This window comes from Clostridium sp. CM037 (assembly GCF_055081095.1).
Map to the genome: position 1 here is coordinate 352,501 of NZ_CM143650.1, position 115,343 is coordinate 467,843.

Here is a 115,343-nt window from a genome sequence, read left to right on the forward strand (position 1 = left end):
TGGTGGACGGTACAGAAGTGAGAATGTTGGCATGAGTAGCGAGAGTTAAGTGAGAATCTTAACGGTCGAAAACCTAAGGTTTCCTGAGGAAGGCTCGTCCTCTCAGGGTTAGTCGGGACCTAAGCCGAGGCCGAAAGGCGTAGGTGATGGACAATCGGTTGATATTCCGATACCACCAATGGACGTTATTAGAAATGGGATGACGCAGGAGGATAAGATGTGCACACTATTGGATGTGTGTCTAAGCATTTAGGCGGAGCAAGCAGGCAAATCCGTTTGCTCTTAACGCTGAGATGTGATGGGGAAGGGAATTTATTCCTGAAGTATCTGATTCCACGCTGCCAAGAAAAGTCTCTATCGAGGATATTGGTGCCCGTACCGCAAACCGACACAGGTAGGTGAGGAGAGAATCCTAAGACCATCGGAAGAATTGTTGTTAAGGAACTCGGCAAATTGACCCCGTAACTTCGGGAGAAGGGGTGCCTACGTAAGTAGGTCGCAGAGAATAGGCCCAAGCAACTGTTTAGCAAAAACACAGGTCTCTGCTAAAGCGAAAGCTGATGTATAGGGGCTGACGCCTGCCCGGTGCTGGAAGGTTAAGGGGATTACTTAGCGCAAGCGAAGGTATGAACTTAAGCCCCAGTAAACGGCGGCCGTAACTATAACGGTCCTAAGGTAGCGAAATTCCTTGTCGGGTAAGTTCCGACCCGCACGAATGGCGTAATGATTTGGGCACTGTCTCAACAACACATCCGGCGAAATTGTAGTGCAAGTGAAGATGCTTGCTACCCGCGATTGGACGGAAAGACCCCGTAGAGCTTTACTGTAGCTTAGCATTGAATTTCGGTATTGTCTGTACAGGATAGGTGGGAGACTGAGAAACATGGGCGTCAGCCTGTGTGGAGTCATCCTTGGGATACCACCCTGACAGTACTGAGGTTCTAACTGGAGGCCATGAATCTGGTCACAGGACATTGTTAGGTGGGCAGTTTGACTGGGGCGGTCGCCTCCAAAAAAGTAACGGAGGCGCCCAAAGGTTCCCTCAGCGCGGTTGGAAATCGCGCGAAGAGTGCAAAGGCAGAAGGGAGCCTGACTGCGACACTTACAAGTGGAGCAGGGACGAAAGTCGGGCTTAGTGATCCGGTGGTACCTCGTGGGAGGGCCATCGCTCAACGGATAAAAGCTACCTCGGGGATAACAGGCTGATCTCCCCCAAGAGTCCACATCGACGGGGAGGTTTGGCACCTCGATGTCGGCTCGTCGCATCCTGGGGCTGAAGTAGGTCCCAAGGGTTGGGCTGTTCGCCCATTAAAGCGGCACGCGAGCTGGGTTCAGAACGTCGTGAGACAGTTCGGTCCCTATCCGTCGCGGGCGTAGGAAATTTGAAGGGAGCTGTCCTTAGTACGAGAGGACCGGGATGGACAAACCTCTGGTGCACCAGTTGTCACGCCAGTGGCATCGCTGGGTAGCTATGTTTGGAAGGGATAAACGCTGAAAGCATCTAAGCGTGAAGCCCACCCTGAGATGAGATTTCCCATAACTCGCACGTAAGTGCGGTGTTAGTAAGACTCCTGGAAGACCACCAGGTTGATAGGTTAGAGGTGTAAGCATGGTAACATGTTCAGCTGACTAATACTAATAAGTCGAGGGCTTGACCTAAATATATAATTAAAAGTAATGCGATATACTTCTTTCGTAAGAAAGAAGCAAGGCTTTGATCGTGAGCGAAAAGACTAATTCACTGTGCAATTTTGAGAGAATATTTATTTTCTCAATCTAGTGATTATGGCATGAAGGTAACACCCGTTCCCATACCGAACACGAAGGTTAAGCTTCAATGCGCCGATGGTACTGCAGGGGTGACCTTGTGGAAGAGTAGGTCGTCGCTAGGTAATGTTCCGCGATAGCTCAACGGTGGAGCACTCGGCTGTTAACCGATAGGTTGAAGGTTCAAATCCTTTTCGCGGAGCCATTTTTTTAAAATATAATAACATATGACGGATATTAATAAATCTGGTGATTATGGCATGAAGGTAACACCCGTTACCATACCGAACACGAAGGTTAAGCTTCAATGCGCCGATGGTACTGCAGGGGTGACCTTGTGGAAGAGTAGGTTGTCGCCAGGTAAATATGGATCTTTAGCTCAGCTGGTTAGAGCTACCGGCTCATAACCGGTCGGTCCGGGGTTCGAGTCCCTGAAGGTCCACCATATGTGGGGATATAGCTCAGCTGGGAGAGCACCTGCCTTGCACGCAGGGGGTCAAGGGTTCGATTCCCTTTATCTCCACCAAAAAACAGTCCAATACGGGCTGTTTTTTTTGTGGAGATAAATAAGTTGTTAGTAAAAAAACTGGGTTAAATCATCTCCTGTGCAGCTGTTGATTTTACTCCAAGATGTGATATTAACGATCTCAAAAGGAAATTTAGAACCCTATTGAAGCAAATAAAATATTTGATGAATTTCCTCTTAAATAAGGGGTAGGGCTCGCAAAGCGTAAATTTACAACGTTAAGCCAGTTATTTACAATTAGATGCTATTATTTTAATATTCTGAGTTAGAACTAATATGTAATAGTTCTAACTCAGATATATATATAACATCAGTGTAAAGCATTGATATATCTAGGGTTTAATCACTAAATGATAAAATTCTTATTTTTTTGCTCAAAATAAGTTAGTTAAAATACAATTATAGTATTGATAATACTAACTAAAATAGTAATAAAAAATATTTATTAACTAATATAAAATCTTTGAGAAAAACATTAAATTAACACTGGTATATTTAATATTTGCCTTAAATATATCACCATTTTGGTAACAAATGTCTTAACGTATAAAATCCGCGTTTCGCGGTTACTACCCCATAGCCATCAAGCTAAGCCATATTGAATATTAGTAAGTCATTATTAAATACTATATTTTACCATCGAAATTTATTTTGATAAATTTTAATGGTAAATTTTAAGTGTACAATAGTATTCAAACAATTTTAGGGTACACCAAAAAAAGCCACGTATATAGTGGGGCTTTTACAATTTTATCAAGTTGTTTTATGCTGCAACTTTAGCCTGCGATGATGTTAATTTATAACAAACTCCAAGAATATCAAAAACAGTTTTCTTATCCTTTTTATGAGATTTCAGACCATTCCTAACTACATTTTCAAATATTAATTTTAAGGTATCGAGAACTTTATTAGGGAATTTGATAAGCTCAAAATATAGACTATCAATATATTCATGAACTATTTCACAAGTTTTAATTTCACTGGCTTCAAGGCCTTTATTTTCTAAAGCTAAAGTCCTCATTTTAAACATTACAGCAGAGCTTATTAGTAGCAAAATAAGTTTTCCATAAAGCTGACATTGAAACCGTTCTATTTTAACTAACTTTACAACCTGTATACTAAATATGGATTTCCACGTTTTAAATATTATTTCGATCTGCCATCTTAAACTGTAAAACTCATGAACCTGCTTTGAACTTAAAACTTCTTCCTTAATATTCGTTATATAAATAGATATACCTAATAATTCAATCGTATTATTACTTTTTTCTATACCCTTTTTTTTAGCATTCTTCACAGATTTTTCTGTTCTTTTTTTCAATTGATCATTTGTTAGTTTATATAAAATAATCCTTGTTTTTAGCGTCTTTTCCTTGCCTACATAGACATCCTTAATTTCATAACGGTCCCCCTCGCCCATCTGTTTCATTATGTCAGAAATATAGATTCTTTTAAAAAGGCTTGATTTTTTAGGAGCACCATTCTTATAGTACTCTATATCCTTATTTTCTATATATACTGCTATATTAGGTTTGAGTCTTGATATGTAAAACGCTTCTCTATCTTCTATGTCCAAAAAATCTTCAAAGTTGAAATACCCAAGATCTCTTAAAATAAGATCCCCAGATTTGATAGTATCTCTTATTTTGCTCCCAAAAGTATTGTCGCTTCCTGAGCCAGCTCCTACTTGTATATTAAGAAGATTTCCAGATTTCAATTCATATTCTAGTTGTATTTTTACACCTGAAGCTTGAGAGCAGCCACCAGATCCAGGATAAATATCTTTATAGCTTTCTGGTACTTGAAAAGCAGTAGAATCAAGTATTCTTATTCGTTTGAAATGTTCATCCCATACACTTGGTATGCAAGTATTATTTGTTATTGTTTGGCGCAACAGGTTTTCAAAAATTTTCTTTAAAAATTCCACACATCTTTCATTTAAACGTTGATCTAATGCTTGATTAGAAATAACTATTCCTATTTTTGCACTAAGTTTTGTACATAAGGTAACAAGTGTATTATTCGCAACCTCTGCATCCATAAAGCAGCATAAGCAAACGAATTCCCATGCTTTAATTTTACCTTTTCTTTTCACAAAGCCTGTTACTCTAGCTATTTCTTCAATCTCCTCTTTTGAAAAGCATCTTTTAATTTCAGCTGCAAAATGTTTCATATCTTTATCCAATTTTAAGTTTTCTTCTATCATTTGTAAATTACCCCCATTGATGTGTTTTGTTATCTTTTAAATGATAACATTTTTACAAATGGGGGGCTTTATTTTTATAGACTTCCCTTAGCTTGATGGCTATGGGTTACTACCCCTATATATAATAATATTGTTTTGGGAAAAAGTAATGTATCAAAGCAAAAGGTTGAACTAGCATTAAAGCGAGCAGATATATACCAATTTGTTGATAATTTACCACAAGGTTGGAATACTGTTATTGGAGAAAATGGAATCCGTTTGTCTGGTGGCGAGAAACAACGGTTGGCAATTGCTAGGGCTGTTTTTAGAAATGCACCAATATTAATTTTTGATGAAGCAACATCTATGCTTGATAATGAAACTGAAAATACTATTATGCAACAGATTTTATCATTATTTAAGGATAAAACCATTATTTTAATTGCGCATAGATTGTCTACTGTAAAAAATGCGGATATTACTTCTGTTTTAAAAGGTGGTCATATAATTGAAGAAGGAACCCATCAACAATTAATACAGTTAAAGGGATTATATTATAAATTATATACAACTTAATATAAATATGAATACAATAATAGATTTTAATATTGATAACTCTTAATTTATTTAAAGTTTATGATGGTACTGAAGTATAGTAGGTACTTGCGCTATTCTAAAACTACTACTAAAATAAATTTATATATAATTGTATTTGAAAAATTTTGTAACGTTTCTGTTTTATAATAGAAGAAAACCTTCTAAGGAGTGAAATAATGAAACAGATATTAGTTGTCGAGGATGATACTTTATTAAACAAAACATTATCTTATAATTTAAATGAGGAAGGGTATGAAGTGGATTCTGCTCTAAACATGTTTGCAGCTATAAATTATGTTAATCAAAAGGAATATCATCTTATAATTTTAGATGTAAATTTGCCAGATGGGAATGGTTTTGACCTATGTCAAAAAGTTAAACTATTACATGAGAAGACTTCTGTGATTTTCTTAACATCTAATGATATGGAAAAGGATATGATAAAAGGTTTTGATTTAGGAGCAGATGACTATGTGACTAAACCTTTTCCACTAAGTGTATTTCAAAAAAAAGTTAAAGTGCTTTTAAATCGTCTTGAAAGGCCGCTTGAAACTGATTGTTATGATAATGGAGATTTATGTATTAACTTTTCTCAATTGTCAGCCAATCTAAATGGAAAAATGATTGCATTTACGCCAATTGAATATAGGACTTTAAAATTATTCACAGAAAACCCCAAAATAGTATTGACAAGACAAATTCTTTTAGAAAAGTTATGGGATTCTGAAGGAAACTTTGTAGATGAACATACTTTAACTACGGTTGTTAGCCGTATACGAAATAAAATTGAATTAGCTGATCATAAATATATTAAAACTGTATACAGTATGGGATACATGTGGATAAGTGGTGATAGGAAATGACTTCAAAAAAATTATCTGTTCGAAATATTTGCCTTTTTGTAAGTATAGGGATACTTATAACATCAATAGTTTTTCTTATCATGGCATATCTAATCACAGGCAATATTATATTGATTTTTGGAGGAATTATTTTTCTTTCATGTATATACATATGGATTGGGCTGCTTATATTTTTAGTAAGGAAAAAATTAATACTTTTTACTTCATGTATTGCCCAAAATTTAAAGAATATCACAAACGGTGATAATAACTTTGAATTTAATTCAGAAGAAGATACCTTGTTGTCACGAATTAATTATAGAATATCAAGATTGTTTGAAATTATGCAAGAAAGTAACTGTAGTGTTGCCAATGAAAAAGCTGATTTAGAAGAATTAATTTCAGATATTTCCCATCAAGTAAAAACGCCTATTGCAAATTTGAAAATGATTAATTCAACTTTTTTAGAACGTAAGTTACCAGAAAAAACACAAATTGAATTTTTGCAAGCAATGAATGGTCAACTTGATAAATTGGACTTCCTTATGCAGGCAATGATCAAGACTTCAAGACTGGAAACTGGAATTATAACCTTAGAAAAAAAGAACTGTTATCTTTATGAAACACTTGCATCAGTAATGGGTAACACTTTGTTTATGGCTGAAAATAAGAACATCGAGATTGTAGTTGATTGCACTACGAATTTGATGGTTTCACATGATAGAAAATGGACAACGGAAGCCTTGTTTAACATCCTTGATAATGCCATAAAATATTCACCTAAAGGTGGCAAAATTCATGTAACTGTTACAGTATGGGAAATGTATACGAAAATTGATATATCAGATAACGGCAAAGGTATTTCAGAAAAACATCAAGCTGAAATTTTCAAACGTTTTTACCGTGAGGATGAAGTACATGATATTCCAGGCATTGGTATTGGGTTGTATCTTGCCCGTGAAATTATCACCATGCAGGGTGGATATATTAAAGTAGTATCTAATTATGGACAAGGTTCAACCTTTTCAGTATTTCTTCCCAATAGATAAATTTAAAATTTTATAGCTTGCTTAATAACTTAAAAAGGTTACAAATTTATAACTAATAATTATTTATTGGTATATTTCTGTAACCTTTTAGTGATATTCTGTGATTAATTCATTAATTGGAAGGAAGGTTTTTATATGAGCATTTTAAAAACAACTAATTTGAAAAAATATTATGGTATAAAGCCAAACATTACAAAGGCATTAGATGGAATAAACTTTAATGTAGAAAATGGTGAATTTGTAGCTGTTGTAGGCACATCTGGTAGTGGTAAATCTACATTACTACATATGATAGGAGGACTAGATAATCCAACATCTGGTAGTGTTATGGTTAAAGATAAGGAGTTAGCAGACATGAGTGATGATCAACTTGCAATTTTTCGGCGTCGCAATATTGGATTTATTTTTCAGAACTACAACCTTATGCCAATGTTAAATGTATATGAAAATATTGTTCTACCAGTAGAATTAGATGGGGAAACTGTAGACAAGTCTTTTATGAATGAAATTATAAAAATGTTAGCACTGGAAGATAAAATTCAAAATATGCCCAATAATCTTTCAGGCGGTCAACAACAGCGAGTAGCCATTGCAAGGGCATTAGTTACAAAACCTGCTATTTTATTAGCTGATGAACCAACCGGCAATTTAGATAGCAAGACCAGTGCTGATGTTATGGGACTTCTTAGTATGAGCAGTAAGAAATTCCATCAGACAATTGTAATGATTACTCATAATAATGAAATTGCTCAGCTTGCTGACAGAATCATACGTATTGAAGATGGTAAAATAATGGTATAAAGGGGGTATAAATATGTTTCAAAATAATAATGGAAATTCTATTAAAAAGCTAACATGGAGTACTCTTAAATCCAGTAAAAACTCTATTGCAATTATAGCCATTGCTTTATCAACACTTCTATTTACAAGTATGTTTACTATCACAGGGAGTTTGCGAGCATCTATGCAAGATAGTGATATGCGTAAAGTAGGTACATCAGCTCATGCTGGATTAAAGCATTTAACACCAGAGGAATTTAAAAAGATCTCAAAGGACAGTATGGTTAGAGATATTTCATATTCTACCATTATTGGGAATGCAGAAGGTTCGCCATTTCAAAAGTTGCCCACGGAAGTAAGATGGGGTGAAAATAAATATGCAAAGTGGACTTTTAATTTTCCTACAATAGGAAAAATGCCCAATTCAAAAAAAGAAATGGCTACAAGCACTCTTGTTCTTGATAAACTGGGTGTTTCTCACAAATTAGGACAACAAATCAGATTAAGTGTAAAAACGGATTTTGGAACATCCACCGACCTTTTTACATTATCTGGTATATGGAGCGGTGATGATGTATCTTATAGGCAGACAATATGGCTTTCACAGCCATATGCTAATGAAATTGCACCATTTTTAAATATTCCTTCTGATGGCACTGTAAATCGTTCTAATGGATATATAGATAGCGCAATTATGTTTCCCACAGTTTGGAATATTGAAGGAAACATCAATAATCTTGCTAAGAAATATAATTTAAATGTACCAATAGGTATTAATTGGGCATATGATACTGCTCAAATTGATATTCAAAATATAGCAATTATTATTCTTGCAATAATGGTTATATTCGTGGCAGCATATTTGTTGATTTATAACATTTTTTATATTTCAGTTGCTCAAGACATTCGTTCTTATGGATTATTGAAAACAATAGGAACAACTTCAAAACAAATACGGAAAATTGTTCGCTTGAAAGCTCTGATTTTATCTTGCATGGGCATTCCACTAGGGCTATTGATAGGATGGCCTATCGGCCGTATTTTAGTTCCATATATTGTTAATATTTTAGGTGAAAATATGCATGTTATTACAACCGCTAACCCTCTAATATTTATCACTGCAAGTGTTTTTAGTTTGCTAACTGTATATTTAAGCTGTTGTAAACCAGCTATACTAGCATCAAAAGTGTCTCCAATTGAATCAGTGCGTTATACAGAAATAAGTTCAAAAGCTTCATTAAAAAAGAAAAGAAAACACACCCATAGAGTAGAAACTTACACAATAGCAATATCAAATCTGAGAAGAAATAGAAAAAAAGTTATCGTAGTTGTTTTATCTTTTTCACTCAGTTTGGTACTTCTTAATAGTACTTATACTTTTGTCCACTCTTTTGATTTTGACAAGTTTGTAGCTAGTACTAGTATATCTGATTTTTCAATTGCAGATACATCTATCATTAATAGCGTAACTCCTTTTAATACAAATGGCGTAAGTAACAATTTTATTGATAAGGTTAAATCATTAGCAGGACTTGAAAAAAGTGGAAATGTTTATCTTTTTAAGAATCACCAATCTTTCAGTAGTGATGCCTATACTCGTCTTAAAGGACAGATTGATTCAATGGACAATAAAAAAAAGATGGATATTATGAGGTCTCAAGCCATGGTAAAAAAAGTTTCAGTAGTAAACACTTTGGGTTTTGATACTTGGCCGGCAGAGTCTATTAAAGTACTAAGTGGAAAATTGGATAATGCACGTTGGACAAATGGAGATGGTATTTATGTAACTCCATGTAAAATGATTGGGAATGGAAGTAGTAGCATATATAAACCTGGAGATACCATTGATGTTGATTTAGGAAATGATAAGAAAAAAAAATATAAGGTTTTAGCAATTGTGGATTATCCAGAAGCACTTAATTCACCTGAGCATTATGATTTAGGATTAGAATATCTACTTCCTTCAAGTGAATTTTTATCTAACTTTGGACCAAGTAAACCAATGCGTACCATTTTTAATGTAGATGACAAACATCTTGATATAACTGAAAGATGGGTTGAACATTATTGTACTAATATAGAACCATCATTAGACTTTTGGTCAAGATTAACTTTGCAGAATACATTTCATAAGCTTGTGGTGATGTATAATGTTGTGGGAGGTTCATTGTGTGTTATTCTAGCCGTAATTGGTATATTAAATTTTATCAATTCTATAATGATGTCAATTATTAATAGACAAAGAGAACTTGCAATGCTGCAAGCTGTTGGTATGACTGGAAAACAAATGCGCTGTATGTTGATTTTTGAAGGAGCTGGATATGCTATTCTTGGATTGATTTTATCTATAATACTTGCAAGCATTACTAATATTACATTAATTCCTGCCATGGGTTCTGATATTTATTACTTTACGAGGAGATTTACCTTGACTCCAATACTCCTTTGTATTATTCCATTAATTTTTATAACAGCTTTAGTTCCTATTTGCTGTTATTATAAATCATCAAAAATAAGCGTTATTCAAAGACTCAATAGTACAGAATGACGATTAAGTAAATATAAATAGAAAAACAGAAACAAAAGTAGGGTTTGCAGTTATTTATAAATATTTTTGAAATAATGGGTGTTTTCCATATGATAAATCTGAAATTTCAAATGAACTTATTTGTTATATTTCTGTACAATTCGAAGCATGGGACCAAAAGTTAAGAATGGAGTAGCATAACAGATATCATGGTCGAGAAATTATGATTTATGGGCATGTTGGGGTATGCTCGCAAATCATAAACTCACAAAAATATAAAATATCATTGTAAAGTATTGAAATATTTACGTTTTAATCGCTAAATGATAATTTTTTTGTTGACCATCTCAAAATAAGTTAGTTAAATTACTAAAATAGTAATAAAAAACATTTATTAGCTAATATAAACTCTTTGATAAAACATTAAATCAACACTGGTATATCTAATATTCCCCATAAATTTATAGCGGTTTAGTAATCTATGTCTTGCAGTTGTAAATTTACGCTTCGCGGTTACTACCCCTTGATAAAAAATTCACCTTATTTTTAAAACACACAATTTTTACTTAATAATCCTAAATTTATTATAATTTACTTAGTAGCTTCACGGCCATTCAAAAAAAGAACGTAATATACTAACACTTCATATTTTGTGATTTCAAAATACCATTTTTAAATAAATTTATATTATTATATTCGGATTTAAATCACATTATATGTATTAATATGAAAGAAGGTAATAAAATGAAGGCTAATAAAAAACATTTACTAATTTTAGTAGCAACATGTATCTTTACTTTTACACTGATTGGTACAAGCACTTTCGATGTAAAAGCTAGTGAAACTAAAAAAACAGCTATTAATCAATCAAAAATCTCTGAACTAAACGTAAAGTTAGATTTACTTAGATCTATTGCTAGTGGATCAGATAAAATAGTAGGTCAAGGTGCACCCTATGATGGAGAATCAAACTCTAAAACTGCTAACTTTATAAGTGGAGGAATAAACCATACCCATCAATTTCTTGTTAGTAATGCAATAAATTGTATAATAAATGATAAAAATCAAAGTATAGCATCCACATTGATAGCAAATGAAAGTCAAATCTTAAATTTTTCTGATATGCCTGATAATGATGAGATTACATTTATACCTTATGCACCACATTTTTATGACCCTAACACTGGTAAAAATTACGCAAATGGTAGAGATACCGCATTATCAAGATTTTTAAGTCATGCTAGTAATGCTGTAAATTCTTATAGTATTGATAAAACACATTCCTATGAAGAACTTGGACGTGCTTGTCATTTCTTAGCAGATTTAAATGAACCACACCATACTGCTAACGTTATAGCTTCTCCATTCTCAACTCATACTTCCTATGAAAAATGGGCAGATAAAAATAGGGCTAAATTCATAATAAGTAATGGCCATGATTATACTGCATGGACGGATAGTGATTTCCAAACAGATTGTACTCATAATGCAATACGGGATGCAAAAGAATCTCGTCAATATATATCAATAGTGAATGATGCTAAAGGTTCTTGGAATGAGCCTACTTCGGAAATTTTTCAAAATGCTCAATCGGATATAGCAGGATTCTTATATAGATTCTTGAAGGAAGTTGGAGAAATATAGATATATGGGGAATTAAAATGATTAACAAAAAGAAATTATTTTCTTTTTGTTAATCATTTTAATTTAGGTTGGAATTCTACTTCATGGCCATCAACCCTGTAATTCAATAATTTTCCAATAAAGCATTGACTATTTATTTATGATAATTAGAATTATTTATTGATAATAATTCTAATTTACAGATGATATTTATAATTGGGGTATGTGTAGCAATGGAACCAAAACGGCAATAGGAAATACATATATTGCATATTGATTTAAAAGTATTAATATTAATTCCTAATATACGAATTTAATGTTGCTTGACTTATACCTGTCATTGATACTATTTTGGGGTTGTGTAGTAATGGGACAGAAAATTCTATTACATAAACTATAATTTACCAATTCAAATTTAATTCATCGCAACTAGGGTATTTTTGCCCATCCCCCCGAAAAGGAGGAATAAGCAAATTATTAGTCATGTAATACCTGAAACTGAGCCAATTCCTGAATTATTCCATCCATGTTGGGGTAAGGCAACGAATTCATTAATCGTTGCCTTACCTCTTTTTGATATTCTTGGAGTATGTTATAAACGGGGTAGTAACCGCGAAACGCGGATTTTATACGTTAAGACATTTGTTACCAAAATGGTGATATATTTAAGGCAAATATTAAATATACCAGTGTTAATTTAATGTTTTTCTCAAAGATTTTATATTAGTTAATAAATATTTTTTATTACTATTTTAGTTAGTATTATCAATACTATAATTGTATTTTAACTAACTTATTTTGAGCAAAAAAATAAGAATTTTATCATTTAGTGATTAAACCCTAGATATATCAATGCTTTACACTGATGTTATATATATATCTGAGTTAGAACTATTACATATTAGTTCTAACTCAGAATATTAAAATAATAGCATCTAATTGTAAATAACTGGCTTAACGTTGTAAATTTACGCTTTGCGAGCCCTACCCCAATAAGATAGGGTACCCGGACATCCAAATGGAAATGTTACTGTTTGCATAATTAGCATAGAGTAGCATTTTTATTTTTATGTGATTAATTATATTTAAGGACATTTCAGAAGGAAAGTCTCCCACTTCTATAAGTGAGAGTTACATACTATAACAAAGAGAAAACTTCAGTGGGAGTATAAATCTCCTTCTGAAGTCGTTAATATTGCAGCTCCGCAGGAGATGATTTAATGTTGTTAGAAATTCTATAATAAAAAAATTCTTAATAACGTTTATAAATAAATGAATTAAATGCTCAAATATAAACAATTTCTTATATACTTGACCATGTGTGTCAACACATATAAAACAAAGGATTATAACGAAAAGAGGGGGAAATAGAGAATAATGTGGATATATAACAAAAAAAACTAATATACAACTTTATTATTATGATACAATACTCCTTGTCGTCACAAACAAGTGGCACGATAAGCTAACTGTTGATAACTATTTAATATGTTTTCAAATGAAAATAATTTTTAAAAAGTTGTTGACAAAACAAGAAATACCTAGTAGAATAGTAGAAGTCGTCACATGATGACAAAGCAAGTTGGTCTTTGAAAATTAAACAGAGAAATAGGTAAAGATAGCGAAATAATATTTCGTTAAACCAGTTAATTACTTTAGTATAAAGTAAAATTTAGTCGTAAGACTAAAAGTATGTAATGAGCTTGCTAACCAGCTTAACAGTTGGCGCAGATTAATCATTTCAACTAAAAAAGTGTAAACTTTTAAATTGAGAGTTTGATCCTGGCTCAGGACGAACGCTGGCGGCGTGCCTAACACATGCAAGTCGAGCGATGAAACCTTTCGGGGTGGATTAGCGGCGGACGGGTGAGTAACACGTGGGTAACCTGCCTCAAAGAGGGGAATAGCCTCCCGAAAGGGAGATTAATACCGCATAATATGTTTTGGTCGCATGATCGAAACATCAAAGGATTTTTCTTCGGAAAATTCCACTTTGAGATGGACCCGCGGCGCATTAGCTAGTTGGTGAGGTAACGGCTCACCAAGGCGACGATGCGTAGCCGACCTGAGAGGGTGATCGGCCACATTGGAACTGAGACACGGTCCAGACTCCTACGGGAGGCAGCAGTGGGGAATATTGCGCAATGGGGGAAACCCTGACGCAGCAACGCCGCGTGAATGATGAAGGCCTTCGGGTTGTAAAGTTCTGTCTTCTGGGACGATAATGACGGTACCAGAGGAGGAAGCCACGGCTAACTACGTGCCAGCAGCCGCGGTAATACGTAGGTGGCAAGCGTTGTCCGGATTTACTGGGCGTAAAGGATGCGTAGGCGGACATTTAAGTCAGATGTGAAATACCCGAGCTTAACTTGGGTGCTGCATTTGAAACTGGGTGTCTAGAGTGCAGGAGAGGTAAGTGGAATTCCTAGTGTAGCGGTGAAATGCGTAGAGATTAGGAAGAACACCAGTGGCGAAGGCGACTTACTGGACTGTAACTGACGCTGAGGCATGAAAGCGTGGGGAGCAAACAGGATTAGATACCCTGGTAGTCCACGCCGTAAACGATGAATACTAGGTGTCGGGGGTCGAACCTCGGTGCCGCCGTTAACACATTAAGTATTCCGCCTGGGGAGTACGATCGCAAGATTAAAACTCAAAGGAATTGACGGGGGCCCGCACAAGCAGCGGAGCATGTGGTTTAATTCGAAGCAACGCGAAGAACCTTACCTAGACTTGACATCCCCTGCATAACCCAGAGATGGGCGAAGTCCTTCGGGACAGGGTGACAGGTGGTGCATGGTTGTCGTCAGCTCGTGTCGTGAGATGTTGGGTTAAGTCCCGCAACGAGCGCAACCCTTATCATTAGTTGCTACCATTAAGTTGAGCACTCTAGTGAGACTGCCCGGGTTAACCGGGAGGAAGGTGGGGATGACGTCAAATCATCATGCCCCTTATGTCTAGGGCTACACACGTGCTACAATGGTGAGTACAAAGAGATGCAAGACCGCAAGGTGGAGCCAAACTCAAAAACTCATCCCAGTTCGGATTGTAGGCTGCAACTCGCCTACATGAAGCCGGAGTTGCTAGTAATCGCGAATCAGCATGTCGCGGTGAATACGTTCCCGGGCCTTGTACACACCGCCCGTCACACCATGAGAGTTGGTAACACCCGAAGTCCGTGAGGTAACCGTAAGGAGCCAGCGGCCGAAGGTGGGATTGATGATTGGGGTGAAGTCGTAACAAGGTAGCCGTAGGAGAACCTGCGGCTGGATCACCTCCTTTCTAGGGAGTAGATGTATTGACTTCGGTCGATGCAATAGAAGAATATTAATTTGTTCTTCAAAAATATCTATTGTAATTAATCGTACCTAGTTCTCTGTTTAATTTTGAGAGACTAATTTTAGCTAACGCTTAGGGGTTAGCTAATGAATAGTTTTTCTTAAAATGTTCTTTGAAAATTGCACAGTGAAAAAAGTTGTTTTAAAAAATTAAAGCTACGCAAGTAGTTTATAAATTGATTTAATACAATTTCGCAAAATTAATATAACCGTCTATGTAAATAGACAGAATCAAGGTCAAGCTACAAAGGGCGCATGGCGAATGCCTTGGCACTAGGAGCCGAAGAAGGACGCGTTAAGCTGCGATAAGCTTTGGGTAGGCGCAAATAGCCTGTGATCCAAAGATTTCCGAATGGGGGAACCCACATAGTAACAACTATGTACTGCATACTGAATAAATAGGTATGCAGAGGTAGACCCGGGGAACTGAAACATCTAAGTACCCGGAGGAAGAGAAAGAAACATCGATTTCCTAAGTAGCGGCGAGCGAAAGGGAAAGAGCCCAAACCCAGGTCTTTGATCTGGGGGTTGAGGATAGATCATAAATACTGCAATTCCTTAATTGAAGATAGCTGGAAAGCTGCTCCGCAGAAGGTAATAGGCCTGTAAATGAAAAGGAAAAACAGTCAGATCTAATCCAGAGTACCACGAGACACGTGAAACCTTGTGGGAAGCTGGGAGGACCACCTCCCAAGGCTAAATACTACCTAGTGACCGATAGTGAAGAAGTACCGTGAGGGAAAGGTGAAAAGAACCCCGGAAGGGGAGTGAAATAGAACCTGAAACCGTGTGCCTACAACCGGTCGAAGCACTTTATATGTGTGACGGCGTGCTTTTTGTAGAACGAGCCAACGAGTTACGATATGTAGCAAGGTTAAGTACTTAAGGTACGGAGCCGAAGGGAAACCAAGTCTGAATAGGGCGCATAGTTGCATGTCGTAGACCCGAAACCGGGTGACCTATCCATGGCCAGGATGAAGCGGAAGTAAAATTCCGTGGAGGTCCGAACCACGTTGGTGTTGAAAAACCATGGGATGAGCTGTGGATAGCGGAGAAATTCCAATCGAACTCGGAGATAGCTGGTTCTCCTCGAAATAGCTTTAGGGCTAGCGTCGATTAATTGAGTAATGGAGGTAGAGCACTGAATGGGCTAGGGGCTGACAACAGTTACTGAACCCTATCAAACTCCGAATGCCATATACTTTTATTTCGGCAGTCAGACTGCGAATGATAAGATCCGTAGTCAAAAGGGAAACAGCCCAGACCATCAGCTAAGGTCCCAAAGTGTAAGTTAAGTGGAAAAGGATGTGGGATTTCTAAGACAACTAGGATGTTGGCTCAGAAGCAGCCACTCATTTAAAGAGTGCGTAATAGCTCACTAGTCAAGAGATCCTGCGCCGAAGATGTCCGGGGCTAAAACTTACCACCGAAGCTATGGGTGTACACAATTGTGTACGCGGTAGAGGAGCTTTCTGTACTGGCTGAAGTCATACCGTAAGGAGTGGTGGACGGTACAGAAGTGAGAATGTTGGCATGAGTAGCGAGAGTTAAGTGAGAATCTTAACGGTCGAAAACCTAAGGTTTCCTGAGGAAGGCTCGTCCTCTCAGGGTTAGTCGGGACCTAAGCCGAGGCCGAAAGGCGTAGGTGATGGACAATCGGTTGATATTCCGATACCACCAATGGACGTTATTAGAAATGGGATGACGCAGGAGGATAAGATGTGCACACTATTGGATGTGTGTCTAAGCATTTAGGCGGAGCAAGCAGGCAAATCCGTTTGCTCTTAACGCTGAGATGTGATGGGGAAGGGAATTTATTCCTGAAGTATCTGATTCCACGCTGCCAAGAAAAGTCTCTATCGAGGATATTGGTGCCCGTACCGCAAACCGACACAGGTAGGTGAGGAGAGAATCCTAAGACCATCGGAAGAATTGTTGTTAAGGAACTCGGCAAATTGACCCCGTAACTTCGGGAGAAGGGGTGCCTACGTAAGTAGGTCGCAGAGAATAGGCCCAAGCAACTGTTTAGCAAAAACACAGGTCTCTGCTAAAGCGAAAGCTGATGTATAGGGGCTGACGCCTGCCCGGTGCTGGAAGGTTAAGGGGATTACTTAGCGCAAGCGAAGGTATGAACTTAAGCCCCAGTAAACGGCGGCCGTAACTATAACGGTCCTAAGGTAGCGAAATTCCTTGTCGGGTAAGTTCCGACCCGCACGAATGGCGTAATGATTTGGGCACTGTCTCAACAACACATCCGGCGAAATTGTAGTGCAAGTGAAGATGCTTGCTACCCGCGATTGGACGGAAAGACCCCGTAGAGCTTTACTGTAGCTTAGCATTGAATTTCGGTATTGTCTGTACAGGATAGGTGGGAGACTGAGAAACATGGGCGTCAGCCTGTGTGGAGTCATCCTTGGGATACCACCCTGACAGTACTGAGGTTCTAACTGGAGGCCATGAATCTGGTCACAGGACATTGTTAGGTGGGCAGTTTGACTGGGGCGGTCGCCTCCAAAAAAGTAACGGAGGCGCCCAAAGGTTCCCTCAGCGCGGTTGGAAATCGCGCGAAGAGTGCAAAGGCAGAAGGGAGCCTGACTGCGACACTTACAAGTGGAGCAGGGACGAAAGTCGGGCTTAGTGATCCGGTGGTACCTCGTGGGAGGGCCATCGCTCAACGGATAAAAGCTACCTCGGGGATAACAGGCTGATCTCCCCCAAGAGTCCACATCGACGGGGAGGTTTGGCACCTCGATGTCGGCTCGTCGCATCCTGGGGCTGAAGTAGGTCCCAAGGGTTGGGCTGTTCGCCCATTAAAGCGGCACGCGAGCTGGGTTCAGAACGTCGTGAGACAGTTCGGTCCCTATCCGTCGCGGGCGTAGGAAATTTGAAGGGAGCTGTCCTTAGTACGAGAGGACCGGGATGGACAAACCTCTGGTGCACCAGTTGTCACGCCAGTGGCATCGCTGGGTAGCTATGTTTGGAAGGGATAAACGCTGAAAGCATCTAAGCGTGAAGCCCACCCTGAGATGAGATTTCCCATAACTCGCACGTAAGTGCGGTGTTAGTAAGACTCCTGGAAGACCACCAGGTTGATAGGTTAGAGGTGTAAGCATGGTAACATGTTCAGCTGACTAATACTAATAAGTCGAGGGCTTGACCTAAATATATAATTAGAAATAACGCGATACTTCAAGCGTAAGCGAGAAGACTAGTTCACTGTGCAATTTTGAGAGAATATTTATTTTCTCAATCTAGTGATTATGGCATGAAGGTAACACCCGTTCCCATACCGAACACGAAGGTTAAGCTTCAATGCGCCGATGGTACTGCAGGGGTGACCTTGTGGAAGAGTAGGTCGTCGCTAGGTAATGTTCCGCGATAGCTCAACGGTGGAGCACTCGGCTGTTAACCGATAGGTTGAAGGTTCAAATCCTTTTCGCGGAGCCATTTTTATTTAAAGTATACAAAGCTAATTATTAGCTTTTTTTATTTTTTGGAAAATTATAATAAATAATATACAAATTTTTAAAAATAGATATCAGCTTTAGTAATAACTTATATTTAGTTTAAATATATAATTAAGTATCAATAAATTTATTTTATTGATACTTTTATCTTTTTTAGAAAGTAATAATTATAAAAAAATCAAAATAAACTATTCGAAATATTTATAAAATTCAGCTATATACAAAGGCTTTTTATTTAAAGGTAGAATATATGAATATATATCTAACGAAAAGCTAGGAGGTATCGTATATGAAAGAATATATAAGCAAAAATCTAAGAAATATAGGAATTGTTGGACATATTGGTTCAGGAAAAACCACATTAATGGAATCAATATTATATTACACTAAAGCTATAGATAGATTCGGAAAAGTTAATGATGGTACTACAATTAGTGATTACGATATTGAAGAAAAGAAAAGAAAAACGTCTATTTCTACATCAGTGGCTTTAAGTGAATGGGGAAATATAAAATTAAATTTAGTAGATATGCCTGGGTATTTTGATTATGAAGGAGAAATGATTGAGGGGCTAAGAGCTGTAGATATGGCAATGATAACTGTTTGCGGGGTAGCAGGTATAGAAGTTGGAACTGAAAAGGCTTGGGAATATATCAATGACCATAAGCTACCTAGAGCATTTTTTATTAATAAGCTAGATAGGGAAAATAGTAATTTTCAAGTTGCTTTGCAACAGATAAAAGAAAAATTTGGAATATCTGCAGTGCCAATTCAATATCCTATAGGTAGTGAAGAAAATTTTAGCGGCGTAATAAATGTGATATCTAGAAGGGCTCAAATATTTAATTATAAAACACATGGAATGGAAGATAGTGATATTCCAGAAGAATTAATAGATAAAGTGGATGAGTGTAAACAGATGGTTATGGAAGCAGTTGCTGAAACAGATGAAGTCCTATTAGAAAAATATTTCAATGAGGGGTCTATAAGTGAAAAAGAAATATATCAAGGCCTTATAAAAGGAGCTTCTATGGGAGAAATTACACCTATAATGTGTGGATCTGCTTTACTTGGTATAGGAATGAATACATTGCTAGAAGATATGGTTGAATGCTTCCCTTCTCCAATTGAAACAACTATGTACATTGCAAAAGATATGAAAAACAATAAATATATGCAAGTCAAAATTGATGATATGGGTCCATTCTCAGCATTAGTATTTAAAACTATTGCAGATCCTTTTGTAGGTAAATTATCTATGTTCCGTGTTATTACTGGAAAAGCTAAAAGTGACACAATAGTATATAATACCAATAAAAATAAAGAAGAAAAAATAGGTGCTATGTATTTTTTAAAAGGAAAACAACAATTTCAAACTCGAGAAATTGAGGCAGGGGATATAGGTGCAGTTGCAAAACTTCAATGCACGACTACTGGAGATACTCTCTGTGATAGAGCGAAACTAATAATGTTTGATACTATGGAGTTCCCACAACCAGTTTTTTCAAGAGCTATTGTAACTAAAGCTAAAGGTGATGAAGATAAAATATCTAATGGATTAACAAAACTGTTAGAAGAAGATCCTACATTCTCAATATCTCGGAGCACAGAAAATGCACAAACTATAATTTCAGGATTAGGATCTACCCACTTGCAGGTTATAGTTAGTAAATTGAAAAATAAATTTGGAGTTGAAGTATCATTAGAAATTCCAAAGATTGCTTATAGAGAAACAATTAAAAAAATTTCTGATGTCCAAGGAAAACATAAAAAGCAATCTGGAGGACATGGCCAGTATGGTGATGTAAAGATTAAATTTGAGCCTAGAATAGACGGTGCAGACGATTTAGAATTTGTTGATGCAGTGGTTGGTGGAACAGTTCCAAGGCAGTATATACCTGCTGTTGAAAAAGGGTTAAGGGAATGCATTAGGCATGGTGTACTTGGAGGATTCCCAGTTATAAGGCTTAAAACAACGTTACATGATGGTTCGTATCATGCTGTAGATTCTTCTGAGATGGCATTTAAAATGGCAGCGTCGTTAGCTTACAAGAAGGGCCTTAAGGAATCTGATCCTGTTTTATTAGAACCAATTATGCATGTGGAGGTCACATGTCCAGAGGACTATATGGGCGACATTATTACGGATATAGGCAAGAAAAGAGGTAGAATCTTGGGGATGGAGTCTGTTGAAAGAGGTCAGAAAGTCATAGGAGAAGTACCTCAATCAGAATTATTTGATTATGCAACAGATTTACGATCAATTACTGGTGCTAGGGCAAATTTTAGAGTCAAGTTTGAAAGATATGAAGAAGTGCCTCAGGATGGAATTGATAAAATAATCGAAGCTAGCAAGAACCTGGAATAGAAATAAAATAAAGAAATAAAACCATAGGTAGCTACGGTTTTATTTCTTTGTTTTAACGATATTTCAAAAGGAAAGTCTTCCACCTCATGTAAGTGGGAGTATAAATCTCCTTCTGAAGTCGTTAATACAGCTCACCAGTAGATGATTTAATGACATTTCAGAATGATTTAATTATGAATTTTTAGGTATAGAAAAAGAATAAAAGTAAATTATAATAAATGCGCATATTTTGCTCAAAATTACAAAACCTAATGTGAAATATAGTAAAGAGGGGAGAATTAAATGTCTGAATATAAATTAGACATTCCTGGAGAAATTAACTTAAGTGATTACAGTAGCATTCATGATTATATGGGGATAATAGAGCGAAATGATAAGTTCACTATTATTTCAAAAATGAAAAATGCTGATGAAATGAAAATATTATGTGAAATGTTGGAAAATAATTCCTTTACCATTGTAACACAAGGAGATAAAGAAAATGGCAAGTATTATATCACATCGCAAAAGGGAAGGTAAAGAGGAAATTAAGAGCAATGAGTAATTATGTAAGTGAGCTATTTGCATAATATATTTAAGAGGGCCATCACTATTAATGTTTGAATATTTTTAAAAAACAAATTAGGAAATAAAACTTTCCGAAATTTGTTTTTTGATTTTATAGGAGTTATTAAATAGAGTACGGTGTTATTTATGCTTATTTTTTATTCTTATAGATAGTAAAGTATGAAACTCACTTCAATATTGGTATTTTTAGGATAAAATTGGTGCAATTGGTCATAATTAAAGGAAGAAGTAAATCCATTGCAAGTGAGGTGTTTTAACATGATGTTCAATAAATTTACAGAAAGATCACAAAAAATTTTAGTATATGCTGAGGAGGAGGCAAAGCAATTAAAGCATGGTTATGTAGGGACAGAGCATATATTGCTAGGGATTCTAAAGGATGAAGATGGAGTATGTAAAAAATCATTGGATGATATGAAAATTTCGTCTGAGGGGGTAAAGAAATTAGTAATGGAGTATGAGGGAGAAGGAGACATAGAAATGCGGAGTAGCGAGATACCTCTAACTCCAAGAACAAAAAGGCTACTAGAACTAAGTCTTTTGGAAGCGAGAAATTTGAATCATAATTATATTAGTCCAGAGCATATTTTGTTAGCATTGATTAGAGAAGAAGAAGGTGTTGCATATACAATTTTGGCTAATTTAGGAGCGGACTTTAATAAACTTAGAAATGGTATACTAAATAATTGGTGTTCTGAGGATACTCCAAAAGGTAGTTTATCAAAAGAAAAGCAAAAACAGGGTACTCCAAACTTAGAACGTTTTGGTAAAGACTTAACTGAGATGGCAAGACAAGGTAAACTTGATCCTGTTATAGGTAGAGGTAATGAAACTCAAAGACTTTTAGAAATTTTATGCAGAAGAATGAAGAATAATCCATGCCTTATAGGAGAACCAGGCGTAGGTAAAACAGCTATAGCAGAGGGACTAGCACAAAGAATAGCTTCCGGTAGCATTCCTGAAATTTTAAAAGACAAAAGGGTTATAACTTTGGATATATCCTCAATGGTGGCAGGTTCTAAATACAGGGGAGAGTTTGAGGAAAGGCTTAAAAAGGTTATGCAAGAGATAGTCGTCGCAGGAAATGTTATTATATTTATAGATGAAATTCATACCATCATTGGAGCAGGAGGAGCTGAAGGGGCCATTGATGCATCTAATATATTAAAACCAGCCCTCGCTCGAGGAGAACTTCAATGCATAGGTGCAACAACTATAGATGAATATAGAAGGCATTTTGAAAAAGATGCAGCACTCGAGAGAAGATTTCAACCTATAATTGTAGGAGAACCAAGCGAAAATGAAGCTGTTGAAATATTAAAAGGATTAAGAGATAAGTATGAAGCGCATCATAGAGTAAAGATTACGGATAGTGCAATAGAAGCAGCTGTTAGCTTATCACATAGATATATATCTGATAGATACTTACCTGATAAAGCAATAGATCTTATAGACGAAGCTGGTGCAAAAGTAAGAATTCAAAATTTAACTACTCCAGCAAATCTGAAAAATTTAGAAGAAAAAATAGATGGAATTTGTAAAGAGAAAGCTGATGCTATATCAGTGCAGGACTTTGAAAAAGCAGCTAAGATTAGGGATATCGAAAAACAATTAAAGGATAAATTATATAATTCAAAAAATAATTGGAAAACTCAAAATCAAGCGGATGAGCTAATAGTTACAGAGCTTGAAATTGCTAATGTGGTATCAAGATCGATTAATATACCTATAGAAAAATTGACTGAAAAAGAATCGGAAAGACTACTAAAGTTAGAAGAGGTACTCCACACGAGGGTAATAGGACAGGGTGAGGCAGTGAAATCTATTTCAAGAGCTGTAAGACGTGCAAGGGTAGGGTTAAAGGATCCAAAGAGACCTATAGGATCTTTTATATTTTTAGGTCCCACTGGGGTAGGGAAAACAGAATTGTCTAAAGCTTTAGCAGATGCAATGTTTGGTGATGAAAATAACATGATAAGAATAGATATGTCAGAATATATGGATAAGCACACTGTTTCAAGGCTTATGGGTTCACCCCCCGGATATGTAGGTTTTGATGAGGGGGGGCAATTAACGGAAAAGGTGAGGAGAAACCCTTATTCAGTTATACTTTTTGATGAAATTGAAAAAGCTCATCCAGACGTAGTTAATATTTTGTTACAGATATTAGAGGATGGAAGGTTAACAGATGGAAAAGGAAAAACAGTAGATTTTAAAAATACAGTAATTATAATGACATCAAATGTAGGCGCGTCTAGTATAAAAAAACAGAGGTCTCTAGGTTTCAATATAAAGGATAATGAAGCGAGCTCTAAATATGAAAAGATGAAAGAAAATATAATGGAAGAGCTAAAACATTCATTTAGACCTGAATTTTTAAATAGAATAGATGATATTATCGTATTTCATTCGCTAGAACATGAAGATTTATATAAAATAGTAGGATTAATGCTTAAGGTAGTAAAAGAGCGTCTTAAAGATTTGGAGATTAACATTACTTTTGATGAGGAAACTAAAAAGCATTTAGCTAAGGCGGGACTTAATAGTAATTATGGAGCTAGACCACTAAGGCGAGAAATAACTAATACTGTGGAAGATGAGCTTTCTGAAGAAATACTTAAGGGTAATATTAATAAAGGTGATAATGTAAGTGTTCTTATGAAAAATAGTAAATTAATTTTTAAGACTTTACATATTTAATGTTGTTTATGAGTAGAGTAGGACATGTTTAAAAAACATAATTTTTTTCTTGAGCTTTCAGTTTATAACTAAACTTACAAATAAATAAAACTAAGGAAAACTGCGCACAAGAGGTATACGGTTTTTCTTAGTTTTATTCAGGATATGCAATTATATTGTGTTATACACAACATGTGAATCAGTTGTATCGCTAACTATTGGATTATGGTAATGTAATTCTACAATTTAAATAATAAAAGATTTTTCATAAACAACATAGGCACATTAATATTTTATATTAAAATGCTTATTTATTATCTATATATCTAACATTTTTAATTTCTGGCATAGATATATTCAATGATTTTAATGTATCTTTATTTATATACACTTCTGTTTCTTCAGAGATTTTAATTGGCATATTAGATATATCATTACCCTTTAGTACATCAACTGCCATGTTACCTGCTTCATATCCTAACTTATAATAATCTATTCCTACAGTAGCTAATGCTCCAGATTCTACTGAGCCTTTTTCCGATGCTATAACAGGTATTTTTGCCTCCAATGTATTTTTTACTATTATTGGCATGGATGACACTATTAACTGATCAGTTGGTACATATAAAACGTCTATTTTCGTAAGTAAGCTACTTATGGCACTATTAACTTCATTAGTGCTTGTTACTCCGGAAGTAACAATTTCATAACCTTTAGCTGCTTTTTTTAGCTCATTTACCTGTACTTGTGAATTTACTTCACTTGTATTATATAAAATTCCTATTCTTTTAGCATTGGGCATCAATTCCTTTATTAACTCCAATTGTTTTTTCACTGGTAAATAATCTGAAGTCCCAGAAACATTAGTTTCTGGCTTATCTAAAGACTTTATTATTCCAGCTTGCACAGGATCAGTAACGGCCGTAATTATTATTGGAATTTTTTTTGTAGCATTATATGACCCCTGTGCTGAAGGGGTAGCTATTGCATAAATTAAATCCTTCTTTCCAGATGCAAACTTTTTGCCGATAGTTTGGGTCGTAGTTATATCTCCTTGGGCATTTTGATAATCAATATCTATATTGTCTCCCTCCTTATAACCATTATTCTCTAGTGCTTTTATAAATCCTTCTCTACTTTGATCTAGTGCAACATACTCTACTATTTGACTTATACCTATTTTTATAACTTTCTTCTTTTCATTCGTTTTTGTACATCCGGTTAATATGCATGTAATTATTAGTGTAGTAGCTAACATTTTTTTCACAATAATACCTCCTTTATACCGCGTATTCAAATTTTTTCAATATACTTTCTATTGTTAATTTTTTCTTTTCGGATTCATTTAAATCTAAAATAACTTCACCTTTATGTAGCATTATTAGTCTATTACCATACTGAAGTGCATCCTTTAAATTATGAGTTATCATTAATGTAGTAATATTTTTTTCTTTTACAATCTTTTGAGTTAACTCCATTATCTCATTAGATGTCTTTGGGTCTAATGCTGCAGTATGTTCATCTAACAACAGTAACTTAGGAGCAGATAGGCTTGCCATTATCAATGATAGAGCTTGTCTTTGTCCCCCTGATAAATAATTTACATTCACATCTAAAAGCTTCTTTAGATCTAATGATATTCCATTTAAAAGAGCTTCCAGTTCTTTAGTTTTATACCTAAGGCAATATTTAAAATTAATTAATTTACCCTTGTTTAAAGCCAGAGATAAATTTTCTCTAACAGTCATGGATGGACATGTTCCTAAGGATGGGTTTTGAAAAACCCTGCTTACAATTCTTGTTACTTTATGTTCAGGCATTTTAGTTAAATCATTTCCTTCAAGAAAAATATTACCTGAGGTTTCTTTAACTAATCCAGAAATTATATTTAATAATGTGGACTTACCTGTTCCATTACTACCAATTATGCTTATAAAATCCCCTTCGTTAATGTCTAAATTGATGTCCTTAAATAACACATTTTCACCTAAATAAGAATTATAAAAAATTTTTGATAAATCTTGTATTTTTAACATTTAATAAACACCTCCGTATAGATTTGTTACTGTCACTATTACTTCTACCACCAACTGTTATAAATAAAATTATTACAAAAGATGTGACCATTTTTAAATCCACAGGAGTAAGTCCAAAATTCATAGCTAAATATATGGTAATTTGGTAGATTAGAGTGCCTATAATTACACTACTTGTCTGTTTTATAAACTTTCCGTTTTTAATAATAGATGTTCCAATGATTATAGAAGCTATACCTAAAATTAATGTGCCTATGCCCATAGATATATCCGAAAATCCTTGATATTGAGCCATCATACTTCCGGAAAAAGCTATAAGTCCATTAGATATCATAAGTCCTAATATTTTTATTTTACCTATTTCTACGCCTAAAGATTTAATCATTTGTGGGTTATCGCCCACACCTTTCAATGCATATCCTAATCCTGTTTTTAAAAACATATCGATAGCAACTTTAAATATTACAACTAAGATTAAAGCTACAATTAAAGGGTTGAAATCATAAAAAATATTTTCATCATTAAAGAGGGCAATGTTTGCCTTTCCCATAATCCGTAGGTTTAGAGAATATAAAATTCCCATTACTAGAATGCCTGAAAGTAAGTTTGATATTTTAAATTTAACATGGAGTATTCCCGTTAATAACCCCGATATACACCCAGAAGCTAGCGCAAGCACTGAGCCTAAAATAGGAGAAATTCCACTTTTTAAGGTTACAGCTATTATTGCTGCCCCTAAGGAAAAACTTCCATCAGCAGATAAGTCCGGAAAGTCCAAAATTTTATAGCTTATATACACCCCCAATACCATGATTGATAAAATTAAGCTTTGTACTAATATTCCTGTTGCGACTTCCATCAAAATCCTCCTTTGTAAAATTAAGAAAAGATATTTAAAATACAAAAAAAAGCCACATAGAATATCTATGTGACTTTTTTCATATAACTTATGAAAAACTTATAATCATAGTCAACATAGGTACAAATCATTTGATGCAAGCATCAATGGACCTGTACCTATGTTTAATTTTTAGGTACAAATCCTATGTAAATTGGCGACTAAAGACAAATTGTATTTTTTGATTTAATAAGTTTTTCATAATTAATCTCTCCTTAAAAAAATATTATATTTATAATACCATTCTTATCTTTAATAATCAAGAATATCTTTTCGTTAAAACTATTTTATTATTTCGGTTTTATAGGGTGTACAACCTTATGCAAATATAAATAATATAATTTAATTTATTTGTAAGAATTTATTTAATCTTGTATAATATTATAATGAGACAAGAAGGCCTACTCAAATATTAAATGCTTCTAGTTTTTTTATTTAAGAGACTAGTTTAGAAAAAAATAAAGGGTTACTTTTTATAATTGTGATATTTATGTTAATGTAGTAGGGCGACTAAATTTAGATGGGACTTCTGGAGATTTAGGGCTTGGTATTGTCTGGCGTGAAAAGTAAAGAAATAAAGCTCGACAAAACAATTATTGTATAAGTGCGAAAAGAAAATTAATGCTAAGGATATTAATATTATAGGGACGGCTTCATTAAAAGATATTATAAGATTTTTTAATGGCACTATTTATTAAGTAGGGAGAAAAAGATGAGAGAAGAAAAAAGCAAGGAACTTATGAATATATTAAAAAGAATGGCCCCTGGAACGACGCTTAGGGAAGGACTTGAAAATATCTTAAGAGCTAAAACGGGAGGGCTTATTGTTTTAGGAGACAGTAAGGAAATATTAGACATCGTAGATGGCGGATTTCGAATAAATGCGGACTATAGCCCTGCTTATGTATATGAACTAGCAAAGATGGATGGAGCCATAGTAATAAGCAGTGATTTGAAAAAAATATTATATGCTAATACTCAGCTCATGCCAAGCCCTACAATACCCACTTTTGAAACAGGGACAAGGCATAGGACAGCTCAAAGAATAGCTAAGCAGACTGGGTATGCTGTTGTTGCAATATCACAAAGAAGAACCATCATAACTGTATACAAAGATGATATAAAATATGTTTTAAGAGATAGTAGTATTATTTTAGCAAAGGCAAATCAAGCTATTCAGACATTAGAAAAGTATGTTTCAGTTCTTGAGCGAGTAGTAAGCAATCTAAATCTTTTAGAATTTCAAGATTTAGCAACCTTGTTTGATGTAATATCAGCAATACAAAGAACAGAAATGGTTATGAGGATAGTTGGTGAAATTGAAAGGCATATATGTGAACTAGGGAATGAGGGTAGACTAATTTCAATGCAACTAAATGAGTTAATTAGAAGTGTTGAGGAGGATGGGATACTCTTAATAAGGGATTATTGTCAAAGTGGTATGAATTACACGCAAATATATAGCCAAATAGAAAATATGAGTTCTGAAGAACTCATGGATTTAGATTTTATTTCTAGGATTATTGGATATATAGGTGTTCCGTTAGTAGATACTCTAATTTCTCCAAGAGGATATAGAATGCTTGGTAAGATACCTAGAATACCTGTAAATGTTATAGAAAATTTAGTTAAGCACTTTAGAGAATTAAAAACTACAATGGAAGCTTCTTATCAACAACTTGATAGCGTAGAAGGTATTGGGGAAGCAAGGGCTAAAGCTATTAAAAATGGGTTAAGAAGGTTAAAAGAGCAATTTATGTTAGATAAGCAAATATAGCATAAAATAAGTTTTAACTTATTTTATGCTATATTTACTAACGCATAGTATATTTACCTAAGGTACTAATTTTGTTATACTCTTTTAAAAGAATATCATATAAGTTTAAGTCTACAAGATTACATAAAGAAGCAATATAAAAAAGGTTGTTTCCTAATTCTTTTTCTAAGACTTCTCTACAGTTTTCACAAAGATTACCTAGCATGTGGGTATCAAGTGAAGCACTAAGAGTATCCAAATCTAAATCATCTATATTAGCAGGAGTGTATTGCTTCTTTGCTTCCACGCCAATACAGCCACAATTGGTAACAGACTTTGCAACAGCTCTGTTAACTCTAGCCTGAGACTCTTGAAGTTTGGTAATTATATCCAAAATACTTTTATGTCTTAATAGAGACTCATCCACAGAGTTTTGAAAATTATCAAAAATACAATCTTTCATTAAGTTCAACTCCTTTTAATCATTTAAGTAGCTATACTATCTTTATTATAGGATTTACATTGCGTTTTTGTCAATAAATTAAGTACGCATTTAACCTTATGAATATATAATAAAGCAACAGGAGTTTTATTAATAGGGGGCGTGTTATGTTAAATATTGGCCAAAAAATATTTGTAGCATATTATGGTGCTGGGTATGTACAGAATATAAACAGTGAAGAATTGTATAATATAAAATGTAAATATATAAATATATATCTTTTATTAGATAATATGAATTTTATGATTCCAATAGATAAAATAGAGAAACATAAAATAAGAAACATTTCAAATAAAGTAGAATTAGAAACAATTTTAAATACAATATCAAATGGGTCCAATTGTATAGAGAGTAATTGGAATAATAGATATAGATGTAACAAGAAAAAAATCCAAAGTGGTAATGCTCTAAAAATGTGTGAGGTACTTAGGGATTTATATTATTTAAAGAAGAAAGATATGCTTCCACCGGGTGAGTTAAAGATTCTAGAAAGGGTTGAAGGGATGGTAGCCAGTGAAATAATGTTAGTGTTTGAACTTAATATGGAACAAGCGTTAAACAAAATAAGGGATTTGGTTTAACAAATTGTTAATTCTAGGGTGCATTTTATTGAAATGCACAACTTTATAGTATATATTAGATAATAACAGGATATAAATCCAAATAAGTGTTAATAATCTAGAAGGAGGTGAAATTTTTTGTTAAAAAAAATTTTGAGAGGACTTTTTACAATCATAGGACTAATTTTAGGGTACTTAATAGGAGATATGCTTCTAAGCACAAGCTATTTAGGTGGGCTTAATTATTTTAAAAATGGTGCAATTCAAGGAATAATATTCATTATTTTTTCTACTTTAATTTTTGGAGTTATTTTATTTCTAATATCTCCTATAATCGTATCTTTTATAATGAAGTTTATGGATCATGTGGAGAAAAGCACACAAAAAATGCCGACTTCTCAAATTATTTTTGGTACAGGAGGGGCAATAATAGGGCTTGTAATAGCATCTTTGTTTGCGGGATTATTTAAATACCAATCTCTTATATGGAATATTATTGCTGTTATTTTTACTGTTATAATGGCAGCTTTAGGAGCAGATATTTGCGCTAGAAAAAGAGATGAAATATTATCCTTCTTTACAAGCATTAAAAGGAAAGATGGATTCAAAGATAAGAAAATCAAAGGATTTACTAATGAAAATCCTAAGGTGCTAGATACATCAGTAATAATTGATGGTAGAATATTTGATATTTGTCAAACGGGTTTTGTTGAAGGGCCACTAGTAATACCAACTTTTGTATTGGAGGAGCTTAGGCATATAGCTGATTCATCAGATGGGCTTAAAAGGAATAGAGGCAGAAGAGGATTAGATATACTAAACAAAATTCAAAAGGAATTAAATATAGAAGTTGAAATTTGGGAGAAAGACTTTCCCAATATTGCAGAAGTAGATAGCAAACTTCTTAAGTTAGCTCAAGTTTTGAATGGTAAAGTAATTACTAACGATTTTAATCTTAACAAGGTAGCTGAATTCCAAGGAGTTCCAGTTTTAAATATTAATGAACTTGCAAATGCAGTAAAGCCAGTAGTTCTACCAGGGGAAGAAATGAAAATTCAAGTGATGAAAGATGGAAAAGAATCGGGCCAAGGGATAGCTTATTTAGATGATGGCACAATGATTGTTGTTGAAGGTGGAAGACGATATATTGGTGAAAATATAGTTGTTATTGTAACATCAGTACTTCAGACGGCAGCGGGTAGAATGATTTTTGCTAAAAATAAGGATTCTTTGGTAAAAAGTTAGTCATATTGTGTGAGTAATTTTTTTATGAGTAGAAACGGTGCTATTGTACTTATTCATGATGGGTCTAGAACATTTATAAACTAATATGTTATAAGCCATTAATGACAACTTAGATGATGGTTTTACTATTGACAGTAGCATATTTAATGTGTATATTGATTAATAACTATAAAAAATATTAAATCTAGATTAAATAGTAGGTTGAGAGACTTTCAAAGTTTTTAACCCGTTTCGGAGCTGTAGCAAAACTACCGGTAGCATAACCGTTAAAAAATGAGTACAAATTTAGGTGGTACCGTGATAAAGCTCGCCCTAAAACAGGGTGAGCTTTATTATTTTTTTGATGTTTTTTATTTTAAATGTGTATCATGTAAATAATAAATTCAAGGATAAAAGATATAAGCGGTAAAGATGGGCAGGACCTTAGTAAGTACATTGATATAGAAATACCTATAACGATAAAAAGTAGTAGCCGTGTTATAAGTCACCATACAATGGCTACTACCTTTTATCATAGAAATGTCTAATAATTAAAAAGGAGAATAAGCATGGAATTTAATATGCTAAAGGGTAAATTTACAGTAGAACAAGTTAAACAGATAAATCCACTAGTGCTTGCATTAGTTGGAGATGCAGTTTATGAGGTATTTATTAGAACCTATCTTGTGGAAGAAAATAGAAATATGAATGTTCATAAAATTCATATTAAAACAGTTGAACATGTAAAAGCGCATGCGCAAAGTGAGTATATGAAATTCTTTATAGAAAATTTAAATGAAGAAGAGCTCAGTATATTTAAGAGAGCTAGAAACTCTAAAAGTGGCACAACACCTAAAAATGGAGATTTAAATGAATATAAATGGGCTACGGGGTTTGAAGCTTTAGTGGGTTTTCTATATTTAAGTGAAAAGAATGAAAGACTAAACTATATTTTCGAGAAGATTATAAACCACGATTTGGGGGCTGAGTAATTGTGCTTAAGGTTAAATTAATAGAACATACGCCTAATCCAGAAAAAATTATAGCGGCGGCAGCTAAACTTTGTTATAGTCAAGTTGGGGTTGATGAAATACTAGAAGATTTGAATGAACAAAAAACACAAAAGTTGTTAGATATGTTAATGACTTATGGCCATCATTCGCCAATAGAACATGTGAGCTTTACTTTTGCAATTGAGGGCATATCTAGAAGTTTGACACATCAATTAGTGAGACATAGGGTGGCATCATATTCTCAACAGAGTCAGAGATATGTAAAGCTTGAACAATTTGAATATATAATTCCTCCCAATATTGAAAGAGATGAAGAAGCAAAAATAATATTCATAGAATCTATGAAGCGCATTCAAGAGGAGTATAATCAGTTAGTAGAGATATTGTGTAGAAATGAATTGGCTAATCTTTTAAAAGAATATTTAAAGAATGAAAAATTAATAAATACTGAAGAAATTGAGAAAAAACAATATACGATTCTTAAGGGCAAAGCTGAGAAAAAGGCTATCGAAGATGCGAGATATGTATTTCCAAATGCTTGTGAAACTAAAATGATAGTTACTATGAATGCTAGAGAATTAATTCATTTCTTTAATCAGAGATGTTGCACTAGAGCTCAATGGGAAATACGTCAAATGGCAAAAACAATGCTGATGCAAGCGAGGATTGTAGCACCTGTACTTTTTAAATATGCAGGGCCAAGTTGTGTTAGTGGACCATGCCCTGAAGGCGGTATGAGTTGTGGAAAAATGCTGGAAATAAGAAAAGAATATGAAGTTAAATAGATAAAGAGAGAGGTATTTGAAATGAGCGATAATAAAAAATATCAAGGAAATAGTGGGTTTGGAAGTAGTAGGGAAGAGAAAACTGGAACAGGGTATAAAAGGGTTAGGACGAGCGAAAAAGGTGCGAAAGAAAGTAGAGGGTTTTCAAGTAGTAAATATGACAAAGGTGGAACGTCTTCCAGAAGATTTAGAGGTGACGAACAGGGTACAAAAGAAAGTAGAGAAGATAAAGGCAGAGTAGGTAATAAAAGAAACAAACAAAGTGAAGAGAATGCACCAGAAAACAAAAAATTTGCTAGGGAAAGAACTGAAATAAGCCCTAAGAATAGTAATGTTAATAAAGAAGTTGAGACTAAAATCATTAGAGAGGATTTAGTTGAAGGAAGAAATGCAGTTATAGAAGCGCTAAAATCAGATAGAACCATAGAGTACATTCTTATTGCCAAAGGTGATATGGTAGGATCTATAAGCGTGGTACTAGCATTAGCCAAAGAAAAAGGAATTGTTACGAAAGAAGTAGATAGAAGAAAACTAGATGAAATATCACAAACTTCATCACATCAAGGAGTTATTGCTATAGTAACACCTTACAAATATTTTCAATTAAATGACATATTTGAATATGCGCGAGAAAGAGGAGAAAAGCCTTTTATAATTATACTAGATGAAATTGAAGATCCACATAACTTTGGGTCTATCATAAGAACTGCAGAGGTATGCGGAGCTCACGGAATAATTATACCTAAGAGAAAAAATGTGGGAGTTACACCAACAGTGTATAAAACATCAGCTGGTGCAATTGAACATATGAAAATAGCAAAAGTAACTAATATAAATGCAACTATTGAAGAAATAAAAGGACTCGGAGTATGGGTTTATGGTGCGGATATGGATGCCGAAAATTATGTTTTTAATACTGATTTAACTGGTGCGGTAGCCCTTGTTATTGGAAGTGAGGGTAGAGGCATTTCTAAACTTACAAAAGAAAAATGTGATGTTCTAGTAAAAATACCCATGTCAGGGAAAATAACATCTTTAAATGCATCGGTTGCAGGTGGTATAATAATGTATGAAATTATGAAGCAAAAGATTAAATGAGGTAAAAAGTGAAAACAGTTTTTGTTGATGGGTATAATGTTATAAATAGCTGGCCAAATCTTAAAAAGATTAAAGATTTTAGTTACGAATCTTCACGCCTGCAGCTTATTGACACTCTTCAAAATTACTCGGGATTTAAAGGATATAAAATATTTATAGTTTTTGATGCACAAATGGTTAAAGGTAGCCTTCAAAAAAAAGAAAGACAAGGAAATTTAGTTGTGATTTTTACAAAAGAGGGCGAAACTGCGGATGATTATATTGAGAGAATGGTCAATAATATAGGACGAAAATCCGAAGTCTGCGTTGTCACGTCAGACTCGCTAGAGCAGCAAGTTACCTTTCAAAGAGGGGCAACTCGAATGTCTTCCATTGAATTTTATCACGAAGTAATTAGTACACAAAAAGAGATTCAAATAAATATCGAAAAAAAACATTTAGGGAAAAGAAATTGGTTAGAAGAGAGAATAGATGAAAAAACATTAAAAAAACTTGAAAAAATACGCAGGAGCCATTGAATTTTCTTGACTATAGAAATTGCACTAAGGTATAATCATCTATATGACACATGTTTGGTGTGGAGGGGATATTTGTTGGAAAAAATCATTAGAGCTAGTATGGATACTTCATGCTTTGAAGAAAGATTGGATGAAGAAGTAGTCATTGAAGCACAAAATGGAAATGTTAGGGCACAAGAATATTTAATTAATAAATACAGGAATTTTATTAAAGCCAAGGCTAAGTCGTATTTTTTGATTGGGGCTGATAAAGAAGATATTTACCAAGAAGGAATGATAGGTCTCTATAAGGCCATTAGAGATTTTAAGGCAGATAGATTATCTTCTTTTAGGGCTTTCGCAGAAATTTGTGTTACAAGACAGATAATTACAGCAATAAAAACAGCTACTCGCCAAAAACACATTCCCCTTAATACATATATATCTTTAAATAAGCCAATATATGACGAGGAATCAGACAGAACATTATTGGATGTGTTATCAGGTGCTAAAATTACTGATCCCGAAGAGCTAGTTATAAGCCGTGAAGAAGTAATAAGCATTCAAAATGAAATTGGGGAAGTTCTTTCAGAACTAGAGATGGAAGTGTTGATGTCATACTTAGATGGTAAATCTTATCAAGAGATTGCTTGTGATTTAGATAGGCATGCAAAGTCTATTGATAATGCGCTACAAAGAGTAAAAAGAAAATTAGAAAAATGTCTAAGCAAAAGATGAAAATACATTGACAAAAAAATAAACAGTAGTATAATCAATAATTGGTGTATAGCTTTAAGTTGTACGTCGGCGGGAGTAGCTCAGTGGTAGAGCACCAGCTTCCCAAGCTGGGTGTCGCGGGTTCGATACCCGTTTCCCGCTCCAAAATTTAATGCCCATATAGCTCAGTCGGCAGAGCGTCACCTTGGTAAGGTGGAGGTCACCGGTTCAATTCCGGTTATGGGCTCCATAACTATTAAATCCGTACAATACGCTAGGATGAGTTTACTTGCACAAAAGTGTAATTATTTATATTGAGGAGGAATACAAAATGGCAAAGGCAAAGTTTGAAAGAAGCAAACCACACGTAAACATTGGAACAATAGGGCACGTAGATCACGGCAAGACAACATTAACAGCTGCAATAACAGCAGTACTCGCAACTAAAGGTCTAGCAGAAGTATCTAGGTTTGACCAAATTGACAAAGCACCTGAGGAAAGAGAAAGAGGAATTACAATAAATACATCACATGTTGAGTATGAAACAGATAATAGACATTATGCACATGTTGATTGCCCAGGACATGCAGATTATGTAAAGAACATGATCACAGGCGCAGCACAAATGGATGGAGCAATTCTAGTTGTTAGTGCAGCAGATGGCCCAATGCCTCAAACAAGAGAGCATATACTATTAGCAAGCAGAGTTGGAGTAGGATATATAGTAGTATTCTTAAACAAAGCAGATATGGTAGATGATCCAGAATTATTAGAACTTGTTGAAATGGAAGTAAGAGAATTATTAAGTGAGTATGACTTCCCTGGTGACGACATCCCAGTAGTAACAGGATCAGCGTTAAAAGCATTAGAAAACCCAACTGATGAAGAAGCATCAAAATGCATAACTGAATTAATGGAAGCAGTAGATAGCTACATTCCAACACCAACAAGAGCAACAGATAAAGCATTCTTAATGCCAGTAGAAGATGTATTCACAATCACAGGTAGAGGAACAGTTGCTACAGGAAGAGTTGAAGCTGGAATACTTAAGGTTGGAGAAGAAGTAGAAATCGTAGGACTTAGCGAAGATAAAAGAAAAGTTGTATGTACAGGAGTTGAAATGTTTAGAAAACTTTTAGATCAAGCAATGGCCGGAGACAACATCGGAGCATTACTAAGAGGAGTACAAAGAACAGATATTCAAAGAGGTCAAGTACTTTCTAAACCAGGTTCAATACATCCACATGATAAATTTGTAGGTCAAGTATATGTACTTAAAAAAGAAGAAGGCGGAAGACATACTCCATTCTTCGACGGATATAGACCACAGTTTTATTTCAGAACAACTGATGTAACTGGATCAATAAAATTACCAGACGGAATGGAAATGGTAATGCCAGGAGATCACATAGACATGAATGTTGAACTAATCACTCAAGTAGCAATGGATGAGGGATTAAGATTCGCAATCAGAGAAGGTGGAAGAACAGTAGGTTCAGGAGTTGTTACTTCAATAGTTAAATAATACAAACAAAAAAATGCATTATGAATTAGAAGAAAGAAAATTGTTTAATAAAAAAACACCTTGAACTAATTCATTGACATATGTATTAAATTGTGATAACTTATTTAAGTATAACAAAAATGCTAAAGATAGCTTAGCGCTTAATAAGTATGAGCTTTCTTAAATAGATGGAAAACCGGGAGGTGTAGATTGTGAGAGTAAAAGTAACTTTAGCTTGTACTGATTGCAAACAGAGAAATTACAATACAATGAAAAACAAAAAAAATAACCCAGACAGAATAGAAATGAAGAAATACTGTAAGTTCTGCCACAAACATACACTTCATAAAGAAACAAAATAATACAGCATTAAACACAAAACAGTAGGGATGTGAATAAAATGGCTGTTACTGGGAATGTTAAAGTAAAGGAAAAATCAAACCAAAAAGGTATAGTGAAGTTTTTCAATGAACTTAAGGCAGAGGCGAAAAGAATAACTTGGCCTTCAAAACAAGATGTTAAAAAGGCAACTTTTGCAGTGACAAGTTTTTGTTTTATTTTTGTGATTTTAATAGGTTTGTTGGATTATGGTTTTAAGAACCTCTATAAACTAATCTTTAAATAAGGTAAAGGAAGGAGGTAGGGGGACGGAATACTCCACCCCTTGAGCTATGGCAGATAAAGCTAAATGGTATGTTGTACATACATATTCTGGTTATGAAAATAAAGTTAAAGTCAACCTAGAAAAAGCGATCGAAAATAGAAATCTTGAAGAATATGTACACGATATTCAAGTGCCTATGGAAGAAGTAGTTGAAGTAAAGGATGGAAAAAAGAAAATAACTTTAAAAAAGGTGTTTCCAGGTTATGTTATGGTTAAAATGCTTATGACAGATGAATCTTGGTATATAGTTAGAAATACCAGAGGTGTAACTGGGTTCGTAGGACCGGGTTCTAAACCGGTAGCTCTTACTGAAGATGAAGTTAGAACTATGGGTATAGCAGAAAAAACTATAGTTGTTGACTACGAAATAGGTGAGAATATTCAGGTGATGTTTGGACCATTAGAAGGATTTGTTGCTTTAATACAAGAAATTCATTTGGAAAAGCAAAAAATTAAAGCACTTATAAATATGTTTGGCAGGGAAACTCCTGTTGAACTGGAATTCAATCAAATACAAAAACTAGACTAGATACTTAATAAAACGAAAGTTTTAGTAAGTGGGAGGATTTTTAATCCGCTTTACCACAATATAGGAGGTATAAATTCATGGCTAAGAAAATAACAGGAATGATAAAACTTCAACTTCCTGCAGGAAAAGCTACCCCAGCACCACCAGTTGGACCAGCACTTGGACAACACGGAGTTAATATCATGGGATTCTGTAAAGAATTCAACGCGAAAACTTCGGATCAAGCAGGTATGATAATACCAGTAGTAATAACAGTATATCAAGATAGATCTTTTAGTTTCATACTGAAAACTCCACCAGCGGCAATATTGTTAAAGAAAGCAGTTGGATTAGAAAGCGGTTCTGGTGTTCCAAACAAAACCAAAATTGCTACAGTTTCTAAAGCTAAAGTAAGAGAAATAGCAGAACTTAAGATGCCAGATTTAAATGCAGCATCAATTGAATCTGCGATGAGTATGATAGCTGGAACAGCAAGAAGTATGGGAATAGTTGTAGAAGAATAATTTTAAATTAATTACGTGGGAGGTAAAAACCGTTATTACCACGAAGGAGGATGCTATTATGGGAAAAAATTACATAGAAAGCGCTAAGCTTATAGATAAAAATGCTCTATATACACCAACAGAAGCTATGGAACTTGTGGTGAAAACATCTAAAGCTAAGTTCGATGAAACTATAGAACTCGCTATAAGCCTTGGTGTTGATCCAAGACATGCAGACCAACAAGTTAGAGGTGCAGTAGTACTTCCTCATGGAACAGGTAAAACAGTTAAAGTTTTAGTTTTTGCTAAAGGTGAGAAAGCTAAAGAAGCGGAACTTGCAGGAGCAGACTTCGTTGGAACTGATGAATTAGTTGAAAAAATACAAAAAGAAAATTGGTTTGAATTTGATATAGTTGTTGCTACTCCAGATATGATGGGTGTTGTTGGTAAATTAGGTAGAGTACTTGGACCTAAGGGATTAATGCCAAATCCAAAGTCAGGAACAGTTACATTTGATGTTGCTAGAGCAATAAATGAAATAAAAGCTGGTAAAGTTGAGTATAGAGTTGATAAAACTTCTATAATTCATGTACCGCTTGGAAAAAAATCTTTTGGTGCTGAGAAATTAGTTGCAAACTTTCATGCTTTAATGGAAGCAGTAGTTAAAGCTAAACCATCAGCAGCTAAAGGACAATACTTAAAATCAGTATCAGTTTCAAGCACTATGGGACCTGGAATAAAAGTCAATCAAGCTAAAGTATTAGACTAGTATTGACAAATAGGGTTAAACATGATACAATTTCCAGAGTGAAATAAATGATATTCCGTAGATAGTAGGTGCGAAAGCGTAAAAGACAACATGCCTACCGAGGATTCCTATAAGTATACTTGTATACATATATTAGGTCTCTTCGTGTCTACGGAGAGATTTTAATTTTTTATAAAGCAGTTAAAAACTGTTAGGAGGTGGATATATAGTGTTAAGCAATAATAGACAAGTAAAAGAAGCAAAAGTAGCAGAAATAAAAGAAAAATTAGCAAAAGCTCAAGGTGTAGTATTTAGTCAATATCAAGGTCTAAATGTAGAAGAAGATACGCAACTAAGAAAAAACCTTAGAGAAGTTGGGGTAGAATATAAAGTTTATAAAAACACTTTAGTTATTCTAGCGGCTAGGGAATTAGGAATTGAAGGTATAGAAACTCACCTACAAGGATCTATTTCAATGGCATTTGGATATGAAGATGCAACTGTTGCAGCTAGAGTTTTAAATGAATTTGCAAAAACTCATAAAAAATTAGAGCTTAAAGCAGGCATAATTCAAGGTAAAATATTCGATGGTGCCGAGGTTAATGCTCTTGCATCAATACCACCAAGAAATGTTCTTATTGCAAAATTACTTGGAAGCTTCAAAGCTCCATTATCAAATCTTGCATACCTATTGAATTCAGTTAAAGAGCAAAAGGAATCAGCTCAATAATATTTTAAATATTAAGCTGAAGTACATAGCGATTTTTAATTGATTCAAATTATGCCTTTTTTAAAAAGGCAAGTACAAAACAATATTTATATGAAAAAAATTCGGAGGTGCATTTATAATGACAAGAGAAGAAATTATTCAAGCTATAAAAGATATGAGTGTTTTAGAATTAAATGAATTAGTAAAAGAGTGTGAAACAGAATTTGGAGTGAGTGCTTCTGCACCAGTTGCAGTTGCAGGAGTTGCTACAGCAGCTGTTGAAGAAAAAACTGAATTTGACGTAATTTTAACTAGTGCAGGCGCTAGCAAAATTAAAGTTATTAAAGTTGTTAGAGAAATAACTGGATTAGGATTAAAAGAAGCTAAAGATATAGTTGATGGAGCACCTAAGGCAATTAAAGAAGCTATAAGCAAAGAAGATGCAGAAGCATTAAAAGCTAAAATAGAAGAAGTTGGCGGCGCAGCAGAAATAAAATAATTTTATCATAAACAGGGTACTTTTAGATAAGAGTGCCCTTTTTTAAAATGTTATGTTGACATAGAATTATACTTATGATAATATAGCGTAATGCATTAAAATTAGTAGCTTAACGTTGAAAAAGCAATTACTGGTTAATGTGAATTAAATTAACAAAAATGGTTATAATAACATAATAAATATGTGAATCCAAAAGCATAAGGTCCTAGGGGAAAGTGTGTTTTTGGTTATTTTAGTTTATACAAGGGGTGAAAGCTGATGGTACATCCTGTCCAATTAGGTAAAAGAACAAGAATGAGTTTTTCAAAAATAGGTGAAGTAACTGATATGCCAAATTTAATTGAGATACAGTTAGACTCTTATAATTGGTTTTTAAAAGAAGGACTTCAAGAGGTTTTTGATGATATAAATCCTATTCAAGACTATACTGGGAATCTTGTTCTAGAGTTTGTAGGATACAAACTTGATACAGATAACATTAAGTATACTGAAGAACAATGTAAGGAAAGAGATACAACTTACGCAGCACCGTTAAAAGTTAAGGTTAGATTGCGTAATAATGAAACAGGTGAAATTAAGGAACAAGAAGTCTTTATGGGAGACTTCCCACTGATGACACCACAAGGAACATTTGTTATAAATGGAGCAGAAAGAGTTATAGTAAGTCAATTGGTTAGATCGCCAGGGGTTTATTACAATTATTCTGTTGATAAAACTGGAAAAAAACTTTACTCTGCAACGGTAATCCCAAACAGAGGAGCATGGCTCGAGTATGAAACAGATTCTAATGAAATTGTATATATTAGAATTGACAAGACAAGAAAACTGCCTATAAGTATTTTGGCCAGAGCTATGATGGATAATGGTAGTGATTTAGACTTACATCAATTATTAGGTGAAGAAGAAAGACTAAAAGCTACAATAGAAAAAGATAATACTAAAACAAGAGAAGAAGCTTTGATAGAAATATATAAGAGATTAAGGCCAGGCGAACCACCTACAGTGGATAGTGCGGTATCTCTTATTGATTCACTATTCTTTGATGCTAAGAGATATGATTTATCAAGAGTTGGTAGATATAAATTTAATAAGAAGTTATCAATTAATCACAGAATTGCAAACAAAATTGCTGCTGAAAATATTGTTAACCCTACAACTGGCGAAGTTATAGTTGAAAAAGGTCAAAAGATAGATAGAGAAGTTGCTCTAGAAATTCAAAACTTAGGAATTAATGTAGTAGATCTTCAAGTAGAGGATAAGGTGTTAAGGGTTATAGGAAATCACTTTGTTAACATTAATAAAGTAGTTAACTTTGATATTTCTGATCTTAATATTAGGGAAATGGTCCATTATCCAACATTAAAAGAGATATTGGATAATTTTAGTGATGAAGAATCAATTAAAGAACAAATAAAAGCTAATAAAACTAGATTAATACCTAAACATATAATTAAAGATGATATGTATGCTACAGTGAGCTACGAGTTAGGACTAACTTACGATATCGGTTATATTGATGATATTGATCATTTAGGAAACAGAAGAATTAGATCTGTAGGTGAACTTTTACAAAATCAATTTAGAATTGGTTTATCTAGAATGGAAAGAGTTGTCAAAGAAAGAATGACAATCCAAGACCAAGAAGGAATAACGCCTCAGGCGCTTATAAACATAAGGCCTGTAGCCGCAGCTATAAAAGAATTCTTTGGAAGTTCACAACTTTCTCAGTTTATGGACCAAACAAATCCATTATCAGAACTTACAAATAAAAGAAGATTATCTGCACTAGGACCAGGCGGTCTCTCTAGGGAGAGAGCTGGGTTTGAGGTTAGAGATGTTCATTACTCGCATTATGGCAGAATGTGCCCTATAGAAACTCCAGAAGGACCCAATATAGGACTTATTAATTCACTTGCGAGTTACGCTAAAGTTAATGAATATGGGTTTATTGAAACACCATATAGGATTGTAGATAAGAAAACATCAGTAGTTACAAACGAAATTGTGTATATGACTGCGGATGAAGAAGATGCATATCTAGTAGCGCAGGCAAGTGAACCAATTAGCGAAGATGGTACTTTTGTAGATGAAAAAGTAACTGTAAGAGCTAAAGAAGAAGTAATGGTTGTTCCAAAAGAAGAAGTAGATCTTATGGATATATCACCAAGACAGATAGTTTCTGTTGCTACAGCAATGATACCATTCCTTGAAAATGATGATGCTAGTCGTGCGCTAATGGGTTCCAACATGCAACGTCAAGCAGTACCACTACTTAAATCACAATCGCCAATTGTAGCTACTGGAATAGAATATAGAGCTGCAGTAGATTCTGGTGTACTTCCGAAAGCTAAAAACGCCGGCACAGTTGAGTATGTAAGTGCTAACGAAATTAAGGTAAGAAGAGATTCAGATAGTGGATTAGATGTTTATAAAATTCTAAAGTTTAAAAGATCTAATCAGGGTACGTGTATAAATCAAAAACCTATAGTTAATAAAGGCGAAAAAGTTGAAGTAAATACTGTTTTAGCAGATGGACCTTCAACTGACCTTGGAGAAATAGCATTAGGTAAGAACATCCGTATTGGGTTTGTAACTTGGGAAGGTTATAACTATGAGGATGCGATGTTAATATCTGAAGAACTTGTTCGTGATGATATATTTACATCGGTGCACATTGAAGAATATGAATCAGATGCAAGAGATACAAAGCTTGGACCAGAAGAAATAACTAGGGATATTCCTAATGTTGGCGAAGATGCACTTAAAGATATAGATGAGGGCGGAATAATAAGAATAGGTGCTGAGATAAGATCTGGAGATATTCTAGTTGGAAAAGTAACTCCAAAGGGAGAAACAGAACTTACCGCAGAGGAAAGATTATTAAGGGCAATATTTGGAGAAAAGGCAAGAGAAGTAAGAGATACATCACTTAGAGTGCCACATGGCGAAGCTGGAATAATAGTTGATGTTAAAGTGTTCACTAGAGAAAATGGTGATGAACTTCCACCAGGTGTAAATGAACTAGTTAGATGTTATATAGCTCAAAAGAGAAAGATATCTGTAGGCGATAAGATGGCAGGAAGACATGGTAATAAAGGGGTTATATCTAGAGTATTACCAGTAGAAGATATGCCGTTTTTACCTGATGGAAGGCCACTTCAAATATGCTTAAATCCACTAGGTGTTCCTTCTCGTATGAATATAGGCCAGGTATTAGAGGTCCACTTAGGATGGGCAGCTAGTGAATTAGGTTGGCATATTGCAACACCAGTATTTGATGGTGCGCTTGAAGAAGAAATTGAAGCGTGCTTGGAAAAAGCAGGATATAATACAGATGGAAAAACTGATTTATATGATGGAAGAACAGGAGAAGCATTTGACAACAGAGTTACTGTTGGATATATGTATATCTTAAAGTTACATCATTTAGTAGATGACAAAATACATGCTAGATCTACAGGTCCATATTCTCTCGTAACTCAGCAACCATTAGGTGGTAAAGCACAGTTTGGTGGCCAAAGGTTTGGAGAAATGGAAGTTTGGGCATTAGAAGCTTATGGTTCAGCTCATACATTACAAGAGATTTTAACAGTTAAATCCGATGACGTTGTAGGAAGAGTTAAAACATATGAAGCAATAGTAAAAGGCGAGAATATTCCAGAACCTGGTGTGCCTGAATCCTTTAAAGTTCTTATAAAGGAATTACAAGCGTTGTGTTTAAATGTTAAAGTTCTTACTGATGAATTAGAAGAAATTAAACTGAAGGAATCAGTTGATGATGAAATGGAAGAATTAAATTTAAATGTTAACATAGAAGGATCAGAAGATATAATTCCTGAAGCACCAACGGAAGAGTACATTGAGCTTATCGATGAAGATGAAGAACTGGACATTGATATAAATTATGATGAAATACCGGCAGAAGAATTTGGTGAAGACTTAGAATTAAATGATTTTAATGATGAACATTAATATGAAGGGAGGATGAACCCTTGTTTGAATTTAATAATTTTGATGCTATTCAAATAGGATTAGCATCACCGGAACAGATCAGAGAATGGTCAAAAGGTGAAGTAAAAAAACCAGAGACTATAAACTATAGAACTTTAAAACCTGAAAGAGATGGGTTGTTTTGTGAAAGAATATTTGGACCAATTAAAGATTGGGAATGTCACTGTGGAAAATACAAGAGAGTAAGATATAAGGGAATAGTTTGTGATAGATGTGGTGTTGAAGTTACAAAATCTAAAGTAAGACGTGAAAGAATGGGGCATATCGAACTTGCTGCCCCAGTATCTCACATTTGGTATTTTAAAGGAATACCATCTCGTATGGGACTTATTTTAGATATGTCACCTAGATCTCTAGAAAAAATTCTTTATTTTGCTTCTTATGTAGTATTAGATCCAAAAGAAACATCACTACTTAAAAAACAAATCCTTAGTGAAAAAGAGTATAGAGAAGCTATTGATAAATTTGGAAATGATAGTTTTGTAGCTGGTATGGGTGCAGAATCTGTGAAAGTACTTTTACAAGATATAAACTTAGAAGAATTATCTAAGGAATTAAAAGAAGACCTAAAAACGAGTACAGGACAAAAAAGAATCAGAAGTATAAGAAGACTAGATGTGTCAGAATCATTTAGAAAATCTAAAAACAAACCTGAATGGATCATAATCGATGTAATACCAGTTATACCTCCTGATTTAAGACCGATGGTACAATTAGACGGAGGAAGATTTGCTACATCTGATTTAAATGATTTGTATAGAAGGGTAATAAACCGTAACAATAGGCTAAAAAAACTTCTAGATTTAGGTGCTCCAGATATAATTGTTAGAAATGAAAAAAGAATGCTCCAAGAAGCTGTAGATGCGTTAATTGATAATGGAAGAAGAGGAAGGCCAGTTACGGGACCAGGGAACAGACCTTTAAAATCTCTATCTGACATGTTAAAAGGAAAGCAAGGAAGATTCAGGCAAAATTTACTTGGAAAACGTGTTGATTACTCAGGCCGTTCAGTTATAGTTGTTGGACCAGAGTTACAAATGTATCAATGTGGTCTTCCAAAAGAGATGGCTTTAGAATTATTTAAGCCTTTTGTTATGAAAAAGCTAGTTGGAAGTGGAGTAGCACATAATATTAAGAGTGCTAAGAGAATGGTAGAGAGAGTTATGCCTCAAGTATGGGATGTACTTGAAGAAGTAATAGCTGATCACCCAGTACTATTAAATCGTGCACCTACACTTCATAGACTAGGAATTCAAGCTTTCCAACCTATACTTGTAGAAGGTAGGGCTATTAAACTACATCCGCTTGTATGTACGGCTTATAATGCTGACTTTGATGGAGATCAAATGGCGGTACATGTACCTCTATCTGTTGAAGCTCAAGCTGAAGCAAGGTTCTTAATGCTTGCTGCACATAACATTATGAAACCATCAGATGGTAAACCGGTTTGTGTGCCTACTCAAGATATGGTTTTAGGCGCTTACTATTTAACTATTGATAAAGATGGTGCTAAAGGTGAGGGAAGATCATTCTCATCACCAGATGAAGTAATAATGGCTTATCAAGTAAAGGATATTGATATTCATGCTAAAATTAAAGTTAAGTTATTTGGCACCGTTGATGGTGTAAGTATAACTTCAATTATAGAAACTACACCTGGAAAACTAATTTTCAATGAAACTATACCTCAAGATTTAGGGTTTATTGATAGAAGCATTCCTGGAAATGAATTGAAATTTGAGATAGACTTCTTGGTAAGTAAAAAGAATCTTGGTAGTATTATTGATAAATGCTACTTAAAATATGGGCCTTCAGAAACTTCTAAGATGCTAGACAAAATAAAGGCTAAGGGATATCATTACTCAACAATTGGAGCAATTACGGTTGCTACATCTGACATGGTGGTTCCAGAGGCTAAAAAAGCATTGTTAAAAGATGCGGATGAAACTGTTGAAAAAATTGAGAAGATGTATCGAAGAGGATTTATATCCGAGGAAGAAAGATACCAAAGAGTAATAGAAAAATGGACTAAAACTACAGAAGATGTGGCAAATGCACTAATGGATAGTTTGGATAAATTCAATCCGATATTCATGATGGCAGATTCAGGGGCAAGAGGGTCTAAGAGTCAGATCAAGCAACTAGCAGGTATGAGAGGCCTTATGGCTAATCCATCTGGTAAGATAATTGAGTTGCCTATTAGAGCATCCTTTAGAGATGGACTAAGTGTATTAGAGTACTTTATTTCAACACATGGAGCTAGAAAAGGTAACGCAGATACAGCACTTAAAACAGCTGACTCAGGTTATTTAACAAGAAGGCTTGTTGATGTATGCCAGGATGTTATCGTAAGACACGAAGATTGTGGAACGGATGAAGGTTTTGAAGTTTCAGAAATTCGTGATGGAAGTGAAGTAATTGAACAGTTAGTTGAAAGATTGACTGGAAGATATTCCGCTGAAGATATTATTCATCCAAAAACAGGCAAAGTATTAGTTCCTAAGAATGAGTATATGGATATTAAGTTAGCAGAAGAAGTTCAAAAGTCTGGTGTAAAAAAAGTTATGATTAGATCGGTATTTACATGTAAGGCTAAAATTGGAGTTTGTTCTAAATGTTATGGAATGAATATGGCAACGTCTCAAAAAATTAACATTGGCGAAGCCGTAGGTATAATTGCAGCTCAATCTATAGGAGAACCGGGAACACAACTTACAATGAGAACATTCCATACAGGTGGAGTAGCAGGATCAGATATAACCCAAGGTCTTCCAAGAGTTGAGGAATTATTTGAAGCTAGAAAACCAAAGGGACTCGCAATAGTAAGTGATGTATGCGGTAGCGTTAAAATGGAAGATACTAAGAAAAAGAGAGTTGTCATTGTAATTGGTGATGCAGGAGAAGAACTAAGTTATGATATACCTTTTGGATCAAGATTAAAAGTTGCAAATGGTGATAGAATTGAGGCCGGAGATGAGATAATTGAAGGTTCAGTTAATCCGCACGATATTTTAAGAATAAAAGGCGTTAACGGAGTTAAAAATTATTTATCGTCAGAGGTACAGAAAGTTTATAGACTTCAAGGTGTTGATATAAATGATAAACATTTAGAGGTTGTTGTGAGACAGATGACAAGAAAAGTAAAGGTTGAGGAATCTGGAGATACTGAACTACTTCCAGGGAATTTAGTAGATATATTTGCTTTTGAAGATGCTAATGCAAAAATTGAAGCTGAAGGTGGCGTACCTGCTCAGGGGAAAATTTCTCTATTAGGTATAACTAAAGCTGCACTTGCAACGGAATCATTCTTGTCAGCAGCATCATTCCAGGAGACAACAAGAGTACTTACTGATGCGGCTATTAAGGGTAAAATTGATCCATTGCTTGGATTAAAAGAAAATGTAATAATTGGTAAACTGATACCTGCGGGTACTGGAATGACAAGATATAGAACAATAAAAATCAATACTGAAGATGATGAAAAGGTAGAAATTGAAAATGATTTGGAAGTATAGGTTGTAACTAGTTGACAGGGTGATAGTAAAATGATAAAATACACCTTGTGTGTGATTTAAATCGAGTAGATGCATCTTAATTAGGTAAATCTTTTGATTATAATTGTGAAGGGGGTTAGAAATGGTAGGTAAAATTGTAGGTCAGAAAGTCGTTGGAGTTAAACAAACCCTAAAAGCGTTAAAGAATAGTCGGGGTAAAGTTTTGTATATAGCCAAAGATGCTGATAGTAGTATTACTGATCCTATTCTAAAACTAGCCAAGGTTAATTCCCTACAAATAATATTTGTAGACACAATGAAAGAATTAGGAAATCTTTGTGATATAGATGTTGCATCAGCAACAGCATTGCGTTTCGAAGATTAAATTAATGCTAGCAACTAAATAATATAGATATATCCATGCGGTAACATTGCCATTTAGTTATGTTACGCTGCATTGATATAAATGAAGAACAGCTTACAAAAATGAGGGGGTGAAATCATGCCAACTATCAATCAATTAGTAAGAAAAGGCAGAAAGACATTAGCAACAAAATCAGCTGCACCAGCATTGAAGAACTGTCCGCAAAAAAGAGGAGTTTGTACAGTAGTTAAAACAACAACTCCTAAAAAGCCAAACTCAGCATTAAGAAAAGTAGCAAGAGTTAGACTTACAAACGGATACGAAGTTACTGCTTATATACCAGGTGTAGGCCACAATTTACAAGAACATAGTGTTGTACTTATAAGAGGTGGAAAAGTTAAGGATTTACCAGGAGTTAGATACCACGTCATCAGAGGGACATTAGACTCTGCTGGAGTTGCGGGCAGACTACAAAGTAGATCTAAATACGGTACTAAGAGACCAAAGCAAAAAAAATAATGCTTTGAATTAAGGTGCAATGTCTTCAGCATTTATATATATGAAAATTTATATTTACATACATTTGCAGGAGTACAGAGTACTTTGCGGTAGAGATATCGAGTACCTATGAGTTAATTAAAATTGTTAAGGAGGGAAGTAAAGTGCCGAGAAAAGGATATATTGCAAAAAGAGATGTATTACCAGATCCTATGTACAACAGCAAAGTCGTTACAAAGTTAATAAACAATGTAATGGAGGATGGTAAAAGAGGAGTAGCACAAAAAATATGCTATGAGGCTTTTGACATAATCAAAGAAAAAACAGGTAAAGAACCTTTAGAGGTTTTTGAAGAAGCATTAAATAATGTTATGCCATTACTTGAAGTAAAAGCTAGAAGAATAGGTGGAGCTAATTATCAAGTGCCTATCGAAGTTAGACCTGAGAGAAGACAGACATTAGGTCTAAGATGGTTGCTTATTGCTGCAGATAATAGAGGAGAGAAGTATGCAAGAGAAAAACTTGCTAACGAATTACTCGAAGCTGCAAACAATACTGGAGCAGCAGTAAAGAAGAGAGAAGATATTCATAAAATGGCTGAAGCTAACAAGGCTTTTGCTCATTACAGGTATTAATATTAAAACTGTTTTGGCTTTGCCAAGACAGTTTTGTCAAATTTAAAATCACTCGTTGACAGGAGGCGCAAATAGTGGGTAGAGAATATTCTTTAGAAAAATTCCGTAATATAGGTATTATGGCTCATATTGATGCTGGTAAAACAACAACAACTGAGCGTATATTATTCTATACAGGAAAAACACACAAGATTGGTGAGGTTCATGATGGTGGAGCTACTATGGACTGGATGGTACAAGAACAGGAAAGAGGTATAACAATAACTTCTGCGGCTACAACTTGTTTCTGGAAGGGTTATAACATAAATATCATTGATACACCAGGGCACGTAGATTTCACAGTTGAAGTTGAAAGATCTTTAAGAGTACTTGATGGTGCAGTTTCAGTATTCTGTGCAAAAGGCGGAGTAGAACCACAATCTGAAACAGTATGGAGACAAGCGACTAAATATAAGGTACCAAGAATGGCATATGTTAACAAAATGGATATAATGGGTGCAGACTTCTATCACGTTGTAGACATGATGAGAGAAAGACTTCATGCTAATGCAGTTCCAATACAGCTTCCAATAGGTAAAGAAGAAGGATTCCTAGGTATTATAGATTTAGTTAGAAATGTTGCAGAAGTCTATAGAGATGATCTAGGAACACAAATAGAAGAAATAGAAATTCCAGAAGATATGAAAGCGTTAGCAGAAGAATACAGATCGGCTATGGTTGAAGCAATAGCTGAACTAGATGAAGAGCTTATGATGAAATATCTTGATGGTGAAGAAATAAGTGAAGAAGAATTAAAAGCAGCATTACGAAAAGGTGTAATTAAGAATGAAATAGTACCTGTAATTTGTGGTTCTTCATATAAGAATAAAGGCGTTCAAATGATGATAGATGCTGTTATAGAATACATGCCGTCACCACTTGATATACCAGCTACCAAAGGACAAGATGTTGATACTGGTGAAGAAATGGAAAGACACCCAAGTGATGATGAGCCAATGGCAGCATTAGCGTTTAAAATAGCTACAGATCCCTTTGTTGGCAGACTTGCGTTTACAAGAGTTTACTCAGGCGTAATGAAAACTGGTACATATGTATTAAATGCTAACAAAGGTAAAAAAGAAAGAGTTGGTAGACTAGTTAAAATGCATGCTAATCACAGAGAAGAAGTTGAAGAATTACGTTCAGGTGAATTAGGTGCAGTAATTGGACTTAAAAATACAACTACTGGAGAAACTTTATGTGATGAAGATCATCCAATATTGTTTGAAACCATGGACTTCCCAGATCCAGTTATTCATGTAGCTATTGAGCCAAAAACAAAAGCTGGTCAGGAAAGAATGGGTATGTCACTTGCAAAGCTTTCTGAAGAAGATCCTACTTTCCAAACTTATACTGATCAAGAAACAGGTCAAACAATAATTGGTGGTATGGGCGAGCTTCATCTAGAAATTATTGTTGATAGACTTCAAAGAGAATTTAAAGTTGAATGTAATGTAGGAAAACCACAAGTGGCTTATAAAGAAACAATACGAAAAGCAGTTAAAGCAGAAGGTAAATACATTAAACAATCAGGTGGACGTGGACAATACGGTCACTGTTGGATAGAGTTAATACCAACTACTGAACCTTACTCATTTGAAAATTGTACGGTTGGTGGATCTATTCCAAGAGAATTTATATCTCCAATTGAGAACGGAATTAAAGAAGCATCAAAAACCGGTATTCTTGGTGGATACCCAGTTCTTAACTTTAAAGTTAAAGTAGTTGATGGATCATACCATGATGTTGACTCAAACGAAATGGCATTTAAGGTTGCTGGTTCAATGGCATTCAAGAACGGTATGGCAAAAGCAGATCCAGTTTTGCTTGAACCAATAATGAAGGTCGAAGTAACAGTGCCAGAAGAGTACATGGGAGATGTTATGGGAGACATTAATTCAAGAAGAGGTAGAATAGAAGGAATGGAAGCTCAATCAGGCGCTCAAGTAATTAGAGCAATGGTTGCATTATCAGAAATGTTTGGATATGCTACGACGCTTAGATCAAGAACTCAGGGTAGAGGAGTATACAGTATGGAATTTGCTGCATATGAACCAGTTCCAAAGGGTATTCAAGAACAAGTTATAGGAAGTAAATAACAAGCAAAATATAAGATAATATGCAAATATAAGGAGGAATACAAAATGGCAAAGGCAAAGTTTGAAAGAAGCAAACCACACGTAAACATTGGAACAATAGGGCACGTAGATCACGGCAAGACAACATTAACAGCTGCAATAACAGCAGTACTCGCAACTAAAGGTCTAGCAGAAGTATCTAGGTTTGACCAAATTGACAAAGCACCTGAGGAAAGAGAAAGAGGAATTACAATAAATACATCACATGTTGAGTATGAAACAGATAATAGACATTATGCACATGTTGATTGCCCAGGACATGCAGATTATGTAAAGAACATGATCACAGGCGCAGCACAAATGGATGGAGCAATTCTAGTTGTTAGTGCAGCAGATGGCCCAATGCCTCAAACAAGAGAGCATATACTATTAGCAAGCAGAGTTGGAGTAGGATATATAGTAGTATTCTTAAACAAAGCAGATATGGTAGATGATCCAGAATTATTAGAACTTGTTGAAATGGAAGTAAGAGAATTATTAAGTGAGTATGACTTCCCTGGTGACGACATCCCAGTAGTAACAGGATCAGCGTTAAAAGCATTAGAAAACCCAACTGATGAAGAAGCATCAAAATGCATAACTGAATTAATGGAAGCAGTAGATAGCTACATTCCAACACCAACAAGAGCAACAGATAAAGCATTCTTAATGCCAGTAGAAGATGTATTCACAATCACAGGTAGAGGAACAGTTGCTACAGGAAGAGTTGAAGCTGGAATACTTAAGGTTGGAGAAGAAGTAGAAATCGTAGGACTTAGCGAAGATAAAAGAAAAGTTGTATGTACAGGAGTTGAAATGTTTAGAAAACTTTTAGATCAAGCAATGGCCGGAGACAACATCGGAGCATTACTAAGAGGAGTACAAAGAACAGATATTCAAAGAGGTCAAGTACTTTCTAAACCAGGTTCAATACATCCACATGATAAATTTGTAGGTCAAGTATATGTACTTAAAAAAGAAGAAGGCGGAAGACATACTCCATTCTTCGACGGATATAGACCACAGTTTTATTTCAGAACAACTGATGTAACTGGATCAATAAAATTACCAGACGGAATGGAAATGGTAATGCCAGGAGATCACATAGACATGAATGTTGAACTAATCACTCAAGTAGCAATGGATGAGGGATTAAGATTCGCAATCAGAGAAGGTGGAAGAACAGTAGGTTCAGGAGTTGTTACTTCAATAGTTAAATAATAATTTACAATGTATTTATAACCATCAATTGATGAATTTCAATAATAATAAAAGCTTTTATTATTAAGGAGAAGAGGACGCTCTTCTCCTTTTAAATACAATAAAACTTTTGTATAAATATAAGCAGAAACCACAAATATAAAAATTATGAAATAATAGTGAAAAAATACTTGTCAAAGCAAAAGAAGTGTTGTATACTTTAGAAGTTGTATTGTGGTAACAGTGATGAGGTAAGAGGTTGCCGGACTTCCGGGTAATTCTTCACCGAGCATGTCCTGATCTTGAATCGGACGACGGGGTTCCTACGATTGTTTCATGCATTTATTACATGAAACACCCGGAGCAGTTTACAGAACATCCGCTGTTGCACGTAAGAAGTAGAGCGTGCGATGAAAAGGAGGAAATAATAATGATAAAACAAAAAATCAGAATTAGATTAAAGGCTTTTGATCACAACATATTAGATCAATCAGCTGAGAAAATTGTTCAAACAGCTAAAAGTACAGGAGCTAAAGTAGCTGGTCCAGTACCGCTACCTACAGAAAAAGATGTAATTACAGTGTTGAGAGCTCCACACAAGTATAAAGATTCAAGAGAACAATTTGAAATAAGAACTCATAAGAGACTAATAGATATAATTAGTCCATCACCTAAAACTGTTGATGCCTTAATGAGATTAGACTTACCAGCTGGTGTTGATATCGAAATAAAACTATAAGCGTACATATAAGTGCGATGAAGCGTATAAGTATAATTTACTGTACGTAAGCATTAAATTAATATTACTAACTGTTATGATCACTAATGTGGTCCGCTAATAAGTAGGAGGTGTATTTTCATGAAAAAAGCAATAATGGGTAAAAAACTTGGTATGACTCAAATATTTGATGAAAATAAAAGAGTTGTTCCAGTAACAGTTGTTGAAGCAGGTCCATGTGTTGTTATTCAAAAGAAAACTATCGAAAATGATGGTTACAATGCAATTAAAGTTGGCTTTGGTGACATAAGAGAAAAGTTAGTTAACAAGCCAATGCAAGGACAATTCGCTAAAGCAGGAACATCTTTAAAAAGATTCGTAAAAGAATTTAGAATGGAAGATATAAGTGCCTATGAAGTAGGTCAAGAATTTAAGGCAGATATATTCGCTGCTGGAGATAAAATTGACGTATCAGGAATATCTAAGGGAAAAGGATTCCAAGGTTGTATTAAAAGATGGAATCAGCATACAGGACCAATGAGTCATGGATCTAAATTCCATAGAGCAGTTGGATCAATGGGAGCATCTTCCGATCCATCAAAAACGTTTAAAAACAAACGTATGCCAGGTCATATGGGTAATGTTAGTAGAACAGTAATAAACCTTGAAATAGTTAAAGTAATGCCTGAAAAGAACATTATATTAGTTAAAGGTGGTATACCGGGACCTAACAAAGGCACAGTTGTAATAAGAAATGCTGTTAAAGCGTAACTTTAAAGAAAGGAGGATGCAGAATGCTTACATTAGATTTATTTAGTAAAGAAGGACAAAAGGTTGGAGATATTCAACTAAATGAAAATATATTTGGAGTTGAGGTCAACACAGATGCTATGCATCAAGTTGTAGTAGCACAACTTGCAAATAAAAGACAAGGAACTCAATCAGCTAAAACTAGAGCTGAAGTTCGAGGCGGTGGTATAAAGCCTTGGAGACAAAAAGGAACTGGTAGAGCAAGACAAGGTTCTATAAGAGCGCCACAATGGATACATGGTGGTATAGTATTTGCTCCAAAGCCAAGAGATTACCGTATGTCTGTACCGAAGACAATGAGAAGAGTTGCTTTCAAGTCAGCTTTATCAGCTAAGGTAGCTTCAAATGAAATGGTAGTTATAGATAGTTTAGAATTTGACTCACCAAAAACTAAAGCAATGTTAGAGGTTTTAAAAGCTTTTGATGCTAAAAAAACTTTAATAGTTGTTGAAAAGTCAGAAGAAAATATCTATAAATCAGCAAGAAACATACCTGGAGTACAAGTATCACCAGTAAATAATTTGAATGTTTATGACATACTAAAGTATGAAAAATTCATAGTTACAAAGGATGCTGTATCTAAAATTGAGGAGGTGTATATATAATGAAGCTAACTAGCCATGATATTATAAGAAAGCCGATAATTACTGAAAAAAGTATGGCTGTAATGGCGGAAAAAAAATACACCTTTATAGTTGATATTCATGCAAATAAAACTCAAGTTAAAAAAGCAGTAGAAGAAGTATTTGGAGTTAAAGTTGAAAATGTAAGAACACTAAGAAATATAGGTAAAACTAAAAGAGTTGGGGTTCACATTGGAAAAAGAGCTGACTTCAAAAAAGCTATTGTTACTTTAACAACAGAAAGCAAGACAATTGAGTTTTTTGATGGAATGTAATTATTAAGCAGGTATTGGCAGAGGCCAGATAAGCGAGAAAGAAGGAGGAAAGTCACATGGGAATTAAGAAATTTAGACCGACCACACCTTCAAGAAGAAATATGACTATGGCTGATTTCGCAGAAATAACAACAGATAAGCCATTAAAATCACTTCTTGTAAGCACAAAAAGATCAGGTGGTAGAAATAATCAAGGTAAAATAACTGTTCGTCACCGAGGTGGTGGAGCAAAACAAAGTTACAGACTAATAGATTTCAAAAGAACTAAAGATAATATTCCAGCAAAAGTTTCTACAATTGAGTACGATCCAAATAGATCTGCTTACATAGCTCTTGTTGCATATTCTGATGGTGAAAAAAGATACATAATTGCTCCAGTTGGATTAAAAGTTGGAGATGTAATTGTATCCGGTGCTGATTCTGATATAAAAGTTGGGAATACTCTTCCAATAATTAATATACCAACAGGTTCTACGATTCATAATATAGAACTACAGGTTGGAAAAGGTGCTCAACTTGTAAGATCAGCAGGTTCTTCAGCGCAACTTATGGCTAAAGAAGGAGAATATGCTCAAGTAAGACTTCCAAGTGGTGAAGTAAGATATGTTAGAGTAAATTGTAGAGCTACTATAGGAACGGTTTCTAATGTAACTCATGGTATTGTTAACATAGGTAAAGCAGGAAGAAAAAGACACTTAGGGTTTAGACCTACAGTCAGAGGTTCAGTAATGAATCCTTGCGATCATCCACATGGTGGTGGAGAAGGTAAATCTCCTATAGGTCACGCTAGTCCGATGACTCCATGGGGTAAACCGGCACTAGGATATAAAACTAGGAAAACCAAAAAATACTCTGACAAATTTATTGTCAAGGGAAAAAATAGAAAATAGTTTGAAGAGAATTAAAATTCTTTTTAAAACAATGGTTACGGTGTATGAAGGGAGGCCACAAAAATGAGTAGATCAGTTAAAAAAGGACCTTATGTACAAGAAGTTTTGTTAAACAGAATTAACGAAATGAATAAAAATGGCGAGAAAAAAGTAATAAAGACTTGGTCAAGAAGTTCTACTATTTTCCCGCAAATGATAGGGCATACTATCGCAGTACATGATGGAAGAAAACATGTACCAGTTTATGTTTTAGAAGATATGGTAGGACATAAATTAGGCGAATTTGCTTTAACTAGAACATTTAAAGGACACATTGTTAGAGAAAAAACAAGCAGAGTAAAATAGTGTGGAAGGAGGAGACAATCATGGAGGCTAAAGCTATAGCTAAATATGTGAGAACGTCCTCAATGAAAATCGGGATTGTTCTTGATTTAATAAGAGATAAAAATGTAAATGAAGCTTTTGCTATATTACAATACACTCCAAAAAATGCAGCTGAAGTAGTAACTAAAGTACTAAAATCAGCTGTAGCAAATGCAGAGAACAATTTAAATTTAGATATCAATAGACTATACGTTGCTAAGGCTTATGCATGTCAGGGTCCAACACTTAAGAGATTTAGACCGCGTGCACAAGGAAGAGCTTATAGAATAAGAAAAAGATCTAGCCATATAACTATTATAGTTACGGAAAGATCATAAGAAGGAGGGTTTTAGCGTGGGACAAAAAGTACATCCACACGGCTTTAGGGTTGGTGTAATAAAAGACTGGAGTTCTAAATGGTATGCAGATAAAAAGAATTTTGCAGATAATCTTGTTGAAGATTTTAAGATTAGAGAATTCTTAAAAAGTAAACTTTACACAGCTGGAATTTCTAAAATTGAAATTGAAAGAGCTGCTAAAAGAGTTAAAATCAACATACACACTGCTAAACCAGGAATGGTTATTGGTAGAGGTGGCTCTGGAATTGAAGCTATAAAGTTAGATATGAAAAAAATTATAACAGATAAGAATGTTTTAATTAACATAGTAGAAGTAAAACAAGCTGAAAACAACGCTCAATTAATGGCTGAAAATGTTTCTTCGCAATTAGAAAAGAGAATTTCTTTTAGAAGAGCAATGAAACAAACAATTCAAAGAGCTATGAGATCTGGCGTAAAAGGTGTTAAAATTTCATGTGGAGGAAGACTTGGCGGAGCAGAAATAGCTAGGACTGAACACTATCATGAAGGTACAATACCATTACAAACTTTGAGAGCTGATATAGACTATGGATTTGCAGAAGCAGATACAATATATGGTAAAATTGGCGTAAAAGTTTGGGTATATAGAGGCGAAGTTCTTCCTACAAAGAAAATCGTTAAGGAAGAAATAAAAGCGTAGAAGTGTAAGGAAGGAGGAATAAGACATGTTAATGCCTAAGAGATCTAAACATCGTAAGGTTCAACGTGGTAGAATGAGAGGAAAAGCTACAAGAGGAAACTTTATTGCATATGGTGAGTATGCATTACAAGCTATGGAATGTGGCTGGGTTAAAAGTAATCAAATAGAAGCTGCCAGAGTTGCTATCAATAGAGAAGTAAAAAGAGGCGGAAAGGTTTGGATAAAAATCTTCCCTGATAAGCCAGTAACTGAAAAACCGGCTGAAACTCGTATGGGTTCTGGTAAAGGATCAGTAGAATATTGGGTAGCAGTTGTTAAACCAGGTAGAGTCTTATTTGAAATTGCAGGAGTAACAGAAGAAGCTGCTAGAGAAGCAATGAGACTTGCTTCACACAAACTTCCAATTAAAACTAAGTTTGTATCTAGAAAAGATTTTGAGGAAATGGGTGGTGAAGTCATTGAAGGCTAATGAATTAAAAGAATTAAGACAAAGTAATCCTCAAGATTTGCTAGTGAAAATGTCTGATCTAAAGGCAGAATTATTTAACCTTAGATTTCAGTTAGCTACAGGGCAACTAGAAAACCCTATGAGAATTAAACAAGTGAAAAAATCTATAGCCCAAATTAAGACCATTCTTAGGCAAGAAGAAATAAAAGCTTTTGAACAGTAAAACTGAAAGGAGGTTGCTCTTGTGGAAAGAAATAATAGAAAAACAAGAACAGGTAAAGTAGTTTCTGATAAAATGGATAAGACAATAGTTGTTGCAATTGAAACAAAAGTTCGTCACCCACTATACGGAAAAATACTTAATACAACAACAAAATTTAAAGCTCATGATGAAAAAAATGAAGCTAAAATCAATGATAAAGTTACAATTATGGAAACTAGACCATTGTCTAAAGATAAAAGATGGAGAATTACTGGAATAGTTGAAAAAGCTAAATAGTATTTCGGTCTAACAACTGAAAGGAGGGTATTTGATATGATACAACAGCAATCGAGATTAAAAGTTGCGGATAATTCTGGTGCAAAGGAAATTATGTGTATTAGAGTATTAGGTGGTTCTAAGAGAAAATGGGGAAACATCAGCGATACAATAGTTGCTAGCGTAAAAAGTGCAACACCAGGTGGAGTTGTTAAAAAAGGTGAAGTAGTTAAGGCAGTTATAGTTAGATCAGTAAAAGGATTAAGAAGAGCGGATGGATCATACGTCAAATTTGATGATAATGCAGCTGTTATCATAAAAGACGACAAAACCCCAAAGGGAACTCGTATATTCGGACCTGTTGCAAGGGAGTTAAGAGATAAAGACTTCAGTAAGATCTTATCATTAGCGCCTGAAGTTCTATAAGATAGGAGGTGTCTAACATGGCAGTTAAAAAAATGCACGTAAGAAAAAAAGATACAGTAATGGTTATATCAGGTAAAGACAAAGGCAAAATAAGCGAAGTCTTAGCTGTATACCCTAAAACTGGTAAAGTTTTAGTGAAAGATGTTAGTGTAGTTACAAAACATCAAAAACCAAGCAAACAAAATATGCAAGGTGGAATAACTCACAGAGAAGCAGCTATAAATAGTTCAAAAGTTATGTTATATTGTACAAAATGCAAAAATGTAACAAGAATAAGTAGCAAAATTCTAGAAGATGGAACTAAAGTAAGAGTTTGTAAGAAATGTGTAGAAACATTTTAATTCCTGAAAGGAGGTTTAACATATGAGTTCAAGACTACAAGAAAAATATGATAATGAAGTAGTTCAAGCGCTAATGGAAAAATTCGGTTATAAAAATATAATGGAAGTACCAAAGCTTGAAAAAATTGTTTTAAATATGGGAGTTGGAGAAGCTAAAGACAATTCTAAAGTTTTAGATGCAGCTCTTAGCGATATGCAGATTATAGCGGGTCAAAAACCAATTATAACAAGAGCAAAGAAGTCAATAGCTAACTTTAAGTTAAGAGAAAATACTCCAATAGGTTGTAAAGTTACATTAAGAAAAACTCAAATGTTCGAATTTGCAGATAAATTAATGAACGTTGCATTACCTAGAGTTAGAGATTTTAGAGGAGCTTCTTCTAAAGCATTTGACGGAAGAGGGAATTACGCTATAGGGATTAAAGAACAACTTATATTTCCTGAAATAGACTATGATAAAATTGATAAAATAAGAGGCATGGATATAATATTTGTTACTACAGCAAAGACAGACGAGGAAGCAAGAGAGTTATTAAGATTCCTTGGAATGCCATTTGCTCAATAATAGGGAGGGAAACATATGGCACGTAAGGCTTTAATAGAAAAATGGAAAAAAGAACCTAAATTTACAACTAGAGCTTATACAAGATGTAGACTTTGTGGAAGACCACATTCTGTTTTACAAAAATTTGGTATATGCCGTATCTGTTTTAGAGAGCTTGCACACAAGGGAGAAATTCCTGGTTGCAGAAAAGCAAGTTGGTAATTAGAACATTCTAATGAAAGGAGGCACGAAAAATGGTTATGACTGACCCAATCGCAGATTTGCTAACACGTATAAGAAATGCAAATGTTGTTAGACATGAAATAGTAGAAATACCTTCTTCAACTATAAAGAAGGAAATTGCAAATATATTGCTTCAAGAAGGATACCTTAAAAACATTGAAGAGTATAATGATGGCGTTGTTCCAATGATGAGACTTGCAATGAAGTATGGTCAAAACAAGGAAAGAGTTATCACTGGACTTAAGAGAATATCTAAGCCAGGTTTAAGAGTATATTCTAAAAATGAGGATATTCCAAAGGTACTAAACGGATTAGGAGTTGCTATAATATCAACTTCAAAAGGTCTAGTAGCAGATAGAGATGCTAGGAAATTAGGTTTAGGCGGAGAAGTTATTTGTTACATTTGGTAATATAATAATTTTAATGCATAACAGTATTGAGTTATTATGTACATAGTAATAATAGATAATTCATGGAAAAACAAAGTTGTTATGTGCCTAAAGTAATATAGAGACTAAACAATTAAGAATTGGTTAGTATTTAAAAGGAACATACGAGACGTAGCAATTAATAATTGTTATGTGTCTAAAAAGAATACAGGAGGTGTAAGTATGTCGAGAATCGGAAGACTTCCAGTAGCTATACCTAATGGAGTGACTGTTGCAGTTTCACCAATGAATGTTGTAAATGTAAAAGGACCAAAAGGTGAGTTAACTCAAAGCATGAGTACTAAAATGAATATAGCTATGGAAGATAATACTGTAGTAGTTACAAGACCAAGCGATGTAAAAGAACATAGAGCTCTTCATGGATTGACAAGATCATTGATAAACAATATGGTTATTGGAGTAACAGAGGGATACCAAAAAACGCTTGAGTTAGTTGGTGTCGGTTATAGAGCTCAGTTAAAAGGCACTAAAATAACATTAAGTCTTGGATATTCACATCCAGTTGAAATAGATGCAGTTGCAGGAATCCAATTTGAATTACCTGATGCTAACAAAATTATAGTAAAAGGTACTGATAAACAATTAGTTGGAGCTGTTGCAGCAACAATAAGAGCTTGGAGAAAACCAGAACCTTACAAAGGAAAAGGAATTAGATATTCTGGCGAAGTTGTCAGACGTAAGGAAGGTAAAACAGGTAAATAAAGTAGGAAGGAGTGAATGATGTGTTCAAGAAGGAAGATAGACAAAAGTCAAGAGTTAAGCGTCATCTTAGAGTTCGTAAAAAGATCTCTGGTACAGCACAAAGACCTAGATTAGCTGTATATAGAAGTGAAAAGAACATATATGCTCAAGTAATAGATGATGTTGCAAGAATCACACTAGTTTCTGCTTCAAGCGTAGATAAAGCTTTTGAACAAAAGATAGGAAGCAATAAAGATGCTGCTAAATTAGTAGGAAAAATGATTGCTGAAAGAGCGCTTGAAAAAGGAATAGAAGAAGTAGTATTTGATAGAGGCGGATATGTATACCACGGTAGAGTGCAAATTCTCGCTGAGGGAGCAAGAGAAGCTGGACTTAAATTCTAAGAGAAGGAGGGAAACACATGAAAATAGATCCTAGCACATTAGATCTTAAAGAAAAAGTAGTTAATATAAACAGAGTTGCTAAGGTTGTTAAAGGTGGAAGAAACTTCAGATTCAGCGCACTAGTTGTTGTTGGAGACGAAAACGGACACGTTGGCGTTGGAATGGGTAAATCTGTAGAAATTCCTGAAGCAATTAGAAAAGGAATAGAAGATGCTAAAAAGAACTTAATAAATGTAGCTATGGTTGGAACAACTATTCCACATACTATTGATGGAAAGTTTGGTACTTCAGTTATACACATAATGCCAGGCGCTGAAGGTACAGGAATTTTAGCTGGTGGTCCAGTTAGAGCAGTTCTAGAATTATCAGGATTAAAGGATGTTAGAGCTAAATCTTTAGGCTCTAGTAATGCAAGAAATGTGGTTAATGCTACTATCGAAGGTTTAGCAGGTTTAAGAACAGTAGAAGACGTTGCTAAATTAAGAGGCAAGACCGTAGAAGAAATTCTAAGATAGGAGGGGAAAACCTTGGCTAAAGTTAAAATAACATTGGTTAAAAGCTTAATAGGTAGAAAAAAAGAACATATAGCTACAGTTAATGCTTTAGGATTAAAAAAAATAAGAAATAGTGTTGAGCACGAGGAAACTCCTCAGATCACAGGTATGATTAACAAAATTATATATCTAGTAAAAGTAGAGCAAGTATAAAAAAGAGGAGGTGTTGACATGAAACTTCAAGATTTAAGACCTGCGGAAGGTTCCAAAAAATCTCCTAAGAGAATCGGTAGAGGTACTGGTTCAGGATGGGGAAAAACTGCAGGAAGAGGTCAAGATGGACAAAACTCTAGATCAGGTGGAGGAACAAGACCAGGATTTGAAGGAGGTCAGATGCCTTTATACAGAAGATTACCTAAAAGAGGGTTCACAAATATTTTTGCGAAAAAATATTCTTGTATAAATGTAGATAGACTGAATATGTTCGAAGATGGTACAGAAGTTACAACAGAATTGCTATTAGAGAGAAGAGTCATAAGAAAAGCATATGATGGAGTTAAGATACTTGGAAATGGTGATTTAGAAAAGAAATTAACTGTAAAAGTATCAAGATTTTCTAAAGGAGCAGCTGAGAAAATTGAAACAGCTGGAGGAAAAGTTGAGGTGATATAAATGTTATCAACCCTACGTAATGCCTGGAAAGTTCCTGATTTAAAAAAGCGTATGATATTCACGCTACTTATGGTTGCAATTATGCGGATGGGTATTTATATTCCTGTTCCAGGTGTAGATGCTAGCAAACTTGTAGACTTAACTAGTAATGGTGGAACATTAATTAGTTTTTATGATTTGATGTCGGGTGGCGCATTAAGTAAATTTAGTATTTTTGCTATGGGTGTTGGTCCATACATAACCGCATCAATCATAATGCAGTTACTTGTAATAGCAGTCCCGTATTTAGAGCAGCTTTCTAAAGAAGGGGTTGAAGGACGTAAGAGAATACAAGACCTTACTAGATATGTTTCAATAGTGCTGGGTGCTTTACAGGCCCTCGGTATGTATGCAGTTATTGCAGGTACTGGAGCATTCACAGATACATCTAGTTTAGCCATATTTTTAGTGATACTAACGATGACTACTGCATCAACATTTTTGGTGTGGATAGGTGAACAAATCACAGGTAAAGGTATAGGTAATGGTATTTCATTAATAATTTTTATTAATATGGTATCTGGATTACCTTCAACAGTGTATAAAATTTCTGAACTTCAGAAGGCAGGCACTGTAAATTTTGTAGAGGTTATAATGTTTATTGTAGTTGCTATAGCATTATTAGTTGCAGTAGTAATAGCAAGTTTAGGTGAAAGAAGAATTCCAGTTCAATATGCCGGAAAAGCTGTTGGAAACAAGGTTTTTAAAGGACAATCAACTCATATTCCAATTGGTGTAACTGCATCTGCAGTTATCGGTATAATTTTTGCAATGTCAGTAATGACATTCCCAGAAACACTAGCACAGCTTAAACCGACATCTTCAATTGCAAAGTTCATTGTAGGAAGTCCTTGGAGCATATTTGAAAAAAACAGTTGGAAGTATTCATTGGTGTATTTTGTATTAATAGTATTCTTTACATGGTTTTATACTCAGGTAACATTTAAACCAGATGAAATGGCTGAAAATATGCATAAATCATCAGGTTTCATACCAGGAATTAGACCAGGTGAGAATACAGCAACTTATATCGATAAGGTATTGACTAAGGTTTCGATACTGGGAGGAACTTTTGCCGCTGTTATAGCAATATTCCCTATTTTTATAGAGGGATATACTCACTTTAAGGGAATATATTTTGGAGGTACAATGTTATTAATTATGGTGAATGTTGCTCTTGAAACTTTAAGACAACTTGAATCACAATTAGTAATGCGACATTACCAAGGATTCCTTAAATAAATTATTACCAGGAGATGATACTATGAGAATAATCTTGTTAGGTCCTCCGGGAGCCGGAAAAGGAACGCAAGCAAAATCCATAAGTAATAAATTTTCCATACCACATATATCAACAGGGGACATATTCAGGAAGAATATTTCAGAAAAAACCCCTCTTGGAATTGAAGCTAAGAAACATATTGATAAGGGGCACTTAGTCCCAGATGAATTGACTATAGATATAATCAAAGATAGGTTAAATAATGAAGATTGTAGTAATGGATTTTTACTAGATGGCTATCCTAGAACGGTTAATCAAGGTGAAGCCTTAAAAACTTTATTAGACGGAAAGGGTAACTCCATTGATACAGCGTTATTAATAAAGGTGCCTAGAGAATTTATTCTAGGTAGAATGACTGGTAGAAGGGTTTGTCTTACATGCGGTGCTAGCTATCATATTACATTCAATCCGCCGAAAGTGGACGGAAAATGTAATTTATGTGGAAGTGATATTGTACAAAGAGCTGATGACACTGAAGAAACCGTTAATGAACGGATAGACATATATGAGGCTCAAACACAACCATTGATAAAGTACTATGATGATAAAAACTTACTATCAGTAGTTGATGGGACACTAGAAATTAACAGCGTGTTTGAAAGTATCTGTGGTATCTTAGAAGAAATAAAAAAATGATAAACATAAAAAGTGATATGGAAATTCAATACATGAGAAGTGCGGGTAAAGTGGTTTCAGAAGCTCTTGTAATAATTGAACAGGTAATAAAACCTGGAATAACCACTGCAGAACTGGATAAATTAGCTGAAGAGTTCATAGTAAAACAAGGTGCTAAACCATCTTTTAAGGGTTATTGTGGATTTCCAGCTTCCATATGTACATCTGTTAATGATGAAGTGGTTCATGGAATTCCATCTAACCGTATTTTACTTGAAGGAGACATAATTAGCATAGATTGTGGTGCCATATTAAATGGCTATCATGGAGATGCTGCTAGAACTTTTCCAGTAGGAAAAGTATCCAATGAAGCTACAATGCTCATTGAGGTCACTAAAAACAGTTTCTTTAAGGGTGTTGAAAAAGCTATAATCGGTAATAGAGTATCAGATATATCTGCTGAAATTCAGTGTTATGCTGAAGGCCATAGATATTCTGTGGTTAGGGATTTTGTAGGTCATGGAATTGGTAAGTCAATGCATGAGGAACCAGAAATTCCTAATTATGGTGTTCCAAATAGAGGACCTAAGTTAGTTCATGGTATGGTACTTGCAATTGAACCTATGATAAATATAGGAAAGCATTATGTCAAAGTAAAGTCTAATAAGTGGACGGTAGTAACGCGAGATGGCAGTTTATCTGCACATTATGAAAATACTGTTGCTATTTTAAAAAATGGTCCTGAAATATTAACTTTGAACTAATAGAGGTGAATGATTTGGAGAAAAATAGCCTTATAGGTAAGGTAGTACATTCTAAAGCGGGAAGGGATATGCATAGAAATTTTATTGTGGTAGGAATACTAAATAACGAATATGTGTATATTTCTGATGGAGAGTTAAGAAAGATTGAGAAGCCTAAGAAAAAGAAGGTTAAACATCTAAAATTTACTCACACAGTAGCTGAGGAAATTAGAGATATAATTTTATCTAAAAAAGAGGTTACTAATTCTAAAATTAAAATATTTTTGCAGTCTGCAGATATTGGTAAGGAGGTTTAATTACCTTATGTCAAAAGATGATATAATTGAAATGCAAGGTGTGGTATTAGAAACTTTGCCCAATGCAATATTTCAAGTTGAGCTTGAGAGTGGGCATAAAATATTAGCTCATATTTCAGGAAAGTTAAGAATGAATTTCATAAGAATATTACCAGGAGACAAGGTTACAGTAGAACTTTCCCCATATGATTTGACTCGTGGGAGAATAACTTGGAGAGACAAGTAATAAGGAGGGTTAGCTATGAAAGTAAGGCCATCAGTTAAACCTATGTGTGAAAAATGTAAGGTTATAAAGAGAAAAGGAAGAGTAATGGTTATCTGTGAAAATCCTAAACATAAACAAAAGCAAGGTTAATCGGTTTTATTTACAAATGATATTGAATTAAATATCAAAGCTAATATATTAATAAATGTTTATCATATCGTTTTTAATTATAGATGTGATAAATTATAACAACAATTACGTGGGAGGTGTAAACAGTAAATGGCAAGAATAGCAGGTATTGACCTACCAAGGGAAAAAAGAGTTGAAATAGGTTTAACATATATATTTGGTATTGGTTTAACTAAATCACAGGGAATCCTTAAAACAACAGGAGTAAATCCTGACACAAGAGTTAAGGACTTAACTGAAGAAGAAGTTAATGAATTAAGAACATACATCACTAAGAACTTTATTATTGAAGGTGACTTAAGAAGAAGAGTTGCACTAGATATAAAAAGGTTAATGGAAGTTGGATGTTATAGAGGAATAAGACATAGAAAAGGTCTTCCAGTAAGAGGGCAAAAAACTAAAACTAATGCAAGAACAAGAAAAGGCCCTAAGAAAACAATGGCGGGTAAGAAGAAATAGTAAGGAGGGAATGTAATGGCTCAAAAAGTTAAAAGAAGTAGAAGAAAAAAAGAAAGAAAAAATGTTGAGCACGGTTGTGCACACATAAAGTCTACTTTCAACAATTCCATCGTTACACTTACAGATGCAGCTGGTAATGCTTTATCTTGGGCAAGTGCAGGTGGATTAGGTTTTAGAGGATCAAGAAAGAGTACTCCATTTGCAGCTCAAATGGCAGCAGAAGCTGCTACGAAAGCAGCTATGGAGCACGGCTTAAAGAGTGTTGACGTATTTGTTAAAGGACCAGGAGCAGGTAGAGAAGCGGCAATTAGATCACTTCAAGCGGCTGGATTAGAAATCACATTAATCAAAGACGTTACTCCAATTCCACATAATGGATGTAGACCACCAAAAAGAAGAAGAGTATAGTACTTAATATAGTAATTAGTAGAGTAAATAGGAGGTGTAATTTGAATGGCAAGATATACTGGAGCTACTTGTAGACTTTGTAGAAGAGAAGGCATGAAGCTAAACCTTAAGGGTGATAGATGCTTTACAGATAAATGTGCATTTGCCAGAAGAGGCTATGCACCAGGACAACATGGACAGAGTAAGAAAAAAATGTCTAATTATGGATTACAATTGAGAGAAAAACAAAAGGCTAAGAGAATATACGGAGTGCTTGAAAGTCAATTTAGAAGATACTATGAAAAAGCTGACAAGTTAAGAGGAATAACAGGTGAAAACTTATTAAGACTTTTAGAAGTTAGACTTGATAATGTAGTTTATAGATTGGGTTACGGAAATTCAAGACAAGAAGCTAGGCAACTAGTAACTCACGGACATTTCTTAGTTAATGGTAAAAAGGTAGATATTCCTTCTTACAGTTTAACAGCAAATGAAGTAGTATCTGCATGTGAAAAGAGCAGAGCTACTGAGAAGTTTAAGGTTTTCATTGAAAATCCTAAAGCTTTACCAAATTGGTTAGAAGCTAACTTAGAGAAATTTGAAGGAAAAGTTTTAGCACAACCAACTAGGGAAGATATAGATGTTCCTGTTAATGAAACGTTAATCGTCGAGTTATACAGCAAATAGTCATTAATATAGAATCAGTTGCCCTCATAATAGGTTGCCAATTAAAAAAGAGGAGGGTTTATTATGTTAGAGATAGAAAAGCCAAAAATAGAATGTGTAGAAACAGCTGAAGATGGTTCTTATGGTAGATTCGTAATTGAACCATTGGAAAGAGGCTATGGTATAACTTTAGGGAATGCATTAAGAAGAATTCTTCTTTCTTCATTACCTGGAGTTGCTACAAGTGCAGTTAAGATTGATACAGTACTTCACGAATTCTCCACTGTTAAAGGTGTTAAAGAAGATGTTACAGAATTAATTCTAAACATCAAAAGCTTAGCACTTAAAATGGAGGGAGAAGGTCCTAAAACAATTTATATTGATGCTAAAGGACCTGGAGTAGTTACTGGAGCAGATATTAATACTGATGGAGATATAGAAGTCGTTAATACCGATTTACATATAGCAACATTAGATGATGATGCTATATTATATATGGAACTAACTGTTAACAAAGGTAGAGGATATGTGTCTATGAGTAAAAACAAGACAGATGAATTGCCAATAGCTACAATACCAGTAGATTCAATTTACACTCCAGTTAAGAGAGTAAATTTTGCTGTTGAAAACACTAGAGTAGGCCAGATTACTGATTATGATAAATTAACTATTGAAATTTGGACTAATGGAACAATTAGACCAGATGAAGCTATTGGTTTATCAGCTAAAATCCTTATCGAACACTTTAAGTTATTTATGACATTAACAGATCATGCTGATAATGTTGAAATAATGGTTGAAAAAGAAGAAGATAAGAAAGAAAAAGTTCTTGAGATGACTATTGAAGAACTTGACCTTTCCGTTAGAAGCTATAATTGCTTAAAAAGAGCTGGAATTAATACAGTTCAAGAACTAACAGAAAGATCAATGGATGATATGATGAAAGTTAGAAATTTAGGTAAGAAATCACTTGAAGAAGTTGAACAGAAACTTCAAGCTTTGAGTTTGAACTTAAAACTAACTGAAGAGTAAGGAGGAGAACACATGGCACAATATCGTAAATTAGGACGCGCCACTGATCAAAGAATTGCAATGTTTAGAAGTCTTGCAACTAATTTGTTGAAATATGGAAAAATTGAAACTACAGTAACTAGAGCAAAAGAAACTAGAAAATTTGCTGAAAGAATGATAACTCTTGGAAAAAGAGGAGATCTTCATGCTAGAAGGCAAGCACTTGCATTTATTACTGAAGAAAGCGTTGTTAAAGATTTATTTGAGAATATTGCACCCAAGTATGCTGAGAGAAACGGCGGATATACTAGGATAATGAAAATGGGTCCAAGAAGAGGCGACGCAGCAGAAATGAGCATAATAGAATTAGTATAGTTTGAGAAAAGGGGATTAAGTGGGAACAAACTTAATCCCCATTTTCATATTCATATTTATAAACGTAGGGAGTGACACTTATGGGTGAAAAAATGGTTATATGTAATAAACTTGTTTATAAGTACCCTCGAAGTGAAGATGAACAACCTAAAGTAGCCATAGATGGATTAGATTTAGAGGTTAACAAGGGTGAATTTTTAGTAGTATTAGGTCATAATGGCTCAGGAAAATCAACCTTTGCTAAACATATAAATGCACTTTTAATACCAACTGAAGGGGAAATCTATGTAGATGGATTGCAAACCTCTGTAGAATCTAATCTATGGAAAATTAGGAATGTAGCTGGCATGGTATTTCAAAATCCAGATAATCAAATTGTTGCAACAATTGTAGAAGAAGATGTAGCATTTGGTCCAGAGAACTTAGGCCTAGATCCTAAAGAAATTAGACAAAGAGTGGATGAATCATTAAAAAGTGTAAAAATGTACGAATATATAAAACATGCTCCACATTTACTTTCAGGTGGTCAAAAACAAAGGGTAGCTATCGCTGGTATTCTTGCTATGAGGCCAAAGTGTATTGTTTTTGATGAACCAACAGCTATGCTTGATCCATTTGGGAGAAAAGAAGTTATTAGAACTATTAAAGAAATAAACAAAAAACATGGCATAACAATAATTTTAATAACTCATAATATGGAAGAATCAGTAGAAGCCGATAGAATTGTAGTTATGGATAGTGGCAAGATCGTAATGAATGGAAAACCTAAAGAAATATTTAGAAATGTACCTGTTATGAAAAAAATAGGTTTAGATGTTCCAATGGTGACAGAACTCGCGTATGAACTTAAGCAAAGTGGTATTAATATAGAAACAGATATATTAACTATAAATGAGATGGTGAATGCATTATGTCAATTAAAATAGAAAACTTAACGTATATATATATGCCAAAAACTCCTTTTGAAAAAAAAGCTATAGACAATGTATCTATAGAAATAAAGCAAGGGGAATTTGTAGCACTAATTGGGCATACAGGTTCAGGGAAATCTACCCTAATACAACATATAAACGGACTGTTAAAACCAACATCAGGTAGAATATTAGTAGACGACATAGATATAACAAACAAAAATGTGAAATTGACAAACATAAGAAAAAAGGTTGGACTAGTATTTCAGTATCCTGAATATCAACTTTTTGAAGAAACTATTGAAAAAGACATTGCTTTTGGGCCACAAAATTTAGGCTTAGATAATGATGAAATAAACAAAAGAGTTCAGCGAGCTATGAAAATTGTTGGACTGGATTATGAAGAGTATAAGGATAAATCACCTTTTGAAATAAGTGGTGGCCAAAAGAGAAGAGTAGCTATTGCAGGAGTAGTGGCTATGCAGCCAAAGGTCTTAATTTTAGATGAACCAACTGCAGGACTCGATCCAAAAGGAAGAGACGATATCTTAAGTAAGCTTGTTGAATTGTACAACCAAAATGACATGACTATAATTTTAGTATCGCATAGTATGGAAGATGTGGCCAAGGTTGCAAATAGGATTGTAGTAATGGATAAAGGGAAGTGTATTCTAGACGGGTCGCCACAGAAGGTATTTAGTGAAATAGAATTATTAGAAAGTGTAGGTCTAGCAGTGCCACAGGCAACATACTTAATTAGGGAACTACGTAATAAAGGATTTGATTTATCACAAGATATATTTACCTTAGAAAAAGCTAAACAAGAATTGCTAAGAATATTAAAAAAGAATTAGTATAAATTTTTTGTATTAAGAAGACATCATATATAAAGCAGTAATATGTGCTTCTTTCAGCACAGTGGAGGAATTTGTATGATCAAAGATATTACAATAGGTCAATATATACCAGGGGAGTCTTTTGTACATAAATTAGATCCAAGATTTAAGATACTAATATCCCTTTTGTTTATTGTAGACCTATTTTTGGTAAATAATTTTATAGGCTATTTATTTATAATTATATTTCTTTTAGCCACAATAATAATAGCTAATTTGTCATTTAAGTACATTTATAATGGGTTAAAGCCTATTTTAGTTTTATTACTTATTACAGCAGTATTAAACATTTTTATGACTAGCGGGAAAGAGTTAAATTTAATTTTTCACTATGGGTTTATAAATGTTTATAAAGAAGGTCTAAAAGTTGCAGCGTTTATGATTCTTAGACTTGTGTTTTTAATTATGGGGACATCAATATTGACATTGACTACATCCCCAATAGAGTTAACAGATGGCATAGAAAATCTTTTAAATCCATTTAAAAGAATAGGCGTGCCAGCCCATGAGTTAGCAATGATGATGACTATTGCATTAAGGTTTATTCCTACTCTTATGGATGAGACTGATAAAATTATGAAAGCACAAATGGCAAGAGGTGCTGATTTTGAGTCTGGGAACTTGATAAGTAGAGCAAAAAGTTTAATCCCTATATTAGTACCCTTGTTTATTAGTTCTTTTAGACGGGCTGATGAATTAGCAATGGCTATGGAATCAAGATGTTACAAAGGTGGAGAAGGAAGAACTAGAATGAAACAACTAAAGATAACAAAAAAAGATTATGTTGCAAGTTTTGCGTTTACACTGTTGTTTATTATTACTATTGTTAGTAGAACATAATATTCTACTAAAGTGCAAAGGATTATTAAATCCTAGGTATAAATAGAAAAGGACGTGGAATAGTGAAAAATATAAAGCTCATAATAGAATACGATGGAACAAACTATTCAGGATGGCAAAGGCAAAAGCAAAATAATGTTAGAACTATTCAAGAAAAAATAGAGCTTGCTATTGAAGAGATTACAGGTGAAAAAACTCAAATTACGGGGTCTAGTAGAACAGATGCCGGAGTTCATGCAAAAGGGTATACAGGAAACTTTTATACTGATAGTAAAATATCTGCGGAAAAATTCACAGGAGCTATAAATAGTAAGCTTCCCTTAGATATTGTGATTTTACATTCTATTGAGGTTCCATATGAGTTTCATTCAAGGTATAATAGTAAAGGGAAGCGGTACAGTTACACTATACTTAATAGGCGAGAGTCTGTTGCTGTAGGACGTAATTACATATATAACCATAAAGAGATATTAGATGTAGACGCTATGAAACTAGGGGCGTTATATTTTATAGGTACTCATGATTTTTCTGCATTCAAAAATCTGGGCAGTTCGGTTAAAACTTCTGTACGAACTATTTCGCAACTAGATATAATAAAGGATGAAGAACTTATAAAAATATATATTGCTGCTGACGGATTCCTTTATAATATGGTTAGAATAATAGTTGGAGCGCTAATTAGGGTTGGAGAAGGAAAAATTAAACCTAATGAAATTAAAGATATAATTGAGTCAAAAGAGAGAGCAAAGGCTGGAAAATCTGCTCCACCCGGGGGATTATGTTTGGAGGAAGTTTTTTATTAAAATAAAAATCAATAAAATTCAAACAGCACGTGTAAAAACATTGACACACCCGGTAGAATGTATTATACTTATTAATGTTTGTATAAAATATCGTGTATAAGATCCACTAGCCCCGGATCTTTAGCATAGGAAGTTAATTGTTAAAAGTTCAGGGAGGGAAAATAATGAAATCATACTTAGCAAAACCACTAGAAGTAGAAAGAAAATGGTTCGTTGTAGATGTAGAAGGAAAAGTTTTAGGAAGAGCAGCTAGTCAAATAGCAGCTATATTAAGAGGAAAGCACAAACCAACATTTACACCACATGTTGATACAGGTGACTTTGTAATTGTAATAAATGCTGATAAGATAGTTTTAACTGGTAAGAAATTAGACCAAAAAATGTTAAGACATCACTCTTTTTATCCAGGTGGATTAAAAGAAGTTCCATATAGAATAGCAATAGTTAAAAAACCTGAGTTTATTTTTGAAGAAGCAGTAAGAAGAATGCTTCCAAAGGGACCATTAGGTCGTCAAACACTTAAAAAATTAACTGTATACAGAGGATCAGAACATAAAAATGAAGCACAAAATCCAGAACCACTAGTGCTTAAATACTAATTAGATTCGGAGGGAGGATACATAATGGCAAAGGTTCAATATATAGGAACAGGAAGAAGAAAGAAATCAGTTGCTAGAGTAAGACTTGTACCTGGCGAAGGTAAAATTGTTATAAACAAAAGAAACATAGAAAATTATTTTGGATTAGAAACTTTAATTCTTATAGTTAACCAACCTTTAGTATTAACTGGAACTAAAGATAAATTTGATATTCTAGTTAATGTAAATGGTGGTGGATATACAGGTCAAGCTGGAGCAATAAGACACGGTATTTCTAGATCTTTATTAAAAGCTGACGAAACTTTAAGACCAGAGCTTAAAAAAGCAGGATTTTTAACAAGAGATCCAAGAATGAAAGAAAGAAAGAAATATGGCCTTAAAAAAGCAAGAAAAGCATCTCAGTTCTCAAAGAGATAGTCTTTATAAAGTCAAAAATCCCTCAAACAATCATGTTTGGGGGATTTTTATTGTGCGCCCGGCATGGGCGCAATCTAATGGGTGAAAGTCCCTAGCACGGGTTAATAGTGCCAAGTGCATAGCTTAAGACAAGGGTGTCCACCGCGAGGTGGAATCTGAAGGAAGTCGGCGGCGAAACTCTGGTCTGACGAACAGAAACTACATATAAGGCATATGCTTGTGGGTAAGTTTGCAATACAAAATGAAGCCCAAAACTATTCGAAACAGGCGATGTAAATGTAGCAGATAGATGGAGTGAAAGATTGCGTTCTTACCCGGGGAGATCTGATAGGTAAGTTGTGGATATGAATTTAGAAATAACAAACTATACAGTGATGTATGGCTGAACTATCAGAAGTCAGCAGACGTCATAGTACCATGCTAAACGCGTTAGCGTGGGAAGGACTGAACAATAGGAGGTTTTGAAATTTTGAAAGATACGAAGAAATATGATGAAAGCAGACAACTTCATAAAGAAGGCTCTCTACGAGAGAATAAAGTGGAACTTAAAGGTAACGTAGAAGTGCATAGTATTTCTCCTATGTCAGAAGAAGGAAGAAACGATGTGAATAGATACGGTAATGATTTACTCGAACAAGTATCGTCGAGAGATAATATGAATAAAGCATATAAAAGAGTAAAAGCAAATAAAGGAAGTCATGGTATTGATGGGTTGACGGTAGATGAACTTCTACAACACCTAAAAGAGCATGGACAAGAATTAAGGCAATCATTACTGGAAAACAGATATAGACCTCAAGCAGTAAGAAGGGTGGAAATACCCAAACCTGATGGGGGAATAAGACTACTTGGAATACCTACTGTAGTAGATAGAGTTGTTCAACAAGCAATCTCACAAGTTCTAATACCAATATATGAAAACAAATTTTCAGATAATAGCTATGGTTTTAGACCTTTAAGAAGTGCAAAGCAAGCTGTTGAAAAATGTAGGGGATATATTAATGCTGGACATACATGGACAGTAAATATAGACCTTTCTAAATACTTTGATACGATAAATCACGATAAATTAATAAGGATACTATCGGAAGATATTAAAGATAGTAGAGTAATCTCTCTGATACGAAAGTATCTACAAAGTGGAGTGATGATAAATGGGGTATTTATGAATACTGAAGAAGGAGCACCTCAAGGTGGACCCTTGTCCCCATTATTGAGTAACGTAATGTTACATGAACTTGATGTAGAACTAACAAAGCGAGGACTAAACTTTTGTAGGTATGCTGATGATGCTAATATATATGTTAAAAGTGAGAAATCAGCAAATAGAGTAATGAAGAGTATTACAAGATTTATTGAGGAAAAATTAAAGCTTAAAGTGAATAAAGAAAAGAGTACAGTAGATAGATCTTGGAAACTTAAATTTTTAGGATTTTCGTTTTACCGAGCAAAAGGTGAATACAGAATGAGAGTTCCTCAAAAACCTATAAGTAAATTCAAAGCAAAGCTAAAGGAATTAACTTCAAGAAGTAATGCGATGAGCATGGAATATAGATTTATGAAACTTAAGCAAGTGATAGTTGGATGGGTAAATTATTTTGCTATCGCAGATATTAAAAGCATTCTCAAAACACTTGATGAATGGTTAAGGCGAAGGATTAGAATGTGTTTTTGGAAACAATGGAAAAAGATTAAAACCAAATATAAAAACCTTGTTAAATTAGGCTTGAACAAGAATAAAGCCTGGCAATATACAAACACAAGGAAGAGCTATTGGAGAACATCCAATAGCCCTATATTAAACAAAACATTGACCAATAAATACCTTAAAAATATAGGATTAGTTTCTATATCTGAGACATATTTATTAAAACATTAATTCTTATTGAACCGCCGTGTACCGAACGGTATGCACGGTGGTGTGAGAGGTCGCTAAATAAACTAATTATTTAGCTCCTACTCGATTCTTTTAAACTTATAAAATGATTTAAAATCACCTATAACTGACGAATGTTTAGAAAGATATCCATTAAAAAAGACTATATGGATAATATCTATGTTGGTTCATATTCGTGGACCTCATTGAAAAAACGTATTTTTCGAATCTGTCATTTAAAATACTCCAATTTATATTTTCAATAAACGTAGAAATGTATTTTTTCTTATCTGTTCCAAAATCCATGAAATATGCATGCTCATAAACATCCATTACTAATATGGGGAAAGATTGCCATACGGCTCCAGTATCGTGTGAATCGCTTCCTATTATGTGTAATTTGCTATCAAGCGAATCAATAGAGAGAACTACCCAACCTCTCATGGATAATCCTACATTTGTAAGATAGGAGATAAAATTATCATAGGTCGAAAACTGATTTATTATAGCATTAAATATGGGACCATAAGGGGTGTTACTTCCCCCAGTCATGTTTTCAAAATAAAGGTTGTGAAGCTTTACCCCATTCAGTGCATATGTTTCACCTAGTTTTAAGCTGCGCATTTTGGAATAAGTGGCATTGCTATCAGTATAATTACCAGGTATATAGGGAATGTTCCAAATTTCATTTAACTTGCTTACGTAACCCGAATATAGTTTGTAATGCTCATCTAGCTGCTTCTTGGAAAAGCCATTCACTGATTTAAAATCAAAAATGTAAGGCTTTAAATTGTACATTAGATCACCTCTATAAAATATTTTATTCCATTATATTTTAATTATATGATATGTAATGGAAATTTATTATAATATTATTTTATAAGGATAGTTAAATCATCTCCTGCGGAGCTGCAACAGCTTTGAAGAAGCTGCATTGACGACTTCAGAAGGAGCTTTATACTCCCACTGAAGTTTTTATTTGTTAGGGAAGTCTCCCACTTATAGAAGTGGGAGACTTCCCTTCTGAAATGTCGTTGAAAGTAAATACCTCATATGTTATGTTTGTGTTAAGTTTTTTAAAGTCTATGTTAAATATGTCGTAAATTACTTAACATAAAGTATAAACCTATAGTATTATTTGTGTGAATGATTAAAATACTTATAATACATTAGACATGGAGGAATTTTATGCAGGCTATAAATATGGTTATAGGCCTTTTTGGAGGCGTCGGGTTATTCTTATATGGAATGAAAATGATGGGTGATGGGTTAATAAATGCATCAGGTGAAAAACTCAAAAATATATTTGATAAAATAACATCTAATCCTATTAAAGGTGTAGCTACAGGAGCTGCAATAACAGCAGTTATTCAAAGCAGTAGTGCAACTACGGTAATGGTAGTTGGTTTTGTTAATGCAGGACTTATGGACCTATATCAGGCAGCGGCGGTAATTATGGGAGCGAATGTTGGAACCACTATAACAGCGCAGCTAATTGCATTTAAACTTGATAATATAATGCCAGTATTTTTAGGAATAGGTTCTTTAACAATATTATTTTCAAAAGATAAAAAGGGTAGGGAAACAGGCAATATTATATTAGGCTTTGGTATTCTTTTCTTAGGAATGGAATTAATGAAGAATGCTATGTCTCCACTAGCCAATTCGCCAGCTTTTGCAACTTTAATAATGAAATTGGAAGGAAATACTATCTTGGCAATTTTAACAGGTGTACTTATGACTTCAGTACTCCAAAGTTCTTCTGCGTCCACGGGTATTTTAGTAGCATTAGCTTCTACATCAGCACTGCCACTCGGAGTGGCGGTACCAATTTTATTTGGTAATAATATAGGCACATGTATAACGGCTTTATTATCGAGTATAGGAACGTCTAAAACAGCAAAGAAAGCAGCTCTAATACATCTGTTTTTTAATATGTTTGGTACATTAATTTTTATTCCACTAATAAACCCAGTAATTCAACTTGTACAAGTTATAACACCGGGTGGGAGTATAGGTATGAAAAGACAAATTGCGAATGCCCATACAATATTTAATATAACAAATACCATAATTATGGTGCCATTTATTAGATATCTTGTTTTACTTGTTAACAAGATTATACCTGGAGAAGATGAAGTTGTAATAATGGGGGTTAAGTATATAGATGATAGATTACTAGAGACACCAGTTATTGCGGTCGGGCAAACATCGCAAGAGGTAGTTAGAATGGCTAACTTAGCAAAAGAAAATGTACAGCTTGCTATGGAGTGTTTTACTAACGATAACGAAAGTAATATAAGAACTGTTTATGAAAATGAAAAATTAATAAACTTACTTGAAGATGAAATTACATCATATTTAGTAAAGCTTTCATCAACACAATTATCGGAGGAACAAACTAAAATAGTAACTTCTATGTTCAATGTAGTAAATGATATAGAGCGTATAGGAGATCATGCTGAAAATTTAGTGGATTTAACTAGTGAAAAGATTCAAAAGAATTTGAAATTCTCAAAAGAAGCTATAGAAGAGTTAGATGGAATGTATAAATACATAGTAAATGCCCTAGAAATTAGTATTGAGAGTTTTGAAAACAATGATATTATGAAAGCAGAATCCGTTATGGCAATAGAAAGTAGAATTGATAGTTTAGAAAACGAGTTAAGATCATCACATATAAGAAGATTAAATAGTAGCGGATGCGGGGCTACAGTTGGGACAATGTACCTAGATATTATTAGCAATTTTGAAAGAATAGGAGATCATGCAACCAATATCGCAGAAGTGGTAATAAACAAATAATCATAATTTATATAAGTGAAATATATTTACATATAACTTGAGGAAAGCAGAAAGCAGAAAGCAGTCGCTATAATTTTTAGCGGGTGCTTTTTGTTTGCCGTTAAATTGTAAATATAAATACTGTTTATAGATTTTTATAAAAAAGGATCTAAAGCAAATATGAAAATACTAATAAATCATCTGCAAGTTGAATAAAGTTAACATATATTAATAAATAAAAGGGTGGATGAATTGAGGTATAAAAATAACAAATTAGTAGCTATTATCATAGTAATCATTGTAGGGATGGTAGGCTTTATAGGCGTAAATCTAAGCTTTTCAAAAGAAACTATGAATGCGAGTAAAGGGGATAAAAAAATACTCATCGATGCCGGACATGGAGGAATGGATGGTGGCACAAGCTCTCAAAATGGTACTGTAGAAAAAGATATAAATTTAAGTATAGCAAAAAAGCTTAAAGAGAGCTTGAAAAAATCAGGATATGAAGTAGTTATGACAAGAGAAGAAGATACAGGAGCTTATTCAAAAAGTGGAACTATAAGGTCAAATTACAATGAAGATTTAAAAAATAGATGTGATTTAAAGAAATCAAGTAATTGTGATATGTTAATTAGCATTCATTTAAATTATTTTTCACAGAGTAAATATTATGGAGCACAAGTATGGTACTCAGATTATAAAGATAGCGTTACATTAGCTAGTACAATTCAAAAAAACCTTAGGGTAGATTTGGATCCCAATAATAAGAGAATACAGAAGCCTGCTAAAAATGCTTACAAGTTATTAAGGGTGAATGACAATATGCCAAGCGTTATAGTGGAATGTGGATTTTTATCAAACAATGAAGAAGAACAAAAATTAAAGTCAGATGAATATCAAAGAAAAATTGCAGACTCCATAAGCAAATCTGTAGACGAGTTTTTTTAAAGTAATTCAAAAGAGTAAGTATAATGGAGCAAGTTTGGACTAGTTTGAATAATAATACTTATTTAAATGTGGGTAATCTAAAAAGGCATATTATTTCAGAAATATGCTTTTTGGTTTGCAATTAAACTTTCAAAATAATACAGCTTTGAAGACGACAATGAACAGATTTAAAAAGGATGATTTAATTGCTAATCGTAGGCTATAGAAGAGGTTTCATCAATAAAAGTCCACCATGTAGGGCCTGGCATTAGTGAAATAGGATCTCCTTTTCGGTCTGTAATATTTATTTTAGAATTATTCTTCCTATCCCATTTAATATCTTGAGCTTTTCCGCTACAAAACAATAACCCAGTGCCATAAGATTCAGATGAAGCTAAGGTTTCATCATTTACAATGTTACCGTGTACAAATTGCACAATAACATTAGTTAGCTTTACAGGAGTATTATTATCATTATCAATGTTTAAGCTTCTATAATGATAATACTCTCCGTTTTGATATAAAAAATTTGAAGATGAATCTTCATTAAAACTTATAAAAATGGAAGTTGCATTGATACCTTTAAGGGCTTTTGTTTCAACGTTATTGGAAAATTTTAATATTGGTAAATATGAATTACAATAATCTTTTAAATTAATTATTGAACTAACATTTTTAGCGCTTTCTTGGCTAAACATAGCTTTATAAGTAAGGCCATTAGACTTACTTAAAAACTCAAGGATCAAATCTGCATTACTAAGTCCCTTAATAGATGATTCGTTAGTAGTATTAATAAAAGTTGCAATTTTTTTGAGTTTGGCAGAATAAGTTTTAGAAACTCTTTCACCTGTATATTTTGGTGTAGTTATTTGATCATGTAAATTAAGGTAACAAATATGCATAGTAAACCTATAAACAAATAGTGAAAGAACTAATACTAAAATAGAACTTAAAAAATATATGATAAAAGTAAAATTTTTCTTTGTCATAAGGTCCTCCCATAGTATCTATATATATTATTTTAATAGTCTTATTCAACCAGGAACGGGTCGTAAGTAATAAAATTATTAGAAGATTAACGAGATTTTCTTTATTCAGAGAACCTCCTTATAATTAGTGGCATTAATATCATAATATGAAATAATTAAAATAATAATACAAAATAATAATATATTTTGTATTATTATTAATCTAATTATATTAAAAAAAATAAATCATATGATATAATTAGATTAATCATAAGTACAATCAAAGTATAAGTAAGAATAAAAAAACACAATATAATAACGCTATAGTGAAAAAGATATTAGAACATAAAAATAAATAATACAAAGGTATTTCGGACATTTTTAAGATATGGTTTGGGTATACTAATTCTGAAATGTGTATATAAATTTAGAAATTTTATAACATTGACAGTTATACAAAGAAAAATAAATCCAACGGATTTAAGTTTTAAATATTATTGACTAGTAAAATAATAAGGTATACAATTAAGCTATAAATATACCCTAGTGGGGTATAATAATTGGAGGTAATAATATGATTAAAGAAGTTAATGATAAAAATTTTAATGAGGAAATTGGAAATTCAGATAATATAGTTGTAGTTGATTTTTGGGCACCTTGGTGTGGACCTTGTAAAATGTTGACTCCAGTAATTGAAGAATTAGCAAAGGAAATGGGAACAAAAGTTAAATTTGCAAAAGTAAATGTAGATGAGAGTCCTATGATATCGTCAAAGTATAAAATTTCAAGTATTCCAACAGTTATGGTATTTAGAAAAGAAGCAGTTAAAGAAACTATGGTAGGATTCAGACCTAAAGCAGACTTAAAGAGAATAATAGAAAATCATATATAAAATCTTACAGCACTAAAAATGATGATTGATATGGTAATAAGGTTAAATAAAGTAATGTAAGTATTAAATAGAAATGTTTGGAGATAGATATTTTAAATTTTTATAATTTAAATAAATATCTCCATTTTCTAAGTGCAGGATTCTTATTTATTATAGGGTCAAACAAGTAGAATGGCAGTTACTAGGATAAAAACATAAGGAGGAGAAATTATGGGCGAGAGATATGATATAGCTATAATTGGAACAGGCCCAGCGGGCCTTGAAGCAGCTATTAGTGCTAAAATTAGAAATAAAAACATAATAATTTTTGGAAGCAAAGAATTAAGTCCAAAACTAGTAAAAGCAGCAAAGGTAAACAATTTTTTAGGGTTCTATAACGTTTCAGGAAAGGACCTTAAGAATGAATTTGCAGCACATGTTGCTGCAATGGGGATAGGTATTGTAAATGAGAGAATAAATAATGTTTATGCCATGGGGGATTATTTTGCTTTGATGGTAAATGAAAAAATATATGAGGCTAAAGCAATAATTTTAGCTACGGGGATAGAATACACGAAAGCATTAAAAGGAGAAGAAGAGTTTTTAGGAAAAGGAGTAGGGTACTGTGCTACTTGCGATGCTCCATTATATAAGGGGAAAACAGTTGTTATAGTCGGATATAATAAAGAAAGCGAAGAAGAAACTAATTATGTAAGTGAATTGAGTGGAAAAACATATTATATTCCTATGTACAAAGGGGAATACGATTTAAATTCTAGCGTGGAGATAATAAAAAATAAGCCTTTAGAAATAGTTGGTGAAGATGTGGTAACTAAGGTTATTTTAGAGAAGGGCGAAATAACAACAGATGGAATTTTCATGCTAAGAGATAGTGTGTCTCCTAGTCAATTGGTGCCAGGTCTTGAAATCGAAGAGGGACATATAAAAGTTGATAGAAGTATGAAAACCAATATAGAAGGATGTTTTGCAGCAGGCGACTGCATAGGGAAGCCATATCAGTATATTAAGGCTGCAGGTGAAGGATTAGTAGCAGCATTAAGTGCAGTTTCCTATTTAGATAAAGGACATAAAAATAAATAAGATAGATGATGACATTTATTTTTATGTTATTAATAATAAAATTAGGTAGCTAACTGTAGTTAGAACTAGCTGTAGCTAGAATTAACTAAAGTGAGCTACCTGGCTGTAGCTTATAACTACAGTTTTTTTATTTAACTACAAAGAAAACATGATTTCCTATAGTTTTTACATTTGTTTTTTTTATACCTATCATCCACTGAGAAGTAGATATTTCAGGGTTATAAAAGAAAACAGCATTATATGTAGGATCTTTACCTTTTAATGCATCTAATACAGCAGTGTAACAAGCAGAATCGGGAATAACATTCGCTTTGCCATTGTGAATTATTTTCCCACCTTTAACACAAGAAAAAGCGTTTTTTTGATTTATAACCCCAGAAATAGATTTTGGGAAATGACCATCACGAGCACGATTTAGTATAACGGATGCTACTGCGAGTTTGCCAATATCAGGCTCACCACAACTCTCGGCGTATACAACTTGCGACATTAAATAAATGTCGTTATCAGTGATGTAAATTGAGCTATTTGACTGTTTAAATACTGCCACTGCTTCTAGTTTATCATTATATAAATCTTTAATTTCTGAATCAAATGAGTATAAATTTTCACCATTTACTCTTAAACTAGGCAATATTAATAAAAATGTTAGCATACAAGATAAAAAAGCAAATTTTTTCATAGTATCTCTCCTTTTGCCTACGGAGTTAGCTGACGGGTTCGGGAAAGGTTTAACCTACACAATAAGTGATTCACCCCAAATGCTTGGTTCCTCCGTATTTTTTACTTCGGCTAATAATAGTGTGACCAAGAGTACGAAAATAATACGCTGAATTTTTATATTATAACGAAAAACAATGAAGTTATAAAATATATACGTATTTATTTATTATTCTTTAGCTGAGTATAGACTTTAATAAAATTATTATAAGAACGTTCCACTTGTGTAAATAGCACATTAGAAGAATTGTATAGAGCATCTAATGCGGAAGTGTCTACAGCTGTACTTAAAGTTTGAACTTTCTCACTTGTTAGCGCAAGTTTAAAATCCCTTAAATAGCTTTCCTGGTTATCTAATAAAAGTTTGAAGGATTCATAAGTAGTAATAGCCGAGGGAGGCACAGATAAACCTTTAAATGTAGTTTGCATTTCGCTTAATTTTGTAAAATCACTATCTACTAGTGACGAAAGGTCATCATAGGATATCTCTTTTTTTCTCGCTTTTATTACATTTGAGTAAAAATCAGTTTTAGCATCTGAAAAATCCACGGATAAGCTATCAGTTTTATTGATGAATTCTTGAGTTTGTTCCGATTTAATATCTGTTTCTTTCCTTATCATTACGGCGCTATAACTGTAATTAAGTACATTATCAATGAAGACTAAAGATGTTCTTGGCAGTGTTATTTCAATATTACGAATATCTACTAAGGAGTAAAAATTCATGCAATCATTTCTAAAGGTCTTAAGATCCTCCACGGATTTTTCTACATCTCGACCAGAAGGATTATTTAAAATTGCTAGTGTTTGTCTGTATATTAGGAGGTTTTTGTCTAAGCCTGATTTCAAATTTTCATGGTCTTTTTTATATTTCGCAGTAGGTTCTGAATTTGACAAATTATCACGGAGCTTAGCTAAGTCTTTAATAATATTAGGTAATTGTTCTTTGGCATAACCAACATCTATTGTTTGACCACTATTAAACTGTCCTGTATTGTTATTAACCGTATTAATAATATTAATATTAGTTATTAAGGCAGTTTTATAGGAATCATATACCTTATTTATAGATTTGTAATAGATAGTTAAGGAAATCCCTATGGAGATCATGATAATAGATAGAAAAAGTATGATTTTAAATGTTTTTCTTTTGTTATTAGTATCTATAATATCTATATTTTCTCTTTGCTCGTTCAAAAAAACTCACTCCCTTATTATTTGTCTTGTATTCATATATTAATTTAATACATATATTATTCTAGTTTAGTTACAGAATTATACTCTTAGAATGTAAAAGTGGTATATGTTGAATAAAATTACTTTGAAATGTGTGTTTAATTGTTATAATAAAATTAAATTATAATATATACTAATAAAGCAAATCATGGTGTATAATTGTAAATAGGAGTTTTAGTAGAGGGGTGTGGGCTTTATGGAAGTATTTAAATTAATGATAAGCACAATCAAAAATATAAGCATATTTTCAATTTTGGATATATTAGTGGTGGCGTTTATATTCTATAAAAGTTACATGCTAATGAAAGAAACAAGAGCTATACAGTTATTAAAAGGAATGATTTTTATTTTTGTGCTTATTCCGATAAGCCAATTGCTTAATTTAACAGTATTAAATTGGGTTTTAAATAAGACAATAACAATTGGTGTTTTGACTATTGTTATCATCTTTCAACCAGAAATAAGAAGGGCGTTAGAGCACATCGGAAGGACCGCTTTTGCTGATAAACACGTATTTGAAGATGAACAAATAATGGAGAAGGTCATAACTGAAATTGTCAATGCTGTTGAAATTTTATCAAAAAGTAAAACAGGGGCACTAATAGTAATAGAACAAAGGACAGGTATTGCAGAAATTATTAAAACAGGAACCGCATTGGATGCTGTAATATCTACAGCTTTACTAGAAAATATATTTGTAGTTAATACCCCGCTTCATGATGGGGCTACAATAATTAGAAATGATAGAATAATCGCGGCAGGATGTTTTCTGCCTTTAACAAATAATGATGTAATAAGTAAGAAACTAGGGACGCGGCATAGAGCGGCAATAGGTATAACGGAAACTTCAGATGCTCTAACAATAATAGTATCAGAAGAAACAGGAACTATATCTATAGCAATGAATGGAAGATTGCTAAGGAACTATGACAAGGATAAGCTTAAAAAAATACTTCTTCAAATAATAAAAAGAAGACAAACTAAAAAAATAACCTTAAAGGAGAGAGTAAAGGCATGGATAAAAACGGAAAACAAGAATTTATAATTAAAATTTGCTGCGTAATAGCTGCCTTTGCTTTATGGCTTTTTATATCAAGCACAGAAAATCCACTTACTGCTTATAAGCTTCAAAACATACCTGTACAGCTTTTAAATACAAATGTATTAACCCAGTCAAATCTCGTTTTAGTACCAGGGCAAGATTTAACAACATCCATAAATATTAAAGGGGCTAGTACTAGTATAATTTTGGGTAAGAAAGCAGAAGATTTCACATTAGTTGCAGATTTAAGTGCATATGCTCTTAAAACTGGAGAACAAATGATTCCTGTTGAAATAAGAAAAAGCCCTAATAATATAACCGTGGTAAATAGTAATGGTCTTTTTATAAAGGTAAACTTAGATAAACGGATTGAATCTAATCTACCTATAAATGTAATTACAAGTGGAAAACCCAAAGAAGGCTTCTATGCATCTGAACCAGAAATATCCCAAAGTAATGCTAAAGTAGTAGGTGGGTCAAAGTTTGTAAATGTAGTGAAAAAAATATTAGTAGAAGTTAATATACAAGACGTGGAATCAAATATTGCAAAAACATACACGCTTAAACCAGTAGATGAAGAAGGTAAGGAAGTAAAAGGAGTGGTTGTAAACCCAGTTCAGATAGATGTTAAGATTCCTATAAGGAAGACTAAGTCTGTAGGAGTAACGGTGAAAACCATAGGAGTTTTAAATCCTAATTTTACGCTAAAGAGCATAAAAGTGCAACCAGAACGATTTGATGTAACAGGAAGTGTAGATGCACTTAACCAAGTGGAAAATTTAAACACGGAAGCTATTGACCTAAGTAAAATAAACAAAAGTACTACGATGAATGTTAAAGTATTAATTCCAGGTGGATTAAGTTTAGTTAGTGGTACTGCTTTAGTTAAGGCTGAGATTAATTTAGATGAGGTAGTGAAAAAGAATATAGATGAGGTAGTGCAAAAAAAACTAAGTCAAGACATCAAATATATTAATTTAGATGAAAAATATCAAGTGAAACTCGAAAAAAATAATGACTCACTACTGGTTTCAGGTACGCAGGCAGTTATGAATTCTTTGGATTTGACAAAAATTAGCGCCGTAGTAGATTTAGCTAATTTAGTAGAAGGAGAACACTCTGTGAAAGTAGTGACAAGTATGCCAGAAGGAGTAAATTTAATATCACAAGACCAAGATAAAATATTAGTAACTATTACGAAGAAACAAACGGAGGTAATGACAGGAAATGACAATAAGGGTGAATAACATAGTCCTAGATATAGACGATACTATAGATACTATAAAAACAAAGGCAGCAAAAATAATGAGAGTTGATGAGAACGAAATAAAAGATTTTAGAATAGCTAAAGAATCCATAGATGCTAGGAAAAAGAATAACATTAAATTTAATTATGCTGCTTGTATTAAAATGGATGATGAATTAAAAATTGTAGCGAGGGCAAATCATAAAGATGTTAAACTTGAAGAAGTTAAGTATAATGCTGAGTTTGAATTTGGAACGAGTGAGATGCAGCATAGACCTATAATCGTAGGAATGGGTCCAGCAGGTATGTTTGCTGGGCTTCTTATGGCGCAAAAGGGATACAAGCCTCTAATCATTGAAAGAGGAGAACAGGTAGAGCTTAGAACAAAAAGCATAAACAAATTTTGGACTAGGGCGGTGCTCAATACAGAATCAAATGTGCAATTTGGTGAAGGTGGAGCGGGAACCTTTTCAGATGGAAAGCTAACTACAAGAATAAAGGACACTAGATGTGACTACATATTAGAGGAATTTGTGAAAGCTGGTGCACCTGAGGAAATATTGTATATTGGCAAGCCTCACATAGGTACAGATGTGTTAAAAGAAGTTGTGAAAAATATAAGAGAAAGTATTATTAAGCTAGGTGGAGAAGTAAGATTTAATAGTAAGCTTTCCGATATAAAAATTAAAGATAAAAAGGTGAAAAGCATAATAGTAAATGGGGAAGAGTTGCCTTGTGATAGCTTAATTTTAGCTCCAGGACATAGTTCCAGGGATACCTATGAAATGTTATATAAAAAAGGCGTATTTATGTCTAGTAAGCCATTTGCAATGGGGGTTCGAATAGAGCATCCTCAGGATATGATCAATGAAAATCAATATGGAAAATATGCTAACCACCCAAGGTTAAAAGGTGCTGATTACAAGCTTACTTATACAAGTGGAAAATCTGGAAGAGCAGTATATAGTTTTTGTATGTGCCCAGGCGGACAAGTAGTCTCGGCAGCTTCAGAGCAGGGATGCCTTGCAATAAATGGTATGAGTGAATATAAGAGAGATAAGGCTAATGCAAACTCAGCTGTAGTGGTATCTGTAGGTCCTAAAGACTTTGGAACAGACGACCCACTTGCTGGTATTGAGTTTCAGAGGCATTATGAAGCACTAGCTTATAAAATTGGAGGATCAAACTATAATGCACCCGTGCAATTAGTTGGAGATTTCCTTAAAGGAATAGACAGTAACAAAATAGGGAGTATAAAACCAAGCTATACCCCGGGGTATAAATTTGCTGATCTTACTGGGTGTTTGCCTAGTTATGTAACAGATGCTATAAAAGAGGCTTTACCTAAATTTGATTATAAAATAAAGGGTTTTGCAAGAGAAGACGCAGTTATGACTGGTATTGAAACAAGAACATCGGCGCCAGTAAGAATTGATAGAAATGAGGAATTACAAAGTATATCTCTAGAAGGATTATACCCAGCAGGAGAAGGAGCGGGATATGCGGGTGGAATAATTTCTGCGGCAGTTGATGGATTAAAAACAGCAGAAAGTATAATGAAAAAGTGGAAACCTGAATAAGCAATTTTATTTTAGCTTCTTGTCTTTCTAATAGCTCATCCTTAGTAAGTGGCTTAGAGCGTGGTTTGTTTTCTAGCTTTCTAAAATAATCTATATAAGCAGCTCCAAAAAAATAGACTAGCATACCAGCTAGTTATTTTTTTGTAACACCTGCCTTAAATCATCTCCTGGGTCGCTGAACAGCTTTGAAGAAGATGAATTAACGACTTCAGAAGGAGATTTATACTCCCACTGAAGTTTTATATTTGTTAGGGCATATAACTCTAACTTATAGAAGTAGGAGACTTTCCTTCTGAAATGTCGTTAAAAATATTAGAATAATTAATTTCTATGTTGAATATTTCAATTAATGATAATATAATGAATACAATGGAAGAAGGTGGTAAAACATGGCATGCAAAATATTAAGTAAATGTCCAATTTGTAGCTCTAGATTAAAAGCAACTAGATTGGAATGTGATGGATGTAATACTGTGGTAGAAAACCAATTTGAATTATCTAGATTTGATTATTTAAATAGTGAACAGTTGAATTTTGTTGAAGTATTCTTAAAAGCTAGAGGAAACATTAAGGATATGGAAAAAGAACTTGGAATAGCATATCAGGCAGTTACAGCAAAGCTAGATGAGGTTATTGAAGCACTTGGGTATACTTTTTTAAAGCAAAAACCAGCCACTGATAAAAAGGATGTATTAGATATGTTAGACAAAGGTGAAATTACCGCTGATGAAGCATTAATTATGCTAACAACATTTCAGAAAAAGGAGGGGAAATAATGAATGAAGAAATCTCAAGAATATTAAGAATGGTTGAAGAAGGTAAAATTAATTCAGAAGAAGCTATGCAGCTTATAGACGCTTTAAATGGAGAAAGTAAAGAATTTATTATTTTGGATAAAGTAGCAGCAAATAATAGCCACACTAAAGGCAGAACACATGCTAAAATGCTTAAAATAAGGATAAAATCTAAGGGAAATGACAATGCAAATATTAACATTCCACTGAAATTTGTAAGCGGTATGATAAAAACATTTGGAAGAATTCCAAACGTAAATGTAGATGGCATGGAAAATGTAGATATGGATGCAATGACTCAAAGTATATTAGATGCCATAGATAATGGAATGGATGGGAAAATTGTAGACATAAAAAGTGGAGACGGAGACGCAGTTGAGATTGTTATAGAATAAGTCAGCTTCTTAGAAGCTGTGAAGCTACCCAGGAGATGATTTAGCCCAACCCAAATAAGTGAGTTGGGCTATTTTTTTGATAAGTATATTGTAAAATACTGAGACTTTTTTTACAAATACTTATACCTGTAGTATAATATGATTAAGTTTTATTCATTTATGCAAAAAAAGATTTGATATATATGTACATAAATAGTAAAATAAAACAATGAATTTTCCGCATAAATATAATTTAAGTTAGAAAGTAGTTTTCAGTGAATTAATATAAATAAAAAAAGGCCATTGAGGGTTTAAAAATAAAACACTAGCAAATTGATTAGTTGTTTTGTTTAGGATGACCTGTAATAAATCCATATAATATTGAGAAAGAGGTAGAAAAATATGAGTAGAATATTCGGGACAGATGGAGTACGTGGTATAGCAAATACAGAATTAACAGTGGAGCTTGCATATAAGTTAGGAAGATCAGGAGCGTTTGTATTAACAAGCGGAGCTCATAAACCTAAAATTTTAGTAGGAATGGATACAAGAGTTTCGGGAGATATGTTAGAATCGGCCTTAGTTGCAGGAATTTTATCTGTAGGGGCAGAGGCAATATGTCTTGGAGTAGTTCCAACACCCGCTATAGCATATTTAACTAGAAAATATGGAGCAGATGCAGGGGTTGTTATTTCAGCTTCTCACAACCCGGTAGAATATAATGGAATAAAATTTTTTAACAACAATGGGTTCAAGCTGTCTGATGAATTAGAGGATACAATACAAGCAGTCATAGAAAGTGATTTCAAAGGAGTACCATCACCAATAGCAGGTGATTTAGGTAAAAAAACAGTTAATCACAGTGCTGTAGAGGATTATATAGAATTTGCTAAATCTACTATTTCAGGAGACTTAAAAGGGCTTAAAATAGCATTAGATTGTGCTAATGGGGCTTCGCATATTACTTCAGTAAGAGCTACAAGAGATCTAGGAGCTGAGGTTTTAGTTATTAACAATGATCCAGATGGCATAAATATAAATAGAGACTGTGGATCTACTCATCCTGAGCATTTAATGGCTTTTGTTAAAGAAAATAATTGCGATTTAGGACTAGCGTTTGATGGTGATGCAGATAGATGTTTAGCTGTAGACGAGAAAGGAAATCTCATAAATGGAGATTTTATAATTGCTATTTGTGCTAAACACTTAAAGGATATTGGTAAATTAACTAAAAATACAGTAGTAGTAACAGTTATGAGTAATTTGGGCCTTGATATTGCGATGAAGGAAGAAAATATAACTACAGTTAAAACTAAAGTAGGAGATAGGTACGTACTTGAGAAAATGCAAGGAGAGGGTTATAGCCTAGGTGGAGAGCAATCAGGACATGTAATTTTCCTAGATTTTAATACTACAGGGGATGGACTTGTATCAGGACTTCAATTAGCCACTGTTATTAAAGAATCAGGAAAACCATTATCGGAGCTTGCAGCAATGATGACAGAACTTCCGCAAGTATTAGTTAACGCAACAGTACCTAATGATAAAAAGGACATACATGAAACTGATAGTGAAATAGTTGAAGAAATTAGAAAAATAGAAGAAAAATTAGATGGTTGTGGAAGAGTGCTTATAAGGCCTTCAGGTACAGAGCCTTTAGTGAGAGTAATGCTCGAGGGTAAAGTACAAAGCGAATTAGACGTAATGGCGCATGCTCTTGCGAAATTAATCCAGGAAAAAGCAAATAAGTAAGATAGTATAAAATCTCATGATTGCTAAATAATATGGCAAATGACCTAAATCATAGTAGAAAAAAGTAACTATTAAGTTAACTTATCATTAAAAGCATTGACGTTTAGGTTATAAAATGAATATAATAGACTGAAAGCTTATGTGAAAGGTTCATAAGCTTTCAGTTTACGTATTTGTGAATGTAAATATTATGGTAAAGGAGGATAGAGAGAATTAGATGATTTTAAAGCGCCAGGACTCATAATGAGCATTAGTAGTTATTATGCATTATGAGTTGACGAGGATGGGGAGTATCGAATCTTCGGCGGATGCCCCGCGGTAGCGCACTACCGTTAATGGTTGATAAAAGCGAAAAGTGATTTTCGTTACAAGATCAATCTGGTGTTAAAACCTTTATAAATATTACGAATAGCACCAAAGGTAATAAAGCACTTTAGTGTTGATTTGTGTAAAATTTTAAATTTGAGAGGAAGATGAATATGTGCGGAATAGTTGGATATTTTGGAAAAAAACAGGCTTCACCAATCTTGGTAGAAGGTCTTAGTAAATTAGAATATAGAGGATACGATTCAGCAGGAATCGCAATTATAAATGATGGAGTTTTAAGCGTTACAAAGTGCAAAGGAAGACTTGCAAATTTAGAGGCTCAATTATTAGAAGAGCCGCTTATTGGACAAGTGGGTATAGGACACACTAGATGGGCCACTCATGGTAAACCATCAGATGAAAATTCTCACCCACATACTAATGAAAAAGGAACTATTAGTGTAGTTCACAATGGGATTATAGAAAATTATATACGGTTAAGAGAATGGTTAATGTCAAAAGGATATAAATTTACATCTGAAACTGACACAGAAGTAATACCACATCTTATAGATTTCTACTTTGATGGAAATATTGTTGAAGCGGTAATGAAGGCTACTACTAAAATGGAAGGTAGCTATGCGATAGCAGTAATATCAAGTGATGAACCAGATAAATTAGTGGCAGTAAGAAAAGATAGTCCGTTAATAGTAGGTATTGGCAAAGATGAATTTTTTGTAGCTTCAGATATACCAGCAGTATTAAATCACACAAGAGAAGTATATCTATTGGAAGATAACGAATTTGTTGTAATTTCAAGTGATGGAATAAAGCTTATTAATGCTGAAAACGAAGTTATAGAGAAAGAAGTATTCCATGTAACTTGGGATGCAGAAGCCGCTGAAAAAGGTGGATATGAGCACTTTATGCTAAAAGAAATCCATGAACAGCCAAAGGCAATCAGAGATACAATGACTTCAAGAGTAGTTCTAGGAGAGCCAATATCTCTAGATAAAATAACTATAACTAAAGAGCAGATTCAAAATTTAAATAAAATATATATAGTAGCATGTGGAACTGCATACCATGCAGGAGTTGTAGGTAAATATGTTATAGAAAAACTTGCAAGAATACCAGTAGAATTAGATATAGCTTCTGAGTTTAAATATAGAGATCCAATAATGGACGAAAATACATTGATGATAGTTATTAGTCAATCAGGAGAAACTGCAGACACTATGTCCGCTTTAAGGCTTGCAAAGTCAAAAGGTGCTAGAGTTATAGCAGTAACTAATGTAGTCGGTAGCGCAGCTTCAAGAGAAGCAGACGATGTACTATACACTTGGGCTGGACCAGAAATAGCAGTTGCATCTACTAAAGCTTATGTAACTCAGCTTATAGCGATGTATATAATAGCATTATTCTTTGCTCAGAATAACGAAACATTAAGCGTAGATGAATTAGAAGAAATTAAAGCAGCTATGCTAGAGCTTCCAGAAAAGGCAGAGCAGGTGCTTAAAAATAAGGAAACTGTTCAAAAATTCACAGCGAAAACTTATATGCATAGAGATATGTTCTTTATAGGCCGTGGACTTGACTATGCAGTTGCAATGGAAGGTTCATTAAAGCTTAAAGAAATATCATATATTCATTCAGATGCCTATGCGGCAGGAGAGTTAAAGCATGGTCCTATAGCGCTTATGGAAGAAGGAACTATAGTTATAGCACTAGCTACTCAAGAAGAATTATTTGATAAGATGGTAAGTAATATAAAAGAAGTAGCTACTAGAGGAGCAAAAGTATTTGCTTTCGCGCCAGAAGGACACACTGAAATTGAAAAATCAGTATACTCCGTAACTTATATACCAAAAGTAATGGATATATTAGCACCAGTAATTTCAGTAATTCCACTGCAATTATTATCTTACTACATGGCAATTCAAAAGGGATGCGATGTTGATAAGCCAAGAAATCTTGCAAAATCAGTAACTGTTGAATAAGATAGGACAGATGATACACAAACAATGTGTGAGTTATAATTACTGCAGTCGCAAATTATAATTAATAATGTCATAATGAGAATAATATAATTTGTCATACAACTGTAGTTATCTAAAAAGTCTTAAAGCCATAGTCATTTAAAGTATAATGATTTTTAAAATAAAGCATGAAAAAATATATGAAAAATATATTTTTATTCATGCTTTATTTTTATGTTCAGCTAAAGACACAGCAATACATTGTGTCGCCATAAATTATAAACGCTCTAATCAGCATTGGATAGATTATTAAGACAATCCGTTCATTCTTTCACATACGCTATTTTCTCCACTGCTTACCTAGTTCTATAATAATTTTTAGAAAGTATAAAATACATCTTGACACATAATACATCGTATTGTATAGTATAATATATAAGGAGATGTAATAATAAGTATAAACATTAATAATTTTACAACTTAGGAAATGAGACTGAAAGAGTTAACAATAGAAGTTCGGAAAAAAGGACTCAGGAAATAGAAAAAGTGAGTATAAGCGATTCTTTTTATGATTTAGGAGGACATTCATTTAAGTTAATGATGTTTATAAATTATATAGAAAAAAATTTGGAGTAAGACTCAAAATTCAAGAAGCAATGCAAGCAAATACAATAGAAAATTTCAGTTTGATTATAAATAATGATGACAATGCCAAAAAAATTAAAGACAGTCCACCTGCACTACCTCTAGCATAATCCTTATAAAGATAATGTAGAATTTAATAATGGGTTAGGAGAGATAATAATGAACATACAATTAAAAAAGGGGTTACTAGAAATCTGTATTCTTGCTGTATTAAAAAAGGGTGACTCATATGGCTACCAAATTATAAAAGATATTTCTGAATGTATAGAAATATCTGAATCTACATTATACCCAATTCTAAAAAGGTTAGAAGTAAATGGGTATAATGAGACATATTCTATAGAGCATAACAGCAGATTAAGAAAATATTATCATATAACTCCTAGTGGTGAGAAGCATATAGAAGATTTCTTTTTATGTGATTGGAAGAAAATTATGGATATATATTTTTTTATAGGAGGTAAGAGTATTGAATAAGGAAGAATTTCTAAGCGATTTGATGAAACAGCTATCCTCTTTGGGAGAGACTGAATGCAATAAATTTACGACGTATTATGGTGAGATGATTGATGATTATATAGAAGATGGATATACCGAAAATCAAGCCATAGACAAGATCGGTGACCATAAGAGTATTGCTAAAAATATTATAGAAGATCAAGGAAATATTATATTAAGAGAATCATCTGTAGGAAGAAGGTTCCTTCAGATAGCACTGTTGATTCTTGGATTTCCATTAGGGGGATCTATACTTTCGGTAATAATCTTATTAGTATTATGTGGATGTGTAATATTTTAGTGTATACCTTTGGTTACAGGAATAATAGGACTTGCAGGTTTTGGGGGAGGATTATGGAGTATAGCAGGCTCTTCCTTTTGCTTAAAGCAGGGAGTTCATATTGTTGTTACGCAAATAGGGTTTGGATTTTTATTATTAGGGATAGGTGTTTTATGTGCATTGATAACACAAGTTACATTTATAAAATTTTTTAATGTTACAAAATTCTTTATACAGAAAATCTCTTATACATTTAGAAAGAAGATGGTGGGAATATGAAAATTATAAATATAAAAAAAATTTGTTTAAAGTTAAGTTTTATTCTAACACTTACGGGACTGATTATATCCTTTATAGGATTTGGAATGTCAGGTTTTGATAAAAATGCATATAAAACAACTGGAGAAAGCCACTGGTATAGAACCATCAATTTGTAGGATAAATATGTATACTAATTTCAAATATAGAAGAAATTCTACAATACAGAATTTCTCGTAATAGAGAATAAGAAAGCGCACTTTAATAAGCTTCAAGAAATATTAAACATGCAAGTATTACGCTTAAATATAGTGGTAAAAAAAGAAGGGAAGTATTTTTAGTATTTCCCCTCTTTTAAAATAAAATATAATTACTGATTAATGACACTTCAGAAGGAAAGTCATTAATAGTGCAGCAGCGTAGGTGATGATTTAACGTTCGCGCTGGTTTATTGTGTAGGGGCTGGTGGTTGTTCATTTGCGGCTGCGTCTGCAGCATCATCACTTGGGTTTTCTATGACTTTCTTTTCTGCTTTTATTTTACCATTTTCATTTAATTTGATATATAGAGTATTCATTAATACTCCATTTCTATCAACTACTGTATTAGGACGAATAAAGTCTTTTTGTTCTAGACCTTGGTGTAGGTACTCCATATATTCTTTCCATATCTGATCTGGTTCTTGGGCTCCATACATGTTTTGTGGCGCTGGAATATCATCTCCTACCCATACAGAGGTTGTATAATAAGGTGTATATCCTACAAACCAAGCGTCTTTTGATTGATCTGTGGTTCCTGTTTTACCTGCAGTAAAGGGATAGTTACTAAGGGCTAAATTTGAATGACTTCGACTTTCTGTTAGCACACCCTTTAAAGTATCTGTCATAAGATAAGAGGCACCACTATCATACACTTTAGTTTGCTTATGGTTATTTTCAAATAATACTTCATTAACTACTGTATTGGTTATTTTACATACATTAGTCGGACTTACGAATTCACCGTTTCTTGAAAGGGTTGAATAACCTGAAGCCATTTCAACTGGTGTAACACCCTTTGTAAAACCACCTATAGCAATTATAGGGTAAATATCTTGAGGAGTTGTATATTTAAACTCCATGTTTTGTAAATATTTCAACGAATTTTTTACGCCCATTTCTCCCGCTAATCTAACCGGGATAGTGTTTATAGATTGCCCAACTGCATATCTTAAAGATACAGACCCTCTGTATTGATTATCAACATTAGCGGGAATGTAGCCTTTTTCAAATGCAGGGGTATATGCAATTAATGGCTTTATAGCGGAACCTGGCTGTCTTACACCTAAGAAGGCTCTGTTAAAGGTATTACCATCTTGGCTGCTACCTCCAACTATAGCTACCACTTCTCCAGTACTATTATCTATAGTAACGCTTGCACCTTGCTTTTCATATAAATCTGTTTTGTTATTGGTGCTTGTATATTGAGCCAAATGACTATCTACTACACTTTGTAATTTTTCTTGTTTTGCAGTATCAATAGATGTATCTATTCTATATCCTCCACTAAGAAGTTGTTTTTCTTTAGACTCATATTCATCATTATACTTAGTGAAATAAGTTTTTCTATCATTATCATTACTAAAAGAATATTTAGAAACAAAACCATTTTGCTCCATTAACTTTAAGGTTGCATTGTGAACAGCATATTGAATATCGTAACTCATAGGTTCAGGTGCTGTATGAGGTTTAATATTTAATTTAATAACTTCTGCTTTTGCTGTATCAAAATCGCTTTGTGAAATTTGTTCTAAGCTTAGCATTTTATCTAAAACTAAGTCTCTCCTCTTTATAACATTGTCCAGCTGAGTCACGGGATTATAAACAGATGGATTATTAGGTATTGAAACAAGCATAGCTATTTGAGATAAATCTAAATCTTTATTATTCTTTTGAAAGTAAAATTGTGAAGCACTTTCAATACTATAACATCCATTGCCGAAGTTTATATTGTTTACATAAAATTCTAATATTTGTTCTTTTGAGTATCTTTCTTCTAATTTCTGCGCTACAACAGACTCTTCTAATTTTCTCGACAAGGTTACGTCAAATGTAAGGAATACATTTCTTGCAAGTTGTTGCGTTATTGTTGGACCACCTTGTACGATAGATCCCTTGGATTTTATATATACCCAGGCAGCTCTCCTTATACCTTTATAATCTATACCACCATGTTTATAAAATCTTTGGTCTTCTATTGAAGTGACAGCTTTACCTACATAGGGATCCAACTTTGAAAACAAGATTAATACATACTCAAGAAGTGACTCCAAATAAGAAGAGCAGAAATTCCACGTTTCAATCTCTTATTTGGAGTCACGCGGGAGAAAGTTATACGGGCGGGGAAAATAGAAAAAATAGTAAGTTAATTATGGTATGTAATGGTATAATTTATTAGGGTCGTCTCACTAGCGTAGAATATTATGCGATATCGCTTTATTTGAGGAGGATTATATGAAAATCAAATTAATTCAACCTGCAATGGTACAAAGACCTATGGATACAAAATTAAAAACAAGAATGTCTCCTTCGTTAGCTTTATTAACAATAGCAAATCTTACGCCAAAAGAGCATGAAGTTAATATTGAGAATGAAAATGTCGAAAAGATAGATTTCAATGAACCGGTAGATTTGGTGGTTATAACTGTTGCTGTAGATGTTATGAATAGAGCAGTAGAAATATCAAAGGAGTTCCAAAAGCGTGGTGTAACAGTAATTGCGGGGGGGATACACATAACATCAGATCCAGAGGGAACTGTTGATAGTTTTGACGCAATAAGTGTGGGAATGGCTGAGAGAGTTTGGGTAAAGATACTTAAGGATAAAGAAAACAATTCGCTTAAAAAGATATATTATGATATGGAAAATATTTCGGGAGAAGAAATAGTATCACCTAATTATGATATTATTGATAATGAAAAATATTTATATACTAATATAATTAGCACAAGCAGGGGATGCCCATTTCAATGTGATTTCTGCTATAATAGTTGCAAAAATGTCCTTAAAACCTATATTAATAGACCTATAGATGATGTAATTAAAGATATAAATAAATTAAAAACAAGACATATAATGTTTATTGATGATAATTTTGTTGGAAATCCAAAATGGACAAAAAAATTATTAAAGGAAATGAAACCTCTTAAATTAAAGTGGAATGCAGCAGTTACTTCTAATATAGTTGACATGCCTGAACTATTAGATGAAATGAAGGCGGCAGGCTGTCAAAGCCTTTTTATAGGTTTTGAAAGTATAAACAGTAAGTCATTAAAAAGTGTTCATAAAGTACAAAATAGTGTGAATAGATATGAGAAGCTTGTGGATGAAATTCATAAAAGAGGAATAATGATAAATGCTAGTTTTGTTTTCGGATTAGATGAAGATGATGCCTCAATATTTAAGAGTATATTAGAATGGGTAGTTAAAAATAAAATAGAAACGGTAACATCCCATATTCTTACCCCCTATCCTGGCACAAAGTTATACTTATCATTATTCGAGGAAAATAGAATAGTAGATTTTAATTTGTCTAATTATAATACTGCCCATGTTGTATATAAACCCAAGAGTATGACAGCAGAAGAATTATATAATGGCTATCTATGGATATATAAAGAGGTGTACACGTTCAAAAACATAATGAAAAGACTGCCGAAATCCAAAAAACAATGGATTCCATTTTTAACATTTAATTTTTGTTATAGAAAATTTGGAAAACTAACTGAGATCTTGTGCAATATAGTTTCTTTTAAAAATATAGGAAGATTTTCTAGCTGGTTGGCTTATAGAACAAAGTAGGTGGCGGCATTTTTATTTACTGAATCTCCATCAATTAAATGGAAATTTGGCGTTTTTACAGATAAGCTAATTAAAAAAAGAAACAAAGATACTGTAATTATCATTATAGAATATAATAATGAATTTTATAAGTTATTGAAAGAGAAATTCAAAGGCGAGAAAAATTTCCTGATAGTAAATGATTCAGCAGAGAATATAGATAAGTATTTACGGATGCATGACATTCCATATGTAGATTATGTTATTTCAGGATTGCCATTTTCATCTTTGCCCCAAAAAATATCTTGCGATATTTTAAATAAAACTAATGAAATTTTGAGAAAAGAAGGCAAATTCATAACCTTCCAATACGATTGTTTAAGAAAGGGTTTATAAGTAATTATTTTAGGTGTATAGATTTAAAAAGAGAATTTATGAATATACTTCCTGCGTATATATTAAGTTGTGTTAATTAAAGGGTGCTTGTATATAGGATATCAACGGTATGCTTAAATATAGTGTTAAAAAAAGAGGGTAAGTATTTTTAAATACTTACCCTCTTTTAAAATAAAATATAATTACTGATTAATGACACTTCGGAAGGAAAGTCATTAATAGTGCAGCAGCGTAGGTGATGATTTAACGTTCGCGCTGGGTTATTGTGTAGGGGCTGTGGCTGGTGGTTGTTCGTTTGCTTCTTTGTCTGCGGCTTCTTTGTCTGCGGCTTCTTTGTCTGCAGCTTCTTTGTCTGCGGCTGCTTCGTCTGCGGCTGCTTTGTCTGCAGCTGCTTTGTCTGCGGCTGCTTTTGCTGCGGCTTCATTTGCAGCTGCTGCGTCAGCAGCTACTTTGTCTGCTGCCGCTTTTGCAGCTGCTTCGTTTGCTGCATCATCGCTTGCTTTCTTTGCAGCATCATCGCTTGTCTTTTTTGCAGCATCATCGCTTGCTTTTTTTGCAGCATCATCACTTGCTTTTTTTGCAGCATCATCACTTGGGTTTTCTATGACTTTCTTTTCTGCTTTTATTTTACCATTTTCATTTAATTTGATATATAGAGTATTCATTAATACTCCATTTCTATCAACTACTGTATTAGGACGAATAAAGTCTTTTTGTTCTAGACCTTGGTGTAGGTACTCCATATATTCTTTCCATATCTGATCTGGTTCTTGGGCTCCATACATGTTTTGTGGCGCTGGAATATCATCTCCTACCCATACAGAGGTTGTATAATAAGGTGTATATCCTACAAACCAAGCGTCTTTTGATTGATCTGTGGTTCCTGTTTTACCTGCAGTAAAGGGATAGTTACTAAGGGCTAAATTTGAATGACTTCGACTTTCTGTTAGCACACCCTTTAAAGTATCTGTCATAAGATAAGAGGCACCACTATCATACACTTTAGTTTGCTTATGGTTATTTTCAAATAATACTTCATTAACTACTGTATTGGTTATTTTACATACATTAGTCGGACTTACGAATTCACCGTTTCTTGAAAGGGTTGAATAACCTGAAGCCATTTCAACTGGTGTAACACCCTTTGTAAAACCACCTATAGCAATTATAGGGTAAATATCTTGAGGAGTTGTATATTTAAACTCCATGTTTTGTAAATATTTCAACGAATTTTTTACGCCCATTTCCCCCACTAATCTAACCGGGATAGTGTTTATAGATTGCTCAACTGCATATCTTAAAGATACAGACCCTCTGTATTGATTATCAACATTAGCGGGACCATTATCAAATGCTTTGTCTTCATATTCACTAGCGGGAATGTAGCCTTTTTCAAATGCAGGGGTATATGCAATTAATGGCTTTATAGCGGAACCTGGCTGTCTTACACCTAAGAAGGCTCTGTTGAAGGTATTGCCATCTTGGCTTCTACCTCCAACTATAGCTACCACTTCTCCAGTATTATTATCTATAGTAACGCTTGCACCTTGCTTTTCATATAAATCTGTTTTGTTATTGGTGCTTGTATATTGAGCCAAATGACTATCTACTACACTTTGTAATTTTTCTTGTTTTGCAGTATCAATAGATGTATCTATTCTATATCCTCCACTAAGAAGTTGTTTTTCTTTAGACTCATATTCATCATTATACTTAGTGAAATAAGTTTTTCTATCATTATCATTACTAAAAGAATATTTAGAAACAAAACCATTTTGCTCCATTAACTTTAAGGTTGCATTGTGAACAGCATATTGAATATCGTAACTCATAGGTTCAGGTGCTGTATGAGGTTTAATATTTAATTTAATAACTTCTGCTTTTGCTGTATCAAAATCGCTTTGTGAAATTTGTTCTAAGCTTAGCATTTTATCTAAAACTAAGTCTCTCCTCTTTATAACATTGTCCAGCTGAGTCACGGGATTATAAACAGATGGATTATTAGGTATTGAAACAAGCATAGCTATTTGAGATAAATCTAAATCTTTATTATTCTTTTGAAAGTAAAATTGTGAAGCACTTTCAATACTATAACATCCATTGCCGAAGTTTATATTGTTTACATAAAATTCCAATATTTGATCTTTTGAGTATCTTTCTTCTAATTTCTGCGCTACAACAGACTCTTCTAATTTTCTCGATAAGGTTACGTCAAATGTAAGGAATACATTTCTTGCAAGTTGTTGCGTTATTGTTGAACCACCTTGTACGATAGCTCCCCTGGATTTTATATATACCCAGACAGCTCTCCTTATACCTTTATAATCTATACCATTATGTTTATAAAACCTTTGGTCTTCTATTGAAGTAACAGCTTTACCTATATAGGGATTTAAGTCTGCTTCTTTTGTATAATAATATGTATTGGTTTTAAATTCTTTTAATAATTTACCATTAGTATCAAAAAATTGTGTTGGTTTTCGGGTATTAAAGGAGGTTTCATTTATGGTTTGTGCTATGTTGTTAGCATCCTTTATAGTTGCCTCTATTTTAGCCCCATATTTAATATAACCATATCCTAAAGTTATCGTAGCCGATACGAAAATTATTGCAGAAAATATCAATAAACCTTTAACGATTTTTTTCCAAAGTTTCTTTTTAACTGGTGCTGTTTTTATGGGTTCTACATTTTTATTATCATCCATTAATATCTCCTCCTTTTTTTATTATACAAAAAATGTCCAGGGTTAGTCCTGAATGACCATGCTTCATACATACGTAAAGGGGGGCTTACTTGGTCGCCATAAGTATTATCCTGTTTTTAGTCTTATATTCAATTGTTATTACTGAATTTCTAATACTAGGTCACATAAAAGAGATCTTATGGGTCTCTCTTATACTATTAAAAAAGTGCTTAGTTTATGTGTGTATAATACAATTATTTTACAATCTTGTCAATAACGCCGCGGTATGGGAAATAATTTCAATTGATGTTAATTATTTCTTATTGGCGTTTCAAGCATTAGCCATACAATGTATCCTCCTAGAACAATATAATTATTACAATATATTATAACATAAATAATGTAACATGAATATTTATGTTATATATAAAGTATGAACAAAATATATATTATGATGAAACATCATTAGACAGTTGTATGATGTTTGGAGAAGGTGTATATAAAAACTTCTTTACATAGCATTCATATAGTGATATTATAAATCTAATTTAATAAATAAGTTAATTCTCATCAAGAGAGATAGAGGGACTGGCCCGATGACATCTCGGCAACCATCAGACGTTATTGTCTGAATAGGTGCTAAATCCTGCGTTAATTTCATTGTAAATTAGCGGAAGATGAGAGAGGTGTCTTTGTAATTTTATACCTCTTTCATCATTATATAATGATGAAAGAGGTTTTTGTTTTTTGAATAGATGTAAATAAAATTTAATAGTGTCTTATCAAGAGAGGTGGAGGGACTGGCCCTATGAACCCCGACAACCAGTATCATATTATGATACATGGTGTTAATTCCTGCAGCATTGCTGCAAGATAAGAATAAGTTTGGAAGTAGAGCCCAAGTTTATTCTTGGCCTCTATTTTTTTAGAGTGATGTTTAAAGAAAGGATCAAAAGGTAAAGATGAATTATAAAAAATGAAAAGGAGAAGGGATATCATGATTAAAGTTCGAGGTGTAAGTAAAAGTTTTTCAGCGGTTAAAGTGTTAAATGATGTTTCATTTACAGTGGAGGAAGGTGATATCTATGGTGTTATTGGTCACAGTGGAGCTGGTAAATCCACTTTACTTAGATGCTTTAATGGGCTTGAAACCTATGATACAGGTACCATTAATATAATGGGAAAAGGGGTGAAACAGCTAAGTTTGAAAGAACTTCGCGAGTTTAGGAAAAATGTAGGCATAATATTTCAAAGTTTTAATCTTATTAACAGTAAAAATGTTTTTCAAAACATAGCATTTCCACTAGAAATATGGGGAAACGATAAAAATTTTATTAAAAAAAGAGTAGATAGCTTAATAGAGTTAGTAGGACTTAAGGATAAAGCAAACACCAATGTAAAACAACTTAGCGGAGGGCAGAAGCAAAGAGTTGGAATTGCAAGAGCGCTTTCACTTAATCCGAAAATATTACTTTGTGATGAAGCTACCTCTGCACTAGATCCTAAAACTACAAAATCTATATTAGAGCTTTTAAGAGCTATCAATAACAAATTTAATATAACAATTATTGTAGTTACCCATCAGATGGAAGTGGTAAAAGAAATTTGTAATAAATTTATTCTTTTAGAAGGAGGGGAAATTAAAAGCCATGGCATTACCGATGAACTATTTATTAGGCCAACAAAGGAAATGCAAACACTTATGGGAGAGGAAGAATTACTGCCTAGCACGGGATATAACATTAAAATATTTTTTACAAAGGAAATTACCCTGAGTTGCCTTATAACATCAATTGCCAGGGAGTTAAATATTGATTTTTCAATAGTATGGGGCAGGCTTGAAAAATTTAGGGATAACGTAATGGGAAGTCTCATAATAAATGCAAGTAAAGAGAATAAGAAGAAGATATTAAACTATTTAGATGAAAAATCTATAGAGTGGGAGCTCATTAATTATTCTGTGCAGCTTGAGAAGCACAAGGGAGAGAGTATAAATGCTATTTAAAGACATTTTATTACCTGCACTAAAAGAAACTATATATATGGTAACATTATCCACAATTTTTACAGTTATTTTAGGGTTTATTTCAGCAGTAGGATTAATTATAACTGGTCCTAAAGGCCTAAGGCCAAACACTTTAATCTATAAAATCTTAAATTTAGTAATAAATATACTTAGGTCTTTTCCGTTTATTATACTAATGATATCTATATTCCCTTTAACTAAGCTTATAGTTGGAACAACAATAGGTACTAATGCAGCTATAGTTCCTCTAACGCTTGGTGCAGCACCTTTTGCTGCAAGAATAATAGAATCTGCACTTTTAGAAGTGGATTATGGAATTGTTGAAGCAGCTAAGTCATTTGGTGCAAAAACCTATCAAATTATATTTAAGGTTATGTTAAAAGAGGCAATGCCGTCTATAGTTCTTGGAGTTACGTTAACAATAATAAACATTATAGGTTACTCAGCTATGGCTGGGACAATTGGTGGAGGGGGACTTGGAGATGTAGCCGTAAAATATGGTTACTATAGATTTAAGTCAGATATCATGATATACACTGTAATTATATTAATTGCAGTTGTGCAAGTAATTCAAGCCTTAGGAAATATATTGTACAGAAAAATGATTAAATAAGTTTTGAACGACATTTCAGAAGGAAAGTCTCCCACTTCTATAAGTAGGAGTTACTTGACCTAACAAATAGAAAACTTCAGTGGGAGTATAAATCTCCTTCTGAAGTCGTTAATATACAGCTCAGCAGGAGATGATTGAATTATAAAAATATTAAAAGAAAAATAAGAGGAGGAAATTAAAAATGAAAAAAATATTAAGCATATTATTGACAATAGTTGTGATTTTTACACTGAGTGGATGTGGAGCAAAAAAAGAGGCGGATGTAACTGAGAAAAAAATCATTAAAGTAGGTGCGTCACCAGTGCCTCATAAAGAAATATTAGAGGCTATAAAGCCGATTCTCGCAAAAGAGGGATATACTCTCGAAATAGTAGAATTTACTGACTATGTAACACCAAACACTGCACTAGCCGAGGGACAATTAGAGGCTAATTTCTTTCAACATATACCTTATTTGCAATCCTTTAGTAAAGAAAAGGGAGTGGACCTAGACTATACTGTAAAGGTTCATCTTGAACCTATGGGTGTGTACTCTAACAAATATAAAAAACTTAGTGATTTAAAAGATGGAGCTAAAATAGCTATTCCAAGTGATCCTACAAATGGAGCAAGAGCACTTAGAGTGCTTGAGAAGGAAGGGCTATTAAAACTAAAAAAGGGAGATCTTATTTCTAAACTTGATATTACTGAAAATAAAAAGAATTTTAAAATAACTGAATTAGACGCTCCTCAACTTCCAAGGATTTTAAAAGATGTGGATGCAGCAGTTATAAATTCAAATTTTGCAATAGAAGCCAATTTAAATCCGACAAAAGACGCACTAGCAATTGAGTCAAAAGATTCTCCTTATGCAAATGTGCTTGCAGTTAGAAAAGAAGATAAAACTAAACCTCATATAGAAGCACTTTCAAAGGCATTAAATTCTCCAGAAGTTAAAAAAATTATTGAAGATAAATATAAAGGAGATATAATTCCTGCTTTCTAAAAAAAATATAAAACCATAAAATCATTTTGCTTTGGGCGTAATAGTCGAAAGTAAGATGATTTTTTTATAGTAAAGCATAAAGTTTAACGACATTTTTATACTTTTATTTTTTAAAAAATTCATTTTATACCTTATTAGTGTATAATTACCGTATGCAAATAATTTTTGGAGTAATTAATTCTAAAATGCAAATAAGGATAACATTATAATATGGAGGTTTAAAAATGAGTGTATTATTTCAAGCAATAAATAATTTTTTTAATTTTATAGTTCCTATTGCGGATTTTCTATGGGAATTTCCAACTAATTTTAAGTGGTATCAAAACATCCCGGTTTTAGGTAATTTTGCCTTTGCAGTTATTTTACTTTTAGGAACAGGAATTTATCTTACATTTAAAACTGGATTTATTCAAGTTATGGCATTTAAAAAAGGAATTAAGATCCTTGCTACAAAAAAGGAAACAGATACTGGGGTTAGTTCATTAGCATCATTTTTACTAAGTTCTGCTATGCGTGTAGGTCCAGGTAATATTATGGGGGTTACAGGAGCAATATCTGTTGGCGGACCAGGGGCACTATTTTGGATGTGGGTTTCAGCTTTCTTTGGTATGTCCACGGCTTTTGTAGAATCTGTACTTGCACAGCTTTTTAAAGAGAAAAATGGCAAGGAGTTCGTAGGTGGACTTCCATTTTATGGTCAAAAGATTTTGGGAAATAAACGGTGGGTAGGTATTATACTGTCTTCACTTTTTATAATATATGCACTGTTTGTTATCCCATCTCAAGCTTTTCATTTATTTACAAGTTTCGGTTCAATAGCTGATACTATAGCTGGAAAAACCTTTGGACGTCAATCTACAGTTTATTATGGTATAGCAATAGTCTTAATAATTACTGTTCTTTTGACTGTAATTGGAGGAATAAAAAGAGTTACTGCAGTTACAGATGTACTGGTACCTATTATGGCAGTTATTTATACACTTATAGTTATTTTAATAATATTAGTTAACTTAGATAAAGTTCCGTATTTCTTTAAAGAAGTGATTGGTGGAGCATTTAAGCCCAATGCATTATTTGGTGGGGCATTTGGTGTGGCTTTAGCTCAAGGAATTAAGCGTGGGTTAATGTCCAATGAAGCTGGACAAGGAACAATTACAATGGCGGCTGCTACAGCGGAGAATAAACATCCTGCAGAACAAGGTTTTGTACAATGTCTAGGAGTTTTTCTTGACACAATGGTAATATGTAGTATGACTGGATTTGTTATTGTTATGGCACATGTTTGGACAGGCACTGCTGGAGTTTCATGGGAAAGTATAGAAGCGTCGAAACTTACAGTTTACCTATCCTCAATCAAATACTTAGTTCCTGGTACTGCATTAGATGGGACGGTTACAATTATTGTTTCGCTATGCTATGGAATGTTTGCATTTACAACATTGCTCGGTTTAATATTGTTTGCAGAAGTCTCCGCAAATTTAATATCTAGAAATAAGAAATTTATCATGGGAATACGTTTGGTTGGTGCATTATTCTTTGTTCCATTTGGCGCATTAACAGTTCTTGCTGGTTTAGAACTTACAAATTTATGGTACATAGGTGATTTTGTAAATATTGTTTTAGTTTATGTAAATGTTCCAATTATATTAATTGGGTCTAACTATGCATTAAAAATATTGAAAAATTATAAAAAAACCGATGGAACTAAATTCAAATCAAAATCTATTGGTGTTGATACTGATGTTTGGAAATAAGGTACAAACTTAGAATAAACTTAATTAACAGGTAATTTAGTAAACTTTCTTAAAATAGTATGGATTAAAAGAAGCAAACTATACTATTTAGGGTATACTCTAATAGAAATAATTATTTTCTTTAATTATAAAAACAAGGAGGCATTTTATGAAAACATTAAAGGGTACAAAAACAGCTGAAAATCTTATGAAATCATTCGCAGGTGAATCACAAGCTAGGAATAGATATACTTATTATTCATCTATAGCGAAAAAAGAGGGATATGTACAAATAGCTAATATATTCATAGAAACAGCAGATAATGAGAAAGAACACGCTAAAAGATTTTTTAAGTTTTTAAATGAAAGTTTAAATGGAGAAGTGGTAGAAATTAATGCCACATATCCTGTAGGTCTTGGAGACACTAAAGCAAATTTATTGTCGGCAGCAAATGGAGAAAATGAAGAGTGGTCAGATCTTTACCCAGCATTTGCGAAAGTTGCGCAGGAGGAAGGCTTTGATGATATCGCGTTTGTTTTTAGAAAAATTTCTGATGTTGAAAAGCATCATGAAGAAAGATATAGAGAACTATTAAGTAATATAGAAAATAATACAGTATTTAATAAAGAAGAATCAGTTATTTGGAAATGTAGAAACTGTGGTTATATTTTTGAGGGAAAAAGTGCTCCGAAAATATGCCCAGCTTGTGTACATCCTCAAGCATATTTTGAAATATTCTCTGAAAAATATTAATAGCATTTCATATGATGCAGTATTAAAAATGCCGTAGCAACCTTCGTGGATTCTTAATATAAAAAATAAAAACAACCCCCATTTTGATTTAATTAATTTGGGGGTTGTTCTATATCACGCTTTGACTTGGTAGTTGTAATGTATAAATATTCAGTGTAAATTATTTAACGACATATATTAATGTAGCAAGAGAAGGGAAAATGTACAGTGCATTTACGGTTTTGGGGAAAGATAAAGATAAAATATATATTTGGTTATTAAAGGAAGGTTATTTTAAAGAGGGAGATAAGCTAATCCTAGAAAGTGGAATAGCAATTCCCGTAGTTCTATATATCAAGAATGGTAAGAATGGAATTGAAATTACCAATCATAAATATCCAGAGGATGGAATTGGCTATGAGAAAAGCATGAAAAAACGGTTTGCTTATTATGTTAAAAACACAATTGGTAGTAATTACAATGAACGTGTAGACAAACTTGAAAAAATTATAAAAAATAGATCTGATGAAGATTTTAAAAATTAAAATATAACTCAAAATATGAATTCAATAGATTTAAAGTAAACACTGAACTAAACTTGTATCAGCAATTTTATTAACAATGCGAGTATCGCTTTCAAGAAATTTTGGGTTTTTACTCAGTTATTTTGTTTTTGTAAACTTTCAATATATTCAAGCATTATAAATTGATTCTTAACTAACATTTTTTGATCTTCAATTAATAAATCTATTTTCTTATGCAAATCTTGAACGATCAACTCTGATTTAAGATTTATTTTATAATCATTTTTTGATTTTATTCTATCTTTATCTTCCTGTCTATTCTGACTCATCATTATTACAGGTGCTTGTATAGCGGCAGTACACGATAGTACTAGATTAAGAAGTATAAATGGAAAGGGATCAAATGAATTCTTTAAGATGATATTTAATACTATCCATATTCCTATAATTGCTAATGCTGCAATTATAAAACCCCAGCTGCCTACTGATGCGGCTATTTTATCAGCCATCTTATTTCCAAAAGTAAGAGTTTGTTTATGAGTAATCGTAGTATCTTTGGATATCTTATTTCCTATTAAGTCATGCAATAGATCTTCTTCAATATCGTTAAAAATCTCTCCTTGCTCTAATATTTCGTTTACAATTATTTCTGTATCTAAAGTATCATTTCCATTTGACATAGTAATACCCCCTTAGTTGTGTAAGTACCCCTATTTTAATAGGGAAATTGATATAAATTAAAGATATGTTCCTTTAGATTTTTCGCGTTGATTTATTAATTATTTGCGAATTATGAATTTTTTTATTTTCGTTGCTTCTTAGAATATAAATTCTATTTGGGTGATTATATCCCATAGATAGATATGAAGTTCCGTGATCTGTTGCCATTGTTAAGCCTTCACTTTCTCCTGCTTTATTTATAGGATAAGAGGTAATTATTTTACCCTCATAGTTAAATACTGTAACTTTATTATCTGTATATAAATAAATATACATCCCATCAACATCTAAACCTTGTGGAACGCCTTGATTAGGAATGCGAAAGGTAGTCACTGTACTCATATCAGCTAAATTTATAATAGTAAACATAGGGGTTCCATTATCACCACCATTTAAAATGGTATGCAATATTAAATAATCATGGACATTATCTATTGCAAGTAATGCCGATGTTCCTAAACTTGAATAATTTAAATCAGCTTGTATTGTACTTGAATCATAATCAACTACATAAACATGAGTTGGATTAATGCCGCCTCCATTTGCAACATAAATTTTTCCTGTACTAGCTCTATATGCAATTTCAGCAGAATGACCCATAGCCATAGGGTCTGTTTCAGAGATTTTATTTCCTGTTAGATTATATTTAACTATTTTCCCACTTCCATTTTTTAAATCAAAACTACAATAAAAATATCCATTATGGAATGTAAGCCCTTGCATAACACCTGTATCTGGTAAATCAAATAGTAGTTCATATTCGTTTTTTTTAGTTGTAATAGGAATATGGTTAGATAATGGCTTATCGTAAATAGCATTTGATGAGTCTAATTTTTTTACCTTATCATTAATGGGAGCCGTTGTATGCACAGCTACTTGTGCCGTCATTTTTAGTGCTTCTTTTGGCTTAATAGAACATTCTATTATAATAAAAAATAAAGCCAAGATAAATATACATATTTTACAAAATTTCATTTAAAAACCCCTTCCTTTTGCTTTGGGTTTGCTTAGCGATGCTGACAATATTAGATTATACTACATTGTTAAATAATTGACAACTGTGGAAATGTTAGGAAAGTAAATAGTTTAACTATAAATGAGCGAAAATGATTCCACCAATTTCCATATATCAAAAAAAGAAAAACATTTATACATTCTCCTGTTATAATTAAGTCACTACACAAAATACAACTAAGGAGAAAACATAAATGTTTAATAACTCAATTGTAACAAAATCATCGACAATATACAAATTTTTAATTGAATTAAAGATAACTCTTTATCTCACAACTCCTCAAATTCATCATCTAATATTATTTATAAATTCTATGGTGACAAAAGGCTACTGTGGAAAAGTAACCGACGTTTCAGATTTTATGCCGGTTAGGCATAGGACTAATATTGGAAAGTTTCTATCGGAGAGTCCATGGGACGAAAACTTTGTTGAAAAAGCCCTAAAAAAACGTGTAATTATGAGAATATGGGAGACGTCTAAAACAACTGGTAAACCTATTTATGTTGTAATAGATGACACTATTTCGGAGAAGACTGTGCCCTCGTCAAAGGCTAAGAAACCTACTGAAAAATGTGGATTCCACCATTCTCATTTAAAAGGTAAAACAGTTTATGGTCATCAATTAGTTACCGTTATGTTACTGTGCGATACACTTGTGATGCCATATACTATGGCGATATACGACAAAGAAAATATGAGTAAAATCCAAATGGCAATTGAGTTTATAAAATCATTACCCAAACCAGTAAATGAAGGTTATGTTTTATGTGATAGTTGGTATAGTAATAAAAAATTGTTCGCAGTTTCTAAAGGATCAGGCTACGCCTATATTGGTGGTCTAAGAACAAATAGAGTGATATATCCAAAAGGTCGTGAAAAACTTGGAATTAAGCTTAATCATATGTGCGAGATATTAACTAAGGATGATGTCGACCTAGTCAAAGTTGGCAACAATGAATATTTTGTCTACACATATAGAGGCAAGCTTAATGATGCAAATGATTCTTTGATAGCTCTTTGTTGGCCTAAAGAGGCTCTATTTAAACCTGGTTGCTTAAGAGCATTCATAAGTCTAGATACTACTATTACTACTGAAGAACTCCTAAATCACTATAAATTTAGATGGCCAATTGAAACCTTTTTTAGAGAAACTAAAAAACATCTTGGTTTAAATCATTACCAAGTAAGAAGTAACCGAAGTATAAACAGATACTTCTTGCTGCTAATGATTACCTACGTATATTGCGAATTGGAAGTAAGCAATGGCACGTTAAATTTTAACGTTGGTATTAAGAATGCAAGAAACCAATCTAAAAAAGAAAGGGTATCTTGGATCTTTAATCAAGCTGACCTAGGAAATTCTCTTGAAGCTATTTTTAAAACACTAAAAATAGCTTAGGACAATTGACATTAATTTATAATGGAATAATTTGTTATAAAATTCGCTCGTTTATAGGTTTAATATGTATTAAATGATCACATAGAAGCTATTGACAATAAATTCTATGTGGTATAGTATATGAGTAGATGTTCATGTACAAATTAATAACAAAATAATATTCGGGTAGTACCCATTGTAACAAATGGGGTTTTAGAGAGATGATATATGATTATAGGAACATATAAAGATACAAGAAAAAGTAGGAGGGAAAAGAGTGGTTAATATATTTAAAGCATTAGCGGAAGAAAACAGACTTCGTATAATAGCACTTATTATTGAAGGTGAAATGTGTGTATGTGAAATTGAAGAGTGTCTAAATATGACGCAGTCAAATGTTTCACGGCATTTAACATCACTTAAAAAGTGTGGGATATTAGAAAGTTACAAAAAGGCGCAATGGATATACTACAAAATAGATAATAAATTTATAGAGAAAAACCCAGACTTATTTGCTTATTTAATAAAGGAACTCAAACAATTATCTTGTTATAATTGCGATTGTGAAAAACGGGATGAATGTAAACTACAAAATTTATGTGATTGTAAAACACAAAGTTAACGACATTTCAGTACCACAGGTGATGATCTTAGGAGGAGTGATTAATTATGAGTGAAGTTAAAACACCGGAGATTGGATTTTTTCAAAAATACTTGACTGTTTGGGTAGCTATTTGTATGAGTGTAGGTGTACTTATTGGCAAGTTTATTCCAGGGATTCCAGAGTTCTTAAATAAGTTTGAGTACTCTAGGGTTTCCATCCCCACTGCTATACTTATTTGGGTAATGATTTATCCTATGATGATGAAGGTAGACTTTCAAAGCGTTAAAAATGTAGGAAAGAACCCTAAAGGGTTATATGTAACATGGATAACGAATTGGCTCATAAAACCATTTAGTATGTATGCAATAGCTTCATTTTTCTTTTTTGTAGTATTCAAAGCATTTATAACACCGGAACTAGCTACACAATATCTTGCAGGAACCATATTACTTGGGGCCGCTCCCTGTACTGCCATGGTATTTGTGTGGAGTCACCTTACTAGAGGTAATCCTGCATATACTGTTGTGCAAGTAGCCACAAATGATTTAATCATTCTGGTTGCATTTATACCTATCGTGAAATTTCTTTTAGGTGTTAGTAACATTACTGTTCCTTGGAATACACTCATTTTATCAGTTGTTTTGTTTGTTGTTATTCCTTTGGCTTTTGGTATTTTGACTAGAATTACGGTAACAAAGAAAAAAGGCACAGAGTACTTTGAAAATACATTCCTCCACAAGTTTGATAATGCAACTACCGTTGGATTGCTACTTATGTTGGTATTGTTATTCTCATTCCAAGGTGAAACTATAATAAACAATCCAATGCACATTTTACTAATTGCTGTACCATTAACTATTCAAACATTTCTGATTTTCTTTATTGCTTATTTAACAAGTAAAAAGTTAAGGCTAACGCATGATATTGCCGCACCTGCTGGAATGATTGGGGCATCAAACTTTTTTGAACTTTCAGTTGCTGTTGCCATTTCTCTGTTTGGCATGGATTCTCCTGCAGCACTCGCTACAGTGGTAGGAGTGTTAGTTGAAGTGCCAGTAATGCTGATTCTTGTAAGAGTAGCAAACAAAACCAAGCATTGGTTTCCACAACCAGTAGTTCATAATAATTAAGAATATTAAAATTGATAAAATAATAAAAATGATTGGAGAGATTATTAATGAAAAAAATGCAAATATTTGAACCAGCTATGTGTTGCTCAACAGGGCTTTGTGGCGTAGGCGTAGATCCAGAGCTGCTTAGAATTTCGACTGTCCTTAGTGCATTAAAGAAAAATGGAGTTGAGGTAGAGAGGTTTAACCTCACAAGTTCACCACAGGAATTTGTGAATAACAAAGTAGTTAATGACTTTATAAATGAAAAAGGCATTGATGGGTTGCCGGTTACTGTTTTGGACGGTGAAATCGTGTTAATAGGTAAGTACCCAAGCAATGAAGAACTAGTTAAATTTCTAAATATAGAAGTTAGCTTTTTAGGTCAAGAGCGAAAGACTTTCAAAATAAAAGTAACTCCTAAATCAGGGGATTGTGGCTGTTCTGGTGGGAAATGTTGTTAATTATGTAATCGAAGCGTATCAAATACAAGCCAAATTACAAAAGTGACTTAATAATGAAGCTGGAGGTAAATAAACATGGAAATTTTTAATCCGCAAAATATTAAATTTACAAAATATTTATTTTACACAGGCAAAGGTGGTGTAGGTAAAACTTCAACCGCTTGCGCTACAGCAGTCATCCTTGCAGACAGTGGGAAAAAGGTGCTTCTTATAAGCACTGATCCTGCGTCAAATTTGCAGGATGTCTTTAACACTGAGCTTACAAATAAAGGTATCCCAATTAAGGAAGTTCCAAATCTCGTTGTTGCTAATCTTGACCCAATTCAAGCGGCAGCCCAGCACAGAGAGAGCGTAATCGCACCTTACCGTGGTAAGTTGCCAGATGCAGTGCTTAAAAACATGGAAGAACAACTTTCTGGATCCTGCACTGTTGAAATCGCAGCGTTCAATGAATTTTCAAAATTCATAACCGATGAAAGATTGCAGGAGGAATATGACCATATTATATTTGATACTGCGCCTACTGGTCACACACTTAGAATGCTTCAATTACCATCGGCTTGGAGTAATTTTATTAGCGAAAACACACATGGTGCATCCTGTTTAGGCCAGCTTTCTGGTCTAGAGAGTAAAAGAGAAATCTATAAAAAAGCAGTAGAAACATTATCCGATGGAGAATTAACAACACTTATGATTATCTCTAGGCCTGAAATGACACCGCTTAAAGAAGCGGAAAGAGCATCAAAAGAACTTTCCCAGATTGGTGTAAACAATCAAACAATGATAATTAATGGTGTGATGAGTTCTTATGATGACAGTGTGTCCGAAAGGCTGTATCAAAAACAGCAAAAGTCACTTAAGGAAATGCCACAGGGACTTAAGGGAATTACTGCCTACATGGTACCCCTCAGGGCTTACAATATAACAGGGATGGAAAATGTCAGGGCACTTCTTACCAAAGATAATTATAGTGTCAGCAATGAAAAGATAAACGCTGAAACCATTCCTCAGTTAAAAGATGTTATTGAAGAACTGTATAAAAGCAACGAAAAGGTAATCTTTGCTATGGGCAAGGGTGGCGTAGGTAAAACTACAATTGCGGCGGCGATTGCTTTGGGATTATCGGCAAAGGGCAAAAAAGTACATCTTACCACAACTGACCCTGCAGCCCATCTCAAATTTGTTATTAATGAGAGTAGTAATATTACGATGAGCCACATTGATGAGCAGGCTGAACTTGAAAAATATAAGGATGAAGTGCTGTCTAAGGCAAGAGAAACTATGGCAGATGATGATATTGCTTATGTTGAGGAGGACCTCCGATCTCCATGTACACAGGAGATTGCAGTATTTAGAGCCTTTGCAGAAATAGTAGAAAAGGCGGTCGATCAGATCGTTGTCATCGATACCGCTCCAACAGGGCATACTTTACTGCTACTTGAGTCAACTCAAAGCTATAACCAAGAAATCAAACGCTCACAAGGCGATATTCCACAATTTGTGAAAAAACTGTTGCCAAGGCTCCGAAATGCTGATGAAACTGAAGTCATCATTGTAACTCTTGCTGAAGCTACACCTGTATATGAAGCAATTCGTCTTGAAGAAGATTTAAAACGTGCAAAAATTGCGACAAAATGGTGGGTTATAAACTCATCACTACATGCGACAGGTACAACCAATAAATTGTTAGCCGCAAAGGCAAGCAATGAAATTGAATGGATTAACAAGGTTGATGCACATGCAAACGGTAAATTTGCGCTCATCGCGTGGAGTCCTG

General features: G+C 33.6%; 113 protein-coding genes, 6 tRNA genes, 6 rRNA genes, 3 riboswitches and 1 other annotated feature (2 of these 129 only partly in view). Of the genes, 112 read left to right on the forward strand and 13 right to left on the reverse strand.

Translation table 11 applies throughout. The features are described from left to right. The 6 genes from ACWJKP_RS01845 to ACWJKP_RS01870 form a co-directional block, all read left to right on the forward strand. Positions 1 to 1,659: ribosomal RNA gene (locus ACWJKP_RS01845) — 23S ribosomal RNA — on the forward strand; it begins 1,267 nt to the left of the window's first position. 116 nt (positions 1,660 to 1,775) lie between these two features. Continuing rightward, a 5S ribosomal RNA gene (gene rrf / locus ACWJKP_RS01850) occupies positions 1,776 to 1,892 on the forward strand. Positions 1,893 to 1,897: 5 nt separating this feature from the next. Then, a tRNA-Asn gene (locus ACWJKP_RS01855) sits at positions 1,898 to 1,972 on the forward strand. Between the two features lie 40 nt (positions 1,973 to 2,012). Beyond that, a 5S ribosomal RNA gene (gene rrf / locus ACWJKP_RS01860) occupies positions 2,013 to 2,129 on the forward strand. Positions 2,130 to 2,135: 6 nt separating this feature from the next. After that, a tRNA-Ile gene (locus tag ACWJKP_RS01865) sits at positions 2,136 to 2,212 on the forward strand. A 5-nt stretch (positions 2,213 to 2,217) separates the two neighbouring features. After that, positions 2,218 to 2,293 (forward strand) — tRNA-Ala (locus tag ACWJKP_RS01870). Between the two features lie 763 nt (positions 2,294 to 3,056). Here the strand turns inward: ACWJKP_RS01870 and ACWJKP_RS01875 are convergent. After that, complete coding sequence (locus ACWJKP_RS01875; protein WP_268064188.1) at positions 3,057 to 4,499, reverse strand: IS4 family transposase; 1,443 nt, start codon at positions 4,497 to 4,499, stop codon at positions 3,057 to 3,059. A 135-nt stretch (positions 4,500 to 4,634) separates the two neighbouring features. Between ACWJKP_RS01875 and ACWJKP_RS01880 the strand changes: the two genes are divergently transcribed. From ACWJKP_RS01880 to ACWJKP_RS01940, 13 genes are all read left to right on the forward strand, one after another. Next, on the forward strand, positions 4,635 to 5,054 hold the full coding sequence (locus ACWJKP_RS01880) for an ATP-binding cassette domain-containing protein (RefSeq protein ID WP_224579087.1): 420 nt from the start codon (positions 4,635 to 4,637) through the stop codon (positions 5,052 to 5,054). Positions 5,055 to 5,251: 197 nt separating this feature from the next. Next, positions 5,252 to 5,938 (forward strand): response regulator transcription factor, encoded by a 687-nt coding sequence (locus tag ACWJKP_RS01885; RefSeq protein ID WP_165414784.1) that lies wholly within the window; start codon positions 5,252 to 5,254, stop codon positions 5,936 to 5,938. Then, a complete protein-coding gene (locus ACWJKP_RS01890) occupies positions 5,935 to 6,966 on the forward strand; it encodes a sensor histidine kinase (RefSeq protein ID WP_165414783.1) in 1,032 nt (343 codons plus the stop codon). Before ACWJKP_RS01885 ends, ACWJKP_RS01890 begins: the two co-directional genes overlap by 4 nt. Positions 6,967 to 7,101: 135 nt before the next feature. Next, positions 7,102 to 7,767 (forward strand): ABC transporter ATP-binding protein, encoded by a 666-nt coding sequence (locus tag ACWJKP_RS01895; protein ID WP_165414782.1) that lies wholly within the window; start codon positions 7,102 to 7,104, stop codon positions 7,765 to 7,767. Between the two features lie 13 nt (positions 7,768 to 7,780). Further along, entirely contained in the window at positions 7,781 to 10,294 is a 2,514-nt protein-coding gene (locus ACWJKP_RS01900; protein ID WP_165414781.1) for an ABC transporter permease, read from the forward strand. 723 nt (positions 10,295 to 11,017) lie between these two features. After that, positions 11,018 to 11,917, forward strand: a complete 900-nt coding sequence (locus ACWJKP_RS01905) for a zinc dependent phospholipase C family protein (RefSeq protein WP_165414780.1) — start codon at positions 11,018 to 11,020, stop codon at positions 11,915 to 11,917. Positions 11,918 to 13,660: 1,743 nt separating this feature from the next. Beyond that, positions 13,661 to 15,178 (forward strand): 16S ribosomal RNA (locus tag ACWJKP_RS01910). 291 nt (positions 15,179 to 15,469) lie between these two features. Continuing rightward, positions 15,470 to 18,395, forward strand: a 23S ribosomal RNA gene (locus ACWJKP_RS01915). A gap of 89 nt (positions 18,396 to 18,484) precedes the next feature. Then, positions 18,485 to 18,601, forward strand: a 5S ribosomal RNA gene (gene rrf / locus ACWJKP_RS01920). The 16S, 23S and 5S rRNA genes sit together here with 1 tRNA gene alongside, the layout of an rRNA operon. A gap of 5 nt (positions 18,602 to 18,606) precedes the next feature. Further along, positions 18,607 to 18,681: transfer RNA gene (locus ACWJKP_RS01925), tRNA-Asn, on the forward strand. 309 nt (positions 18,682 to 18,990) lie between these two features. Further along, positions 18,991 to 21,069 carry an elongation factor G gene (gene fusA / locus ACWJKP_RS01930; RefSeq protein WP_165414376.1) on the forward strand — a complete coding sequence of 693 codons (2,079 nt, stop codon included), beginning with the start codon at positions 18,991 to 18,993 and terminating at the stop codon, positions 21,067 to 21,069. A 282-nt stretch (positions 21,070 to 21,351) separates the two neighbouring features. Then, on the forward strand, positions 21,352 to 21,588 hold the full coding sequence (locus ACWJKP_RS01935; protein ID WP_165414375.1) for a hypothetical protein: 237 nt from the start codon (positions 21,352 to 21,354) through the stop codon (positions 21,586 to 21,588). A gap of 306 nt (positions 21,589 to 21,894) precedes the next feature. Next, complete coding sequence (locus ACWJKP_RS01940; protein WP_165414374.1) at positions 21,895 to 24,336, forward strand: ATP-dependent Clp protease ATP-binding subunit; 2,442 nt, start codon at positions 21,895 to 21,897, stop codon at positions 24,334 to 24,336. A 286-nt stretch (positions 24,337 to 24,622) separates the two neighbouring features. Here the strand turns inward: ACWJKP_RS01940 and ACWJKP_RS01945 are convergent, their stop codons facing one another. The 3 genes from ACWJKP_RS01945 to ACWJKP_RS01955 are packed head-to-tail and all read right to left on the reverse strand — an operon-like array spanning position 24,623 to position 27,210. Beyond that, positions 24,623 to 25,582, reverse strand: coding sequence for an ABC transporter substrate-binding protein (locus ACWJKP_RS01945; RefSeq protein WP_165414373.1), 960 nt, complete (start codon positions 25,580 to 25,582; stop codon positions 24,623 to 24,625). Between the two features lie 13 nt (positions 25,583 to 25,595). Next, positions 25,596 to 26,351: an ABC transporter ATP-binding protein gene (locus ACWJKP_RS01950; RefSeq protein ID WP_165414372.1), complete on the reverse strand. Its 756-nt coding sequence runs from the start codon at positions 26,349 to 26,351 to the stop codon at positions 25,596 to 25,598. After that, the gene (locus ACWJKP_RS01955; protein ID WP_165414371.1) at positions 26,314 to 27,210 is read right to left on the reverse strand and encodes an ABC transporter permease; all 897 of its coding nucleotides are present in this window, start codon (positions 27,208 to 27,210) and stop codon (positions 26,314 to 26,316) included. Before ACWJKP_RS01955 ends, ACWJKP_RS01950 begins: the two co-directional genes overlap by 38 nt. Before the next feature lie 751 nt (positions 27,211 to 27,961). Between ACWJKP_RS01955 and disA the strand changes: the two genes are divergently transcribed. Beyond that, positions 27,962 to 29,026, forward strand: a complete 1,065-nt coding sequence (gene disA, locus ACWJKP_RS01960; RefSeq protein WP_165414370.1) for a DNA integrity scanning diadenylate cyclase DisA — start codon at positions 27,962 to 27,964, stop codon at positions 29,024 to 29,026. Between the two features lie 37 nt (positions 29,027 to 29,063). Here disA and ACWJKP_RS01965 read toward each other — a convergent pair whose 3' ends face one another. Next, on the reverse strand, positions 29,064 to 29,468 hold the full coding sequence (locus ACWJKP_RS01965; RefSeq protein ID WP_165414369.1) for a nucleoside triphosphate pyrophosphohydrolase family protein: 405 nt from the start codon (positions 29,466 to 29,468) through the stop codon (positions 29,064 to 29,066). Between the two features lie 146 nt (positions 29,469 to 29,614). Between ACWJKP_RS01965 and ACWJKP_RS01970 the strand changes: the two genes are divergently transcribed. The 63 genes from ACWJKP_RS01970 to ltrA all read left to right on the forward strand — a co-directional run bounded on the left by ACWJKP_RS01970 (position 29,615) and on the right by ltrA (position 75,406). Next, positions 29,615 to 30,088, forward strand: coding sequence for a CarD family transcriptional regulator (locus tag ACWJKP_RS01970; RefSeq protein WP_165414368.1), 474 nt, complete (start codon positions 29,615 to 29,617; stop codon positions 30,086 to 30,088). 117 nt (positions 30,089 to 30,205) lie between these two features. After that, positions 30,206 to 31,312: a PIN/TRAM domain-containing protein gene (locus ACWJKP_RS01975; protein WP_165414367.1), complete on the forward strand. Its 1,107-nt coding sequence runs from the start codon at positions 30,206 to 30,208 to the stop codon at positions 31,310 to 31,312. A 548-nt stretch (positions 31,313 to 31,860) separates the two neighbouring features. Continuing rightward, positions 31,861 to 32,283: a Mini-ribonuclease 3 gene (locus ACWJKP_RS01980; protein WP_165414366.1), complete on the forward strand. Its 423-nt coding sequence runs from the start codon at positions 31,861 to 31,863 to the stop codon at positions 32,281 to 32,283. After that, on the forward strand, positions 32,283 to 33,089 hold the full coding sequence (thyX, locus tag ACWJKP_RS01985; protein WP_165414378.1) for an FAD-dependent thymidylate synthase: 807 nt from the start codon (positions 32,283 to 32,285) through the stop codon (positions 33,087 to 33,089). Before ACWJKP_RS01980 ends, thyX begins: the two co-directional genes overlap by 1 nt. A gap of 312 nt (positions 33,090 to 33,401) precedes the next feature. After that, the gene (gene rlmB, locus ACWJKP_RS01990) at positions 33,402 to 34,187 is read left to right on the forward strand and encodes a 23S rRNA (guanosine(2251)-2'-O)-methyltransferase RlmB (protein ID WP_224579231.1); all 786 of its coding nucleotides are present in this window, start codon (positions 33,402 to 33,404) and stop codon (positions 34,185 to 34,187) included. Positions 34,188 to 34,195: 8 nt separating this feature from the next. Next, positions 34,196 to 34,705: an NYN domain-containing protein gene (locus ACWJKP_RS01995; protein WP_165414364.1), complete on the forward strand. Its 510-nt coding sequence runs from the start codon at positions 34,196 to 34,198 to the stop codon at positions 34,703 to 34,705. A gap of 99 nt (positions 34,706 to 34,804) precedes the next feature. Then, positions 34,805 to 35,422 carry an RNA polymerase sporulation sigma factor SigH gene (sigH, locus tag ACWJKP_RS02000; protein WP_165414377.1) on the forward strand — a complete coding sequence of 206 codons (618 nt, stop codon included), beginning with the start codon at positions 34,805 to 34,807 and terminating at the stop codon, positions 35,420 to 35,422. A 69-nt stretch (positions 35,423 to 35,491) separates the two neighbouring features. Next, a tRNA-Gly gene (locus ACWJKP_RS02005) sits at positions 35,492 to 35,566 on the forward strand. Positions 35,567 to 35,575: 9 nt separating this feature from the next. Further along, positions 35,576 to 35,651 (forward strand) — tRNA-Thr (locus ACWJKP_RS02010). Positions 35,652 to 35,732: 81 nt separating this feature from the next. Further along, complete coding sequence (gene tuf / locus ACWJKP_RS02015) at positions 35,733 to 36,926, forward strand: elongation factor Tu (RefSeq protein ID WP_224579083.1); 1,194 nt, start codon at positions 35,733 to 35,735, stop codon at positions 36,924 to 36,926. 191 nt (positions 36,927 to 37,117) lie between these two features. After that, positions 37,118 to 37,267, forward strand: coding sequence for a 50S ribosomal protein L33 (gene rpmG / locus ACWJKP_RS02020; RefSeq protein WP_125002828.1), 150 nt, complete (start codon positions 37,118 to 37,120; stop codon positions 37,265 to 37,267). A gap of 38 nt (positions 37,268 to 37,305) precedes the next feature. Continuing rightward, complete coding sequence (secE, locus tag ACWJKP_RS02025) at positions 37,306 to 37,530, forward strand: preprotein translocase subunit SecE (RefSeq protein ID WP_165414399.1); 225 nt, start codon at positions 37,306 to 37,308, stop codon at positions 37,528 to 37,530. Positions 37,531 to 37,576: 46 nt separating this feature from the next. Further along, a complete protein-coding gene (gene nusG, locus ACWJKP_RS02030; protein ID WP_165414400.1) occupies positions 37,577 to 38,098 on the forward strand; it encodes a transcription termination/antitermination protein NusG in 522 nt (173 codons plus the stop codon). Positions 38,099 to 38,175: 77 nt separating this feature from the next. Next, complete coding sequence (gene rplK / locus ACWJKP_RS02035; RefSeq protein WP_071614644.1) at positions 38,176 to 38,601, forward strand: 50S ribosomal protein L11; 426 nt, start codon at positions 38,176 to 38,178, stop codon at positions 38,599 to 38,601. 58 nt (positions 38,602 to 38,659) lie between these two features. After that, positions 38,660 to 39,349, forward strand: coding sequence for a 50S ribosomal protein L1 (gene rplA / locus ACWJKP_RS02040; protein ID WP_165414401.1), 690 nt, complete (start codon positions 38,660 to 38,662; stop codon positions 39,347 to 39,349). A gap of 37 nt (positions 39,350 to 39,386) precedes the next feature. Further along, positions 39,387 to 39,523 (forward strand) — a sequence feature (ribosomal protein L10 leader region). A gap of 34 nt (positions 39,524 to 39,557) precedes the next feature. Then, positions 39,558 to 40,058 carry a 50S ribosomal protein L10 gene (rplJ, locus tag ACWJKP_RS02045; protein ID WP_165414402.1) on the forward strand — a complete coding sequence of 167 codons (501 nt, stop codon included), beginning with the start codon at positions 39,558 to 39,560 and terminating at the stop codon, positions 40,056 to 40,058. A 118-nt stretch (positions 40,059 to 40,176) separates the two neighbouring features. Next, positions 40,177 to 40,536, forward strand: a complete 360-nt coding sequence (gene rplL / locus ACWJKP_RS02050; RefSeq protein ID WP_165414403.1) for a 50S ribosomal protein L7/L12 — start codon at positions 40,177 to 40,179, stop codon at positions 40,534 to 40,536. Between the two features lie 258 nt (positions 40,537 to 40,794). Next, positions 40,795 to 44,508 (forward strand): DNA-directed RNA polymerase subunit beta, encoded by a 3,714-nt coding sequence (gene rpoB, locus ACWJKP_RS02055; RefSeq protein WP_165414404.1) that lies wholly within the window; start codon positions 40,795 to 40,797, stop codon positions 44,506 to 44,508. 20 nt (positions 44,509 to 44,528) lie between these two features. Beyond that, positions 44,529 to 48,062, forward strand: coding sequence for a DNA-directed RNA polymerase subunit beta' (gene rpoC / locus ACWJKP_RS02060; RefSeq protein WP_165414405.1), 3,534 nt, complete (start codon positions 44,529 to 44,531; stop codon positions 48,060 to 48,062). 121 nt (positions 48,063 to 48,183) lie between these two features. After that, positions 48,184 to 48,426 (forward strand): ribosomal L7Ae/L30e/S12e/Gadd45 family protein, encoded by a 243-nt coding sequence (locus tag ACWJKP_RS02065; protein ID WP_165414406.1) that lies wholly within the window; start codon positions 48,184 to 48,186, stop codon positions 48,424 to 48,426. Between the two features lie 117 nt (positions 48,427 to 48,543). Beyond that, on the forward strand, positions 48,544 to 48,924 hold the full coding sequence (rpsL, locus tag ACWJKP_RS02070; RefSeq protein ID WP_165414407.1) for a 30S ribosomal protein S12: 381 nt from the start codon (positions 48,544 to 48,546) through the stop codon (positions 48,922 to 48,924). Between the two features lie 143 nt (positions 48,925 to 49,067). After that, positions 49,068 to 49,538: a 30S ribosomal protein S7 gene (gene rpsG, locus ACWJKP_RS02075; protein ID WP_165414408.1), complete on the forward strand. Its 471-nt coding sequence runs from the start codon at positions 49,068 to 49,070 to the stop codon at positions 49,536 to 49,538. Positions 49,539 to 49,612: 74 nt separating this feature from the next. After that, entirely contained in the window at positions 49,613 to 51,676 is a 2,064-nt protein-coding gene (fusA, locus tag ACWJKP_RS02080; protein WP_165414409.1) for an elongation factor G, read from the forward strand. A gap of 45 nt (positions 51,677 to 51,721) precedes the next feature. Next, positions 51,722 to 52,915: an elongation factor Tu gene (tuf, locus tag ACWJKP_RS02085; RefSeq protein ID WP_224579083.1), complete on the forward strand. Its 1,194-nt coding sequence runs from the start codon at positions 51,722 to 51,724 to the stop codon at positions 52,913 to 52,915. A 409-nt stretch (positions 52,916 to 53,324) separates the two neighbouring features. Continuing rightward, positions 53,325 to 53,633: a 30S ribosomal protein S10 gene (gene rpsJ, locus ACWJKP_RS02090; RefSeq protein WP_071614633.1), complete on the forward strand. Its 309-nt coding sequence runs from the start codon at positions 53,325 to 53,327 to the stop codon at positions 53,631 to 53,633. Between the two features lie 120 nt (positions 53,634 to 53,753). Further along, positions 53,754 to 54,383, forward strand: coding sequence for a 50S ribosomal protein L3 (rplC, locus tag ACWJKP_RS02095; protein ID WP_165414236.1), 630 nt, complete (start codon positions 53,754 to 53,756; stop codon positions 54,381 to 54,383). A gap of 23 nt (positions 54,384 to 54,406) precedes the next feature. Further along, positions 54,407 to 55,027 carry a 50S ribosomal protein L4 gene (rplD, locus tag ACWJKP_RS02100; protein ID WP_165414237.1) on the forward strand — a complete coding sequence of 207 codons (621 nt, stop codon included), beginning with the start codon at positions 54,407 to 54,409 and terminating at the stop codon, positions 55,025 to 55,027. Then, complete coding sequence (gene rplW / locus ACWJKP_RS02105) at positions 55,027 to 55,320, forward strand: 50S ribosomal protein L23 (RefSeq protein WP_165414238.1); 294 nt, start codon at positions 55,027 to 55,029, stop codon at positions 55,318 to 55,320. The genes rplD and rplW overlap by 1 nt, the downstream gene beginning before the upstream one ends. A 56-nt stretch (positions 55,321 to 55,376) precedes the next feature. Then, complete coding sequence (gene rplB / locus ACWJKP_RS02110; RefSeq protein WP_165414239.1) at positions 55,377 to 56,210, forward strand: 50S ribosomal protein L2; 834 nt, start codon at positions 55,377 to 55,379, stop codon at positions 56,208 to 56,210. Between the two features lie 63 nt (positions 56,211 to 56,273). Continuing rightward, on the forward strand, positions 56,274 to 56,555 hold the full coding sequence (gene rpsS / locus ACWJKP_RS02115) for a 30S ribosomal protein S19 (RefSeq protein ID WP_165414240.1): 282 nt from the start codon (positions 56,274 to 56,276) through the stop codon (positions 56,553 to 56,555). 20 nt (positions 56,556 to 56,575) lie between these two features. After that, positions 56,576 to 56,911 (forward strand): 50S ribosomal protein L22, encoded by a 336-nt coding sequence (gene rplV / locus ACWJKP_RS02120; protein WP_165414241.1) that lies wholly within the window; start codon positions 56,576 to 56,578, stop codon positions 56,909 to 56,911. A 16-nt stretch (positions 56,912 to 56,927) separates the two neighbouring features. Next, complete coding sequence (rpsC, locus tag ACWJKP_RS02125; RefSeq protein ID WP_165414242.1) at positions 56,928 to 57,593, forward strand: 30S ribosomal protein S3; 666 nt, start codon at positions 56,928 to 56,930, stop codon at positions 57,591 to 57,593. Between the two features lie 25 nt (positions 57,594 to 57,618). Beyond that, positions 57,619 to 58,062: a 50S ribosomal protein L16 gene (gene rplP, locus ACWJKP_RS02130; RefSeq protein WP_165414243.1), complete on the forward strand. Its 444-nt coding sequence runs from the start codon at positions 57,619 to 57,621 to the stop codon at positions 58,060 to 58,062. Next, positions 58,052 to 58,264: a 50S ribosomal protein L29 gene (gene rpmC, locus ACWJKP_RS02135; protein ID WP_165414244.1), complete on the forward strand. Its 213-nt coding sequence runs from the start codon at positions 58,052 to 58,054 to the stop codon at positions 58,262 to 58,264. Before rplP ends, rpmC begins: the two co-directional genes overlap by 11 nt. A 21-nt stretch (positions 58,265 to 58,285) precedes the next feature. Next, positions 58,286 to 58,540: a 30S ribosomal protein S17 gene (rpsQ, locus tag ACWJKP_RS02140; protein WP_165414245.1), complete on the forward strand. Its 255-nt coding sequence runs from the start codon at positions 58,286 to 58,288 to the stop codon at positions 58,538 to 58,540. Between the two features lie 36 nt (positions 58,541 to 58,576). Continuing rightward, positions 58,577 to 58,945: a 50S ribosomal protein L14 gene (gene rplN / locus ACWJKP_RS02145; RefSeq protein ID WP_165414246.1), complete on the forward strand. Its 369-nt coding sequence runs from the start codon at positions 58,577 to 58,579 to the stop codon at positions 58,943 to 58,945. A 17-nt stretch (positions 58,946 to 58,962) separates the two neighbouring features. Then, the gene (rplX, locus tag ACWJKP_RS02150; RefSeq protein WP_224579081.1) at positions 58,963 to 59,286 is read left to right on the forward strand and encodes a 50S ribosomal protein L24; all 324 of its coding nucleotides are present in this window, start codon (positions 58,963 to 58,965) and stop codon (positions 59,284 to 59,286) included. A 22-nt stretch (positions 59,287 to 59,308) separates the two neighbouring features. Further along, positions 59,309 to 59,851 (forward strand): 50S ribosomal protein L5, encoded by a 543-nt coding sequence (rplE, locus tag ACWJKP_RS02155; RefSeq protein WP_165414247.1) that lies wholly within the window; start codon positions 59,309 to 59,311, stop codon positions 59,849 to 59,851. 15 nt (positions 59,852 to 59,866) lie between these two features. Continuing rightward, positions 59,867 to 60,052 carry a type Z 30S ribosomal protein S14 gene (locus ACWJKP_RS02160; protein ID WP_165414248.1) on the forward strand — a complete coding sequence of 62 codons (186 nt, stop codon included), beginning with the start codon at positions 59,867 to 59,869 and terminating at the stop codon, positions 60,050 to 60,052. Between the two features lie 32 nt (positions 60,053 to 60,084). Further along, positions 60,085 to 60,483 (forward strand): 30S ribosomal protein S8, encoded by a 399-nt coding sequence (rpsH, locus tag ACWJKP_RS02165; protein ID WP_165414249.1) that lies wholly within the window; start codon positions 60,085 to 60,087, stop codon positions 60,481 to 60,483. Positions 60,484 to 60,684: 201 nt separating this feature from the next. Continuing rightward, the gene (rplF, locus tag ACWJKP_RS02170) at positions 60,685 to 61,224 is read left to right on the forward strand and encodes a 50S ribosomal protein L6 (RefSeq protein WP_165414250.1); all 540 of its coding nucleotides are present in this window, start codon (positions 60,685 to 60,687) and stop codon (positions 61,222 to 61,224) included. A gap of 20 nt (positions 61,225 to 61,244) precedes the next feature. Next, positions 61,245 to 61,607 (forward strand): 50S ribosomal protein L18, encoded by a 363-nt coding sequence (rplR, locus tag ACWJKP_RS02175; RefSeq protein WP_165414251.1) that lies wholly within the window; start codon positions 61,245 to 61,247, stop codon positions 61,605 to 61,607. Between the two features lie 17 nt (positions 61,608 to 61,624). Further along, positions 61,625 to 62,122: a 30S ribosomal protein S5 gene (rpsE, locus tag ACWJKP_RS02180; protein WP_165414252.1), complete on the forward strand. Its 498-nt coding sequence runs from the start codon at positions 61,625 to 61,627 to the stop codon at positions 62,120 to 62,122. 12 nt (positions 62,123 to 62,134) lie between these two features. After that, positions 62,135 to 62,314 (forward strand): 50S ribosomal protein L30, encoded by a 180-nt coding sequence (gene rpmD / locus ACWJKP_RS02185; protein ID WP_165414253.1) that lies wholly within the window; start codon positions 62,135 to 62,137, stop codon positions 62,312 to 62,314. An 18-nt stretch (positions 62,315 to 62,332) separates the two neighbouring features. Then, positions 62,333 to 62,773 carry a 50S ribosomal protein L15 gene (rplO, locus tag ACWJKP_RS02190; RefSeq protein ID WP_165414254.1) on the forward strand — a complete coding sequence of 147 codons (441 nt, stop codon included), beginning with the start codon at positions 62,333 to 62,335 and terminating at the stop codon, positions 62,771 to 62,773. Then, a complete protein-coding gene (gene secY / locus ACWJKP_RS02195) occupies positions 62,774 to 64,054 on the forward strand; it encodes a preprotein translocase subunit SecY (protein WP_165414255.1) in 1,281 nt (426 codons plus the stop codon). It abuts the gene before it with no gap. 22 nt (positions 64,055 to 64,076) lie between these two features. Continuing rightward, positions 64,077 to 64,730: an adenylate kinase gene (locus ACWJKP_RS02200; RefSeq protein WP_165414256.1), complete on the forward strand. Its 654-nt coding sequence runs from the start codon at positions 64,077 to 64,079 to the stop codon at positions 64,728 to 64,730. Further along, complete coding sequence (gene map / locus ACWJKP_RS02205) at positions 64,727 to 65,473, forward strand: type I methionyl aminopeptidase (RefSeq protein ID WP_462961387.1); 747 nt, start codon at positions 64,727 to 64,729, stop codon at positions 65,471 to 65,473. The genes ACWJKP_RS02200 and map overlap by 4 nt, the downstream gene beginning before the upstream one ends. Before the next feature lie 5 nt (positions 65,474 to 65,478). After that, the gene (locus ACWJKP_RS02210) at positions 65,479 to 65,769 is read left to right on the forward strand and encodes an RNA-binding protein (protein ID WP_462954940.1); all 291 of its coding nucleotides are present in this window, start codon (positions 65,479 to 65,481) and stop codon (positions 65,767 to 65,769) included. Between the two features lie 7 nt (positions 65,770 to 65,776). Next, positions 65,777 to 65,995, forward strand: coding sequence for a translation initiation factor IF-1 (gene infA, locus ACWJKP_RS02215; RefSeq protein ID WP_125002904.1), 219 nt, complete (start codon positions 65,777 to 65,779; stop codon positions 65,993 to 65,995). Positions 65,996 to 66,010: 15 nt separating this feature from the next. Further along, positions 66,011 to 66,124 (forward strand): 50S ribosomal protein L36, encoded by a 114-nt coding sequence (gene rpmJ, locus ACWJKP_RS02220; protein WP_021122033.1) that lies wholly within the window; start codon positions 66,011 to 66,013, stop codon positions 66,122 to 66,124. 129 nt (positions 66,125 to 66,253) lie between these two features. Further along, the gene (gene rpsM / locus ACWJKP_RS02225) at positions 66,254 to 66,622 is read left to right on the forward strand and encodes a 30S ribosomal protein S13 (RefSeq protein ID WP_165414259.1); all 369 of its coding nucleotides are present in this window, start codon (positions 66,254 to 66,256) and stop codon (positions 66,620 to 66,622) included. A gap of 15 nt (positions 66,623 to 66,637) precedes the next feature. Beyond that, complete coding sequence (gene rpsK, locus ACWJKP_RS02230) at positions 66,638 to 67,030, forward strand: 30S ribosomal protein S11 (protein ID WP_165414260.1); 393 nt, start codon at positions 66,638 to 66,640, stop codon at positions 67,028 to 67,030. A gap of 45 nt (positions 67,031 to 67,075) precedes the next feature. After that, a complete protein-coding gene (rpsD, locus tag ACWJKP_RS02235) occupies positions 67,076 to 67,696 on the forward strand; it encodes a 30S ribosomal protein S4 (RefSeq protein WP_165414261.1) in 621 nt (206 codons plus the stop codon). Between the two features lie 63 nt (positions 67,697 to 67,759). Beyond that, positions 67,760 to 68,707 carry a DNA-directed RNA polymerase subunit alpha gene (locus ACWJKP_RS02240; protein ID WP_165414262.1) on the forward strand — a complete coding sequence of 316 codons (948 nt, stop codon included), beginning with the start codon at positions 67,760 to 67,762 and terminating at the stop codon, positions 68,705 to 68,707. Between the two features lie 12 nt (positions 68,708 to 68,719). Beyond that, entirely contained in the window at positions 68,720 to 69,061 is a 342-nt protein-coding gene (rplQ, locus tag ACWJKP_RS02245) for a 50S ribosomal protein L17 (RefSeq protein WP_165414263.1), read from the forward strand. 80 nt (positions 69,062 to 69,141) lie between these two features. After that, entirely contained in the window at positions 69,142 to 69,987 is an 846-nt protein-coding gene (locus ACWJKP_RS02250; RefSeq protein ID WP_165414264.1) for an energy-coupling factor transporter ATPase, read from the forward strand. After that, entirely contained in the window at positions 69,972 to 70,826 is an 855-nt protein-coding gene (locus tag ACWJKP_RS02255) for an energy-coupling factor transporter ATPase (RefSeq protein ID WP_165414265.1), read from the forward strand. Before ACWJKP_RS02250 ends, ACWJKP_RS02255 begins: the two co-directional genes overlap by 16 nt. A gap of 78 nt (positions 70,827 to 70,904) precedes the next feature. Further along, on the forward strand, positions 70,905 to 71,708 hold the full coding sequence (locus ACWJKP_RS02260; RefSeq protein WP_165414266.1) for an energy-coupling factor transporter transmembrane component T family protein: 804 nt from the start codon (positions 70,905 to 70,907) through the stop codon (positions 71,706 to 71,708). A gap of 62 nt (positions 71,709 to 71,770) precedes the next feature. Then, positions 71,771 to 72,511, forward strand: coding sequence for a tRNA pseudouridine(38-40) synthase TruA (gene truA, locus ACWJKP_RS02265; RefSeq protein WP_165414267.1), 741 nt, complete (start codon positions 71,771 to 71,773; stop codon positions 72,509 to 72,511). A gap of 164 nt (positions 72,512 to 72,675) precedes the next feature. Continuing rightward, positions 72,676 to 73,110, forward strand: coding sequence for a 50S ribosomal protein L13 (rplM, locus tag ACWJKP_RS02270; RefSeq protein ID WP_165414268.1), 435 nt, complete (start codon positions 72,676 to 72,678; stop codon positions 73,108 to 73,110). 24 nt (positions 73,111 to 73,134) lie between these two features. Beyond that, a complete protein-coding gene (gene rpsI / locus ACWJKP_RS02275) occupies positions 73,135 to 73,527 on the forward strand; it encodes a 30S ribosomal protein S9 (protein WP_165414269.1) in 393 nt (130 codons plus the stop codon). Positions 73,528 to 73,996: 469 nt separating this feature from the next. Further along, positions 73,997 to 75,406: a group II intron reverse transcriptase/maturase gene (ltrA, locus tag ACWJKP_RS02280; protein ID WP_224578726.1), complete on the forward strand. Its 1,410-nt coding sequence runs from the start codon at positions 73,997 to 73,999 to the stop codon at positions 75,404 to 75,406. 150 nt (positions 75,407 to 75,556) lie between these two features. On the opposite strand, the gene ACWJKP_RS02285 is transcribed toward ltrA, so the two are convergent. Further along, complete coding sequence (locus ACWJKP_RS02285; RefSeq protein WP_165414290.1) at positions 75,557 to 76,201, reverse strand: superoxide dismutase; 645 nt, start codon at positions 76,199 to 76,201, stop codon at positions 75,557 to 75,559. Positions 76,202 to 76,591: 390 nt separating this feature from the next. On the opposite strand from ACWJKP_RS02285, the gene ACWJKP_RS02290 reads away from it, so the two are divergent. Beyond that, the gene (locus ACWJKP_RS02290; RefSeq protein WP_165414289.1) at positions 76,592 to 78,208 is read left to right on the forward strand and encodes a Na/Pi cotransporter family protein; all 1,617 of its coding nucleotides are present in this window, start codon (positions 76,592 to 76,594) and stop codon (positions 78,206 to 78,208) included. Between the two features lie 231 nt (positions 78,209 to 78,439). Beyond that, the gene (gene cwlD / locus ACWJKP_RS02295) at positions 78,440 to 79,135 is read left to right on the forward strand and encodes an N-acetylmuramoyl-L-alanine amidase CwlD (RefSeq protein WP_165414288.1); all 696 of its coding nucleotides are present in this window, start codon (positions 78,440 to 78,442) and stop codon (positions 79,133 to 79,135) included. 188 nt (positions 79,136 to 79,323) lie between these two features. Here cwlD and ACWJKP_RS02300 read toward each other — a convergent pair whose 3' ends face one another. Then, the gene (locus ACWJKP_RS02300; RefSeq protein ID WP_165414287.1) at positions 79,324 to 80,103 is read right to left on the reverse strand and encodes a DUF3048 C-terminal domain-containing protein; all 780 of its coding nucleotides are present in this window, start codon (positions 80,101 to 80,103) and stop codon (positions 79,324 to 79,326) included. 553 nt (positions 80,104 to 80,656) lie between these two features. On the opposite strand from ACWJKP_RS02300, the gene trxA reads away from it, so the two are divergent. Together trxA and ACWJKP_RS02310 are read left to right on the forward strand one after the other, a co-directional pair. Further along, complete coding sequence (gene trxA / locus ACWJKP_RS02305) at positions 80,657 to 80,974, forward strand: thioredoxin (RefSeq protein ID WP_165414286.1); 318 nt, start codon at positions 80,657 to 80,659, stop codon at positions 80,972 to 80,974. Between the two features lie 210 nt (positions 80,975 to 81,184). Next, entirely contained in the window at positions 81,185 to 82,054 is an 870-nt protein-coding gene (locus ACWJKP_RS02310; RefSeq protein WP_165414285.1) for an NAD(P)/FAD-dependent oxidoreductase, read from the forward strand. 127 nt (positions 82,055 to 82,181) lie between these two features. On the opposite strand, the gene ACWJKP_RS02315 is transcribed toward ACWJKP_RS02310, so the two are convergent. Together ACWJKP_RS02315 and ACWJKP_RS02320 are read right to left on the reverse strand one after the other, a co-directional pair. Then, positions 82,182 to 82,736, reverse strand: coding sequence for a cell wall hydrolase (locus ACWJKP_RS02315; RefSeq protein ID WP_165414284.1), 555 nt, complete (start codon positions 82,734 to 82,736; stop codon positions 82,182 to 82,184). Further along, positions 82,737 to 82,858, reverse strand: a riboswitch (cyclic di-AMP (ydaO/yuaA leader). Between the two features lie 78 nt (positions 82,859 to 82,936). Then, the gene (locus ACWJKP_RS02320; protein WP_165414283.1) at positions 82,937 to 83,971 is read right to left on the reverse strand and encodes a hypothetical protein; all 1,035 of its coding nucleotides are present in this window, start codon (positions 83,969 to 83,971) and stop codon (positions 82,937 to 82,939) included. Between the two features lie 235 nt (positions 83,972 to 84,206). On the opposite strand from ACWJKP_RS02320, the gene cdaA reads away from it, so the two are divergent. From cdaA to ACWJKP_RS02380, 12 genes are all read left to right on the forward strand, one after another. Next, a complete protein-coding gene (gene cdaA, locus ACWJKP_RS02325) occupies positions 84,207 to 85,055 on the forward strand; it encodes a diadenylate cyclase CdaA (protein WP_165414282.1) in 849 nt (282 codons plus the stop codon). Continuing rightward, entirely contained in the window at positions 85,025 to 86,299 is a 1,275-nt protein-coding gene (locus ACWJKP_RS02330; RefSeq protein ID WP_165414281.1) for a CdaR family protein, read from the forward strand. Before cdaA ends, ACWJKP_RS02330 begins: the two co-directional genes overlap by 31 nt. Continuing rightward, complete coding sequence (locus ACWJKP_RS02335; protein WP_165414280.1) at positions 86,280 to 87,878, forward strand: NAD(P)/FAD-dependent oxidoreductase; 1,599 nt, start codon at positions 86,280 to 86,282, stop codon at positions 87,876 to 87,878. The genes ACWJKP_RS02330 and ACWJKP_RS02335 overlap by 20 nt, the downstream gene beginning before the upstream one ends. Before the next feature lie 389 nt (positions 87,879 to 88,267). Beyond that, positions 88,268 to 88,654, forward strand: coding sequence for a DUF2089 domain-containing protein (locus tag ACWJKP_RS02340; protein ID WP_165414279.1), 387 nt, complete (start codon positions 88,268 to 88,270; stop codon positions 88,652 to 88,654). Then, a complete protein-coding gene (locus ACWJKP_RS02345) occupies positions 88,654 to 89,067 on the forward strand; it encodes an SHOCT-like domain-containing protein (RefSeq protein ID WP_165414278.1) in 414 nt (137 codons plus the stop codon). The genes ACWJKP_RS02340 and ACWJKP_RS02345 overlap by 1 nt, the downstream gene beginning before the upstream one ends. Before the next feature lie 381 nt (positions 89,068 to 89,448). Further along, complete coding sequence (glmM, locus tag ACWJKP_RS02350; RefSeq protein WP_165414277.1) at positions 89,449 to 90,798, forward strand: phosphoglucosamine mutase; 1,350 nt, start codon at positions 89,449 to 89,451, stop codon at positions 90,796 to 90,798. A 479-nt stretch (positions 90,799 to 91,277) separates the two neighbouring features. After that, positions 91,278 to 93,104 (forward strand): glutamine--fructose-6-phosphate transaminase (isomerizing), encoded by a 1,827-nt coding sequence (glmS, locus tag ACWJKP_RS02355; RefSeq protein WP_165414276.1) that lies wholly within the window; start codon positions 91,278 to 91,280, stop codon positions 93,102 to 93,104. A gap of 525 nt (positions 93,105 to 93,629) precedes the next feature. Beyond that, positions 93,630 to 93,719, forward strand: a complete 90-nt coding sequence (locus ACWJKP_RS02360; protein WP_411955886.1) for a phosphopantetheine-binding protein — start codon at positions 93,630 to 93,632, stop codon at positions 93,717 to 93,719. Positions 93,720 to 93,887: 168 nt separating this feature from the next. Continuing rightward, on the forward strand, positions 93,888 to 94,205 hold the full coding sequence (locus ACWJKP_RS02365; protein ID WP_165414275.1) for a PadR family transcriptional regulator: 318 nt from the start codon (positions 93,888 to 93,890) through the stop codon (positions 94,203 to 94,205). After that, positions 94,198 to 94,527: a DUF1700 domain-containing protein gene (locus ACWJKP_RS02370; RefSeq protein ID WP_165414274.1), complete on the forward strand. Its 330-nt coding sequence runs from the start codon at positions 94,198 to 94,200 to the stop codon at positions 94,525 to 94,527. The genes ACWJKP_RS02365 and ACWJKP_RS02370 overlap by 8 nt, the downstream gene beginning before the upstream one ends. A 9-nt stretch (positions 94,528 to 94,536) precedes the next feature. After that, entirely contained in the window at positions 94,537 to 94,785 is a 249-nt protein-coding gene (locus ACWJKP_RS02375) for a hypothetical protein (RefSeq protein WP_165414273.1), read from the forward strand. Beyond that, a complete protein-coding gene (locus tag ACWJKP_RS02380; protein WP_165414272.1) occupies positions 94,782 to 94,943 on the forward strand; it encodes a hypothetical protein in 162 nt (53 codons plus the stop codon). The genes ACWJKP_RS02375 and ACWJKP_RS02380 overlap by 4 nt, the downstream gene beginning before the upstream one ends. A gap of 269 nt (positions 94,944 to 95,212) precedes the next feature. Here the strand turns inward: ACWJKP_RS02380 and ACWJKP_RS02385 are convergent, their stop codons facing one another. After that, a complete protein-coding gene (locus ACWJKP_RS02385; RefSeq protein ID WP_263492418.1) occupies positions 95,213 to 97,045 on the reverse strand; it encodes a transglycosylase domain-containing protein in 1,833 nt (610 codons plus the stop codon). 211 nt (positions 97,046 to 97,256) lie between these two features. Here ACWJKP_RS02385 and ACWJKP_RS02390 point away from each other — a divergent pair, with 211 nt between their 5' ends. Both ACWJKP_RS02390 and ACWJKP_RS02395 read left to right on the forward strand, forming a co-directional pair. Beyond that, on the forward strand, positions 97,257 to 98,603 hold the full coding sequence (locus tag ACWJKP_RS02390) for a B12-binding domain-containing radical SAM protein (RefSeq protein WP_165414979.1): 1,347 nt from the start codon (positions 97,257 to 97,259) through the stop codon (positions 98,601 to 98,603). Further along, positions 98,604 to 98,978 (forward strand): class I SAM-dependent methyltransferase, encoded by a 375-nt coding sequence (locus tag ACWJKP_RS02395; protein ID WP_165414980.1) that lies wholly within the window; start codon positions 98,604 to 98,606, stop codon positions 98,976 to 98,978. It begins immediately after the preceding gene. Between the two features lie 260 nt (positions 98,979 to 99,238). On the opposite strand, the gene ACWJKP_RS02400 is transcribed toward ACWJKP_RS02395, so the two are convergent. Then, on the reverse strand, positions 99,239 to 101,683 hold the full coding sequence (locus tag ACWJKP_RS02400; RefSeq protein ID WP_224579079.1) for a transglycosylase domain-containing protein: 2,445 nt from the start codon (positions 101,681 to 101,683) through the stop codon (positions 99,239 to 99,241). Between the two features lie 543 nt (positions 101,684 to 102,226). Continuing rightward, a riboswitch (SAM riboswitch) is annotated at positions 102,227 to 102,346 on the forward strand. Positions 102,347 to 102,438: 92 nt separating this feature from the next. Next, a riboswitch (SAM riboswitch) is annotated at positions 102,439 to 102,542 on the forward strand. Positions 102,543 to 102,659: 117 nt separating this feature from the next. Here ACWJKP_RS02400 and ACWJKP_RS02405 point away from each other — a divergent pair. From ACWJKP_RS02405 to ACWJKP_RS02430, 6 genes are all read left to right on the forward strand, one after another. Then, positions 102,660 to 103,667, forward strand: coding sequence for a methionine ABC transporter ATP-binding protein (locus ACWJKP_RS02405; RefSeq protein WP_165414772.1), 1,008 nt, complete (start codon positions 102,660 to 102,662; stop codon positions 103,665 to 103,667). Further along, a complete protein-coding gene (locus ACWJKP_RS02410) occupies positions 103,657 to 104,301 on the forward strand; it encodes a methionine ABC transporter permease (RefSeq protein ID WP_165414773.1) in 645 nt (214 codons plus the stop codon). Before ACWJKP_RS02405 ends, ACWJKP_RS02410 begins: the two co-directional genes overlap by 11 nt. A 181-nt stretch (positions 104,302 to 104,482) precedes the next feature. Continuing rightward, on the forward strand, positions 104,483 to 105,286 hold the full coding sequence (locus ACWJKP_RS02415) for a MetQ/NlpA family ABC transporter substrate-binding protein (RefSeq protein WP_165414774.1): 804 nt from the start codon (positions 104,483 to 104,485) through the stop codon (positions 105,284 to 105,286). Positions 105,287 to 105,510: 224 nt separating this feature from the next. Continuing rightward, entirely contained in the window at positions 105,511 to 107,040 is a 1,530-nt protein-coding gene (locus ACWJKP_RS02420; RefSeq protein WP_165414775.1) for an alanine/glycine:cation symporter family protein, read from the forward strand. A 148-nt stretch (positions 107,041 to 107,188) separates the two neighbouring features. Continuing rightward, a complete protein-coding gene (rbr, locus tag ACWJKP_RS02425) occupies positions 107,189 to 107,773 on the forward strand; it encodes a rubrerythrin (protein WP_165414776.1) in 585 nt (194 codons plus the stop codon). A gap of 200 nt (positions 107,774 to 107,973) precedes the next feature. Further along, positions 107,974 to 108,297: a hypothetical protein gene (locus ACWJKP_RS02430; protein ID WP_165414777.1), complete on the forward strand. Its 324-nt coding sequence runs from the start codon at positions 107,974 to 107,976 to the stop codon at positions 108,295 to 108,297. Positions 108,298 to 108,410: 113 nt separating this feature from the next. Here the strand turns inward: ACWJKP_RS02430 and ACWJKP_RS02435 are convergent, their stop codons facing one another. Both ACWJKP_RS02435 and ACWJKP_RS02440 read right to left on the reverse strand, forming a co-directional pair. Continuing rightward, positions 108,411 to 108,956, reverse strand: a complete 546-nt coding sequence (locus tag ACWJKP_RS02435; protein WP_165414778.1) for a DUF1003 domain-containing protein — start codon at positions 108,954 to 108,956, stop codon at positions 108,411 to 108,413. A gap of 73 nt (positions 108,957 to 109,029) precedes the next feature. Beyond that, positions 109,030 to 109,971, reverse strand: a complete 942-nt coding sequence (locus tag ACWJKP_RS02440) for a YncE family protein (RefSeq protein ID WP_165414779.1) — start codon at positions 109,969 to 109,971, stop codon at positions 109,030 to 109,032. A 233-nt stretch (positions 109,972 to 110,204) separates the two neighbouring features. On the opposite strand from ACWJKP_RS02440, the gene ACWJKP_RS02445 reads away from it, so the two are divergent. From ACWJKP_RS02445 to arsA, 5 genes are all read left to right on the forward strand, one after another. Further along, positions 110,205 to 111,410, forward strand: coding sequence for an IS701 family transposase (locus tag ACWJKP_RS02445; protein WP_224578714.1), 1,206 nt, complete (start codon positions 110,205 to 110,207; stop codon positions 111,408 to 111,410). 256 nt (positions 111,411 to 111,666) lie between these two features. Then, positions 111,667 to 112,011 (forward strand): ArsR/SmtB family transcription factor, encoded by a 345-nt coding sequence (locus tag ACWJKP_RS02450; protein WP_165413842.1) that lies wholly within the window; start codon positions 111,667 to 111,669, stop codon positions 112,009 to 112,011. Between the two features lie 47 nt (positions 112,012 to 112,058). Then, positions 112,059 to 113,123 (forward strand): ACR3 family arsenite efflux transporter, encoded by a 1,065-nt coding sequence (gene arsB, locus ACWJKP_RS02455; RefSeq protein WP_165413841.1) that lies wholly within the window; start codon positions 112,059 to 112,061, stop codon positions 113,121 to 113,123. 47 nt (positions 113,124 to 113,170) lie between these two features. Then, positions 113,171 to 113,566, forward strand: a complete 396-nt coding sequence (gene arsD, locus ACWJKP_RS02460; RefSeq protein ID WP_165413840.1) for an arsenite efflux transporter metallochaperone ArsD — start codon at positions 113,171 to 113,173, stop codon at positions 113,564 to 113,566. Positions 113,567 to 113,641: 75 nt separating this feature from the next. Further along, positions 113,642 to 115,343: the 5' portion of an arsenical pump-driving ATPase gene (arsA, locus tag ACWJKP_RS02465; protein ID WP_165413839.1), read on the forward strand. Its footprint extends 41 nt past the window's final position; 1,702 of the gene's 1,743 nt are visible here — the first part of the coding sequence; it begins with the start codon at positions 113,642 to 113,644; the stop codon falls past the right edge of the window.

Coding starts and splice junctions, on each gene's coding strand:
- ACWJKP_RS02330 (WP_165414281.1), top strand. CDS start 85,025: ATGGATAAAAACGGAAAACAAGAATTTATAATTAAAATTTGCTGCGTA.
- rplF (WP_165414250.1), top strand. CDS start 60,685: ATGTCGAGAATCGGAAGACTTCCAGTAGCTATACCTAATGGAGTGACT.
- rplQ (WP_165414263.1), top strand. CDS start 68,720: ATGGCACAATATCGTAAATTAGGACGCGCCACTGATCAAAGAATTGCA.
- sigH (WP_165414377.1), top strand. CDS start 34,805: ATGGATACTTCATGCTTTGAAGAAAGATTGGATGAAGAAGTAGTCATT.
- ACWJKP_RS02440 (WP_165414779.1), bottom strand. CDS start 109,971: ATGAAATTTTGTAAAATATGTATATTTATCTTGGCTTTATTTTTTATT.
- secY (WP_165414255.1), top strand. CDS start 62,774: ATGTTATCAACCCTACGTAATGCCTGGAAAGTTCCTGATTTAAAAAAG.
- ACWJKP_RS01905 (WP_165414780.1), top strand. CDS start 11,018: ATGAAGGCTAATAAAAAACATTTACTAATTTTAGTAGCAACATGTATC.
- rplV (WP_165414241.1), top strand. CDS start 56,576: ATGGAGGCTAAAGCTATAGCTAAATATGTGAGAACGTCCTCAATGAAA.
- ACWJKP_RS01980 (WP_165414366.1), top strand. CDS start 31,861: ATGGAATTTAATATGCTAAAGGGTAAATTTACAGTAGAACAAGTTAAA.
- ACWJKP_RS01950 (WP_165414372.1), bottom strand. CDS start 26,351: ATGTTAAAAATACAAGATTTATCAAAAATTTTTTATAATTCTTATTTA.
- ACWJKP_RS01970 (WP_165414368.1), top strand. CDS start 29,615: ATGTTAAATATTGGCCAAAAAATATTTGTAGCATATTATGGTGCTGGG.
- rpsE (WP_165414252.1), top strand. CDS start 61,625: ATGAAAATAGATCCTAGCACATTAGATCTTAAAGAAAAAGTAGTTAAT.
- rplL (WP_165414403.1), top strand. CDS start 40,177: ATGACAAGAGAAGAAATTATTCAAGCTATAAAAGATATGAGTGTTTTA.
- rpsI (WP_165414269.1), top strand. CDS start 73,135: ATGGCAAAGGTTCAATATATAGGAACAGGAAGAAGAAAGAAATCAGTT.
- rpsJ (WP_071614633.1), top strand. CDS start 53,325: ATGATAAAACAAAAAATCAGAATTAGATTAAAGGCTTTTGATCACAAC.
- ACWJKP_RS02200 (WP_165414256.1), top strand. CDS start 64,077: ATGAGAATAATCTTGTTAGGTCCTCCGGGAGCCGGAAAAGGAACGCAA.
- rpsK (WP_165414260.1), top strand. CDS start 66,638: ATGGCTCAAAAAGTTAAAAGAAGTAGAAGAAAAAAAGAAAGAAAAAAT.
- nusG (WP_165414400.1), top strand. CDS start 37,577: ATGGCAGATAAAGCTAAATGGTATGTTGTACATACATATTCTGGTTAT.
- ACWJKP_RS02310 (WP_165414285.1), top strand. CDS start 81,185: ATGGGCGAGAGATATGATATAGCTATAATTGGAACAGGCCCAGCGGGC.
- rplA (WP_165414401.1), top strand. CDS start 38,660: ATGGGAAAAAATTACATAGAAAGCGCTAAGCTTATAGATAAAAATGCT.
- ACWJKP_RS02430 (WP_165414777.1), top strand. CDS start 107,974: ATGTACAGTGCATTTACGGTTTTGGGGAAAGATAAAGATAAAATATAT.
- ACWJKP_RS02315 (WP_165414284.1), bottom strand. CDS start 82,736: ATGAAAAAATTTGCTTTTTTATCTTGTATGCTAACATTTTTATTAATA.
- ACWJKP_RS02445 (WP_224578714.1), top strand. CDS start 110,205: ATGTTTAATAACTCAATTGTAACAAAATCATCGACAATATACAAATTT.
- rplC (WP_165414236.1), top strand. CDS start 53,754: ATGAAAAAAGCAATAATGGGTAAAAAACTTGGTATGACTCAAATATTT.
- ACWJKP_RS01900 (WP_165414781.1), top strand. CDS start 7,781: ATGTTTCAAAATAATAATGGAAATTCTATTAAAAAGCTAACATGGAGT.
- arsD (WP_165413840.1), top strand. CDS start 113,171: ATGAAAAAAATGCAAATATTTGAACCAGCTATGTGTTGCTCAACAGGG.
- secE (WP_165414399.1), top strand. CDS start 37,306: ATGGCTGTTACTGGGAATGTTAAAGTAAAGGAAAAATCAAACCAAAAA.
- rbr (WP_165414776.1), top strand. CDS start 107,189: ATGAAAACATTAAAGGGTACAAAAACAGCTGAAAATCTTATGAAATCA.
- ACWJKP_RS02405 (WP_165414772.1), top strand. CDS start 102,660: ATGATTAAAGTTCGAGGTGTAAGTAAAAGTTTTTCAGCGGTTAAAGTG.
- disA (WP_165414370.1), top strand. CDS start 27,962: ATGAGAGAAGAAAAAAGCAAGGAACTTATGAATATATTAAAAAGAATG.
- ACWJKP_RS02255 (WP_165414265.1), top strand. CDS start 69,972: ATGTCAATTAAAATAGAAAACTTAACGTATATATATATGCCAAAAACT.
- ACWJKP_RS02240 (WP_165414262.1), top strand. CDS start 67,760: ATGTTAGAGATAGAAAAGCCAAAAATAGAATGTGTAGAAACAGCTGAA.
- ACWJKP_RS02380 (WP_165414272.1), top strand. CDS start 94,782: ATGAAAATTATAAATATAAAAAAAATTTGTTTAAAGTTAAGTTTTATT.
- ACWJKP_RS02250 (WP_165414264.1), top strand. CDS start 69,142: ATGGGTGAAAAAATGGTTATATGTAATAAACTTGTTTATAAGTACCCT.
- rplP (WP_165414243.1), top strand. CDS start 57,619: ATGTTAATGCCTAAGAGATCTAAACATCGTAAGGTTCAACGTGGTAGA.
- rplN (WP_165414246.1), top strand. CDS start 58,577: ATGATACAACAGCAATCGAGATTAAAAGTTGCGGATAATTCTGGTGCA.
- ACWJKP_RS02435 (WP_165414778.1), bottom strand. CDS start 108,956: ATGTCAAATGGAAATGATACTTTAGATACAGAAATAATTGTAAACGAA.
- ACWJKP_RS02300 (WP_165414287.1), bottom strand. CDS start 80,103: ATGACAAAGAAAAATTTTACTTTTATCATATATTTTTTAAGTTCTATT.
- rplM (WP_165414268.1), top strand. CDS start 72,676: ATGAAATCATACTTAGCAAAACCACTAGAAGTAGAAAGAAAATGGTTC.
- ACWJKP_RS02335 (WP_165414280.1), top strand. CDS start 86,280: ATGACAATAAGGGTGAATAACATAGTCCTAGATATAGACGATACTATA.
- ACWJKP_RS02410 (WP_165414773.1), top strand. CDS start 103,657: ATGCTATTTAAAGACATTTTATTACCTGCACTAAAAGAAACTATATAT.
- rplK (WP_071614644.1), top strand. CDS start 38,176: ATGGCTAAGAAAATAACAGGAATGATAAAACTTCAACTTCCTGCAGGA.
- rplW (WP_165414238.1), top strand. CDS start 55,027: ATGAAGCTAACTAGCCATGATATTATAAGAAAGCCGATAATTACTGAA.
- ACWJKP_RS01885 (WP_165414784.1), top strand. CDS start 5,252: ATGAAACAGATATTAGTTGTCGAGGATGATACTTTATTAAACAAAACA.
- trxA (WP_165414286.1), top strand. CDS start 80,657: ATGATTAAAGAAGTTAATGATAAAAATTTTAATGAGGAAATTGGAAAT.
- ACWJKP_RS02400 (WP_224579079.1), bottom strand. CDS start 101,683: ATGGATGATAATAAAAATGTAGAACCCATAAAAACAGCACCAGTTAAA.
- glmM (WP_165414277.1), top strand. CDS start 89,449: ATGAGTAGAATATTCGGGACAGATGGAGTACGTGGTATAGCAAATACA.
- ACWJKP_RS02420 (WP_165414775.1), top strand. CDS start 105,511: ATGAGTGTATTATTTCAAGCAATAAATAATTTTTTTAATTTTATAGTT.
- ACWJKP_RS02390 (WP_165414979.1), top strand. CDS start 97,257: ATGAAAATCAAATTAATTCAACCTGCAATGGTACAAAGACCTATGGAT.
- cdaA (WP_165414282.1), top strand. CDS start 84,207: ATGGAAGTATTTAAATTAATGATAAGCACAATCAAAAATATAAGCATA.
- fusA (WP_165414376.1), top strand. CDS start 18,991: ATGAAAGAATATATAAGCAAAAATCTAAGAAATATAGGAATTGTTGGA.
- rplO (WP_165414254.1), top strand. CDS start 62,333: ATGAAACTTCAAGATTTAAGACCTGCGGAAGGTTCCAAAAAATCTCCT.
- rpsM (WP_165414259.1), top strand. CDS start 66,254: ATGGCAAGAATAGCAGGTATTGACCTACCAAGGGAAAAAAGAGTTGAA.
- rpsH (WP_165414249.1), top strand. CDS start 60,085: ATGGTTATGACTGACCCAATCGCAGATTTGCTAACACGTATAAGAAAT.
- rplB (WP_165414239.1), top strand. CDS start 55,377: ATGGGAATTAAGAAATTTAGACCGACCACACCTTCAAGAAGAAATATG.
- infA (WP_125002904.1), top strand. CDS start 65,777: ATGTCAAAAGATGATATAATTGAAATGCAAGGTGTGGTATTAGAAACT.
- arsB (WP_165413841.1), top strand. CDS start 112,059: ATGAGTGAAGTTAAAACACCGGAGATTGGATTTTTTCAAAAATACTTG.
- ACWJKP_RS02290 (WP_165414289.1), top strand. CDS start 76,592: ATGCAGGCTATAAATATGGTTATAGGCCTTTTTGGAGGCGTCGGGTTA.
- ACWJKP_RS01895 (WP_165414782.1), top strand. CDS start 7,102: ATGAGCATTTTAAAAACAACTAATTTGAAAAAATATTATGGTATAAAG.
- ACWJKP_RS01940 (WP_165414374.1), top strand. CDS start 21,895: ATGATGTTCAATAAATTTACAGAAAGATCACAAAAAATTTTAGTATAT.
- rplX (WP_224579081.1), top strand. CDS start 58,963: ATGGCAGTTAAAAAAATGCACGTAAGAAAAAAAGATACAGTAATGGTT.
- ACWJKP_RS02065 (WP_165414406.1), top strand. CDS start 48,184: ATGGTAGGTAAAATTGTAGGTCAGAAAGTCGTTGGAGTTAAACAAACC.
- map (WP_462961387.1), top strand. CDS start 64,727: ATGATAAACATAAAAAGTGATATGGAAATTCAATACATGAGAAGTGCG.
- ACWJKP_RS02160 (WP_165414248.1), top strand. CDS start 59,867: ATGGCACGTAAGGCTTTAATAGAAAAATGGAAAAAAGAACCTAAATTT.
- rplE (WP_165414247.1), top strand. CDS start 59,309: ATGAGTTCAAGACTACAAGAAAAATATGATAATGAAGTAGTTCAAGCG.
- tuf (WP_224579083.1), top strand. CDS start 51,722: ATGGCAAAGGCAAAGTTTGAAAGAAGCAAACCACACGTAAACATTGGA.
- ACWJKP_RS02340 (WP_165414279.1), top strand. CDS start 88,268: ATGGCATGCAAAATATTAAGTAAATGTCCAATTTGTAGCTCTAGATTA.
- ACWJKP_RS02415 (WP_165414774.1), top strand. CDS start 104,483: ATGAAAAAAATATTAAGCATATTATTGACAATAGTTGTGATTTTTACA.
- tuf (WP_224579083.1), top strand. CDS start 35,733: ATGGCAAAGGCAAAGTTTGAAAGAAGCAAACCACACGTAAACATTGGA.
- rpmJ (WP_021122033.1), top strand. CDS start 66,011: ATGAAAGTAAGGCCATCAGTTAAACCTATGTGTGAAAAATGTAAGGTT.
- ACWJKP_RS02345 (WP_165414278.1), top strand. CDS start 88,654: ATGAATGAAGAAATCTCAAGAATATTAAGAATGGTTGAAGAAGGTAAA.
- ACWJKP_RS01890 (WP_165414783.1), top strand. CDS start 5,935: ATGACTTCAAAAAAATTATCTGTTCGAAATATTTGCCTTTTTGTAAGT.
- ACWJKP_RS02365 (WP_165414275.1), top strand. CDS start 93,888: ATGAACATACAATTAAAAAAGGGGTTACTAGAAATCTGTATTCTTGCT.
- ACWJKP_RS01955 (WP_165414371.1), bottom strand. CDS start 27,210: ATGGAAGTCGCAACAGGAATATTAGTACAAAGCTTAATTTTATCAATC.
- glmS (WP_165414276.1), top strand. CDS start 91,278: ATGTGCGGAATAGTTGGATATTTTGGAAAAAAACAGGCTTCACCAATC.
- ACWJKP_RS02260 (WP_165414266.1), top strand. CDS start 70,905: ATGATCAAAGATATTACAATAGGTCAATATATACCAGGGGAGTCTTTT.
- ACWJKP_RS02285 (WP_165414290.1), bottom strand. CDS start 76,201: ATGTACAATTTAAAGCCTTACATTTTTGATTTTAAATCAGTGAATGGC.
- rpsL (WP_165414407.1), top strand. CDS start 48,544: ATGCCAACTATCAATCAATTAGTAAGAAAAGGCAGAAAGACATTAGCA.
- rpsS (WP_165414240.1), top strand. CDS start 56,274: ATGAGTAGATCAGTTAAAAAAGGACCTTATGTACAAGAAGTTTTGTTA.
- rpoB (WP_165414404.1), top strand. CDS start 40,795: ATGGTACATCCTGTCCAATTAGGTAAAAGAACAAGAATGAGTTTTTCA.
- rpsD (WP_165414261.1), top strand. CDS start 67,076: ATGGCAAGATATACTGGAGCTACTTGTAGACTTTGTAGAAGAGAAGGC.
- ACWJKP_RS01965 (WP_165414369.1), bottom strand. CDS start 29,468: ATGAAAGATTGTATTTTTGATAATTTTCAAAACTCTGTGGATGAGTCT.
- ACWJKP_RS01935 (WP_165414375.1), top strand. CDS start 21,352: ATGTCTGAATATAAATTAGACATTCCTGGAGAAATTAACTTAAGTGAT.
- ACWJKP_RS01875 (WP_268064188.1), bottom strand. CDS start 4,499: ATGATAGAAGAAAACTTAAAATTGGATAAAGATATGAAACATTTTGCA.
- rplD (WP_165414237.1), top strand. CDS start 54,407: ATGCTTACATTAGATTTATTTAGTAAAGAAGGACAAAAGGTTGGAGAT.